Consider the following 115,343-nt stretch of genomic DNA (forward strand, 5'->3'; position numbering starts at 1 on the left):
TACCCGCGCCGGCGACTCGCGCCAGCGAGGCAAAACATCTTACATCAGCGAGGGGTAGATTGAATATCCGCTAAATTGCGCAAGATATTGTGAATGGCTGTAAATTTACGGCTTCTGACCGGGAGGACGATATGAAGAAAACGCTGATGCTCGCACTGATCGCATCGCTGCCGCTCGCGTGGAACGCGGACGTCATGGCGCAGGACTGGAGCAAGGAGTACGAGACCACGAAGATTTCCGATCGCCTCTATACCTTCTGGCGCAGGGGAATCCGCAATATCTTCGTGGTCACGGACGAAGGGGTCATCGCTACCGATCCGATCAGCCCGGAGGCCGCCGAGGTCTATCGGGCGGAGATCGCGAAAGTCACGGACCTGCCGGTGCGCTACGTGATCTACAGCCATGAACACTGGGACCACGTGCTGGGCGGGCAGATCTTCAAGGACGAGGGCGCCGAGTTCATCAGCCACGAGAATTGCCTGAAGTTCTTCTTCCGCAATCCCAATCCGGACCTCGTGATCCCGGACCGGACCATCTCCGGAAACACGCTTTTCAGCCTGGGCGACGAGAGTTTCCATCTGCGCTATCTGGGCGAGAACCACGGCGATTGCCTGCTGGTTTTCGACTTTCCCGAGGAGCGGGCGATCTACCTGGCGGACCTGGCGACAGACGGCTTCATAGGCCTGGGCACAATGCCGGATTACGACCTCATCGAATACCTGCGTTCGCTGCGCGAGATCGAGGCCATGGACTTTGACCTGATGATCGGCGCGCACGGACCGGCCCGGGCGGGCAAGGACGCGGTCGTGATCCGGCGGCGCTGGATGGAAGCGATCATCGAGGCGGTGGGCCGGGAACTGGAAGCCGGCACGCCGGTTGCCGCGATCGCCGGCAAGCTGCATTTCCCGGAATTCGAGCACCTGCGCGGCTATGAATCGCAATTGCCCGCCTTCGTGCTGCGGATGGCCCAGTTCCACGAGATGGGCTGGTAGCGCGCGGACCCGCGCGGAGGCAGCGTGCCCGAGCTGCCCGAGGTCGAGACGACCCGCCGCGGCATCGAGCCGCTGGTGGCGGGCGCGCGGGTTGATCGGGTCGTCGTGCGCGAGCGGCGGCTGAGATGGCCGATTCCCGGGGAGGTGGAGCGCAAGCTCACCGGTGCCACGATGCTCGGCGTTGGGCGCAGGGCCAAGTACCTCCTGCTGGAAAGCGAGCGTGGAACGGCGATCGCCCACCTGGGAATGTCGGGCAGCTTCTCCGTCGTGGCGGCCGGGACCGAGCCGGACATCCACGATCACTATGACGTGGTTTTCGATGGCGGCAAGGCCCTCAGGTTTACCGACCCGCGAAAGTTCGGCAGCCTGCTGTGGGGCGGGCGCCAACCCTTGCGCCACAAGCTGCTGGCGGATCTCGGTCCCGAGCCCTTCAGCGCCGAATTCAGCGGCGAGTGGTTGAAGGAGCGCTCGCTTGGCCGGCGGGTTGCCGTGAAGTCGTATCTGATGATGCCGGCGGTGGTCGCGGGGATGGGCAACATCTACGCCAGCGAGTCGCTCTACCGGGCGGGAATTCACCCGCGCCGGGCCGCCGGCCGGATCGCCTTGCGCCGCTACGAGGTGCTGGCCCGGGTCGTTCGCGACGTGTTGGGCGAAGCCATCGAGTCGGGCGGAACCACGTTGCGCGACTTCGCCGACGCAAGCGGCCGACCCGGTTACTTTGCCCAGCGGCTGGACGTGTATGGCCGGGAGGGTCAGAGCTGCCGGCAGTGCGGTTCGAAGGTCAGGCGCAGAGTTATCGGGCAGCGCGCCAGCTACTACTGCGTGCGCTGCCAGAGATAGTAGGCGATGGAGGGCGGGACGCCCCTTAGCCTTTTCTTCGCTCCCTTCGTCCGGGAGTTTGTGAGCCATGGATGGCGGAACCAAGCCCCACGGATGGGTTCATGTGTCTCCCGGACGAAGGGAGCGAAGAAAAGGCGGAATCGAAGCGCCGCCAGTCGTTAGCGAACGTCGGAGCCGCCGTTTCGGCGGGGGTCGCTGGCGGCGGTAAGCGTGCCGTCGGCGTATTCGTGGGTGATTGCCTGCATGTTGCCCCAGGGACGTGAAGATTCCCGCAATTCGTGGCCCAGCTCCGCGAGCGCTGCCTGTAGATCCTTGTCCATCGCGCCGGCCTCGAACGACACCGAGTCCGGAATGTACTGGTGGTGAACGCGGGGCAGGCTGACGATGCCTTCCGCGTCCGCGCCCTCCATCCAGGCCAGCGCACCCAGCAGCACCATAGTCACGATGCGGCTGCCGCCGGGCGTGCCGAGGATCGCCAGGCCGCGCTCGGACTCCAGGAAGGTGGGCGTCATGCTGGAGAGCATCCGCTTGCCCGGTTCGATCCCGTTGGCATGCGAATGCACGAGCCCGAATGCGTTGGGCGTTCCCCGCTTGACCGAGAAGTCGTCCATCTCGTTGTTCAGGATCACGCCGGTGCCCGGCGGGACGAAACCGGAACCGAACAGCGTGTTGATCGTCTGCGTTACCGCGGCGCGGTTGCCGTCCTTGTCCAGCACCGAGAAGTGGCTGGTGTCGGTTCCCAGGGGCCGCTGACTGATCGGACCGGGCAGAGTGTCGCTGGGCGTGGCGCGATCCATGCGCACGCTGGCCAGCAACCCGTCGGCGTACCAGGGATGGATCAGCCGCTCGACCGGAACCGGAACGAAGTCCGGGTCGCCGAGATACTCGGCACGGTCCCGGTACGCGCGCCGGATCGCCTCGACCAGCAGGTGCGTCCGGGCCGGATCCTCAAGTTGCGCAAAACCCCGGTGTGCGAGCATGTTGAGGACCTGCGCCAGCGCCACGCCGCCGGCCGACGGCGGCGGCGCGGTAGTGACCTCGACCTCTCCGTAGCGGAAGCGGAGCGGTTGCCGCTCGACAATCCGGTAGGCCGCCAGGTCCTCCATGCTCCAGATGCCGCCTGCGTCACGCACGCCCGTGACCATCAGTTCGGCCCTGGGACCGGTGTAGAAGCCCGCCGCGCCTCGAGAGCCCAGGGTTTCGAGAGTATCGGCAAGGTCAGGTCGGCGGATCAGGTCGCCGACGGGCGGCGTTTCTCCGCCCGGCATGAATATTTCGACGAACGCGGGCGAGGGCGAGCCCATGCGGGGAAGGGCCCGAAGCAGCCTCCGGGTCCCCTCGGTCACCGGCAGGCCCTCGCGCGCCAGCCGGATTGCCGGCGCCAGGCTTTGCTCGAGCGGCAGGCGACCGTACTTGTTCGCGATGTGCTCAAGCGCCGCCGGCAGCCCCGGGATGCCCGCGGCCAGCGGACCGGAAAGCGATGCGCGCCGGACCGGCTCGCCGTTCTCGTCCAGGTACATGTCCCGGGTCGCCGCGCCGGGCGCGGTTTCCCTGGCGTCGACAAACACGCTGGACTTATCGGCGGCCTGGTGGAGAAGGAAAAAACCACCGCCGCCGATGCCCGAGCTATGCGGCTCGGCAACCGAAAGCGCGGCGCTGACCGCAACGGCCGCGTCGAAAGCGTTGCCGCCCCGGGAGAGAATTTCGAAGCCCGCAGCGGTGGCGGCGGGATGGGCACTTGCTATGGCTGCGTGCCCGGGGCCGGTTGCCCTTGCAACCTTGCCCATCCCGTCTTCGGCGTGAGCGCCGCCGGCTGCGGCAATCCATAGCAGAAGGGCCGGCAGCAGGAATTGGCCGGCCCGGGGCGGAATCAATTTCATTACAGGTGCTCCTTGAGCGCGGTCACTACTACCGGGTGTACGAAATTCGATACGTCTCCGCCCATTCCCGCGATCTCCCGGACCAGGGACGACGAGACATGGGCGTAGCCCTCCGAGGGTGTCAGATATACCGTCTCTATCGACGGGTCCAGGCGCCGGTTCATGCTGGCGAGCTGGAATTCGTGCTCGAAGTCGCTGACCGCGCGCAGTCCGCGAAGGATTGCGTGCAGCCCGTTGGCGCGCGCATATTCCACCGTCAGACCTTCGTATCCTTCAACGCGCGCCTCAGGCACGTCGGCCAGCACTTCGGCGGCCAGGCGGATTCGGGTCTCCAGGTCGAACATCGGCGATTTCGAGGGACTTGCCGCCACGGCCACGACGACTTCGTCGAACAGCGCCGCGGCCCGGCTGACCAGGTCGGAATGGCCGTTGGTAATGGGGTCGAAGGTGCCGGGATACATGATTCCCCGCCGGGTACCTGCGCTGCTCCGCCTTGCGTTCATGTTTCTGGCTTGGTGTCGCGACGCTAAGGCCGTTTCCGGCCGGCCAGCGTCATGCGCACGTCCCCGACAACTTTTTCGCGCAGCATTTCCAGTTCCAGCGGTAGTTCAATCAACGGGTCGCGCTTGCCGGCTTCCAGGTACAGGCGGCAATTGTCCGCGAGCCATCCGTTTCGGGCAAGCAGTTTACAGCAGCGCGCCGCAAGGCCGCTTCCGAAGGGCGGATCCATGAACACGATGTCCATGCGCTTGCGCGCGCCGGATTTCTCAAGCCAGCCGGCTGCATCGGCCAGTTCGACGCTGCCTGCCACTTCCCATTCGTCCACGACCCGGCGCAGCATCCCGGCTGCCGAGCGCTCCGACTCCACGAATACGCAATGAGCCGCGCCGCGCGACAGCGCTTCCAGCCCCAGTGCACCCGCGCCGGCAAACAGGTCCAGGCAGTGCGCCCCGCGCACCTCCGGCGCGAGCCAGTCGAACAGGGTTTCGCGGGCGCGAACGGGCGTGGGCCGCGCGGTGGGCGGCACTTCGATCAGGCGCCCGCGAAGACTACCGCCGGCGATCCGAACCTGGCCCCGATGTTTACTGGACGGCATGGCGCGAGAGTATCATTTCGCGCTCACGCCCGCTGTTGAAGCAAAGGCACCGGCAGGACAGACAGCAGGTCCATGATTCGCCTTCAGGAAGTAACCATGCGCTACCGCGGCGGCGCGGAAGCATTGTCGGAGGTCAGCCTCTCCGTCGAGCCGGGCGAATTCACCTATCTGACAGGGCCTTCGGGCGCCGGCAAGACCACGCTGATCAAGCTGCTGGCGGCGATAGAGCGGCCCACCAGAGGCCAGGTGTTCGTGCTGGGCCGCAATGTCGGACGGCTGAAACGGCGGGCCGTCTGCAGTCACCGGCGTCGAATCGGCACCGTTTACCAGAACAACCTTCTGCTGGAGGATCGAAGCGCCTTCGACAATGTCGCACTGCCGCTGCATATTTCCGGCCTGGGTCAACGCGAGGTGCGTCGCCGGACCGAAGCGGCGCTCGATTCGGTGGGGCTTCTGAAAAGCGCCCGCCGGTTCCCCAGGCTGCTGTCGCAGGGAGAGCAGCAACGACTCGGCATCGCCCGGGCCGTAGTGAACCGGCCGGAGCTCCTTGTGGCCGACGAGCCGACCGGCAACCTGGATCCTGAACTTTCGCGCGAGGTGATGAAGCTGTTTCGGCGCCTGGTGGGTTACGGTGTGACCGCGCTGGTGGCCACCCACGATGTGGGGCTGATCGAATCATTGCCCGCCCGCCGAATCAGCCTGCTGAAGGGCAGGGTGGACTCCGACACTACGCCGTCATGAATCTGATGCGCTATCTCGAGCGGCACCTCGCCTGCTGCCGGTCGGAAGCCGTTCGGCTGGTTCGCCAGCCCATGGGCAGCCTGCTGACGGTGGCCGCGATCGGGCTGCCGCTGGCCCTGCCCGCGGGCCTGAGCGCGGTGTTGCAGAACATGGAGGGCCTGGCTGCGGCCTGGGGCGAAGCGCGCTCGTTTTCGATTTACCTCAAGCCGAACGTAAGCGTTGCGGTGGCCGAACAACTGGCCGCCGACCTTCAGCGCAATCCCGCCGTCGGGGAGGTTCGGCGGATCAGCCCCGGGGAAGCCCTTGCGATCATGGAGGGCCGCAGCGAGTTTGCCGCGGCGATCGAGACCCTGGAGGAAAACCCCCTGCCGTGGACGCTCGTCATAGCGCCCGCGCCGGGCGCCTCGGAGAACGAATTCCTGGCGCTGCAGGACACCGCGGCCACGCTGGAGGAAGTGGACCAGGTACGGGCCGACACGCAGTGGCTGCAGAGAATGAGCGCCATACTGGCATTGGCCGGGCAGGCAATGCTGCTGATCCTGGTCATGGTACTGGTGGCGCTTGTCGTCATCATCGGGAATACGGTAAGGCTTGAAATACAGAGGCAGCGGGACGCAGTCGAAGTGATGTCGCTGCTGGGCGCCAGCCGCGGCTACCTGCGCCGGCCGTTCCTTTACCAGGGGTTCTGGTACGGCCTGGGAGGAGGCCTGCTGGCGGTTCTGCTGGTGCGGCTGGGCCTGTGGACGCTGGGCGGTACTTTCGCCGACCTGATGGCCCTGTACGAGAGCGATCGCGCGTTGAGCGGCGCCTCGTGGCGACAGGAACTGGCGATCCTGGGGATAGGCGTACTTACCGGCTGGCTCGGCGCCTGGCGGGCGGTCGCCGGACAGCTCCGAACGATGGAGTAGGCGGTTTCGCTCCCCTAGGCCTTCGCCGCGTCGGGCTGTTCGAGGGCGGACCCGGGTTCGCGGTCGGGCAGCTTGGGGAGGTCGGGCATGGTCAGGCGGACAAACAGTTCTTCCAGCCGGTTGGTCTTGTGGCGGATGCTCAGCACCTGTATGCCGGCGGCGTTCAGCAACTCGAAGAACTCGTTGAGACTGCGCGTTGCCGGAACTTCCACTTCCATTTCATAGCGGCTGCGCCAATGAACCTGGAATCCCGCGAATTTCTGACCCGGGCTGGCCGCCTGCTGCAATGAAATAACGAAGTGCTGTTCCGGCAACTGCCGCAACACATGCTCCATGCGGTCCTCGACCACGATTTCGCCCCGGTCGAGGATGGCGATACGTCGGCAAAGGTGTTCGGCCTCCTCGAGGTAATGGGTGGTGAGGATGATGGTCACGCCCCGTTCGTTGATTTCCTGCAGAAGGTCCCACATGGAACGGCGGATCTCGATATCCACGCCCGCCGTGGGCTCGTCCAGGATCAGCAGTTTCGGTTCGTGCACCATCGCCCGGGCGATCATCAGGCGCCGCTTCATTCCGCCGGAAAGCGTTCGGGTCAGCATGTTGCGCTCGTCCCATAGACGCACCGCCCTGAGGCACTTTTCGGCGTTGCGCCGGGCCTGCCGCGGGGTCAGGCCGAAGTACCCGGCCTGGTGCATCATCGTGGGCATCGGCCGCTCGAACATGTTGAGGTTCACTTCCTGCGGCGTTACGCCTATGCATCGTTTTACCGCGGCCGGATTCGTATCGAGATCATGGCCATACACGCGGACCTTGCCGGCGGTCTTGTTGACCAGCGTGGTGATGATGCCGATGGCGGTGGTCTTGCCGGCGCCGTTGGGGCCGAGCAGCGCGTAGAATTCGCCCTCGCGCACGGTGAGATCGATGCCCTTGAGCGCCTCTACGCCGTTGGGATAGACCTTGGCGAGTCCTTTCAGGGAGAGTGCGTCCACGGCGGTCCATTGTGCAGCGCGCGCACGGCAAAGGAAAGTGTCTTTGTCGCTTCGATCCCGCCCTTCCTTTGCTCACCTCCTCGTTGGAGACGCCATCCTGGCTCGATTCTCGCTGTCCCTGCTCCAACGCTCCCACGAGGAGGGGAGCAAAGGAAGGGCTCAAGCCGGCACCGCTTGCAAGAGGAACCGAGGGGCTTGCATTACGTTGCGGCCGGGGTTGTGCTGGCCGGGATTGTGTGCATAATATGCGCCTTCTTTTATTATTATGAGCATCTTATGCCAACGGGGACGGACAGTATGGCCCGCCGCCACGAGGTCATCGCGGACATCATCGCGGGTCAGACCGTGGGCAGCCAGGCGCAACTCGGCCGGCTGCTGGCGGAGCGCGGCATTCGCGTTACGCAGTCGTGCATCAGCCGTGACTTGTCTGTTATAGGCGCGGTCAAGCGGGGGCGCGCGTACTCCGTTGCGTCCTCCGATATTTCCGAGGGGGACCGGCAAACGCTTGCCACTTATGTGCGTGGCCTGGCCAACGCCGGACCCAACCTCGCGATCGTGCGCACAGCGACCGGGGCGGCCCAGCGGATAGCGCTGTTCCTCGATCGCTGCGGCTGGCCCGAGATCGTGGCAACCGTGGCCGGGGACGACACGATCTTCGTCGCCACCCGCAACCGGGACGAACAGCAGGTATTGCTGGCGCGCCTGCGCCGCGAAATGGCCCCGGTTTCTTCCTGAACTCAAGGCAAACCGGCAACAACCCATGAGCACATCTCCCATAGTGCTGGCCTATTCCGGCGGACTGGATACCTCGTTCTGCGTGCCCTGGCTGAGCGAGAAGTATCGGTGCCCGGTGGTCACGCTGACGGTCAATACCGGCGGCATCGATTCCGGCCAGGCCGAATCGCTGGAGCGCCGAGCCCTGGCGTTGGGCGCCCGGCGGCATCTGCTGGTGGAGGCGCGCCCGCAGTTCTTCGATGAAGTGATCCGCCATCTCATTGCCGGCAACGTGCGGCGCGGGCACACGTATCCGCTGTGCGTGGGCGCCGAGCGGGGCGTGCAGGCGAAAATCCTGGCCCGCACCGCGCAGGAGCTGGGCAGCGACACCGTGGCGCACGGCTGCACAGCCGCCGGCAACGACCAGTTCCGTTTTGAAATGGCCATGCGCGCGCTGGCGCCCGAAATTACCGTGCTGGCGCCGGTGCGCGACGAGTCCTTCCAGCGCCGTGAGCAGGTCGCGTACCTGGCCGAGTGCGGCGCGCCGCAACTTCCGCAGGGCGGCGATTACTCGATCAATCGGGGCCTGTGGGGCGTGACGATAGGCGGCCGCGAGACCCTGACTTCCGCGGGCTCCATCCCGGAAGAGGCCTGGGTGCTGTCAGCGGGTGCGCTGGAGGATCCGCGTCTCCCGGAGTCGCATGAACTGGAATTCGAGGTGGGGCTGCCGGTTGCCTGGGACGGCGAAGCCATGCAGCCCGTGGAGCTGATCGAGACGCTCGAAGCCGCCGGGAGCCGGTTCGGAATCGGCCGGGGCATCCACCTGGGCGACACGATTCTCGGCTCCAAGGGCCGGGTGGCCTACGAAGCTCCGGCCGCGGAGATACTCCTGTGCGCGCATCGCGAACTGGAAAAACTCACGCTGGGCGCGGGACAGATGCGGGTCAAGGACACGCTGGCGGCCGTCTACGGCGACCTGGTTCACGAGGGCAAGCAACTCGATCCGGTCTGCCGGGATATCGAGGCCTATTTCGACAGTTCGCAGGCGCGGGTATCGGGCCGCGTGCACCTGGCGCTGCAGCCGGGAGCCGTCTGGGTCCGCGGCGTCGAATCGCCCCATTCGCTGCTGGCCGCAAGCCGGGGCGTGTACGGGGAGAAGGCCGGGGAATGGTCTCCACGCGATGCGCTGGGCGCGGCCCGGGTCATGGCGCTGCCCGGCATGCTGCACAGTCGCGTGGGCGAATCGGCCGAAGGAGGTGGCAGCGATGCGTAGCGTAGTGATCGACAAGATGGCCTCGGTCGCCTCGGGCCTCGAACTGGGGCGCGAATTGCGCGTGGGCGAGAGCATTCCCAGCGAGGAAGGCGTGATCGTGGCCGTGGAAGTCCTGAACGACAAATCCTCGTATAACCGGCTGGAACTGGCCAGCGGCCGAATGGCGCGCGTGCGCAGCGGCGATATCGTGGTGGGCGCCCTGGGCCACCGCAAGGCCCTGTTCGGGTATTCCGGCCACCTGCCGGAGACCGTAAAGCGCGGCGACGTCCTGCAGTTGCTCAACATAGGCGGCGTCATAGGCGTGTGCGACTCCGTCAACGCCACGATGGGTTCGCCCTTCGACGTGCGCGTTCTGGGAGTGGTGCTGGAGTTCCCGTACCTGGGCCAACGGGTCGGCGTGCCCGCGCGGGTCGGTGGGCAGGCGCTGGATGGCGAGGGGCCGGGCGAACTCAACCTCGGGGGCGTTCCGGTCGTGGCCCTGGCCGGAACCTGCATGAACTCGGGCAAGACCGCGGCAGCCTGTGCGATTATCGGCCGGCTGCGGCACGAGGGCTACGTGGTGGACGCCTTCAAGGCCACCGGCGTATCGCTGCGCCGCGACATCCTCGCGATGGAGGACGCCGGCGCGCGAAATACCGCGATCTTCACCGATTTCGGGATCGTCAGCACGGCTCCGGAGAACGCACCGACCCTGGTGCGTTCGATGCTGCGGCAGATGGCGGCGGCAGCGCCCGACGTGATCCTGTTCGAGTTGGGCGACGGCATACTGGGCGCCTATGGCGTGGAGGCCATCCTCGCCGACGACGGGATACGCTCGTCCATTTCCTGCCTGCTGCTGTGCGCCAGCGATCCCGTCGCCGCCTGGGGCGGGGCGCGGCTGCTCAAGGAGCTTTACGGGATCGAGGTGGCCGCCGTTACAGGTCCGGCCACGGACAACCAGGTGGGACTGGACATCCTGGGGCAGCGGGTCGGCGTGCCGGGCTATAACGCGCTGACGCAAAGCGCGGAGCTCGGCGAGTTCGTGGCCCGCAACGTCTCGCTGGGGCGGTTATGAGCATTCCGGCCGTAATTCTGGGCGCTTCCGGGTACGTGGCGGGCGAACTGCTGCGCATCCTCGCCGGTCATCCGGATTTCCGTATCGCCGGGGCGATTTCCGAAAGCAACGCGGGCAAGGCGGTGGAATCCGTGTTTCCCAACCTCACGGGCATCTGGCCGGAGTTTCGGTTCCGGCCCTTCTCCGAGCTGGACGAGGTGCTTGGGGAGCGTTGCGCTGTTTTTTCCTGTGCTCCGCATGGCGCAAGCGCGGGTCTGATCGCGGCAGCGCTGAAGGTGGCCGACGACCGGGGAGCCCGGGTCCGCATCGTCGATGCTTCGGCGGACTTTCGCTTCGCCGACGCGGATGCGTACGAGCAGGTTTACGGCGCAGCACATGGCGCACCGGAACTGCTGCCTTCGTTCTCTTGCGCGTTACCGGAACACCGCCCGGAGGCCGCCACGCGGCATATCGGCCATCCCGGCTGTTTCGCCAGCGCATTGCTGCTGGCGTCGGTGCCCCTGATGCGCCACGGGCTCACCGCTACGCCCCTGTTCGCCAGCGGCGTTACCGGCAGCACGGGCGCCGGCAAACAACCTCTTCCGACCACTCATCATCCGGTCCGGCATTCCAATATGTTCGCCTACCGTCCGCTCAATCACCGGCACGCGCCGGAGGTTGAGGCCGTGTGCGAGGCGGTGAGCGGCGTGCGGCCGGATCTGCGCTTCGTGCCGCACTCGGGGCCGTTCGCGCGCGGGATCTACGTGACGATGCAGGCGGGGCTCAAGCAGTCCGTCAGCGCGGAGCGCATCAGGGAGGCGTTTGCGGATACCTATGCCGAGGCTCCTTTCGTGCACGTGATCGACGGGCCGCCGAAGCTCAAGGACGTGGTTGGAGGCAACCATGCCCATATCGGGCTCACTGCGGACCAGGGTTCGGTGGCCGTCTTCGTGGTGCTGGACAATCTCGTCAAGGGTGCGGCCGGCGGCGCCGTGCAATGGATGAATCGCCTGTACGGTCTTGAGGAGACCGCGGGCCTTGCGGCCGCGGGTCCGGCGTGGACGTGAGCGTCGCGTCAGGGACGGCGGCCGCCGCCGATGTGCGCGGGGCCGAGGCTGCGCACCTGGCCCAGGTGTACGCGCAATTTCCGTTCGAGGTCGTGTCGGGCGACGGCGCTTACCTCAACTGCGCCGATGGCCGCCGCTTGCTGGACCTCTACGGCGGGCACGCGGTATGCGCCCTCGGCTACGGGCATCCGCGGCTGACGCAGGCCATCCGGCGGCAGGCCGGCGAACTGCTGTTCGCCAGCAACGCGGTGGCGTTGCGCGTGCGTGCGCGCGCGGCCGACAAGCTTGCGGAGTTCGCGCCGCCGGGGCTCGCTCGGGTTTTCTTCGTCAATTCGGGGGCGGAAGCCAACGAGAACGCTCTGCGCCTGGCCTGCAAGCTCACGGGACGCTCGCGCGTGGTCGCCCTGGAGCATGGTTTTCACGGCCGCACCGCGGCCGCCGGCGCGGTAACCTGGGGCGCGCGCGAGCGCTGGTACGGGTTTCCGGGAATGCCTTTCGACGTGGCCTTCGCACCCCGCGATAACGCCGCCGCCGCGACATCTCTCATCGATGAAGAAACCGCCGCCGTCATTCTCGAGCCCATACAGGGCCTCGCGGGCGCATTCGCCCTGAGCGACGAATTCCTGCGCGACGTGCGCGCCGCCTGCGACAGGCAAGGCGCGTTCCTGATCGCCGACGAGGTGCAGTGCGGTATGGGTCGAAGCGGCCTGCCGTTCGCTATCTCGCACTCGGGCGTGGCGCCGGACATGATCACGGCCGCCAAGTCCCTGGGCGCGGGCTTTCCCTGCGCGGCGCTGCTGATGCGCGAGGATATCGCCGTCCAGCTCGGCGGCGGCGACCTGGGCACGACCTTCGGCGGCGGTCCGCTCGCCTGCGCGGCCATCGAGGCGGTGCTGGACGCGATGGAAGAGGAACAGCTTCCGGCGCAGGCCGCGGAGCGGGAGCGACAGATCCGCTCGACCTGCATTGCGGGCCCGGTCACGGCGATCGACGGGCGCGGGCTGCTGCTGGGCCTGAAATGCTCCGGCGGCGCGCGGCAGGTTCGTGACGACCTGCTTGCGGTGGACATTCTTACCGGGACCAGTGCGCTGCCCGAATGGCTGCGCCTGATGCCCCCGCTTAACCTGCGCGAACAAGAGGCGGCGCAACTGGCCGCCGCCGTGCATCAACTCGGCCCTCATCAGGAGCAGGCAAATGAGTGACATCCAACGATTCGACGACCTTGCGGACTTTTCGCCCGAGCAGATAGCGGCGCTTCTGGCCCTGGCCGGCCGGTTGGAAGAGCATCCGGAACCGGAGGCCCTGAAAGGCAAGGTGCTGTCGCTGCTGTTTCTGAATCCATCGCTTCGAACGCTGGCTTCGTTTCAGGCTTCCATGACCCGCCTGGGCGGAGGCGCGTTCGTGATCTCGCCGGAAATGTCCATCCACGGGCTGGAGACGCGGCCCGGAATCGTGATGGACGGCGCCGCGGCCGAACACGTCAAGGAAGCGGTGCCGGTGATCGCCTCGTACGGCGACGCGCTGGGCCTGAGGGCGTTCGCCGAGCGCCGCGACCTGGTGGAGGACCTGGAAGACCGCGAGTACCGGAGCATGGCGGAGTTGGTTTCAACGCCCCTGATCAACATGGAATCGGCGATCAACCATCCCTGCCAGAGCCTGGCCGACTGGAAGACCATGGACGACCTGGGCGCCCCGGTTTCGGGGGGCAAGTTCGTCCTTAGCTGGGCCTACCATCCGCTGGCGCTTCCGCTTGCCGTGCCGGCGGCGACGATCCAGATGGCGGCCATGCGCGGAATGGACGTGACCGTGCTCCGCCCGGACGGGTTCGAGCTGCCGCCCCAGGTCATGGACAAGGCCCGTACGCTGGCCGGGCGTTCCGGGGGGTCGATCCGTGAAACGGACGACCGCTCCGAGGCGCTTGACGGCGCGCACGTCCTGTACGCCAAATCCTGGAGTTCGACGGTTCATTACGGCGACAAGCACGAGGACTACCAGTTGCGCAACCGGCACGAGGACTGGTGCGTCGACGAAGACTGGTTCGCGCCAGCCGATGAGGATTGCCGGTTCATGCACTGCCTGCCGGTGCGCCGCAACGTGGTGGTGAGCGAGGCAGTGCTCGACGGGCCGCGCAGCGTAGTTGTGCCGGAAGCGCGCAATCGGATGTGGGTGCAGATGGCCGTGCTCTACGCGATGCTGGGGCCGGGACTGTGAACCGCTCGCGTCCGAGCGGCACCGGCTTCGGGGCGCTGCGGGCCGCGGCGCCGTATCTGCGCTTGTACCGTGGCCGCGTTTTCGTCGTGAAGCTGGGTGGCGAGGTCTTGAGCCGCAGCAGCCGCATAGAAGCTCTGGTCGAGCAGGCCGGGGTCCTGCAGGCGCTGGGCGTGCGGGTGGTGATCGTGCACGGCGGAGGACCGCAGTCGACCGAACTGACCGAGCGCCTGAAACACAAGGCGCGGATGGTGGCCGGCCGCCGCGTAACCGGGCCGGAAGACCTGAAGGTGGCCTCGTACGTGCTGAACGGCGAGGTCAACACGCAATTGCTCGCCGCCTGCCGGGCCTGCGGTATCCCCGCGGTCGGCCTGTCCGGGGTCGACGCCGGCCTGGTGACGGCCCATCGCCGCCCGCCGGTGAAGATGGAAGACGCGGGCGACGAACCGGTGGATTTCGGCTTTGTGGGGGACATCGACGAAGTCGAGCCGGCGGTTCTGGATCTTGCCCTCGGGGAAGGCCTGATTCCGGTCGTAAGCCCGCTGTCGGCCGACGGCGAGGGCAATCTGCTGAATATCAATGCCGACACCGTGGCCGCTTCGCTGGCGGTCGCCATCAAGGCGGAGAAACTGGTTCTCACGATGGCCGCGCCAGGCATACTCGAGGATCGCTCCGATCCGTCCACGCTGTTGTCGTATATCGATCTCGCCGGATTGCGCAAGCTACGCGAACAGGGATCGCTGGGCGACGGCATGCTGCCCAAGGCCACGGCCATCGAATCCGCCATCACGGGCGGTGTTCCGCGGGTTCACCTGGTGTCCGGGAGCACGCAGGACGCGTTGCTGCGCGAAGTATTCACCAACGAAGGATGCGGAACGCTGGTCGTGCGCAGCATCGATGCGCTCTCCGCGGCGGAGCAGGAGGCGGCGAAATAATGACGCGCCTGTGGGACAAGGGCGGCAAGCTGGACGAAACGGTCCTGCGCTACACGGCCGGCGAGGACCACATCCTGGACGCGCGCCTGGTCGAGTACGACGTGAAGGCCTCGATCGCGCACGCCGGCATGTTGCACGCGGCAGGCTACCTGACGGAGGGGGATCACGCCGCGATCGTCGAAGGTCTGGGCGAACTTGCCGCCGGTCACGCGGCCGGGGCCTGGGCCATTTCGCTCGAAGAAGAAGACGTGCATACGGCCCTTGAGCGGCGCCTTGTAGCGCGGATCGGCGACGCCGGCGCCCGCGTGCACCTAGGACGTTCGCGCAACGACCAGGTGCTGGCGGCGTTGCGCCTGTATCTCAAGGACGCCGCTTCATCCCTGCGGAATGCCGCCGAAGAGGTTGCCACAGCGCTGGACGATCTCGGTGAGAGTCAGGGCGGTTTGCCGTTGCCCGGTTACACGCACATGCAGCAGGCCATGCCGAGCAGCGTGGCTCTGTGGGCGGGCGCCTATGCCTCGGAACTGCGCGACGACGCGGCCGGCCTTCGGTCCGCCGTGCGCCGACTGGACCGCAACCCGCTGGGCAGCGCCGCGGGCTTCGGCGCGCCCGGGCTGAAGCTCGATCGTGAACGCACCCGCAAGGCCCTTGGTTTTGCCGAAGTGCATGAGCCGGTCACGGCCGTGCAGCTGTCGCGCGGCAAGGCCGAAGCCGGGCTGGCGTTCGAATGCGCGCTTCTGGTCCAGGACCTGGGCCGGCTGTCGGGCGACCTCCTGTTGTTTTACACGCAGGAGTTTGCGCTCGTTGACCTGGCGCCGGAAGTGACCACCGGTTCGTCCATCATGCCCCAGAAGCGCAACGCCGACGCCCTGGAGCTGGTGCGCGCCGCCGGCGCCACCGCGCGCGCTTCACTGCTGGAAATCCTTGGCATACCTGCATCACTGCCCTCCGGTTATCAGCGCGACCTGCAGCGCATCAAGGCGCCACTTTTCCGCGTGGTCGATCTTGCCGGCGAAAGCTGCGAAGTCGTTTGCCGTATAGTGCGCGCTTTGCGCTTCAACCCGGAGCGTTGCGGGGAGCTGACGTCCGCCCGGGGTCTGCACGCCGCCGAGCGCGCCAACCGGCTGGCGGTCGAGCGGGGATTGAGTTTTCGCGAAGCGTACCGGCAGGTGGCGGAGCAGGAGAAAGAGTGAGCGGCAGAATATGGCATCCCAGGGCGTTCGATCGTCCCGAGCAGCTCAACGCCCTGGAGAAGGACCGGATGCTGGGACATCTGGGCGTGGAGATTGTCGAGATCGGCGACGACTACCTGCGCGCCCGCATGCCCGTGGACTACCGCACCCAGCAGCCGTTCGGGTTGCTGCACGGCGGCGCCTCGGCGGTCCTGGCGGAATCGGTCGGAAGCTGGTCGTCCTACCTCACCATGCCTCCCGGCGAATACCAGGTCCTCGGCCTGGAAATAAACGTCAGCCACCTGCGCCCGGCGAGATCGGGTTACGTGTACGGCACCGCCCGCCCGGTGCGGCTCGGCAGCGTGGTCCACGTCTGGGACATACGGATCACCGACGAAGCGGAAGTTTTGCTGAGCATTTCCAGACTGGCGACCTCCGTTCGCCGGCTGAAGCGGCCGAACGCGTGATAATCTTGCGCGCGCCGAAGAGGGAGAAACTCGTGAAGAAATTACTCGTTGTCGCCTGCGCGCTGGCGCTTGGAGCCTGTGCGGCCCAGCAGTCCGCGGTGCAATCCGCGGATGCCGCTCCGGAAGCGCAACAGGCGCAGGCATCCGAAGACTCGGCCGCCGCACGCCGGGAGCAGCGGCGCAAGAGCGATCAGACGTACGTTACCTCGCTGGAACGCAGGGACAAGACGGGCTCCCGCATCAATCGCGTCCGCCGCAGGGGCGAGCCGGAAGAGGACAACACCGCCGGCAAGCGCGTGGAAACCATTACCGGGGAACAGCTCGAGGAGATCGAGGAAAGGGGCGGGACCGTAGTTATCGGCGGCGAGGGATAGCCGGCACATTTCACCGGTTTCTGCCCTATCATCGCCCCCTTCTTCCGGGAGTATTGGAGGCAGGGATGCCGGAGCAAGCTACAGGGATGTATTCATGCGTCTCCCGGAAGAAGGGGGCGATGATAGGGCTACGGTCGGCGCGCAATCAATCGGCTTCAGGTTCGCTTTTCTTGAGCATCAGCCGCGCCATCAGAATGCCGATCTCGTAGAGCAGGTACATCGGTATGGCCAGCAGCGTCTGCGAGATCATGTCGGGCGGAGTCACCAGCATTCCCAGCGTGAACGCCCCCAGCAGAATGTAGGGCCGTTTGCTGCCGAGTGATTGCGGGCTGACGATGCCCGCGCCCACCAGCATGAGGATAGCGATCGGCACCTCGAAGGCTAGCCCGAAAACAAAGAACAGCACGACCACGAAGTCCAGGTATTCGCCGATATCGGTCATCATGGCCACGCCTTCGGGCGTTGCGGCGGCAAAGAAACTGAACATGAGCGGGAAAACGACGAAGTAGGCGAAAGCCGCTCCGGCGTAGAACAGGAATATGCTGGAGAGCACCAGCGGCAGCGCCACCTTCTTTTCGCGCTTGTACAGACCCGGCGCCACGAAGGCCCAGGCCTGGTATATGACCACCGGCATGGCGGTGAACAGCGCCACGAAAAAGGCCGTCTTGAAGGGAGTCAGAAACGGCGAGGCCGGCCGGATGGCGACCATCGTGAATCCTTCGGGAAGCTGGCTCATCAGCGGCGACGCTACCAGCGTGAAAACTTCCTGGGCAAAGGGCACCAGGCCAACGAAAACGACCAGTATCGCGCCGGCCGCCTTCATCAGGCGGGAGCGCAGTTCGATCAGGTGCGAAAGAAGGCTGGACTCCTCCAGTTCCTCCTTTTCTTCCTTGTCTTTCCGCTCGGACTCGCTATTCACCGGACTGACTTTGTTCGGTGTCTTCCTTGCCGGACTCTTGCGCGGTTTCGGCTTCCTTTTCCTTGCCGGATTCCTGCGCGGTTTCGGCTTCCTTTTCCTTCTGCTCGCCGCCCTTTTCCTTTTGCGCTGTTTTCGGCTTCGCGCCGGCCGACGCCCCGGCGGTCCCACGAGCCGAGAACGGCCTCGGATCGTCCAGATCCACTTCCTGGCGCAACTGGTACATCAGCGTCCGCGACATGCGCCTCGCCTGCCCCACCCAGCGCCCGAGCTGTGCGGCGACTTTCGGCAGGCGCTGCGGCCCCAGGACGATCAGGCCCAGGCCCGCCAGCAGCACGAGTTCCGTAAAGCCGATATCAAACATGGTTCACGTCGTTCGACCGGCGCGGCCGGTCGAGGCGGAGCAACGGGTGCGATAACCGGGCTGAATCAGGCCTTGGGCGCGTCCTTCTCCTTGCTCTTCGCGCCGGTGTCGGTCTCGCTGAACTCCGCGTCGTTGCGGGCCAGCTTGTCCGGATCGGCCTTGTCCGGGTCGGCAACGGCCTTGCGGAATCCCTTGATGGCGGAGCCCAGGTCACTGCCGAGGTTCCGGATCCGCGAGGTGCCAAATATCACCAAGGCGAGCAGCAGCACTACCAGTAGCTGCCAGCCGCTGATTCCGCCAAATCCCATTATTTCGTCCTCTTAGCGCTCTTGGAGTCTCCGCCGGGTCTATTTTGCCCATGCGCTACTCGCCTGAGCAGCGCTACGGTAGCTCGTAATCATAACCTCAAGCTCATACTGTCTCACCAGCAACAGCCTTCGCTTTAATTCCGCCTTCTCATTGCCCCCTTCTTCCGGGAGACGCATAAATCCATCCATGTAGCTTGGTTCCGCCATCCATGGCTCACACACTCCCGGAAGAAGGGGGCAATGAGAAGGCTACGGTGGGTGAGCGCCCGGATGGGCTTGCAGGAGAATGGTTACCGGCCCCGAGTTGACCAGTTCGACGTCCATGTCGGCGCCATAGACGCCCGTTGCCACGCGCACGCCCAGCGCTTTCGATTCGGCCACCAGCCGGTCGAACAGCCGCCGTCCCACGTCGGGCGGCGCCGCCTTCGAAAACCCCGGCCGGGTGCCCTTGCGCGTGTCGGCCGCGAGCGTGAACTGCGATACCAGCAACAGTTCGCCGCCCACGTCCTTCAGGCTCAGGTTCATCCGGCCGCCGGCGTCCGGAAATACGCGATAGCCCACGATGCGCTCCGCCAACCGCCTGGCCTGCGCATCGCCGTCGCCCCGTTCCACGGCGGCCAGCACCAGCAGGCCGCGGCCGATTTCACCGGATGTCTCGCCATTCACGCTAACTCGCGCGCGGCTGACGCGTTGCAGCAGCCCGATCATCTGTTCCCTTTTCCCGCCGGTATAGTATTCGCGCCATTCATACGGGGAATCTCATGCCGCAATTGACGGTCAAGGCGATAGTAACCGGTGTGCTGCTGTCGATCATTCTTTCCTGGGCCAACGCTTATATCGGACTTTTCGCGGGACTTACGGTCTCGGCATCGATTCCCGCCGCGGTGCTGTCCATGGCCGTTCTGAGCCTGTTCAAGCGCAGCAACATACTTGAGCACAACATCGTGCAGACCGCCGCCTCCGCGGGCGAGTCGCTGGCGGCCGGAGTGATCTTCACGCTGCCGGCGTTGCTGATACTCAACTACTGGGACGTGTTCGACTATTGGTGGGTAAGCGTGATCGCCGGTGTCGGGGGCCTCCTGGGGGTGATGTACACCATTCCGCTGCGTCATTCGCTGATCGTTTCCGAGAACCTGGCCTTCCCGGAAGGCCAGGCAACGGCGCAGGTGCTCAAGGCGGGGCAGGAGCGCGGCGGAGAGGTGCGCTTCCTGGCACTGGGCGCCGGCCTGGGCGCGCTGCTCAAGCTGTCCGAGACCGGATTGAAGCTCTGGGACGGAATCGCTCAGGCGGCTGCGCGCGTCGGCGATAGCATCGCCTACGCGGGATCGAACCTGTCGCCGGCCCTGGTCGGCGTCGGCTACATCGTGGGAATCAATATCGCCAGCCTGGTCCTGCTAGGTGGCCTGTTCTCGTGGAACGTCGCCCTGCCCGTGTTCGGCGCCTTCTATCTGGAAAACAACCCCGAATTCGCTGCAGCCGTTGCCGGCATGTCCGCCGCGGATGCGGCCTTCGCGATCTGGAGCACGCAGATTCGCTACCTTGGCGTGGGCGCAATGATCACGGGCGGCCTCTGGGCGATTGTCTCGCTGCGCGGTTCGCTGGTGGAAGCCTTCCGGCGGGGCTTCGGGAAGTCCGCCGCGACGACCGCCATGGCGGAGACCGATCGCGACACGCCGATGCGCATCGTGCTGAGCGGCGTGGCGGTCATGGCTGTGTTCATGTGGTTCATCTACTACAACGTGGTGGACAGCGCCGGCATTTCGCTGGCCATGACCCTGCTGATGGTCACGACCGGCTTCCTGTTCTCGGCGGTAGCCGCGTACATGGCCGGACTGGTCGGGTCCTCGAACAACCCCGTATCGGGAGTCACCATCGCCACCATCCTGTTTTCCTCGCTGCTGATGCTGTGGCTGGTCGGAAGGGAAGACGCCAACGCGCCCGCGGCCGTGATCATGATCGGGGCCGTGGTGTGCTGCGCGGCGGCCATCGGCGGAGACAACATGCAGGACCTGAAGGCGGGCCGGATCGTCGGCTCCACGCCGTACAAGCAGCAGGTCATGCAGGTCGTGGGCGTCGTATCGGCCACCTTCCTGCTGGCGCCGATACTGAACGTGCTGCTCACCGCCTACGGCATCGGCCCGGCAACCAGCGAGCAGCCCGACTCTCTGCAGGCGCCCCAGGCCACGCTGATGGCATCCGTGGCTGCCGGGGTGCTCGGCGACGCCGAACTTCCCTGGAACATGATCGCCACTGGCGCCGCCGTGGGCGTGCTGATCATCGTCTGCGACGAAGTGCTGAAGGCGCGCAAGGCGGGCTTCCGCATGCCGGTGCTTGCGGTCGCGGTGGGAATCTATCTGCCGGTCGAACTGGCGGTTCCCATCTTCCTGGGCGGTTTGCTGTCCTACCTTGCCAAACGCGCGCGAGGCGGGGAAGCCGCCCGTTCCGGTTCGCTGCTCGCCGCGGGCCTGATCACCGGCGAGGCGCTGCTTGGCATTTTCATCGCCGTCGTGATCGTCGCGACCGGCGACAAGGCGCCGCTGGCGCTGCCGTTCTCGGCCGGATCCTGGCTCGGCATGCTGGCGCTTGCGGCCGTGGCGGTGCTGCTGTATCGTGCCGGCGCCCGCGGGAACGCGGCCGGCTCAAGCTGAAGATTTACCTATTTCCGATCTGGAGGAAACCCATGTCCCACTACCTCGTTGCCGTGTGCCACATCACCAACTTCAACGACAACATGAAGAAATACGCCCAGCTCTCCGCCGAGCTCGTGGCGAAGAACGGCGGTGAATACGTTATCCGTGGCCCGTCGGAAGAAGACGTCGAGGGCGACAAGCTGGCCGGCTGCTACCTGATCGTCAGCCGCTTCCCCACCCGAGAACAGCTCGATGCCTTCTGGAAGGGCGACGAGTACCGCAACAACGTGCGCCCGCTTCGCGCCGGCACCGGAAAGTACGACATCGCGATCTACCCCGCCGCCGCCTGAAGCGACAGGCGCAGAGGGCGCTCCCGCCGGCTTGAGCGCCGCGCGAGCGCCTGGCTCGCCTAGTCGATCGTCATGTAGCGTTCCAGTCGGGCGACTTCGGCGTCGTCGACGTACTTGCCTATTTCCCGGCGAAACTGCTCCATGTTGCGGTACGGGCGATACTCCAGGAACTCATGCACCATGCGGCTGCCCACGCCGGGAATGGCGGCAAACTCGGCCTCGCTCGCGGAGTTCAGATCCAGCGGCACGAAGACGTATTGCTCCAGGCGGGCAACCTCCGCGTCGTCCACGTATTTGCCGATTTCGCGCCGGAACTGCTCAAGGGAACGATACGGCCGGTACTCATCGAATTCGTGCGCCATGCGCCTGCCCACGCCGGGTATCAGCAGAATCTCCTCTTCCGACGCGGAGTTCAGATTGATCGGCACAAACAGTTGTCCGTAAACCTCCGCTCGCTGATTCCCGTTCAGCGATCCGCTCAAAAGATTGTCCAGTTCCGTCGCACCGGAAAAGGGCCGGCCTGCGAAGATGTTTCCGACCAGCTCCGCGTCAAGATGGGCGACGCCCGCAAGCTGATCTTCGTCGGCGATATTCGGATTCAGGACGCCGTCGTTATTGCCCACTTGTGCCAGCGTCAGGCTTGAGAAAATGCCGGTCAACAGAAAAATCGCTGCTTTTGATCGCATCATTCATGTTCTCCGCGAGAGTCCGGCAATGCTAGGTTCGCCGCCTGGCAGGGTCAAGATGCCATTGGGCCCTCGAATCGACTTTCCGGGCTAAGCTTCGCCGATGCTGCGCCGCCTGATCGATTCGCCGCACTTCCTGTGGCTCCTGCTTTCGCTGCCCGGAGCGGTCATCGTGTCGCGCTACGCAACGGGCGCCACTTTCTACGGCGAGGTCGTGCTGTCGACCGGACAGATCTCGGCGCAATTGCTTATTGCGACGATGGCCGTTACGCCGCTGAGACTGATGTTTCCCTCCCAATCCTGGGTCATCTGGCTATTGCGGCGGCGGCGCTATTTCGGGGTGGCTGCGTTCGGGTACGCCGCATTGCACACGGCCGTTTACCTGGTTCGAAAAGGGGTGTTCGGAGACATCGTTTCCGAGGCTGCCGAGCCCGGTCTTCTTACCGGCTGGATCGCCCTGGCCATCTTCGTTCCGCTGGCGCTGACCAGCAACGACACGGCCGTTCGGCGCTTGCGGCGGCTCTGGAAACGCCTGCACCGCTGGGTCTATGCGGCGGCCCTGCTGGTCTTTGCGCACTGGGTCATCACGGCTTTCGATCCCACCTTCGGTCTCGTCCATCTGGCCGTGCTGACCGCTCTGGAAGGATTCAGGCTGTGGAAGACGAGTCGTGGCGGGGGGCGCCGGCCGACATGAAGCGCGCCCGGGCGGTCGCCGCGAGTGCGCCGTTGTCGTCGCGGAAGGCCTTGCCCTCCATTTCCATCATGCGGCCGCGGCGGCGCAGCAGCCGGCCTTCGAGCTTCAGGCCGACTCCCATCGGCACCGCGTCGCGGTAACGGATCTCGCAGCGCGCCGTGTGGGCGCGCAGGCCCTGCAGGAAACTCCAGTTGGCCATGACGTCGTCCAGCAGCGAATAGAGGATGCCTCCATGGAGCATTTCGCTGTAGCCCACATGCGTCGGCCCCGGCTTGAATTCCGCGCGACAGATCTGCTCGCCGCCTTCCTCCTCCAGGCGGAAACGCACCCTTAAACCCCCGGGGTTGGAAGGCCCGCAGACAAAGCAATGGTTGGCCGGGTCCCAGAGTTCGCTGATGTTTTTTCTCCTGCGCTAGGGCATGATTAGGCGGAGATCCGAATGATATGCGGGCTCAGGCAATGACTTACGATTCCGGCAACATCTTCGCGCGCATTCTGGCCGGTGAGGCCAAATCCCACCGCGTTTACGACGACGAGCATGTCCTGGCGATCATGGACGTCATGCCGCGCGCCGACGGCCATACGCTGGTGCTGCCCAAGGCGCCGTGCGCGGATTTTCACACGCTTCCCGCGGATGCCGTGCCCGGCGTGTTTGCGGCCACTCAGAAGCTCGCGGACGCCGTCAAGCAGGCGTTCGGGGCGGACGGCGTTCTGGTCATCGTGCGCAACGGCTCCGCTGCCGGCCAGGTCGTCTTCCACATGCACGTGCACGTCATTCCCTGCCGTCAGGGTCAGCCCGTGAAGCGGCCGGGACACGCGCTGGCCGATGACGAAGTTCTCGCGGATCACGCCCGGCTGATTCGCGAGGCGCTGTCCCGGCAGGCGGCGGAATAGCCGCAGCACTCATGCCTGCAAGTCACCTCAATTGGCCGTTTTTCGAGCAGCGGCATGGCCACCGGCAGAGCAGGCTGGACGCCTGGTGCGGCGAGCAATCCTGGGAGCAGGAGCCCTCCGATGCCGACCTGGACGCGAGCTGTCGGGACATCGCCACGCGTCTGGGCGAAGCCGGGTTCCTCAAGATCGCGGTACCGCAGCCGTTCGGCGATGACCCCAGCCTCGACGCCCGCAGTCTGTGCCTGATGCGCGAGACGCTGGCGCGGCACGAGCCCCTGGCCGATTTTGTCTACGCGATGCAGGTTCTCGGCAGCGCGCCGATCAGCCTGTACGGGAACTCCGGGCAGAAGGAGGCATGGCTGGGCGATGTGGCCGCCGGGCGGAAGATCGCGGCCTTCGCGCTCTCGGAGAAGAAAGCGGGTTCGGATGTCGCCGCCATGGCCATGCGCGCGGAGCGGCGCAAGGGCGACTACGTGCTGAACGGGGCCAAGGCCTGGATTTCTAATGCCGGAATCGCCGATTTCTACGTGGTGTTCGCCCGCACCGCCGAAGGCAAGCGCGGAATCAGCGCGTTCGTGGTGCCTGCCGATACGCCCGGCCTTCAGGTCGGGGAGCGCACCCGGGCCATTGCGGCGCACCCGCTGGGCAACCTTGAATTCAACGACTGCCGCCTGCCGGCGGAATCCATGCTGGGGGCGCCCGGAGACGGGATGCGCGTTGCGCTCGGCACTCTGGACCTGTGCCGTTCGACCGTGGGCGCGGCCGCGCTGGGCATGGCGCGCCGAGCCTACGGTGAAGCATTGCAGAGAGCACGCCGACGGGAGCTGTTCGGCGGGACCCTCGGTGACCTGCAGCTCACGCAGGCGGCCCTGGCCGATATGGCGACGTCCATCGATGCGGCGGCCCTTCTGATTTACCGGGCCGCCTGGACGCGTGATTCGGGGCAGGAGCGCATAACCCGCGAGGCCTCGATGGCCAAGCTGTTCGCGACCGAGCACGCGCAAACGGTGATCGACCGCGCGGTGCAGTTGTTCGGCGGCGAGGGAGTCCGGGCGGGCTCCGTGGTCGAGCGGCTGTACCGCGAGATACGCGCACTCAGGATTTACGAGGGCGCAAGCGAGATTCAGCAACTGCTGATCGCGCGCCACGAGCTGAAGGGCTAGTGCGGTGACACGCCAGTATCGGCAGTACGCTCTGCCATGGCTGCTTGCGCTTGCCCAATGCCTGCTGCTGCCGGCCGTCCATGCCCAGGCAAGCGAAGGCGCAAGCGCCGATCTTGAAGAAATCGTGGTGACCGCGCGGCGGCGCCCCAGCGATGCGCAACGCGTGGGCCGCAGCCTCAGCGTTCTGGACCTTGAGAGCCTCGGAGGACTGCCCGGACAGACGCACGTGCAGGAGGCGCTGGTGCGGGTGCCGGGCGTGAACCTGCAGCGGGGCAACGGACAGGAGTACCTGCCGGCGCTGCGGTCGCCGGTGCTCACGGGGGCCGGCGCCTGCGGCGCGCTGCTCACGGCAGAGGACGGCATTCCGCTGACCTCGCCGGGCTTTTGCAACATCAACGAACTTTTCTTCGCCCACCACGAGGCGGCTTCGCGCATAGAGGTGCTGCGCGGGCCGGGAACGGCCGTGCACGGAGGCAATGCGCTGCACGGTGTCGTGAACGTCATCACCGCGCGCAGCGCAGGGTCTTCGCTTGCCGGCCTGGAGTTGGGGTCGTACGGTCTGGCGCGATTCCGGCTGAACCGGTTCGGCGAGTCGGACAGCGGCCTCAGGTTGACCGCGGTGCGCGACGGCGGTTTTCGCGACGATGCCGGTTACCGGCAGTTCAAGCTCAACGCCTTTCGCTCAGGGAACCGGCGAGCCTGGGACTGGACCGGCGGCCTGGCCGTGAGCGGGCTGGACCAGGACACCGCGGGGTACATCACCGGACTCGACAGCTATCGCGACCGGCAAACCGCCCGCTCGAATCCGGACCCCGAAGCGTTCCGCAAGGCGCTCAATCTGCGCGCCTGGGCACGCCTTCAATATCGGAGAAGTGAAGCCTGGTCGCTGGTGCTGACGCCGTACCTGCGCTACTCGCGCATGCGCTTTCGGATGCATTTCCTGCCCGGCGACCCGTTCGAGCGCAACGGCCATTCGGGCGCCGGCCTGCAGACGGCCGCCTATATCGACCGACCAGCCTGGCGCCTCATTGCCGGTCTGGATTTCGAGTACGCGCGGGGCGATCTGCGCCAGTGGCAGGAGGGCGACGCCGCCGGCAGCGCATTCGTGCGGGCGGTCTTCCCCTCCGGGGACCACTACGACTACGAGGTGGACGCCGGCTGGCTGGCCCCGTTTGCGCAGCTTGATCTGCGTCTCGGAAGCGATTGGACCGCGAGTTTCGGAGCGCGTTACGAACGTGCGCGTTACGACTACCGCACCATGCTGCCCGCGGGACGCACGCGGGACGATCTGACTCCCTGCGGATTCGGAGGTTGCCGCTACAGTCGCCCGGCCGACCGCTCCGACAGCTTCGGGACGTTCTCGCCCAAGGCGAGCATCATCTGGAGCCCTTCAGGCAGCGCACGCGTCTGGCTCAGTTTCTCGCACGGCTTTCGCATGCCCCAGGCCACCGAGCTGTACCGCCTGCAGGGTGCGCAGGCCACGGCCGATTTGCGCCCGGAACAGCTTCGGGCGGCGGAACTGGGCGCGTCCTTCCGGCTCGAAGCCTTTGCCGCGCAGGTGGCGCTGTACCACATGCGCAAGCGGGACGTCCTTTTCCGGGACGCCGAGCTGTTCAATCGCGCGGGCGGCGGCACTCGACACGAGGGGTTCGAGATCGACGTGTCCTGGCGGGTGATATCCCGACTGACGGTGGAATTAACCGGCAGCGTTGCCCGGCACCGTTACGACAGGGATTACCTGCTCGGGGGCGTCAATCTGGACGGCCTCGAAGTGGACACCGCGCCCCGTCGGGTCGGCGGGACGCGCCTTCGCTGGAGGGGCGAGGCCGACTGGCAGATGGAACTGGAGTGGCTTTGGACTTCAGGCTACTTCATGGAGCCCCAAAACCGGCATCGCTATCCGGGTCATGAAATCCTGAACCTGCGCGCGCGCGCGGCGCTCGGGCCGCGGGTCATCGTTTATCTGCGACTGCTCAACCTGACCGGCCGGGCATACGCGGACCGCGCCGACTATACGGTCTTCAGCGGCGAGCGCTATTTCCCGGGACGGCCCCGGTCCCTGTTTGCCGGGCTGGAATGGCGCTGGGGCGCGTCCTCCTCCAACTAGCTGGCGCTTACAAGGACGGGACGCCGCGAGGGACATGCCCTCGCTCCCGGGGTTATTCGGCGGCGATCCATTCGCCGCCCTGGAAACCGCAGCCGATTTCCAGCGCGAATGCGTCACCGGTGTAGTAATGCTGCCTGGAGTCTCCCAGGTCGCAGACCCCCACCGTCTCGCGCTCGGCGTCGCACTCGGCGCCTTCCGCGAAGCTTGCGTCATGGTTGTCGTCTGTCTGACCCAGCTCCGTGCAGGCGGCTTCCGTCACCGGCGCCTGGCAAACGTCGAACGGGCCCGCGAACATGTTCTCCTGAACATAGGTGCAGGCGCCTACAGGCTCATCGTCGCCGATCGCGGCGCTCATCAATACCAGAAAAAGGCCGGGCAGCCAGCGTTTTGTCGTCATGTGTGTGTTCTCCCCTCTTCAGAACAGCGGCGAATGATAAACCAGCGCTCTGCTATGCTGCGGAGCACGACACTCGTTGGGAGGAATGCTCGGCCAATGTGGATAAAGAAGAACAGCATCGACCGGCCGCAGGATGGCCGCCTGCCCATTCCGACGCAAATCATCTCCAACGAGGAATATCTGCCGACGCCGCAGACACCCGAACAGCGCAAGGTGGAATTCCTGCTCAAGGAATGGTCCGCTCAGCGCAGCAAGACCCTGGGACTGTCGCGCCGCGAGTTTCTGGCCGGGAGCTGCGGAATGGCGATGGCCTTCATGGCGATGAACGAAGTGTTCGGTCCCTGGTTCCGCGTGCACGCGTCGGAAACCTACGATCCGGAGGCCTACCCCGAGTTATGGCCCAAGACTTCGTTCGTTTTCGACGTGCAGACGCATCACGTGCGCACCGATGGGGTGGAACCCCTGTTCTTCCGAAAGCTCTCGGCGCCGTTCAACAAGGAGCTGGCCGGGGTGGAACCGCAGAAGGGCGACCTGCAGTTCCGCAATTTCATAAAGGAAGTCTTTTTCGACAGCGATACGCAGGTGGCGGTCATCAGCGGCGTGGCCTCGAACCTGTTCAACGTGCTCAACTCGGACGAGATGGTGGAGGGCCGCGAGCGGATCAACGCGATGGCCGGATCGCAGCGGCTGCTGGCGCACGGGCTGACGGCGCCGTTCTTCCCGAATTTCCTGGAGGAGACCGAGCGCATGGCGCTGGACCTGAAGGTGGATTCGTGGAAGTTCTATCCGGGAGTGGTAGAGCGCAAGGGTGAGTTCCCGTTCTGGATGGACGACGAGGAGCTGATGTATCCCTTCTACGAGAAGATTCTCGGCTACGGGATGGATCTGGTGTGTGTGCACAAGGGCCTGCCGCTCCCCGGCAGCAGCCTGGAGCACAACCATCCGCGCGACATCGAAAAGGCCGCCCGCGACCACCCCGGGATCAACTTCATCATCTATCACTCCGGCTTCAAGGCGGCGAACTACGAGCTTCCGCCCGGCGACGGCTACATACAGGAGGGCGGCTACCTGCCCTGGACCACCGACCTGGTGCGGATGCGCGAGGCCAATCCCGACATGACCAACGTCTACATGGAACTCGGCACCACGTTCGGTCACACGGTCATCACCCATCCCAACGTTTGCGCGCATTTCCTGGGGCAGATCCTCAAGGCCTACGGGGCCGATCACGTGATCTGGGGCACGGACGCCATCTGGTGGGGGTCCCCGCAATGGCAGATCGAGGCCTTCCGCCGCTTCAGGATGCCCGAGGAGCTGCAGGAGGAGTTCGGCTATCCCGACCTCACGGACGCGGACAAGGACAAGATCCTGGGGCTGAACGCCGCGCGCCTGTACGGGATCGACCCGGACGAGGCCCGCAAGGCGCTACCGGCCGACGGGCTTTCGCAACTGAAGAACTGGTACGGCCACGAAGGCGGTCAACCGAGCAACACCCAATACGGCTGGATCAAGGCCTGACCGCAACCGATACGAGCTTGATGATTTGTCCGCCGCTGTCGTGTTCCAGCAGGAGATAGATTTCACCGGCCGGTCCCACCTCGATATCGCGAAACCGGACCACGTCCTCCAGCAGAGTTTCCTGACGGACCAGTTGATGGTCTTTCACTCTCATGCGCAACAGGTCGGAAGCCCGCAACGTTCCCACAATGAGGTCGCCGTTCCATTCAGGGAACATGTTGCCCTTGTAGAACACGAAGCTTGACAGGGCAGGCGCGGGCGTGAAGTCAACCAGAGGCTGCCGGATGTCCGCCAGGTCGAATTCGATGCCGAGCACTCTGCCCCAGGCTACAGGCGTACCGGTGTAATTGACGCCGAGCGAGTACAAAGGCCACCCGTAGTTGAGCCCGGGCTCGATGAGGTTGATTTCATCGCCCCCGCGCGGACCCATCTCGGTGCTCCAGACTTCGTTGCTGCGGTGATTGAACTCCAGACCCTGGGGATTGCGGTGGCCATAGGTCCAGATCGCCGGCTCCGCGCCGGGCGTTCCGACAAAGGGATTGTCGGCGGGCACACGGCCATCGTCATGCAGGCGCATGATCTTGCCGTAGGGGGTGCTGAGATCCTGTATGCCGATGTGTTCCATCGGGCCCTTGATCCCAACGCCGAAGAACACATAGCCGCTGTTATCGAAGGCTATGCGGCCGCCCGCGGCGATTTCCGGCATCAGGGTGTAGTGCTCGTGATCCGCCTGCCAGAGGACCTCTTCGTCCACCCAGGCGCCGTCCCTGATGCGCCCGCGCACGAGTTTGTTCATGGACACGTCCTGATCCGATTGCCGGCTGATCTCGTTGCAGCCGGAGCACCGGTCGCCGTAGTGGAGATAAATCCAGCCGTTGTTCCGGTAGTCGGGGTGAAGAGCCGCTTCCATCATCCAGCCCAGGCCCATCGGCTGACCGACGAAGTTGAAGGAGTCGGCATAGGCTTTGGGAGCGCCCCGGATCAGGTCCGATTGCTCCCCTTCGGCGCTGATGATGCTCAGGCCCCGGCGCTTTTCCGTCAGCAGCAGGCCGCCGTCGGGCAATGGTTCAATGGAGAACGGCAACGGATCAAGCGCGTCGATCACCGTTTCGACAACGAAGTCGTGGTGTTCGCTTTCAATGGCGCCGGACGGTATTTCCAGCGGAGCGTTGTAGCGGAAATCCTCCAGGTTGGTGCCCTGGCGCTGTTCCGAAATGTACAGGGCCAATGCCCAGATCTGCTGATCGCGGAGCGACTCAGAAAAGCCGGGCATCCCCCGATCCGGAAATCCTTCCGCCGTGCTCCTTGCTATGTCATCGATGGAATCGCCATGGAGCAATTCGGCTCCCGCGAGCGCCGTTCCCTGGGGCGCTCCCTGCAAGGCTTCTCCGTGGCAGACGGCGCATTCCCGCTGGTACAGCCTGGCGACTAGATCGGGCGGCGCGTCACCCATATTCAGCTCGCGCAGGTTGACGACCCGGGGCGCCCCTTCAGGCTGCGCCACTGCGGCGTTGAAGACGCCGTAAGCCGCGGCAATCAGCACGGTACATATTGCGGTCCTAAGCACTCCCGGAACCCTGTTCTTCTACAATGGCGTGGCATCCACAGGACGTAAGCTTATGACAGTTGTCCCCGATCAGGAGAAGAATTCCCTGCGCACCGGTCCCTACGACTCCCTGCGCGATTTTGTAAACGCCATCGAGGCTCGCGGCAAGCTCATGCGCCTCAAGGAAATCGATCAGGACAAGTATGAGGCCACCGGCGTCATGTATCGCCTGATCGACAAGTTCGGATATGAGGATGCGCCCGCCCTGCTGATCGAGCGCATGAAAATCGACGGAGAGTGGCGTGACGGCCCGATTGTCGCCAATCTGTACGGCAACTGGGACATCGAGGCCTTGCCGTTCGGTGTTGAAGAGATCAGCGACAACGACGAGCAAATGTACCGGGCGACACGCGACAAGTTGATGACGCGCATCGATGCGGCCGGCAACTGGATGAAGATAAAACCCGTTCACGTCGAATCGTCCGATGCTCCGTGCAAGGAGATTCGGTTAGCGGGAGCCGATATCGATCTTCTCAGGTTTCCCTGGCTCAAGAACAACCCGGCCGACGCCGCCCGATACATCAATACGGGCGCCGTTTTCATGCATGACAGCCGGTTGGGGGCGAACGTCGGCACCTATCGCTGCCAGATCAAGGGTAAGAACAGGATCGGACTGAACCCCGAACCCGGTCAGGACGGCTGGCGGCTGCTCATGGGCATGAAGCGGCGCGGCGATCCATCGTGCAGGGTGTCCATTGCGGTTGCCGTCGATCCCGCCGTGTGGTCCGTGAGCAGCACCAAGATGGCCGGTTTCGGCGAAAGCGAGATTGAAATCGCAGGTGGGTTGATAGGCAGGCCCATCGAACTCGTCAGGAGCGAGACCAACGACATCATGGTGCCGGCGCATGCCGAGATGATCATCGAAGGCGAGGTGCCACTGGACCAGGCCGAAGATGAAGGCCCTTACGGGGAAATGTACGGCTATCTGGGCCCGATGAAGCGGAACAATTTCTTCGTCAATGTTACGGCCATTACGCACCGCCGTAATCCGATGTTCTTCAATTCGTTCACCGGCGTTGCGGCGGACATGCCCAAGGGCCCTTCATGTGCGGCCGAGTACCACCGCTACAGGAAACTGATCCCGAACCTGAAAGCGATCTACACTCCGCGCGGCGCGAACGGCGTCAGCCTGGTCAGTATCGACAAGAGGTTTGCCGGCGAGGGTATGTCGGCCGGGCAGACGGTGGCCGCAAATCCCGGTCTCAACAAGGTGGTCATTGTCGTCGATGGCGACGTGAACATCCTCAAGCCCCTCAACGTCCTCCACGTGCTTGGCGCGCGCTGGCAGCCCAGGGCCAGCGTCGTGATCCCGCAAACGCAGATGCGCATGCCCGATCCCAGCATGCAAACCATGGGGATCACCAGCAAGATGATCATTGACGCGACCCGACAGCTGCCCGGCGAGGGCGGTCCGGACATCTGGCCACCCGTGTCGCGCGTGCTCCTGGAAGAGAAGTGCCCGGACCTGCTGGATGAAATCGACCGGAAGTGGCCTGACTATCTCAAGGGCTGGGTGAAATAAAGGGCCGTAGTCCGGAAACTCAAGCCGCTTCGGTCGATTGAGGCGGCAGGGGCTTGTTGCCCCATATGCGCACGCCTACGGCCGCCAGCAGGATAATCAGGTTGCAGACACCCATCATCGTGAAGGGCGCATTCGGGACCTGCAAACGGTCGACCAGTAGTCCGCCGACAATTGTGGCCAGCATGATGCCGATGGCGCCCGACTTGTTATAGACGCCGACCACGGCGCCGCGATATTGCGGCGGCGCTTCCTGGCCGAGCAGGGCGGCCGAAGACACCACCGTCGAGGTTTCGCCTATGCCGGTGGCGATGCAGGCAAATAGAATCAGGCTTCCAGGCGAGAACGGATCATCGATGGCACCCAGCCAGAGATAGCCGACGGCGGCGAGGCCGAAACCTATGGCGACCGCGGAGGTGCGGTTTATCCGGTCGCAGATCATTCCCATGAAATACGCCCAGCAGATGGCCGAAAGCTGGATCACGGCGCCGAACAGAAATGCGGCACGGCCCATGGCCTGCCCCGCGGTCATACCCTGGTCCACGCCGACCTGGACGAACCACAGGGAAAAGAACGTGCCGACCACCACCAGGTCGCCGCGCGAGATGAAGCCGCTGGCATACGCCAGGGCAATGCGCGGGTTGCGCCTGGCTTCGGTGATTCCCCGGGCGAAATTCTTCAGCACGCTGGGCTTGTCCTTCACCTCGGGCGGCGGTCCGCCCTTGAATCCCAGGCGCAACAGGATGGCGGAGAGAATCCCCACCGCGGCGGCAATCCAGAAGGTGTACCTCCCCGCCAGTGCGCCGCTGAAACCCATCCACTCAAACCGCTCCGGCAGCTGCCCGAACACGATGCTCATCAGTATCACGCCCAGTCCGTTGAATATGGATGTGGTGCCCAGCCACTTGCCCCTGGAGCATTCCTGAATGAAGTCGATCAGGGAGGCGCCGAGCATCACCGGAAGGATGGCCGCGCCAACGGCAACCACGACGCGGAAGAGAATCAGTTGTTCCTGGGAATTGGCCAAGGGGTAAAGGAAATAACCCAGGGACAGGATCACAAAACCGATCGAAAACAGGATCCGTCGCCCGGTACGGTCCGACAGCGCTCCAACCAGGCCCATGAGCGAAATGACGACGACCTCCTGCAAGGCGGCCAGGAAGCCGGTCAGCGCGCCCTGCTCGCCGCGGGGAATCTGCAGGACTTCTTCCAGCAGATAGGGCTGGACGAAATTCACCATCGTCAGCAAAGTCAGATTGAAGACGGAGGCGTAGAGCAGGGTCAGGATATTCAGATAGGAATATCCCGGCATGAACCAGTAAACGAGAACGTGCTTCCCCCGCGGATCGGGCGGGTAACGCTCCATCAACGACGGGCCCCGACTACTGGCCATGTTGTCCCTCCCCGGCAATTGCCGTGATTACACAGGCGGGTCCGAAATTCCCGCGTGCCGCATCAATTTACCTGACCCGGCTGCAGTCGTGTTGTGTACAAGTGATCGACTTCGGGTAATCTTGGTGCGGCAGATTCAACTTGCCCGGGGTCGGGGGAGCCCCGTACAACCTTGTAAGGGGGGGTTGTCATGAAAGCAACGCGTAGCCGAATTCTTGCACTGTCCGTCGCAATTGGAGTGGGGGTGCTGACTGCGCTACCCGCGACGCCACAGGACGATACAGCCTTTGAGGAAATCGTCGTCACCACGCGGAAGAAGGAGGAAAACCTTCAGGACATTCCGATCGCGGTGAGCGCCTTGAGCCGCGCGGACATGGAGCGGGCCGGCGTGAAGGAGCTGAACGAGATCGCCCATCACGTTTCCAGCCTGCAGTTCGACAGGGGCTATTCGCCGGCCGACACGCGCCTGGTGATCCGGGGTCTGGCGCCCACGCGAGGGCGTCCCAACGCTGCGACACTCGTCGATGGCATCGATATTTCGAGCGAGGCCATCGGTGTTGCCGGCGGCACGATGCTGGTTAACCCACGCATGCTTGATATCGAGCGCGTCGAAGTCGTGAAGGGCCCGCAAAGCGCCCTTTTCGGACGAAGCGCTTTCGCCGGCGCGGTGCAGTACGTCACGCGCGATCCGTCGGATGAAACCGAAGGCGAGTTTGCTCTCGACGGGGCCGAGGAAGGCTATTACACGTTCAAGGGCAGCCTTTCCGGACCGCTGGGAGAAAGGGCCGGCTACCGTCTGAACGCCATGTACTGGGAAGAGGGCGGCTTCTACCAGAACTCCATTACCGGCAACGACATCGGCGGCGGCGAAGGATTGGGTCTTGCCGTCACGTTGAAGTTCGAACCCAACGACTCGTCCAGCTACAAGATGCGGGTGGAGTACTCCGACGACGAGTTCGAGCCGATGCCGCAGGCCAATATTCCTTTTAACGGCATCAATCGCGTGCCGGCCGCCGCTTCTCTGTGCAACGGCGGCTACGTCAATGATGACGATTGCGACGGCCCCGCCAAGATCATTCAGGATCACCTGTTGCGCACCCGCGCGGGAGACCCCAACGATCCCGCGGTGTTCGACGACATGGACCATCCCGGCGTGATCGGCGAAATTCCGGATGGCGATGAACTCGTGGTCACATTGACGCCGGACTACCGCCAGGGCATCGGCAACGACGATTTCCCCGGAGCGACGCGCGAAGTGCTTCGGTTCTCGCTGATTGCGGATTGGACAGTAGGACAGGGCACCCTGAGTTCGCTCACCGGCGTGGCGGATGCCGACTCCGGCGCCCAAATGGACCTGGACAAGATAGCCGAGGCCGGACCGAACGGAATGGACACCAGCATCGCCAGTCAGATCGGCCATCGTTGGTCCAATACTTCGCTCCTGAGCCAGGAGTTGCGCTACGTATCGGAGTTTGAAGGGCGCTTCAATTTCACGCTTGGCGCCCAGTTGTGGCAGGAGGACGTGGAACAGAACGACCGTAACAACACCATCATTACCGGCGGCACCTACTGCAGCCTGCTGCGCATCAAGCCCGGCCCGTTTGCTCCCGCATTCACGATCGATACGTTCGGCGGGAATCCGCGATTCGGAATCCCCCCCAATCCCGCCCGTAATACCTGCAAATACAGCAGTTTTCCCAGTGCGCTGATCACCCAACAGGTCTATAACCAAACGCTGGTGAACACTGTGCACCGCGATACGGACCATCGTTCCGTTTATCTGGCAATTGATTTTGACCTGACGGAGAGGCTTTCCGCACACGCCGAAGCGCGCTGGACCGATGAAACGACGGACGTGACCGCGCCCAATACCTTCAATCCCGCGGCGCGGCGCGCAGAGGGTCCGGGGTCGCTGCAGGCCTGTGGGAGTTCCGGCAACTGCATTCCGGGCGTGTCCTGGGGCCCTTATCCGCCCAATGGTTTCGGCACTCCCGGCAATTTCGCCACTCCCATATCCTTCACACGCAGCGATAGCTATGTCACGCCCAAGTTGAGTCTGCAATGGGACCAGTCGGACGACACGATGTGGTACTTCTCCTGGGCCGTGGCCAAGAAGCCGGGTGGTTTCAGCACGCTGGGGTTCGGCGGATTCGGTGGAGACGCCAACGGTAACGGCGAACCCGACGAGATCGAGTTCGAACCCGAGGAAATGCAGGTCTGGGAAGTGGGCATGAAGCGCACGATGCTGGACGGGCGTTTACGCTTTAACGGCGCCTACTTCTTCCAGGACTTTACCGACAAGCAGATCAGCATCCAGAGAGTGATTCGCGGTCAGTTGGGCACGGTGATCAGCAATGCCAGCGGCGCCGAAGTGCACGGCGTGGAACTGGATGCGACCTGGCTGATCACCGACAACTGGAGGCTTTCCGGCGGCTATACCTGGCTGAACGGGGAGTTCACCGATTACAAGGTAATTACCACGAGTTCGGCGGACCCCGCCCGCATCGGCAACTGCAACCCGGTTATGGCCGGCGGTCGCGCTGTGTGCGAGGTCGACCGATCCGGCTTCGACCTGGAGCGCACGCCGGATCACGCCTGGCAGTTCACGCTGTCGTATCAGGCGCCTTCCAGGATCCGGCAGGGATGGGACACCTTCGCGTCATTCAGCGCGCTCTACCAGAGCGAGCGGTACATCGAGGATTACAACAGGAAGATCCTCAAGTCGTACTGGCGCGCCAACCTGAATTTCGGTCTGGCTACCGACGAGTGGGAATTTGCCGTTTACGTGAAGAACGTTTTCGACGACGACACGATCACGTGGGCCGGCGGTGGCCCGGGCATGCCGGTCAGCGACTGGCGGTTTGCGCTTCTGGTGGACACGACAGGACTCGGAGCTCCGTTCACGATTCTGCCTGCGCCGCGGATTGCTTCAACCGTGTATGGCCACCTGCCGGATCCGCGCCAGATCGGCATACGCCTGAACTGGCGCTTCTAGGGTACGCCGGCAAAATTTCTCAGGGGAGGGACGACTGCCCGCTGCTACTTGAGAGCTGGCTCTCTCTGGTGACGGCGCGCTCCAGTTCGGGTAGTCTTGGCGCGCGGATTCAATTTCCCTGCACCAGGGGAACAACATACGACCTTTGAAGGGGGGTTGGTTATGAGAGCAATATGCCGTCGATTTGTAGCGCTGCCGATCGCGACAGCCGTTGGAATACTCATGGCGCTGCCCGCGGCGGCACAGGTCGATACGGCCTTCGAGGAAATCGTCGTCACAACGCGGAAGAAGGAGGAGAACCTCCAGGACATTCCGATCGCGGTGAACGCCCTGAGCCGCGAAGACATGGAGCGGGCCGGCGTCAGGGAGTTGAACGAGATCGCGCATCACGATTCCAGCCTGCAGTTCGACAGGGGTTTTTCCGCCGCCGATACGCGGCTGGTCATTCGCGGCCTGGCGCCTACGCGGGGACGGCCGAACGCCGCCACGCTGATCGACGGCATCGATATTTCCAGTGAAACGATCGGCGTGGCCGGGGGCACCAACCTGATCAATCCGCGCTTGCTGGACATCGAGCGCGTCGAAGTCGTAAAGGGCCCGCAGAGCGCCCTCTACGGCCGAAGCGCTTTCGCCGGCGCGGTGCAGTACGTCACGCGCGACCCGTCGGATGAAACCGAAGGCGAGTTCGGCCTTGACGGGGCGGAGGATGGCTACTACACGTTCAAGGGCAGCCTTTCCGGGCCGCTGGGCGAAAGGGCCGGGTACCGTCTGAACGCGCTCTACTGGGAAGAGGGCGGCTTCCACAAGAACTCGATTACCGGCAACGACATCGGTGGCGGCGAAGGACTGGGCATCGCCGCCACCCTGAAGTTCGAACCCAACGACTCGTCCAGCTACAAGATGCGCGTGGAATACGCCGACGACGAGTTCGAGGTGGGGCCCCAGGCCAATATTCCTTTCAATGGCATCAACCGCGTGCCGGCCGCGGCATCACGGTGCAACGGCGGCTACGTGAACGACGACGATTGCGACGGCCCTGCGAAGATCATCCAGGACCACCTGTTGCGCACCCGGGCGGCGGATCCCAGCGATCCCGCGGTGTTCGATGACATGGACCATCCCGGCGTCATAGGCGAGATCCCCGACGGCGATGATCTGGAGGTCAGATTGACTCCGGACTATCGCAGGGGCATCGGCAATGACGATTTTCCCGGATCTACGCGCGAAGTGCTTCGGTTCTCGCTGGTTGCCGACTGGTCCGTGGGGCCGGGCACGCTGAGTTCGCTCACCGGAGTGGCGGATGCGGATTCGTCCGACCAGATGGATCTTGACAAGATAGCCGAAGCCGGACCGAGCGGGATGGACATCAGCATCGCCAGCCAACACTCGAATATCAATACAAACACGTCGCTCCTGAGCCAGGAGTTGCGCTACGTATCGGAGTTTGAAGGGCGATTCAATTTTGCCCTTGGCGCACAGTTGTGGCAGGAGGACGTGGAGCAGAACGAACGCAATAACACGCTTATCACCGGTGGCACCTACTGCAGCCTGCTTCGCATCAAGCCCGGCCCGTTTGCTCCCGCATTCACGATCGACACGTTCGGCGGGAATCCGCGATTCGGAATCCCCCCCAATCCTGCCCGGAATACCTGCAAATACTCGAGTTATCCCGCTGCGCTGATCACCCAACAGGTGTATGACCAAACGGGGGTGACCTCTGTACTGCGCGATACGGACCATCGATCCGCATATCTGGCCCTCGATTTTGACTTGACGGAGAGGCTTTCCGTACACGCCGAAGCGCGCTGGACCGACGAAACGACGGACGTGACCGCACCCAATACCTACAACCCGGCGGCCCGCCGCGCAGAAGGCACGGGGTCGCTGCAGGCCTGCGGAAGTTCCGGCAACTGCATTCCGGGCGTGTCCTGGGGCCCCTATCCGCCCAATGGTTTCGGCACTCCCGGCAATTTTTCCACGCCCCTGTCGTTCAGCCGCAGCGACAGCTATGTCACGCCCAAGGTGGGTGTGCAATGGGACCAGTCGGACGACACGATGTGGTACTTTTCCTGGGCCGTGGCCAAGAAGCCGGGCGGGTTCAGCACGCTGGGATTCGGCGGTTTCGGCGCGGACGCCAACGGTAACGGCGAGCCCGACGAGATCGAGTTCGAGCCCGAGGAAATGCAGGTCTGGGAAGTGGGGATGAAGCGCACGATGCTGGACGGACGTTTACGCTTCAACGGCGCCTATTTCTTCCAGGACTTTACCGACAAGCAGATCAGCATCCAGAGAGTCGTTCGCGGCCAATTGGGCACGGTGATCAGCAATGCCAGCGGCGCCGAAATTCACGGCGTGGAGCTGGATGTGAACTGGCTGATTACCGACAATTGGAGGTTCTCGGGCGGTTATACCTGGCTTAACGGGGAGTTCACCGACTACAAGGTTCTTACGACGAGTTCGGCGGACCCTGCCCGCATCGGCAACTGCAACCTGGTCATGGCCGGCGGTCGCGCTGTCTGCGAGGTGGACCGCTCCGGCTTCGACCTGGAGCGCACGCCGGATCACGCCTGGCAGTTCACACTGGCCTACCAGGGGCCGTCCAGGATCCGTCAGGGATGGGACACCTTCGCGTCCTTCAGCGCCCTCTATCAGAGCGAACGGTTCATGGAGGATTTCAACAAGAAGATCCTCAAGGCCTACTGGCGCGCCAACCTGAATTTCGGCCTGGCGACGGATGAATGGGAATTCGCGGTTTACGTGAAGAACGTATTCGACGACGACACGATCACGTGGGCCGGCGGCGGCCCGGGCATGCCGGTCAGCGACTGGCGGTTCGCCATTCTGGTGGACACCACGGGACTGGGAGCTCCGTTCACGATTCTGCCCGCGCCGCGAATCGCTTCCACCGTCTATGGTTACCTGCCGGATCCGCGCCAGATCGGCATACGCCTGAACTGGCGCTTCTAACGCTAGAGGAAACTGGAGCGGGGGCGTTGCCGCCCTCGCTCCCTGCGGGCTTGAAAAATCAGGGGTCCGCCCCCAGAAAATGGTAAAATCCATTGCGCAATGGCCAAGGATTCGATGAACACCGCAATTGCCGCGACCAACCGCGACCTGATCCTGGCGGGCCCGCTGGGCAGCCTGGATGCGTACATTCAGGCGGTTGGATCGGTCCCCTCGCTCAGCGAGGAGGAAGAGCGGGAGCTGGCGACCCGGCTGCGCGAGGACGGCGATCTGGACGCCGCCCGGCAGTTGATCCTGGCGCACCTGAGGTTCGTCGTGCACATCGCCAGTCGTTACCAGGGTTACGGCCTGCCGATGGCCGACCTGATCCAGGAAGGCAACGTGGGCCTGATGAAGGCGGTCAAGCGTTTCGATCCCGAAGTGGGCGTTCGCCTGGTGACTTTCGCCGTTCACTGGATTCGGGCCGAAATTCACGAGTTCATCCTGCGCAACTGGCGCCTGGTCAAGGTGGCCACCACCAAGGCCCAGCGCAAATTGTTCTTCAACCTGCGCAAGCTCAAGAAGAGGCTGGGCTGGATGTCGCCCGACGAGCAGGAGGCCGTGGCCGAGTATCTCGGGGTCAAGCCCGAGGAAGTGGCGGAGATGGAAATGCGCCTGGCCGGTCAGGACATCACTTTCGATCCGCCTACGTCCGACAGCGACGAGCAGACGTATTCGCCCTCGCAGTACCTGCCGAGTTCCGACCCGGACCCGGCGGTCGAGCTGGAAGAGGCCGACGCGATGGAGCGCGCAAGCGAACAACTGACGCAGGCGCTCGCGGGTCTTGACGAGCGCTCGAGGGACATCATCACTTCCCGCCGGCTGGTCGAGAAGAAGGCCACGCTGCACGAACTGGCCGGCCGCTACGGCGTGTCCGCCGAACGTATCCGGCAGATCGAAAACCAGGCACTGAAGCAGCTGAGCTCGGCGATTACCGCGCCCTAAGGGCCCCGTTAATCATGTTTCCCCCGTGGGTATCTCCTGGACAGGAGATGGCCCGCGTGCCCGCTCCCATTGGCCGCCGGAGCGGATATTCGAATTTTTCTTTACACTAGGCGCTCGGCGCTACAACCCGGGGAGGCGCAGCCATGCATCGCCAACAAATCCGTTCCAACTCCCGATCCGCTTTCGGGACCCTTCCGATTGCGGTAATTCTTGCCTTTGCCGCGTATGGGCTTTCACCGGCCCTCATCGCCCAACCGGCCGGCGGTCCGCCCGCCCAGGCAGCCACTCCGGATACCATCGAGTGGCAGACCGACGAGATGCTGCCGTATTACGAGATACCGAACATCCCGGTATCGGCCGAGGCCTACTTCGCGCCGGACAGTTACCACCTGATCGCCCAGACCCGCGATCCCGATGCGGTACAGGGCGCCAGCGGCAGACACGGCAACCTGACCTACACCTACACGATCGAGGGCACGGAGCTTACCCGCATCAACGACAAGGGTCAGGACGCCTGCTCCTACTTCTTTCCCGATCAGCAGCGGGTGATTTTCACCTCCACCCGGGACAACCTCCATCTGCCGGTCGGAAACTGGTCGGATGAGGACGAGTACCCCACCGGCGGCGAACTCTACATTGCCAATGTCGACGGCAGCGACCGCCGCCGGCTGACCCACAACGAGTGGTACGAGGCGGAAGTCGTCGTTTCGCCCACCGGCGAGTGGATTGCTTTCGGGCGCAATATCGACGGCCGGCAGGATCTCTGGCGCATACGCCCCGACGGCACCGACGAACAGCGCATCACGGACACCGACGACTGGCAGGAAGGATCTCCGTATTTCATGCCCGACGGCGAGCACCTGATGTTCCGCTCCTGGCGCGACTCGGATTACAAGAGGATCAGGCCCACGCCAATGATCGTCATGACGATCAACATCGACGGTTCCGACTGGCGCGGCTACACCTTTGACGGTGACATGAACTGGGCGCCCAACCCGGCGCCGGACGGACGCCATTACGTGTTTGTGCGCGTTACGGATATGGACGCCGGCCCGCTGGGCAACTGGGACATATTCCTCGGCGATCTGGCCGGCGGCGAACCCGTGCGCCTGACCACCTTTCCGGGATTCGACGGTTTGCCCGGCATGGCCCCGAACGGAAAATTGCTGGCGTGGGCGCGGGCCAGGGGAGGAGGCTTCATGGCGGGGATCAAGACCCACATCATGGACGTGTCTTCGCTGAATATCGGTCCCGAGAACTACGAACCGCTGAACCCCGAATGGGGCCGGCCGATGTCCGACGATCCGCCTGCGGCGGAGTAGTCCTCATTCCCCTCCTTAAGGGACGGGCAGAAAAGGAGCTTAAGCGCAGCGAAGGACGCCCCGTCCGAGAGCGATCTATATGGAACTGATGAATTTCTTCAACGCCCTGAACGCCGTGATCTGGCACAACTGGATGCTGTACGCGGTACTGGGAACGGGTGTCCTGTTTACTATCTGGAGCGGCTTTTGCCAGTACCGCGCGCTGACCCATGGAGTCGCAATAACGCGCGGGAAATACGACGACAAGGACGATCCGGGCGCCATTTCCCATTTCCAGGCGCTTTCCGCCGCGCTGTCGGCCACGGTCGGTCTCGGCAACATCGGCGGAGTGGCCCTTGCCATCAGCCTGGGCGGACCGGGCGCGGTGTTCTGGATGTGGGTGGTGGGGCTGTTCGGAATGGCGGTCAAGCTGACCGAAGTGACGCTCACCATGCTCTACCGCAATACGGACGATCCCGCGAACCCGCACGGCGGGCCGATGATGGTTGTGGACCAGGGGTTGCCGGCCCGGTGGCCGAAGCTGCGGCCGGCCGGCAAGGTCTTCGCGGTGATCTTCAGTATTTCCGTGGTGATATCGGCAATTACCGGGGGCAACCTGTTCCAGGCCTGGAACGTGGGCGACGTGACCGAAAGCTATTTCGGGATCCCCGCCTGGATGTGCGGTCTTGCGCTGGCGGTCGCGGCGGGTCTGGTGATCATCGGGGGAATTCAGCGCATCGGGCAGGTCGCCTCGCGCCTTGTTCCGTTCATGGTGGTGCTCTACTTCTTCGGCTGCATCGCCGTGCTGGGACTGAGTTACGAGCAGATCCCCGAATCGTTCGCTCTGATTTTCCGCGGCGCCTTCTCGTCGCTGGAAGGCACCGGCGCCTTCATAGGCGGCACGGCCGGCGCCGCGTTCATCTTCGGGATGAAGCGCGCGCTGTTCTCGAGCGAGGCCGGCCAGGGCTCCTCGCCGATCGCGCACTCCGCGGCGCGCACCGACGAGCCGGTGCGCGAAGGCATCGTTGCCGCTCTCGAGCCGTTCATCGACACGCTGGTGGTATGCACGCTGACCGCGCTGGTGATCCTTAGCACCGGGCAATGGCGGCGCGGTCCGGAAGCCGAGTTCCCCGCAGGCCCCGATGTCGTGGCCGCGGAAACCGCCGGCTCGTGGACCATTGCGGAAAGCGTTGCCCCAGATCGCGCGGGCGGCGACTGGGCGGGCGGCGAGTCCGTGTTCACGGTGGCCTTGGCGGACTACAACCCGGATACGGACAACAACCTGCACAAGATTTCCGGCGAGATCGAACTGGGCGCGGACGGGCTGGCCACGATTCGCTGGCATTCCATCGAAAGCTCCGTTGCCCCGGTCCTGCGCGACAGCGGTCTGTACGTGTCCTACGAGGGCGCGACCATGACGGCCCAGGCGCTGGATTCGGCCATTCCCGGCCTCGGCAAGTGGCTGGTCAGCCTGGCCGTGTGGCTGTTCGCCTTCTCCACCATCATTTCCTGGAGCTATTACGCCGAGCAGGCGGTGTGGTTCCTGGGCGCGCGCAAGGTCGGGCTGATGGTCTACAAGATCTGCTACTGCCTGCTGGCGCTGGTCGCCACGCTCGGATGGCTGCGCACGGACGCCGAACTGGACACCGTCACCACGCTGGGGACCGGGCTGATGCTGGTCGTGAACATGCCGATCATGTGGTTGTTCGGCTGGCAGGCGATGCGCGCCTACAAGGAGTACATCCGCAGGTTCACCAGCGGGAGGATGGACCGCGGCCAGGGCGCCCCGACGCTGGAAGACCTGATCAAGGGCTAGCAGGCTAGGCGCCGGCCCGGCGCGCGGCGCGCCTGAGGCTGCCGGCGCGTATGGCCACGCAGCCCAACGTCAGCACGGAGAAGGCCAGCACGCAATAGACCATGGGATAGGCCGAGTCGGTAAGGACCGATCCCACGAGCTGCATCCCCAGGGCGCCGAATGCGTGCTGCAGGGCCGCGGTGATCGCGGATGCGGTGCCGGCGTGCCGGCCGGCGCTGGTCAGCGAGCCGGCCTGCGAGTTGGGCATGAAGACGCCGGAGCCGAACGCCCAGGGCGCCATGCCGATGAACAGGACCGTCAGGCTGGCGCCGAAGACATAGAGCAGTGCGAGCAGCAGGAAGGTCGTGACGGTGGTGATCGTCATGCCCAGCATCATGGAGCCGTTCACGCCCAGCCGCGGGCCGAGCCAGATGGAACTCATACTGCCCAGGAAGTAGAAGGAGCTTAGCGCCATGGTCCACACGCCGTAGGTGGAGGCGCTGTGCCCGAGCATCGTTTCTATGACGTGCGGCGCCCCGGCGCCGAAGCAGTAGTACGCGCCCACGATCAGCCCGGTGGCGAACGAGTAGCGCAGAAAGCGCGGGTTCGCAAGCAGGGAGCGAAAGGCGCGCTTACCGCCGCCGGGGCGTGCGGCGTGAGTTTCTTCTATTCGCCAGAACAGGCCGATCAGCAGGATGAAGAAGACGGCCAGGAAAACGAAAATGCTGCGCCAGCCGAAGGAATCGGTCATGTAGCCGCTCAGTGCCGGCGCCACCATGGGCCCGATCATCATCGCCATGGTAAGAATGGCCAGCATTCGGGGCAGCCGCTTCTGGCCGAAGGCGTCTTTCAGCATGACCCGCGCCAGCGTGATACAGCCGGCCGCGCCCAGACCCTGCATGCAGCGGCCCGCGATCAGGGTTTCGATGTTCTGGGCGAAGACGCAGACCAGGCTCCCTGCCCCCATCATCAGCAGGGCGGCGAGCAACGGCCGACGTCGGCCGAAGCGGTCCGCTAGCGGTCCGTAGATCAGGACCCCCGGGGCGATGATTAGAGTGGCCAGTGAAGTGGTGACCTGGACCATGGCGCGAGAAACCCCGAACTCGACTTCGAGCACGGGAAGGGCTGGGAAAAGAATGGTCAGCGACATCGGCCCGCTCATCGTGATGAGCGCCAGCACGAAGACCAGCATGCGTTCGGATCGCGTCAGCAGCATGCGGGTCAGCCGGCTTTCGACCAGCGGCCGTGCACCGGCCGTGTGGTCCTAGTCCAGGTACAGGGAACTGACCGATTCATCCAGGCTGATTCTGCGCATGGTTTCGGCCAGTAATTCCGCGACGCTGAGCTGGCGAATCTTTCCGCACGCGGCGGCTTCCCCGGAAAGCGGGATGGTGTCGGTGACCACCAGTTCGGTCAGGTCCGATCCGGTGATCCGCTCCAGCGCCTTTCCGCTGAGGACAGGGTGGGTGATATAGGCGACCACTTCCTTTGCCCCTTCATCCAGCAGGCTGCTTGCCGCCTGGCAGAGGGTGCCGGCGGTATCGATCATGTCGTCGATCAGCACGCACACCTTGTCCCGCACCTCGCCGATGATGTTCATGGCTTCGGCCACATTGGGCTTGGGCCTGCGCTTGTCGATGATGGCCAGGTCGGTGTTGTCCAGCCGGCGCGCCAGCGCCCGCGCACGCACGACGCCGCCCACGTCCGGAGACACCACGACTACATCCTCGTCCAGCCGCTTCCAGGCGTCGGCCAGCAGCACCGGGGAGGCATAGACGTTGTCCACCGCAATGGAAAAGAAGCCCTGGATCTGGTCCGCGTGCAGGTCCACCGTCACCAGGTGGTCGATGCCGGACGCGCAAACCATTTCGGCGACCGCCTTAGCCGATATCGGCGCCCGCGTGGCCCTGGAGCGGCGGTCCTGCCTGGAGTAGCCGAAGTACGGCACGACGGCCGTGATCCTGTACGCGGACGCGCGCCGGCAGGCGTCCGCGAGCAGGATAAGTTCCATCAGGTTGTCGTTGACCGGCGGACAGGTGGACTGCACGATAAACACGTCCCGCCCACGGATATTGTCCAGCACCTCCACGCTGATCTCGCCGTCGCTGAAACGCTGCACCTGCGCCCGGCCAAGGCGCACGCCCAGCGCCTTGGCTATCGCTTCGGCAAGTGATGGCGTGGCGTTGCCGGAAAGAATCGTGATTCGTGGAAGCTCTACGCTACGTTGTTCCGCCATGAAGAATCTCGCGGTGACTGTTCCCGGGTTGGCTGGGGCGGCAGGATTCGAACCTGCGAATCACGGGATCAAAACCCGTTGCCTTACCACTTGGCTACGCCCCAATGCGCCAAGACAGTTATTGTCTTGCCGCCCGCCCGCGGCTGTCAATGTCATGCATTGACTGTCATGCATTGACTGTCATGCAGTCGATGCATGCATCGACGTCGCGCATCGATTGCGCCGCCTGTGATACATTCTCGGCGCGACGGAGGCAAGCAGTCTGGTGATTGGAAAGAGCGCTGGAAACAAGTGGCGCACCTGCGCCGGGCTGGCCCTGCTTGCAAGCCTGATCCTGGCCGTTCCCGCGCGGTCCCAGGTCACGGTGGATGCATACCGCGACTATTTCCTCTACGGCCGGTTCGGCGAAGTGTGCACGATGTGCGAAGTCGCCGTCCTGTGTCAGGCGGGCGAGAGTCCGCCGCGGGACGACCTCGTGCCGCCCGGGGGAGATTTCACGCTGTATCACATACAGAAGCGCACTTTCTGGTCGCAGATGTCAACCATCTGGGAGTGGTTTATTTCCAATGTCTCGCAGGATGCCCTCGCGGCCCGCGGGCATACCCGGCCGGTGCATGTGTATCGCGTAACGGGAGGATCGTGGTCCCCCAGGGAGATTGTCGAAGCCCGGCTGGTGCTCAATCCCGGCGTGCTTGAGTTCGGCGATCGCAACATCGACCGCGTTACCCGCGCCTGGATCGGCGCGGATACGGATGCCGGTCCCGGCTTTTGCTCGCGCCTCCCCCTGTGGGATGCGCTGGAGAGTATCGAGGCCAGCGCGCCGGAGGCCGGGCGGTGAAACTGGCCGCCCGCGAGTTCCGCCGGGTCTGGGAGTGGACGTGGATCAAGGCCCACCCGGTGCGCTTCGGCGGCATCCTGGTCCATTTGCTGTTTCGAACCCTGTTTGCCCTCTTCTGGCTGTTTGCGGGCTTCAACAAGGTCGAGAACGACTGGATGACCAGCGATTACCTGAGAGAGGTCTTTCTGGAGCGTCTGACGGAGATGCCGCCCGATGCGTTCGCGTCCCTTTTCCTGCAGAATTTCGCGATCCCGCTGTACGTCCTGGTGGCGTGGGTGATCACCCTCGGCGAACTCTATTCGGCCATCGGGCTGCTGCTGGGAGTGACAACGCGCATCGCCGCGGGCGTGAGCCTCTTCATCCTTTGCGGCTTTGCGGTGGGCGGATACTACGACGCGTCGCTGATTCCGTTCTTCATTCTGGTCGCCGTCTTCCTCTGGTGGCCGTCCGGCCTGTGGCTCGGAATCGACCGCCCGCTGGCGAAGCGGTATCCCGGCAGCCGCTGGTTCCGCTAGGGAGGCGGGCCTCTGGTGGCCTCTCAAGTGGAGACAATGACCGTTTCCTTCATAGGCGCCTCCATCGTGGAAGTAACCGCTGATCCGACTTTGGCTTTGAGACAAGAATGTCGTTGCGCGCTACCATTTCCATATCCTGTCTCCCAGCAAACGCCCAAAAGTGATTGCCGACATTAGTCCCATACCACCACAAAACGACTTTCCTGACGTGGCGCCCAGACCGAGGCACTCCCCGGCTGCATAGACCCCTGGAATAACAGAGCCATCTTCTCGGATCAACTCGAGGTTTTCATTGACAGCCAAGCCGGCGAAACTGGTCAGTGACATACCATGGTGCTTGATGCCATAGAACGGTGGACAGGCAATAGGCGCCGGCAAGTACTTGCGTCCAAAATCTTCATCCACACCTTTCCCCACGGAACGGTTATAGCGTTCGACAGTCTCCACAAGCCCAGCGGGATCCACGCCCATTGCTTCAGCCAGTTCTTCCGGCGAATCAGCTTTCCGAAACGACTCATGATCGTTGTAAAGTGCATCCGCCTCTTCATGGGTCATGTTGGCATAGATGCACTTGGACTCTTCGCGGGCGCGCTGATCGAAAACCACCCAGAACGTCAGATCCGGAATCTCGAGAAGGGCGTGTTCCTTCACATCGGCGCTGTCAGAATCCTCAGCCACAAAGCGCTCACCGTCCCGGTTGACGAAGATTTCCCACAAGGGCCGCGTACCCAATAGTGATGCCGCATGAATCAGTGTCACATTCGACACGTACGACGTATCCTTCGGGTCCTTGACACGGCCGAAAGTCGGCATGAAGAAATCCTTGTATCGAACATACCCACCAATTTTTTCGCCAACCGCATGGCCCTTGCCATTTGCGTTCGGGTGGGAACCTAGAACCGGACCGCCTTTGAACAACGGGTACCCGTTGGAGTACTTGGGAAAGACATCTGCGTTGGAGTTGTATCCACCCATGGACAATAGAACATTGGGTGCGGAGACTGTTTTCTCCTGTTCGTCTTTCGACTTGAGTTCGACCCCGGTAACCCGGCCTTCGTCCTGCCGCACCAGATCCATGACATCTGTTTCGAGCAAGAGGGTGATGCCACCGGCATGCACTTCTTTCATGAATTCAGTTCCAAGGACCTTCTGCAGCGGTCTGCCACCACGATCAGGTCCCCAGTATGTTCGCGCAATCCTGTAGGGCTCATGCCCCTTGAAGATCACCGGCATCTCCGGCAACAACTCCAGACCGTTGTCAAGCAACCAGTGCAATGTATCGGCGGCATTGTCCACCGCCATACGAGTCAGAGTCGGGTCGGCCGTGTTGTGAGATATGCGCATAATGTCTTCATAGTGAAGATCCGGTGTATCGTGTATGCCGCGCACGGCCTGAAGGCGCGTGCCGGCGGCACTCATCTGTCCTGTTGAACGCTGAGTGTTGCCACCGATTTCGGCGGCCGAATCAACCGCGAGCACACGGGCGCCGCGCTTCGAGGCGAAGGTCGCCGCGGTTTGCCCGGCTGTACCGACACCACAGATGATCACATCGTAGTCAAATGGTCCCATTAGCTCTCAATCGATCTGGCGCTGGACTATGGCAGCGATGACCAGGCCGCCCGCTATCCGCGGATTCCTGGTTCTCTCTTCTAGTTGTCGGGAAACGTGCGCTGTGTCCACTCTATGATGTCCGCCAACACCTGTGGCTTCGACTCCCTCAATCCGTGGCTGCCCTGCATATACCACCGGGACTCGGCATTGCCTTTGTGTGCTGACGTGAATTCTTCGATAAACGACTTACTCATTAGTCCATCGCGCTGGCCGGCGATAGTCAAGCTGGGCCGGTCAAATTCGGCCACGCGGTCAGTATGGACAGCTCGGGAATCGGGAGCCCAGTACTCAAGATACATCCCTGCCAGTTGGTCCATCACACTTCTTAATGGTCCGAATCGCTCTTCCGAAGCCGCATAGAACTTGTGATTGATCAGATAACTGTCGCCTTCGCCCCGTGCTACTGCCGCACGGGCTTCCTCGAGAACCTGTAGATATCGCTCTTCCCCCATCCCGTCTCGGCCCCATGTGGGCATGTCCCGTGTCGGCGCCAGATAGACCATTCCGATGACACGCGAATCCTGGCTGACGCTCATGTAATTGCTGATCCAGATACCGCCCGCCGAGTGACCTTCCATGATGACTCGGTCATGGCCACGAGACTCCAGAAAATCCACCCACAATCCGAGATCTTCAGCTACCTCCGCCAGCCCGGTCTTTTGAATGCCTTGTGCGCCGGAAATGCGGCTCTCCGGTGCCAAGACCACATAACCCGACACCGCAAGCCGCCACCCAAGCCAGTGATTCGAGCTGTGCACAATGTCACCCGTCCAACCGTGCTGCAGCAGGAAAACGGGTTTGTCAGGATCGGCACCTGCAGCGGGCGTGTACAGAATTCCCGGGTGATATCGGCCATTACCCATGGCCACATCCACGACTTCGGTGACTATTCGCGACTTTGGCGCAAGCTCAAGGTCACTCAGCCACAATGTCACGTCATCAGAAACCTGATCCCACACTCCTTCAAAGAAGCGATTGGTGTCTTTGTACCAGCGATAGTCGACCCTGGAACTGGCTGTGGCCGATTGGGCTAACGCCTCCAGTCGCCCGGCCGGCACCGTAGGATCATTGATCCCGGACAACAGTAGTATCGGCATCTTGATTTTCGGAAGCCAATCCGACGTTCTGGTCTTGGCCTCGGGACCCCAAAAACTCAGAAAAGCCTCGGCCGTCTGAATCACTCCGTCAGCAACGTAGATCCACTCGTCAGGTGCCAGGCCCTTTTGCATGTCCGGATCTGCACTTCTGTCTGCACCGCCGCGGCCCGCGGCAACCGCCCTTTGCGCACGCACCAACTTTTGATCGTAGTCCTGGACCAACCCCGTCGCTTCAACAACAGAGCCTTCGCCGTGCAAGTCGGACGGCGAGAAGTTCACTACCGCTTTGACGCGAGGATCTTGAGTTGAAGCTTGATACCAGGTCACCCTGGACGCCCCCAGACCGTGGCCCGCCAGAATCAGCTCTTGAATTCCTCGAGAATTGAGGAAATCGAGGCCGGTCTGAATATCCAATGCTGTTTCTTCAAACTTCACCGTTCGATAGTGCCTGGCGTGGCGCGAGTAGATGCTGAGAACCGTGTAGCCCTCCGCGGCCAGACGTTCTGCGGCAAAGCGGGCCGGACCGGTCGATCGGGCGGGATGCCCACCCAGTCCATCGTGGTGAATCAAGATGCCCGGACTGTACTGATTGATACCGTCGTCGGGATAGAACAGCATGGCCATCAGCGGCTCCGCCGATTGACCCAAGTCTCGCAGGAGCTTCGCATATTGACCGGACACAACCGTCGGTATGGATAGGATTTCCACTTTCACGCCCGAGGTACGAGGTACCAAACCGGTCGCCTCCGGCGTCCCGACTTCTTGTGCATGCCCCATTGGGCCCAAAACAAACCACGCAATCCCAACAACTATCAACGAAGCCCTTCTCATGGCACCTCCGATTGATTCAATAACTCGAACCACTCCAATCTCTTCAATGCGGCGTCAACTACGCCACCACGTTAATTTCGTGAAATCCTTTGTGCGCGGCGAAACAACCACCTCCCGCTCGATGCGACTCGCCATTGGCATCGGCCAAATCATAGACCAAAACGTTTGCGCCAGCCTGAAACTCGACACGTAGAGCGATAACCCGTACGCTCGACGGCTTGTGCGAGAGACACGTACCGAGTTACGCGACCTGTTCGCAGATTTTGGTGCTGTCGCCAGTCAATAGGGACGCTACTACCCCTTCCGCGATACATTGAGAGCCAGGCATGAGACTTTTCTATTCGCCGTTCCACAGTTTCGTGCACAAGACTCTGGTCGTTGCGCACGAGGCGGGCCTTTGGGAGACACTCACCCGAGTGCCCACTTTTCCATTCCGCGACCTCAATGGACGATTCGTCACCGGTCAGTACGACATGAGCGAACTCGCTCCGCTGGGGAAGGTGCCTTGTTTGGCGCTGGAGGACGGTAGCGTCCTGTACGGCAGTCAAACCATTGTCGAATTTCTCGACGCGCAACGCGTCACGAACAGGCTTTATCCCCCGGACGGAGCGAAGCGTTGGGATGCGCTGCGTCGCCTTGCGCTCGGCGACACGCTGTTCGAATGCGCCGTGCAACTGAGCATGGAAGCGTGGTTACCGGAAGAAGCACGTCGCCGAACACTGTACGAATGGGTGTGGCCCAAGATCGTAGCGACATTGGACGATGCCGATCGTTGGGCGGCAACAAACCCGGACTTCGATATCGGTTCGGCCGGCTTGCTGCAAGGTGTCAGTTACCTTGGCGAAGAAGGAAGCGCCGAAGACCTCTTGCACCCGAGGTACCGGTGGCGCGACGGACGACCTGCGCTGAGCGATTGGTACGACGTGGTCATCCAACGCCCATCGGTGCAAACACACTTGAATGTCGATTATGACGGCGACATGTCACCGGAGAACCACCAACGCCATGTCCAGGCCGTACTCGACATAAGGAAAAAACGGTAGATGATTGACTTCTATTTCTGGCCAACGCCAAATGGGCAAAAGGTGGCGATCATGCTTGAGGAAGTTGGACTCGAGTACACCACAATCCCCGTCAATATCCTTGAGGGTGAGCAGTTCGCGAAGGATTTTCTCACGATTAGCCCCAACAACAAGATTCCAGCGATCGTCGACCATGCCGACGGAACCGGTGGCCCCCATTTCCCGCTTTTCGAATCCGGGGCGATACTGATCTACCTTGCCGACAAGACCGGGCAGCTCTTGCCGTCATCCCCTCGATTGCGCTTCGAAGTCCTGCAGTGGTTAATGTTTCAGATGGCGAGCGTTGGGCCCATGTTTGGTCAGTGTGGGCACTTTCTTGGCTATGCGCCTGAGAAGATTCCCTATGCGATAGAACGCTATCAAAACGAAACACTTCGATTGTACAAAGTCATGGATAAACGGCTTGCGGATGTTCCATATATTGCTGGCGACTACTCTATCGCCGATGTCGCGATCTATCCGTGGGTCCAAGTGCGCTGGCTGCACGAAATTGACATCACTCAGTTTCCGAATGTAGAGCGCTGGTACAACACCTTGTCTGATCGACCAGCAGTTCAACGCGGATGTGCCCTGCTAAAAGAACATGAAGTGATCGGCGACCCGTCCGATGAGACTCGCGAAGCGTTCTTCGGCAAGACACAACTGGAACAGGGACAGTAGAAATGGCCGATATCACACAGGTGATTCTGGAACGCCGCCCCAACGGCGTACCGCAAGCAAGCGACTTCCGTCTGGAGTCCACACCTTTGCCAACGCCTGGAGAGGGTCAGATTCTCATCAAGGTTCACTATCTGTCCCTGGACCCGTATTTGCGAGGAAAGATCTCCGGGCGGCATATGTCGGGAGGCGTTGAACCAGGGTCGGTCATGGCCGGTGAAACGGTTGGCGAGGTGGTCGAGTCCCATTCACCAGAATTCGCCGTAGGTGATACCGTCCACTCGTTTTCCGGCTGGTGCAGTCACGCTGCCGTCGACGCATCAACAGCGCGAAAGGTTCAGTCGCACGGGTTGCCGCTGTCGTTGGCGCTAGGTGCGCTGGGCATGCCAGGACTTACGGCCTATGCCGGCATCAAACGCCTGGCCGATATTCGTGCAAACGACACGTTCCTCGTATCGGCGGCATCCGGTCCGGTCGGCTCAGTCGCCGCCCAAATCGCACGACTGGCTGGCGCACGCACGGTGGGCATTGTCGGCTCTCCTCAGAAGTCGGATTGGATTCTCGATGAGGCCAGGTTCGACGACGCCATCAATTACCGCGAAGAAGATCTGCGAGACGGGATCAGGCGTACCTGTCCTGATGGCGTTGATGTTTATTTCGACGCAATTGGTGGCGACGTGCTGGAAGCCGTTTGTGAGCAGTTGGCGCTTCAGGCGCGAGTTATATTGTGCGGTTTGTTGGCTCAATACAATTCGAAAGAACGACTGATGGGACCGCCACCTGGCCTGATTATTCGCGCTCGGGCGCACATGCACGGATTGGTTGTGTACGACCATGAAGACTTACGCGCGGAGATGGAGGCAAAGAACAGCGCCTGGATTCACAGTGGCGATATGGCCTACAACGAAGATGTCGCCGATGGTTTGGAAAACGCCGGGGAGGCGTTTGCACGGCAGATGTCCGGCAAGAACTTCGGCAAGTCGATTGTTCGCATCAGCTAGCCCTCTGTAACTTCTGCAACCGGCGCTGATTGCCAAAGACCTTAGGGGTAAAAACCATGCCAGGCTCCCGCACCGCACGAACGTTTCTCACCACGCTCGCCCTCCTGATCGGCACATTCAATGCCAATGCCCAGGATGCATCGATCGACATCGAACTGCTGACACTGACGGCGGAGGACAATCGAGAGATCGCCGCATTCATCATGCATCCCAAGACCGGTATCAACCCGGCCTCCCCAGGACTGATCTTCCATCATGGCGGTCCCGGCGGTCATGGCGCTCGCTTGATCGGCGCACCTCGCTACGCGGCCGATGCGATGGCGAGACTCGGATACACCACGATTACCATCGTCTCACGGCACTCCAACACCTACGTGGACGAGCCGCTTGAAAACGCGGCGCTGGATGTCGACGCAGCGTTGAAGGTGCTCCTTAGCAAGGGAATCGAAGACATCGTTTTGGTGGGCAACAGTTTCGGTAGCGTGCGGGTGTCCATGTTCATGCGCGATCGCCCGAGCCCGAACGTTCGTGCCATGGTCCATGTCGCCCCGACCTATGACTTGAACAAGCACATGAGGGAGCTGTCCGATATGGCTCCCGACTACGCCATGCACCTGGAAAAATTGCGCCGCGCCGTCAAGGATCGGCAAGGCCGGTTGCCATCGCCGGACGCTGACAATCCTGATCGACTTGCGACGCCTCCATTATTCCAAACGGGGTTTGGACGCCCGCAGACCGCAGCCACACTGCTTAACTGGTGGGGCCCCGATGCGGACAATCAATTGTCGGACATAATTGCGCACTTTGAAATTCCCCAGTTGCTCCTGGGCGGTACGAACGATCGTGTGACACAGCCGGAACGGCTGGAATTCCTAAGAACCAGCGCAAGATCGAGTTCCCGCGTTGATGTAATTGCCTACCAGGACGGTGATCATTACTTTACGGGGTATCAAGAGAAAGTTGCCAGCGATATCGCCGACTGGCTCACCGAACTCGGCCTGGCCCCGGCACCGTATGCCACCGTCCGCTTTTTCGACAACAACCAGGTCGTCGAATTCAACGGTGTTGATTTCGCTATCCGAAGCCCCGGGCTCATCTACGAACCACAACAGGCAGGAGACGTTCGTGAGCGCCCCGCAATTTTGTTGCTGCCCGATTGGAAAGGCTATCTGCTAAGCGATTCCATGGACAATATGGCAAGAGCCATAGCGTCCACCGGGCACACTGTGGTAGTGCCGCAACTGCAATCGGACGGTTTCCGAGGCAGCCAGAACACCACGTTCGACCGGACGCGGCAAGATATTGCGGCCTGGCTTGACGCAGTGAAGCAAGCCGGCTATGAACGGGTCATCGGCATTGGCCTGGGTACCAGCGGATTGTGGCTCGCGGACAATGATCGGCACGCGCCGGATAGTGCGTTCACGGGCTTTGTGCTGGTCGATCCTCCGATCTCGTTGCGCGACGACGCCAGTGTTGGCATCGGCAAGGATCGATTAGACCAACTCGTTGAGCAAGCGAACGAATGGATCGCGGCCGGAACCGATCGCAATCATGTGATTCACGCCGCTTACCAATCCCCGCATATGCCCGGCGAACCCGGACTCAATCGTATTATTCAATACGCGCCAACGTTTCTCGAGTACTACGGCCCGGATTCCAAAATGGAGCTCGGCCGGTACGTCAATCGGTTGTCGAGACCGACCTTGGTCCTGGCCGCACCGAACCGGTTTTATGACAGCGATGATGGTTTGGCCCGGGCGCTTCGGCGCGCACCGAAGACTACTACGCTGGCTTGGCAAGCTGAGTTAACCACACCGAAAAGCGCTGCGAATGCTATTGGTGAGTGGTTGGCTTCACTTCCCAACTAGATTCGCAACGGACGCGACTGCGCTAGTTCGCCAGTGCAGCGCTAATCGATTGTCCCCATTTCGCACTGTCATCGGGCAACGGGCAAATTTCCTTCCGCAACCACTCCGGCAGCTGATCGCTGACAGGCCCATTTCCGGATTGCCAATTTGGCACAAGACAAAGGCTGGTCTCGGCTTCCCCGTTTATTGAATACGTCGCTCGATGAAACTCCGAATAGGCGTTGCCCGATTTGAGCAAATCAATCGCCCGCCCGTGAATGCGAACGGGATCCAGCGGTTCTGCACGGGCCAATGTTGTGGCTTTGGTGCGCCTCCACCAAGTCCAGAAAAGATCTTGCTGCCTGGCGACAGAAAACGCTCGAATCAGGTGTGCACCACTGATGTCCGGATCAAAGGACAAGGCGGCTTCACTGAGTGCTTCAAACTCCGATAGCTCGGTAATCACCGGTGCGGTTGCCAGGCAAACAACTCGATTGACAAGCGCGGGGAAGGACTCCTTCAGACGGTTGCCGAGCAACAAACCAGCGCCAATACCAATGACGTCAACGCCTTCGAATCCGAGTTGTGAGATTGCCTCGCCAACCGCAGTTACCGTTCGCGGAACCAGCTCATCGACAGAACCGGCTTGCATGGGTGAATCGCCGTGGCCGGGCAAGTCCATGGCCAATACCGGATGACGTGTTGCAAGGGCCGTCGCAATCGATTGAAAGACTTGAGCGGAACCACCCCAGTCGTGAAGAAACACGATAGGCCGGCATCCCATCCCGTTTGCCGCTTTGGCAAACAGTGTGCCCTGGGAGGTTTCGATGTACAACGGCTCGTAGTCTTCGCCGGCCGAAACTGCTGTCGTGTGTGCCGGCACAGGTGGTGCGTTACAAAAGCTCTGCTCAACCAGATATTTCAGCTGATTGGCGTAACGTCCGCCCGCCGCATCAGAATAGATCGGCACATAGTTTTCGGGCAGCCCCCGGTCGATCAGCATCTGCACGCGGGCCAGGCCACTTGCCGATTCCCAGACATTGAGCGTTGCGGGCGCAGACAAACGATCGACGTTTGCGGCGTCCTCCCACGCAATGGCTCCCGCGTACAGCTGCTTGTAGTCAGTGCCCGCGCACAAAAGCTGCAACACCATATCGTGGAGCATCGCGGGCTCCGGAAAATCTCGCACTTGCCGACGCGACGGCTCTGCCTTTTGCCAGGGTGAAAACAAATACAGCCCACTGATTTTTTCCCATGATGCGAGCAAGTGCCCCCCGTCACGGCGTGGGATAACGTCCGGGAAATAACCCTCGAGGGTATCGTCGGTATCGTAGTGACTAAAGGTATCGAGCATGCACAACGCCGACGCGGTTGGGTACTTGCATCCAAATGCATGGGCGATTGCGGCCCCGGTGGATGCGCCGTAGACAACAGGATGCTCAAGCTCAAGCGCATCGATTGTGTCTTTGAGTGCGTCAGCGTGGGCAGCCATGTCACCTTGACCAATCGGGAGCGGTTCCGACAATCCAAACCCGGGATTATCCAAAGCGAAGCACGTAAAGTGCTGCCCGAAGACCTGCATCGCCCCACGCATCGACTTTGAGGACAACGGCGACGCGTGCATCATGATCATGGGCGGGCCTGCACCGTATCGGCGATAGTGAACGCGCCTGCCAGCGGCGACCACAAAGTCACATTTCTCACTCACGATGTGCACGCTCGATGCCCTCGTATTCGATAATCCCGAAACCTGCGCGATACTCCGTGATTTCACTGGCGTGCGCGTCGAATCTGGCTGCTTCATAAAGAATGAGCGCAGGAGGACTGGCCACCAGCTCAGCCATCATGGTTTGGGTCAGTTGCTCGCGCTTTGCCAGATCCGGCTCCGCGTAAGCTCGCTCTGCCAAAGGCATGACATCTTCATCGCAATGCCAAGGTATCCTGCGCAAGCAGCTGTGTATGGTCATGACACTCAGCGCATCGAGTGCCGGCAGCAGGTTGTAATCGAGCATGAACATGCGGCCACGCCAATGGCCCGAGCCGATGCCGCTCACGAGTTGCGCCGAACTGATGATCTGCGGATTGACGGTAACGCCGACCCTCTTGAGATCAGCAAAAACCTGTTGAAACACGGCCGCATCGTTTGTAGTAACACCCGTTATGACTTCCGCCACAATCTCAAAACCATCCGGGTAACCAGCCTCCGCCAACAACTTTTTTGCTCTATCCGGGTCATAGTCCAACGGAACAAGCTCCGGGTTGTACCCGAACGCCGATCGTATTGCCGGCTGCGAAGGGACAGGTACGGCGCCATCAAGAAACACATCGATGATCGGGGTTCGGTTGATCGCGATGTTCAGTGCCTGTCGGACCCTTGGGTCCTGAAGCGGCCCCTCCTCCACGGTGACGAACGTCAACACCAATATATTGGGCGCACGATTCGCCTTGAAGACATACCCCGATGACTCCAATAGATCGCGATCTTCGGGCGACAACGCCATTGCAATGTCCACGTCACCCGATGTCAGTGTTTGTAAGCGAACGGACGAATCACTGACCTGCAAAATATCAAGTTGCTCCAGCTTCGCGGGCCGCCATGAGGCGTTATTGCGCACCAGGCGAATGCTGGCTTCGTTCCAGGACTCAACCGCGAAAGGCCCCGTTCCTACTGGCGCGGTCGCGAATTTTTCCGGACCTGCTTCGTCCCAATAGTCGGGGGCTACGATTCGGAATGCCGACAGTACACGTGGCAAAAGTGGCACCGGCCGCCGTGTCGTAATCTGAACGCGGTGCGTGTCCAGGGCTATTACATGCTCCAGTACGGCGAGTTCACGCTGAATGGCAAAGAGCTGCGCCGCTTCCGACTGCAGATACTCGGCGGCCCTGACAACCGCATGTGCGTTGAAGGGCTCGCCATTGGAAAACTCAACACCCTCTCGGAGATCGAAGACCCATGTCAGCTCGTCAAGTTGCTCCCAACTTATTGCAAGTGCGGGCTTGAAACTGCCATCGGACTGCAAGTTCGTGAAGCCATCGAAAATTGCCGAAAAGAACGTAATCGATGGCGTCGCGTAGCCTGAGTAGGGATTCCCTTTGCCGGCAGGAAAGTTCGGCATGGCCAACACTGCACTGTTGACAGGTGCGTCATCCTGTGAAGATGAGCAAGCGCATAAGCCAAGGAATGTCGCGAGGCTGATGAAGGCGATCGCTGCGACTCGCCATTCCCGAATCCGGACTCTCACCGGGATCTCTCGCGCCAGCGTCGATTCGCCTCCATGTCTTCGGCAAAGGCCACCGCGTTGTCCCTGCAACCACTCTGCTCGTAGCGTTCTTCATAGCCGATGAGATGTCCTTCAGGATCACAGATATAGCCGAGCACGCCGCGGCCAAACTGAATTCGGTCGTTCACGATTCGAACTTTGTTCGCCAGAAGCGTCTCTCGAAAACCGTCAAAATCATCGACGCGCAGGATAAACGCATCAGGTACTTCGAAACGATCTTGCGGCGGAGACTCTGCTTGTCCGCCCGCCCTGAGCTCAAGTGCGGTCGAATCGCCACAATCGAGTACAACGTGCGTTGGTGCTGCCTCGACAATGGGCAGTCCGACAGTGTCGGAATAGAACGCCGCCATAGCGCCGAGATCGGCGACGTGACGGATGATCGAGTCTATGCCCTGAATATCCCGCGGCAAGGGCGCAACACCCGGATTGTAGGCGCGATGGTTTTCCCGCATCGTCAATCGCTCGCGAGCGACAATATCAATCGGCCTCGTCGAATCCATCGGGGCCTGTCGGAGCATGACGAAGTGCTCATCGATGTCTTGAAAAACCGCATAGTCGCCAAACTCGTCGTTTCCGGACGCCACTACATCCACGTTGAAACGCCTCAAACGGGACAGGACACTGCCTAGCTCCACGCATCGAATTACCGGTAACGTCGGACTGCTTTTCCAATCGGGATAACGCCATTCGGGTCCCGCGTCGGACTTGGGCTCAAACACGACTGTCTCTCCAGCCCAAAACAACCAGGCATCTGCGTAGCCCCGCAACAATGGCAGTTGCAGGACTTCACCATAAAAGGCCGCCACGCGTTCCGCATTCTGCGACCGCGGCAACACCCAACCCAGACTGATAACTCGAGCCGATCGCGACATTACGGCCTCCAGTTCCGTTACGCCGCAGCTTCCGAGCCCGGCCGCGCCCACACCAATGGAAACAGGTCACCGCCCGGTCGTTTCCCTTCGGGCAGCGAATCCATACCTGGCACACCCACTGCCCCTTCACGTGACTTCCAGCGGATATCATCGCCAATCCATCGCGACGACAATCCTACGCGCGGGTACTCGGCATTGGTTGCGTCGCCTGAACCATGCGGCGTACGCGGATGGAACAACACCGAATCGCCGGGCTCGAGATCGTAGCCAACAATTTCGTAATCGAAATCGGGATCCTCCCGAAGTTCATTGAAATCCGGACATACCGGTGCTGTCTCCGGCCCGAAATCACCCTTCAGATAGCTGCCTCGGAATATCATGTCCTCATCGACGAGCTTCTTGTGATAGCCGGCGACAAACTCCAGACGACCGTTGGATTTCGACACAGGTTCAAGTGCCAGCCAAAGCGTCGGTACCTGGTGTCCACTCATTGGCCACGTCGTCATGTCATGGTGCCACCGCATTACATGTGGCGATCCGATCGGCTTTATAAACAGGTGGTCTTGAAATGCTCTTATTTCCCGGCAACCCAATACACGACCCACAATCTCTGCGGCAGGCGAACTCAGAATATAGTCACGAAACAACCCACCGTGGCGCCACAGGTAGATTATCGAGACAAAGTTCTCGCTATGGGATGGTCCTGTATGCTCATATCGGTCGACATTTCTTGTGGCTTCGTCGACAGCTTCGCGCAATCGGTTGCACCATTCCTGATCGAACATGCCACGCACACAGACCACACCATCGCGCTCGTAGGTGGTGCGATGCTCGTCGCTGATTGGCTTTAACGGTTCTCTGTTCATTTCATTTCTCCTGTCTCGGCTGAGCGCAGCTCGCCCGGAAAATGGCAGGCGACATGACGCCCGTGGCTTTCCTTCAGGGCGGGTTTTTCGACACTGCATAAAGGCCTGGCGATCGGACAACGGGAATGGAAGGCACACCCGGAAGGGAGATTCAACGGTGACGGCTGCTCGCCCCGTAGCGAGATTCTCTCCGACCGCCGTTCCGGTTGTGGATCCGGCGCTGCTGACAGCAACGCTGCCGTATACGGATGCAGGGGGTCGCGGGTGAGTGTCCGCCCCTCGGCTTCCTCGACGATTTCGCCAAGGTACATAACAACGAGTCGATCCGCGATGTGATGCATCAATGCCAGATCGTGGGCGACGATGAGATACCCAATGCCAAATTCGGATTGCAGCGATTTGAGCAACGCCACGATTTGCGCCTGCATGGAAACGTCCAACCCGGCCACTGGTTCATCGGCGATCAGGATCTCCGGTTGTAATGCCAGCGCCCGAGCAATGGCGATGCGTTGGCGTTGTCCGCCGGAAAACTGATTCGGACGCCGATTGAGTGAATCGTCCGGCAGGCCTACCAATGACAATACCTCGCGAACTCTTCCCTCGCGCTCTTTTGGGGTTCCCAATCGTTGCGCGCGCAGCGGTTCCGCGACGATTTTGCGCACCGTCCATCGCGGATTGAGGCTGGCGTACGGATCCTGAAAGACCAACTGCAGGCGTCGCCGAAGCGGCTTTAGCTCCTGCTCACGTGCGTCGGTGATGTCTTGTCCATCAAAAAATACCGAACCCTGCGTTGGCCGGTGTATACCCATCAATGCCGAAATCAGTGTTGACTTGCCTGATCCGGATTCGCCCACCAGCCCCACGGTTTCGCCACGACTCAAGGATATATCGACGCCGTTTACCGCGTGCAGATCCTGGCCTTTCGTCCTGAACGTCACGCGGAGCGTTTTGCCCTCAAGCAGCGGTCGATCCTCCACCGCGGTAAAGGAACTGCGTGGAACCACGTACGGGCGCCGAAAGCTCGGCACGGCACGAACAAGCGATTTCGTGTACTCATGCTGCGGGCGAGCAAGCAATTCCGCACACTCGCCTGATTCGATGAACTCACCACGTTTCATGACCACGATTCGATCGCAAATCTCTGCGGCAACGCCCAAGTCATGCGTCACCAGAATCATGCCACGCTCGCCAATTCGACTCTTAAGCAAATCCAGGATCTGCGCTTGAATGGTTGAATCCAATGCTGTGGTTGGTTCGTCGGCGATCAGTAACGATGGATTGTTCAGTGTCGACAACGCAATCATTACACGTTGTCGGAGTCCGCCGGAAAGTTCGTGGGGATAAGCGCCGAATCGCTGTTCAGGCACCGGTATGCCGACGTCCGACATGGCCTCGACACAACGCGTACGTGCTTCCTTTATGGAAATCTCCTGGTATCGAAGTACGGTCTCCAGCATCATTGCACCGACCGTACGCACAGGATTGAAACTACTCATTGGATCCTGAAACACCATGGCGATTTCTCGCCCACGCAGTGCTCGCGTTTGCTCCGGACGATAGTCGGTAATTTCATGACCATTGAGCCGGACTGAGTCGACAGTACGAATTCCTGTTTGCGGTACCAGATCAAGGAGGCTCAGTCCGACCATGGTTTTGCCGGAACCCGATTCGCCGACAAGACCAACGATCTCTCCTCGATTGATATTTAAATCGACAGCGCGAACGACCTTGTCCCAGGTACCATCAATCTTGGGAAATTTGACGGTCAGCCCGCGAAGCTCAAGGACACTGTTTTCTTGTCGAGGGTTCATAAAAGCGGCGCAGGGCCCTTTTGCCGGAACCGCTGCGTCAATCCGTCTCCCAATAGATTGGCGGCGACAACCACAATCACAATCGCAATTCCCGGGGCAAACACCAACCAGGGTTCGCGCAGCAGGTATTGGCGCGCCTCCGCCAGCATGTTGCCCCAGGTTGGCGCACCGAGAGGTGCACCGATTCCAAGAAACGAAAGTGCGCTTTCGGCGATCAACATGTCCGCACAATTGAACGCGGTCATCGCCAATAGCGTGGGCAGGATACCTGGCAGAAGATGCCCACCAAGAATCGACCAGCGACCGACCCCCTGCAACCGCGCGTTAGTCACGTAGCTGCGCTGCATGAGGCTTAGTGCCTCCGCATAGGTCACCCGAGCAAAGACCGGCCAGCCCAGGAAACCGAGCGTCAGCACCATTGGCAGCCAGCCTTGACCAATTATCGCAATGACACAAACCGCAACGATGAGTCCCGGAAACGCAATAACCGTATCTGTAAACCACCGAATCGTTGTGCGCGGCCACCCGTCGATTCCCGCGGCCGATAAACCAAGAATTGCCCCAATCGTGAGCGAAATAAGTGTTGCGCTGACCGCCGCACTGCTCGACCAGACGAGGCCGGCGAGCAACCGCGACCAGATATCACGCCCGATGTGATCGGTTCCAAGCCAATGTCCGGCAGTACCAAGGGGCTGCAGGCGATTCTCAAGCACATTGACGTCCGGTTCGTGCGCGGACAACAAAGGCGCGAACACAACCATCAACGCCAACGCGAGACACATGCCAATGCCGAATATGAGTTCCACGTTGCGGCTACCCAGGGCCCGCCGCCGTGTTGGTTCAAGCCGACGACGCGCGAAAATCACGTGCTGGTCCCCGTGTCACGTAACCTCGGATCGAAGAACCGAAAGCTCATGTCCGTAAGCGTATTGACGGCGAAGACCAGTACGGCAATGAAGATTGCGAGAGTCTGGACCAATGGAAAATCCAGCGTTCTTGTTGACTGCATGAGCTGCCAGCCCAGACCAGGCCATGCGAACATCGTCTCAACGATCACCGAGCCCGAAACCAGGTACGCGAACTGCGCACCGATGAGCGCAACCGCACCCAGCAGCGCATTGGGCAACGCGTGCCTCCAAAGCACTGCGCGCGGCGATGAGCCATATGCGAGTGCTGTGCGAATGTAGTCTTTGCTTAGCGTCTCGGATACCTTGGTGCTGATGACACGCGTGAGCTTGGGCACCAGAAAGGAAGCCAGTGTCAGTGTCGGCAACACCCAGGTTTCGAGTCCGCCTCGACCGATCGACGGCAACCAACCCAGTTTTACCGACAACAACTGGATGAGAAAGAGACCGGCAACGAATCCCGGCACACCCTGTGCGAGAAAGATAATCAGATTCGCAACGCGACGAGACCCGTGCATCTGGTAAATACCAAGCCAGGCTCCTAATGGGAGACAAATGGCAATGGTGAGAAGCATTGCCATCACGGTTAACTGAAGTGTTACCGGGAGCGCTTCCACCACCACTGTCAATGCGGGTCGACCGCTTTCCAGCGAGATGCCGAAATCAAGGCGCGCCAAGGACCATAGATAGTTGATGTACTGCACAACGAGCGGTTGATCGAGGCCGTAGTGCGCTTTGATCGCTGCCAGCTGGGCTTCAGTAGCATCCGGACCCGCCAGAACAAGCGCTGGGTCACCGGCGACGCGGAGCAGAAAAAACAACAGCGTCACCAGCGAAAACAACAGAAAGAAGAGCTCCTTCAGTTTCCGCAGGCTGGATTGTGCTAGCGGAGACCGAGTAAAAACACGAATTGGCGCCATAATCGCGGCTCTCCACTTGGCCGAGCATTTGGGCGCACCGTCACGGCATGCCCCCGTTGTAATTTACTCCCAATAAACATCCAAGTCGGGTGTTGTTGGATAGACTTGACTGATCAGGTCAGGAAATGTCTAAACCAGAAATACCAGCCATTCAAAACGTAACTGCAGGCCGAGCGGTCCGCTGCGCTGCCGAACGAGCGCCTGAAAAGGTGGCAATCTCGTTCGAAGACCGCTCCCTGACCTACCGCGAATTGGCGGATCGCATAAGCCGGGTCGCGGCCCTGTCAAGTGAAAAGTGGGCGCTTGGTGCCGGCGATCGAGTGGTCCTCCTTGCACCCAATTGCATTGAATACGCTGAACTCTTATTCGGTTTGACGGAAATGGGCGTGGTAGTCGCCACTTTGAATCCGTCTCTCACCTCAAGCGAACTTAAGAAGATAGTGGCTGATTGTGATCCCACTCTGGTCATCGCTCACAATGAATTACGAGACGTCGTGGACTCGGCGCTTCCTACGGAGACCTTTGGTGGAAACCAAACCGACCTCATTAAAGACATCCAACCAATAGACAATTATCCGGCGATCACCGAGGAACACCCGTTCGTGATCGGCTATACGTCCGGGACAACCGGCGACCCCAAAGGAGTCGTACTGTCCCACAGGAGTCGGACATGGACTTTGATGGCAATGGGGGTTGAGTGGGGTTGCTTTGGACCCAATGATGACTTTTTGCTGATGACACCACTTTTCCATGCCGCTGGTTTTGTCTTTTTGGCGGCACCTTTGATGTTTGGTGGAACAGTCACAATCACGAGATCCTTCGACGTCGACAGGGCCATCACACTATTGTCAACCGACCGGCATACAGGGGTGTTCCTGGTGCCGACGATGATTCATCGAATGCTGGATTCGTTAGCGGAATCCAATATCCCGTTCCCTGGAGAGACGCTGAAGACTGTGATCAGCAATGCCGCAGCACTCCCGCAAGCCACCAAGGAAAAAGTGGTAAATCAATGGGGCGAAGGCCTGTTGCACGAGACGTACGGAGCAACGGAGTATGGAATAGTCACCAACATTCGGCCCGAAGATCAACTGCTGAAGGAAGACAGCGTTGGCACGCCCTTTGCCAACATGGAAGCACAGATCCGGGACCAGGACGGCCATGTCATCAACGGCGAAGGTACGGGACTGCTCTATGCGCGCGGCCCATCAACCTTTAGCGGGTATTGGCGTAATCCTGCCGAAACCCGGAAAGCCGTCCAGGACGGTTGGGTCACGGTGGGCGATGTGGCCAGGCGCGACAAAGATGGATGCTACTATATCGTCGACCGCGCGAAAGACATGGTCGTTAGCGGCGGCGTAAACATCTACCCGCGGGAAATCGAGAAAGTCTTGATGGCCTTACCCGATGTGGTGGAGTGTGCTGTTATCGGCGTACCTGACAGTGAGTGGGGTGAGAGATTGCGGGCCTTTGTTGTTGCCGCTGACTCAGCCAGGCTGACTTCGTCCCAAATAATCGAACACTGTCGCAATCAACTCGCCAGCGCAAAGATTCCTCGTGACATATTGTTCACCGACGATCTTCCCAAGAACGCTTCCGGCAAGGTCCTGAAGAACAGGCTCAGAGAGAGGAAAAAACGTGAGCAATGAGACGTTCCGCACAACCAGACAAAAAGCAGTGGCACTGGATTTTCTGGAAGCGTTCTGGCGGGCTGATCTGGATGAAGCCTACGCACATCTGACTTCGGACGCCAAGTTTTACGTCGCGCCCTCTGGCGCTGACGTTCGCGAGCAAGATGCGCGATCCATGCTGGAATTCCTTGTAGACAAACTCTTCAGTCGGTTTCATGAGAATCACCCGCTGAAGTGCGAAATCACTTCGATGATACAGGAGCATGATGTGGTTGCAACGGAGTATGTTGCGCGAGCAAAAACGTTCCGCTTAGAACCCTACGAGAATTATTACTCGGCTCATTTGGTAATTGAGGACCATCTGGTCAGGTCGATCAGCACCTACGGGGACACGTTGTATATGAAGGGTTTGTTGTCCATGCAACGCGGCTAACGGGTTTCGTAAGCTATTGATTTAATGGTGGCCAGGGGCAGAATCGAACTGCCGACACGCGGATTTTCAGTCCGCTGCTCTACCAACTGAGCTACCTGGCCTTGGGGAAAGTGCGCGGATTATAGCGTCGCGCCGGCATTTTCGAATGTCGCGCGCGAGGCGCCGCAGGGTTAGTCCGATGGTGGCCGATACCCTTCCGGTTTGCTGGAACCGCCGCCGAAGAAGAAGGCTTCCATCTGCTCCTCAAGGAACTTGCGCGCGGCGGGCTCGATCGGGGTGAGGCGATACTCGTTGATCAGCATAGTCTGGTGCGAGAGCCACTGCCGCCAGGCCTGTTGCGAGACGTTTTCGAAGATGCGCTGGCCCAGCGCTCCCGGGTAGGGCGGACGCGGCAATCCTTCGGCCTCCGTGCCAAGCAGCACGCACTGTACGGTTCGGGTCATCGCAGGGAATTGTGCAAAAGGCGCACCGGCGCGTCAACGCGAACGGGCCGCGCCAACTCCCAGCGACTCCACCAGGCGGCGAATGGGCGCCGGCATGCCAAGCTCCTGCACGCCGTCGTGCCACCGCCATTGAACGCCGTCCTGAATTTCGCTGGAGGACGTGTTCACGGGCAGATGGATCGGCCGGATCTCCAGCTCGAAGTGGCTGAAGCCGTGCCGGATCGGCGCAAGTTCGGCATGGCTTTTCGGGGAACAGCCGAGGACTCTGCCGCACCAGTCCCCGGCGCTTTCCCCGTCGTCAAGAGTGGGCAGGCTCCACAAACCTGCCCAGATGCCTGTGGGAGGGCGCCGGCGCAGCAGCACGGCGCCGTCCGGGCGTTGCGCCACGAGCATGGACCTGCGTTTGAGCGGGCGGTTCGCCCTGGGTTTCGAGGCCGGGATTTCGCCGGTCAGTCCGTGCCGCCTTGCGCGGCAGGATTCGGCAAGAGGACACGCGTCGCAGCGGGGGCTGTGCCGCAGGCATACCGTGGCGCCCAGGTCCATGATCGCCTGCGTGTAGTCGCGCACCCTTTCCGACGGCGTATTGGCCTCGGCCAGGCCCCATAACTTCCTGCTTATCGAGGCTTTGCCTGGCCAGCCCTCGACGGCATGCACACGCGCCAGAACGCGCCGCGCGTTGCCGTCCAGGATGGCCCTGCGCTGCCCGTGCGCCAGCGCAAGAATGGCGCCGGCCGTGGAGCGACCTATGCCGGGCAGCGCCACGAGCGAGTCGAAATCATGGGGCAGTTCGCCACCGTGTTGCCCAACCACGATCCTGGCAGCCTTCAGCATGTTGTGCGCGCGTGTGTAGTAGCCCAATCCCGCCCAGATCGCCAATACATCGTCATCCTGTGCCGCGGCCAGAGATTGCACGTCCGGGAAGGAAGCCATGAACCGCTCGAAGTACGGCATCACGGTTTCGACGCGGGTCTGCTGAAGCATGATTTCCGACACCCAGATGCGGTAAGGCGTACGGTTCTTCTGCCAGGGAAGGTGTTTTCTTCCGTGCTTATCCCACCATGCGAGCAGTTGCGGCGCGATCATCGGGCGCATTGTAGGGCCGGCCCTCGGGAGCGGTTGCGGACAGGTCGATCACCTGGTCGGCGTATTGCAGGATGGCCGGGCGGTGGGCGGCGCATATCACCGTGATTCCGAGATCCCGGAGCGTACGTACGACCCGCTCCTCGGTCGCGGGATCGAGATGGCTGGTCGCTTCGTCCAGGATCATCGCGCGCGGGCGCCGGTAGAGGGCCCGGGCCAGCAGGATCCTCTGCACCTGACCGCCCGACAGGTTCGAACCCATGTCGCCGATCCGGCTGGCCATGCCCATCGGGAACTGCCGAATTTCCTCGTCCACGGCCGCCAGACGGGCCACTTCGTCGATCAGTTCCGTGTTTGGCGCCGGGTCGAAGAAACTGATGTTCTCGGCGATGCTGCCGCGAAACAGAACGTCGCCCTGCAGCACCAGGCCCAGTTGCCGGCGATAGTCGCGTCGGTGCAGGCGTTTGACGTCCGTTCCGTCCGCCAGAAACCTTCCTTCCGTGGCCGTTTCCAGGCCCGCGAACAGCTTGAGCAGGGTGCTCTTGCCGCTGCCCGATGGTCCCGTCAGCACGACCAGTTGACCCGGTTCAATACGGCAGGAAAATCCCCGCAGGACGAACTGCTCGTTGCTGCTGTAAGCGAATCCCAGGCCCCGCGCTTCGAACGCGCCGCCAAGCCGGCGAACCGGCAGTCCGTCCTCCGGTTCGGCCTCATGCTCCACGATGTCCCCCAACCGCTCGGCGTGCAGTCGAAGCATGTAAGCCTGCTGGAACAGTGAGATGAGCGAGCCGAGCGCCCCGCTGAACCGGCCACGCAAGGTCATGAAGGCAAACAGCGCGCCAAGCGTGATCTGACCGTTGAACAGCGCCAGCACTCCTACGCCCAGAAACGCGATCTGTTCGGCTTCGCCAAGCGCGCTCAGTCCGGCTCCGGAGTACATGCCTATGCGCGCGCTGCGCACATCCAGGTTCAGCTTGTCCACCAGGTGCGTTTGCCAGACGGTAAGACGTTCGCTCTCACCGGCCAGCGCCTTTACCGTTTCGCTTCCGCGGAGCGATTCCAGCATCGCCGAACTCTGCCTGGCTCCCGCCACCAGCCCGTCCCGCGACAAACGCCTTTGAGTGGGAAGCACGCTCCACACCAGCCCTGTGCGAAGCGCCAGACCGATAAGACTGATCATCATCAGGACGGGACTGTAGATCAGCATCACCACGCCGGTAAGACCGACCTTGAGCAGATCGATAATGCCCGTGACCACCGAGCCCGTCGCGAACTGGATGATCGGCGACAGCGATTGCATGCGTGAAACCACATCGCCGACATGCCGTTCCCGGAAGAAGCGCACCGGCAGGCTGAACAGCCGGCGCGTGAGATTGCGGGAAGTCTGCAGAGAGATCGACGTGGACAGCCAGATTCCGATCCAGCCCTGAAGCAACTGCAGCGGAATTCCTATTGCCGCCAGCAGGGCCATTGCGATAAGCATGGAGCGCAGCAACTCGGAGTCCTGGGACGTGGTTACCTCGTCGATCAGGATTTGCGAAAGTATGGGAGGCGCCAGACTGAGTATCTGCATCGCCAGCGCGATCATCGTCAGGCCCGCCAATGTGCGCGCGAGACGGTCGAACGACCGGGCTATGGACTTGAGCGGCAGTGCGCCCCGCAGGTCCGCGGCCCTGAAATCGGCATGCGGCGTCAGTTCGAGCGCCACGCCCGTGAAGTGCGTGTCCAATTGTGCAAGACGCCACCAGCGGCGATCGGCCGCCGGATCCAGGATCAGGGCGCGCTGCTTGCGAACTCTCTCCAGGACGACATAGTGATCCAGGTCCCAGTGCAGGACGCAGGGAACCTTGAGTTGCCGAAGCTCTTCCAGCTCCAGCCTGAGAGGTCGTCCGCTCAAGCCCAATATCTCGGCCGTTTCCATCAGCGCCTGCAGCGTGTGCCCGCGTCCTGCGCCTCCGGTTCGGGCACGGGCCGCGGCCAGGTCGATACGCAGTCCATGAAAATCGGCAATCATCGCCAGACAGGCCAGCCCGCACTCGGATTGCTGGTGCTGAGGAATGTGCCGCAGCCGCCTGAGCTGGCCGATGGCGACGTCAAATGCCGGTTTGAAGGTCCGCAAGCGAGGGCTCTTCGACATTCATCGAGGTGTCGCCGGCGCCGCGAACAAGCGGATCCAGGAGCCAGCGGATGAGTGTGCGACGGGTTTCAATGATGGTGGCCTCCACGCTGAGCCCGGGGCGCAGCGGCCAGCGGCGGTCCCTTGCCTGCATGTGCTGTCGCTCAAGCATCACGCGTGCCTCATAGGCGGGAGCGAGCAGATTTGGTACCAGGCGAATGGCGTTCGCCTGAAGAGGGCCGGACGTCATATCGGTCACGGTGCCCCGCAATACGCCGAACTGCCGCGACGGAAAGGCCGGGAGTTTCAGCACGGTTTCCTGTCCGAGTTCGGCTCGGCCGCCCGCCGCTGACGACAGGTAAAGCCGGGCTTCCATCTCCGCGCCTGGCGGATGCATCGTGACCAGCGCATCGCCCACGCTGACCGGCTTGCCGGCGCTGCCCAGAACGTCGGCCAGTTTCCCCCGCATGGGCGCGGTGACTGCCCGGCGCGACAGCCCTTCCAGTTCCACGGCGCGTTCCGCCAGACGTTCCGATTCGATTTCCAGGTTCAAATCCAGCGCCTGGAAGGACTGGCGTTCAGCAACCATTTCCTGGGAGATGCGGCCTGCGGAGGCCTTGGTTTCAATCTGCCGGGAACGGAGTTGGTCCAGCAGCGCCGCCGCCTGCAGCCACCGCAGTTCCGCGGGTTCCACGTCGCGCCTTGCAGCGTGTCCCTTAGACGCCAGCGCCTTGAGCCGCCCGTAGTCGGCGTCCGCCAGCTCAACCTGACGGGCCGCGTTTTGCACCCGTGCCTCGAGCAGTTCCGCTGCGGATTCAAGCGCAGCCTGCTCAAGGCGCATGGAACTCATTCTTGCGTCGAAGGCGTTTCGTTCCCTGTCCCTGCGCTGCAGCAGCAATTGTCTTTGGTGCGCCGCCGACAAGGACCGGGTTCGATAGCTGCCGATTCCGTCGGCAAGCGTGCGGTCCACGACCAGCGTCATCAGCGTGCTGCCGGACGCCACCATGTCACCCGGCTCGACCAGCACATCCTCGATCACGCCGCTTTGCTCGGCGGATATTGTGGTGAGACCACCCACGGGCAGGATTACGCCGGGCGCATGCAGCCGGCTCGGTACCTGTATCACGAAGGCCAGCGCGATCAGGGCCGCAAGGCAAGCGCAAGCGACCAGAACCGCAACAGGTGTAGAGGCCGGCCCGGCCAGCAGCACCTTCCCGAGGAAGCGATGCCGCCGATTGGACAGGGCGTTGTCGCGGAACAGACCGGGGTCTTCCCGCGAGCGCCCGGAAGGAAGATTGCCCACCGGACCGGCCTCTACGGTTGCTGCCTGGTCGGAGTCAGAACATTTCCGGCCATTCGTCGCCGCACGGCAGCCAGTGCAGCGGAACCGTTTCGGGCAATTGCCGAGGCCGGGTGTCCCGCGGAGTCTCCGGCTCTGTTTCCCCCGGACTCACGAGCGACAGCGCCCGGTGAGTGGGGAATTCGTTCCAGCGCGGAATATCGTGTCTTACAAGGGTGCGAAATTCCTCAGGGCGCCCGCCCGCCGGCAGACGAACTTCCCGTCGCGTCAACTCTCTCATATCAACCTCCGTATTCTGTGTGTGGGCGGCGACTTCCATATCACGTCTGCTGGAGCGACGCGGTCAGGCGCTGTCAGTAGTTGTTGCCGGCAGAATCGACGACGTATTGAAGCGGCGCCCCTGAATTCCAGCCGCTATTGCTGCCAGACCCTGGATTCGGGGGGGTGTACGGGCGGAACGGATTGCCGGAAGGGCCCGACGGCTCTTCGTCGGACTCTTCGTCGCTCGAACAGATGTAATGAGCAGTTGCGTCAGCAACGTGCGAGCCGACCGCGGCGCCCACTAGCGCACCGCCGCCGCCGGATACGGCTGCTCCGGCAAGCGCGCCCCCAACTATGAACGCTAGCGTCACGGCCTGCTCGCATTCGGATTCGTGTCCGCCGGCGACGGCGGCGCATTCCTGGTCGAGTAATAGTCTCATGGATTACCTCCTTGTATGGACTGAAATATGCGGCGCAACCCTTGCGCCGCTGCGGTCAGAAGAATGGAATTCCCATGAAGGAAAGAAAAGCGCCAAATCGGCCGCGTATCGCGAGTATTTCCTTTCTTCGGGGTTTATGGCCGAGTGCGGCCAAAACGAGAACCGCCGGGGGCCTGTTGAATGCGCCTGGGGATCTGGAGCGGACGATGGGAATCGAACCCACATCATCAGCTTGGGAAGCTGAGGTTCTGCCTTTGAACTACGCCCGCGCCGCGGCAAAGTCTATGCTAGATTCCAACGGCCGCCAAGTGGCGGGCGCGCAGCCATCGCGAGGGTATGGATCACTTGAATTCGCAGACCGGGCAACGGGCGCCGCCGCGCAGTTTCGTGCGCCGTTCGGGGCGGATTACCCGGGCGCAGAAGCGGGCGCTTGAGGAACTGTGGCCGGCCTACGGGCTGGATGAATCAGCGGACCCGATCTTGTTGGAGCAGGTGTTCGGCCGCCGGGCGCCGACGGTCCTGGAGATCGGTTTCGGCAACGGCGAGACGCTGGTTCGCTCGGCGCGGGAATCGCCGGATGCCAATTTCCTCGGCATCGAGGTCCATCTCCCGGGCCTCGGCCGCTGCATGCTGCTGGCGGAGAAGGCCGGGATACGGAACCTGCGCCTGATCCAGGGTGACGCCGTGGAAGTGCTCGGGCAACGGATGCCGCCCGCCTCGCTCGCGATGGTGTGCCTGTACTTTCCGGACCCCTGGCCGCGCAAGCGGCACCACAAGCGCCGGCTGGTGCAGCCCGGATTCGTCTGGTTGATCGAGCGCGTTCTCGAGCCGCGGGGCGTTTTCCACGTGGCGACCGACTGGGCGCCGTACGCCGAGCATATCGAGCACGTGATGAGCGGCAACGCCGCCTTCGAGCGCTTGAGTCGCCCGCCGTCGCGCTACACCACGCGCTTCGAGACGCGCGGCAGCGCCCTTGGCCATGAAATCTGGGAAGCCGCCTACCGCGTGCGGCGCGAGACTTAGTTCGGTCCGATCGACTCGGAGGACTGGAAGAACTTCAGGCGCGTCACGTAGATCGCCAGCAGGATGGCGGGGACGCCGGCCAGGCACACGAGCACGTAGAAGTTCACCCAGCCGACCTCCAGCGAGAGGAAGCCGGACCAGCCGGCCATGAACTTGCCCGGCAGCGCCATGAGGGAGCTGAGCAGTGCGTATTGGGTCGCCGTGTATTTGCGCGAGGTCAGGGCGGACAGAAAGGCGATGAATGCGGTCCCGGACAGGCCCACGCTGAAGTTGTCCCCGGTTATGACGCCGGCCAGCAGCCAGAGGTTCGTCTCGCCCGCGGTGGCCAGCGCCGCGAACGCCAGGTTGGTGATCGCCAGCAGGATCGCCGAGCCGATCAGCGGTCCCTTCAGCCCGAACCTTCCCACCGCCAGGCCGCCGACCAGGATGCCGGCCAGCGTCGCCACGGTCCCGTACAACTTGGCGACCGCGGCGATTTCGCTCTTCGTGTAGCCCATGTCCAGGTAGAACGGCATCGCCATGCTGCCCATCAGGTAGTCGCTGACCCGGAACAGCGCCACGAAAGCGAGTATCGACAGCGCAAACAGCTTGTAGCGCTGGAAGATGTCCCGGAACGGTTCGACGATGTGGGAACGGACCCATTCCGCGACGCTTTCCCTTCGCCGAACCCGGTTTTCATGCTCGGGCTCCGCGATCAGCAGCACCGCCACGACCCCCACGCCCATGCACGCGGCCATCGCCCGGTAGGTCAGCGACCAGTCGTAGGCGTCGGCCAGGAACAGCGCCCCGGCGCCGGACACCAGCATCCCAATGCGGTAGCCGTACTGGTAGCTGGCGGCCATCGCCGCCTGGCGATCCACTTCCACCGCCTCGATCCGCCACGCGTCTATGGCGATGTCCTGGGTGGCCGAGGAAAACGAGGCCAGCAGGGCAAACAGGGCCACGAGAAGCACGTTCTCGAGCGGGTCGGTCGTGGCGAGCAGCAGCAGCCCCGCGATGATCCCCAGTTGCGCCAGCAGCATCCACGAGCGCCGCCGCCCGAGCATTCGGTGAAGCAGCGGAAGCTGGATGCCGTCCACCGCCGGGGCCCAGAGGAACTTGAGCGAATAGGTAAGGCTGACCCAGGCCAGCATGCCCACGGTCCCGCGATACACGCCGACGTCGGCCAGCCAGGCCGTCAGGGTGCTGAACACCAGCAGCAGGGGCAGGCCGGCGGCGAAGCCGAGGAACAGCATGGCCAGGACCCGGGCGTGAAGGAACGCCCCCAGGCCGCCGTAGCTGTCAACGCGTACGTTCATTCGACCGCACAACCATAGCGCTTCTTCGCCCCCCGTCTTCCGGGAGCGTGTGAGCCATGGACGGCGGAACCGAGCTCCATGGATGGATTTATGCGTCTCCCGGAAGACGGGGGGCGAAGAAGCGCGGGATCGAAGCGAATCTGCAATTCAGTCGGCATAGTCGAGGATCAGCGGCGCGTGGTCGGAGAAACGCTTGCGCTTGTAGATCGAGGCGGAGGTGGCCCGTCCGGCCAGCTCCGGAGTGGCCACGTGGTAGTCGATGCGCCAGCCCACGTTCTTCGCCCAGGCCTGCCCCCGGTTGGACCACCAGGTGTACTGGTCCGGCTCGGGATTGATCCGCCGAAAGCAGTCCACGAATCCGAGTTCGCCGAACAGCAGGTCCATCCAGGCGCGCTCCTCGGGCAGGAAACCCGAGTTCTTGCGGTTGCCGCGCCAGTTCTTGAGGTCGATTTCACGATGCGCGATGTTGAAATCGCCGCAAAGCAGGTATTGCCGGCCGCTGTCGCGCGCCGCCGCGAGCAGCGGCGTGAACTCGTCGAGAAACCGCCACTTGGCTTCCTGGCGTGCTTCCGACGATGACCCCGAAGGCAGGTATAGGGAAACTACGCTGAGCGGGCCGAAGCGAGCCTCGAGGTAACGGCCCTCGGCGTCGAACTCCGCCGAACCGTATCCCCGCAGCACTTCATCCGGTTCCTGTCGCGAATACAGCCCCACGCCCGAATAACCCTTTTTCTCCGCGCACTCGTAGAAGCAGTGCCAGTTGCGCGGCCAGAACTCGCGGCCCTGAAGCTGGTCCTCCTGTGCCTTGAGCTCCTGAAGGCAAACAATGTCCGCCTTCTGCCGCCGCAGCCAGTGATAGAAGCCCTTGCGCGCCGCCGCGCGGATGCCGTTGGCGTTAAGGGTGATTACGCGCATCGCGATCCGTGCTTACCAGCGCAGCCCCCCGTCCAGGTCGATCACGCGGCCCGAAATGTAGTCGTTCTCCAGGATGAACTGCGCGGTCTGGGCCACTTCGTCCGGGTCGCCGAGGCGCTTCGCCGGCACCATCGCCGCGAGGCGGTCGCGGGCCTCGGGCTTCATCGCCGCGACCATCTCGGTGTTGATCAGGCCGGGGGCTATGGCTGCGGTGCGGATGCCGTGACGCGCCAGTTCGCGCGCCCAGAGGACGGTCAGCGCGGCGACGCCGGCCTTGGTGGCGGAGTAGTTCGACTGGCCGAAGTTGCCGACCCGCGAAAGGCTGGAGATGTTGATGATCACCCCGCCCGCGCCGAAGCGCGCCATGTGCACGGCGGCTTCGCGCGCGCACAGGAAGGTGCCGGTCAGGTTCACGTCCAGGACAGCCCGCCAGTCTTCAACCGACATCTTGCCCAGCAGTTCGCCGTCCTTGTACTTCATCAGCAGGCCGTCGCGGGTAATGCCGGCGTTGTTGATCAGCACGTCGAGCGCGCCGCAGTCCGAGGCCACGGCGTCCATGAACGCCTCCACGTCGCTTTCGACGGACACATTGGCGGCGTAACGGCGCACCTCGGCGCCGGCCGCGCGGCAATCGGCCGCCGTGCCGTCCAGGCTGTCCCGGTTCAGATCGCACAGCGCCAGGTTCGCGCCCTGCGCCGCCAGGCGGCGCGCCATGGCCGCGCCCAGGCCGCGCGCGGCTCCGGTAATGACTATCGTTTTGCCCTTTATTTCCACGCAAATGACTCCTTGAGGAAAGCCGCGCAATCCTACTCCATTGCGGCCGCGTCTTCCGCACGCGGCCTGTGGCCGGCTACTGCCCAGCCCATCAGCGCCTCTTCCCGGTACACCAGCGGGAACCAGCCGTCGACAACGAGCCCCGCCGAACGCAAGTGGTCCAGAAGCCGGTCGAACTCGCCTGCGTCGGGCGTCGCGGCCAGAAGGTCCTCCATGCGCAGGCAATAGGCGTCGCTCGCCTCGCGCAGCCGCCGGATCGTCGCCCGCCTCTCGGCCGGTCGAAGTCCGGGAGCAAAAACGGCTTGCAGCCCGTTCAGGACAAATCCGATGCCGTTGCCCGGATCGCTGAATTGCCCGGCCTGCTGCTGGACGCGCACGACTGCGGCGTTCAGCTTGCGGCGCAGATTTTCCGTTCTGGCGTCATGCTTGAGCATTCGCTTCTCGAAGTCCGATTCCGCCGATGCCATCGCGTCGACGACCCGGCGCGCCCGGGTCAGCAACTGTTCCCGCCTGATGCACAGGCGATGCTGTTCCAGTCCCTCGCGGGCCTCCCTGACCACCACAGAATTGGCATGATGGGTGATGAGTGCAATGCGCCCGCCCGGCTTTAGAATTCGCATCGCTTCCCGCGCACTGGCTGAGGGGTCCCCGTACTCGAAGCCGTACTGCGAAGTCAGCAGGTCAGCGCACCCGCTCTCCAGCCCGGTGCTCTCGTTGGGCGCTCCGCTGCGAAACCGGACGCTTTTCAGCCACTCCCGGGCCGCGTCGGCCTCCTTGAGGTCCTTCTCGGGCCGAATCCCGGCCCTGTCCAGCGCATCGACACGGAATTGCCTGTCGTTCGCGGCGGAATATTCCGCCGCCAGGAGAGCCACGGCGCCGTTTCCGGTGGCGAGATCGACAATCCGGGCGCCTTCGCGCAGCGTCGCGAACTGGCGTTCCCAGAACTCGCGAATCTCACCGTCGTAGTTGGGATTGCCGCTGCGTTCGAAGGTGGTTACGCTGCCGTGACGCCAGAATTGCTCCCACTCGTCGTCGGTGAGAAGCCTGCGCGGCACTTTATTCGCCGGTGAAGCGGGGCGGTCGTTTTTCCAGGAAGGCGGCTATGCCTTCCGCGGCGTCGGCGGTGTTGCCGCATGTCTCCTGCGCTTCGGCCTCCGCCAGGAAAAGGTCGTCGAAGGACTGCGTGCCCGCCGTGCGCATCAGCCGCTTGGTCGCTGTCAGCGCCAGCGGAGCCTTCTGCGCGAGTTCCGCGGCCCAGCTCTCGGCGGTCGCGAGGGCCTCGCCGGGCGGCGTCAGACGGTTTGCCAGGTTCAGTTCCCTGGCGCGCGCCGCCGGCATGCGATCGCCGCCGACCGCGAACTCGAAGGCCGCCCGATGGCCGATGGCCTGGGTAAGCGTCCAGGTGGAGCCGCCGTCGGGGACCAGGCCGATATTGGTGAAAGGGGAGAGCAGGAATGCGTTCTCTTCCATCACAACAAGGTCGCAGGCAACCGCCAGCGACATTGCGATGCCTGCGGCGCCTCCCTGCACGGCGGCGATCACGGGCTGCGGCGCCTGCACGATCGCGTCGAACATCGGCTTGTATTCGCGAATGAGAATGTCGTGAATCGACCCGGCGCCGATCGTGCCCCGCTTCAGGTTCGCGCCGGCGCTGAAGAACCTGCCGCTGCCGCCCAGGACGATCGCCCGCACGGATCGATCCCGCGCCGCTTCCTCCAGCGCCGCGGCCAACCCGGTCCGCAATTCGGGCGTAAAGCTGTTGAGATTGTCCGGCTGGTGCATCAGCACCGTGGCCACGGCGCCTTCGCGCCGCGTCAGGACAACGGAGTCCGGTTTGTCCTTGTCGTCGCCGGTCGAATGCACCGCGGCTTCCGCCACGGACCGCTAGGGCGCGCCCCGGGAGCGTTGATAGGCCGGCCGGTCCCTGCACGCCGAAACCCACTTGTTCACCTTCGGCCACCCCTCGAGACTGAATTGCAGCATCACCAGCATGTCCAGCACGGAAACGCAGATCAGGTCCGCCGCCGTGAACTGCTCGCCCAGCAGATGGGATCGTTTGGCCAGTTGCTTCTCGAGCACGTCCAGCGGTTCCGCCAATGCCTGTTCCGCTCCCTTGACGGCCGCCTCGCTGTGGTCGTCTCCGGTGTGCACGAATTTCTGCATGAAGAGCGTAACGATGTGCGGTTCCAGTTCGGTCATCGCAAAGAAAGACCATTGAAGCACATGGGCCCTTTGCGCCTGGGTGGCGGGCCACAATTCGCGGTCGTCGTACTTGGCGGCCAGGTACAGGTTGATGGCGGTGGATTCGAACAGCTTGAGCGAGCCGTCCTCCAGCGCGGGCGCCTTGCCCGTGAGGGTGATCTTGCCGAGCGACTTCCTGCGTTCCTCGCGCGACTGGCCGTCGAGCGGCACATGCTCGTACGGTATTGCCAGTTCCTCAAGCATCCACAAGCAGCGCGCAGCGCGCGATTGCTGCGGACCGTGTAGGCGAATCATCTGATCTCTCCTTGGAGTATTAGTCGTATGTAAAGCACTGATTACGGGCCGAACACCGTGCCCGAGAACGCGGCCACGATCGTCATCGCGTAAATAAACAGTACCCATCCGTAAACGGGTTGCAACTGCCTATGGTATTGCTGCTCCAGTTCCGGCGTCGAGCCCGACTGGGCTATGGTCGCGAAAGTGACCGTCGCCGGGGCAAAACCGCGGTCCAGGGGCACCACGGCGAATCCGATTAGGCCCACCGCGACCAGTTTGACGGTCAGCCAGGCGGGGGCGGCGACTGCCTCGACGGTAATCGTGGCGATCGCGAATACAAGCGCGCCGGCGCACAACAACAGGCTGAACGGCATGTTGGTTTTCTCGAAGAGTTTCTCGGCGGCGGTCCCCGGGTTCAGAAAGCCGCGCCACATGATCAGCACCCAGGCCAGCCCGATCAGCCAGACAATCGAAAGCACCCATACGGGGACGTTCAGCAAACCGATGCCGTGGATCAACTGCAGGCCGCTGGGGAATATCAGCGCGTTGCAGGTGCGCGGCAGGCGATCGAGCACCAGGCCCAGCTTGAGGACGCTGGAGCGCGTCTCCATGCTCAGCGACGAGTTCTCCGACATCTTCGCCGCCAGGAACACGCCCAGATCGGTGCCCAGCCAGAATACCCACAGCGATATGTGAAAAAAGACCAGTATCTTGTGTTCCAACATCATTGCTTCCGCTCCTCGCCCAACTCCTCAAACGGCGCCAGCACCTTGCGGATCATTTCCGCGTTGGCCACCGCCCAGGCGCCGGCCTGCTCCGCATCCGGCTCGAAGTCCTCGATTTCCTCGCGGGTCAGCAGGCCCTTGCCCAGAATCAGCGACTCCAGGCTCATCAGGCGCTCGCGCACGACCCAGTGCTCGGCCATCAGCTTGAGCAGGCTGGCGAGCAGCGCGTCGGTGGCGGGGTCCTGAAAAAAGTACTTGCGCCCGCCCTTGATTCGGCGGCTCAGCCGTTCACCGGCGGCGTCCACGCCTAGTCCTGCTTGACCGAACCGAAGCCGTACCAGAAGATCACGTCGGAGAGTCGGCCCGTGTCTTCGCCGAACTCGGGATCGGCCAGCGCCATCGCGATGAAATCTTCCTCGTCGGTATACGTGTAGCGCGGCATTACGCCTTCGAAGTATCCGTCGGCGGGGAAGCCGGCGGCGACCGTCAGTTCCTTCGGATTCTGGTCCCGGAAGTCCTTGTAGAACGGCTCATTGTTGTAATAGCTGTCCCAGTCCAGGTAGAACTGGTCGTAGGCCGCCATGCGGTCGTTCGGCGGCAACTCCATGTTCAGCAACACGCCGCCCGGGCGCAGCACACGATGCGCTTCGGCGAGATATTGCCGAATCGCCTTGTTCGGCAGTTCGTGCAGGAACATGGAACTGAAAACCACGTCCATCGAGTTGTCGGGGAAGCGAATGTCCTCGGCGCTCTGCTGGTGGAAATGCGCTTCGACGCCCATCGCCTCCGCGCGCGCGTGGGCATAGCGCAGGCAGGGCGCGGCCACGTCGATCCCATGCACCTCGGCGTCCGGAAAGACCTGCTTCCAGGGCAGGGTGTTGTGGCCGATGGTGCAGCCGACATCGAGGATCCGTCGGGTCTGGCGGCCGGCGAAGCGGTTCTTGTAGAAATTCGCCATCGACCAGCCGATGTCGTTCAGTTCCTTGCCCATGGCGCCGAACGCGAACACGTTCAGTCCCTGGTCGTAAAGGGCGCCTGCCGCGAGATCCTCTCCCCCGTACTCCTTGTAGTAGCAACCCGGCATCAGGTGGACGTCCACCGCTTCCACGTAGCGCGGAATCTCAAGATCCGGATCGAGTTGCAGGGTGCCGCCGGCCTTGGGCTTGTCCGCAAGGCTCTTGCCTGTGCCGTTGAGTTGCTCGCGCTGTTTCTCGATGCTGTCCATTACCACGTCCCAGACCATTTGCTGGGCGGTGCATCGGGCGGAGGAATACGCCTTGAAAATTTCCCGACCACGTATGGCGCGATGCACGTCGGCGCCGTCCAGAACCTTGTCGCCGGCCTCCTTTTCCAGGTCTGTGGCGACGGCGGATTCGAAGTCCGTGCGCATGGTTGCGGCGAGATCGTTCAGTACGAAACCGCGCAGACCGGAAACAAACCTCTCCCGCGCCCGCGTGTCGCGATTCCGGTCCAGGGCCAGGGCATGGGTGATCGGTTGTGTCATGGCTTTTCCCCCAGAGTCGTAACGTCCGATTGTTGCGGATTCGGCAGGAAAATGCAAAGCGCATACAATCTCGCGCCGTGCCTGCGCCTTTACGCCCAATGACGAGACGCAACAGATGACGGCGGGACCGCTGGACGGGATTCGCGTGCTGGAGCTCACCAGCGTCGTTCTGGGTCCCTGGGCCTGCCAGTTGCTGGCCGACATGGGCGCCGACGTCATCAAGGTGGAACCGCCTTACGGAGACTCCAACCGGACCTTGGGTGCTTCCCATAACCCCGGCATGGCCGCGCTCTACCTGACCTGCAACCGCAACAAGCGGGGCCTGGTCCTGGACCTCAAGAAGCCCGCCGGAAGGGAAGCGGTGCTGCGCCTGGCGCGCGACGCGGACGTGCTGGTTCACAACAACCGTCCCGGCGTGATGACGCGCCTGGGGCTGGAATACGACGACCTGCGGGCGGTCAACCCGCGGATCATCTACTGCGGGACGTACGGCTACAGCAAGGACGGGCCCTATGCCCAGCGCGGCGCGCTGGACGATTCGATCCAGTCGGTCAGCGGCTTTGCCATGTTGCACGCGATGGTGCAGGGCGAACCGCGCTACGCGCCCAGCGTGGTGGCCGACAAGACCACGGCGATCACCGTGGTCTACGGCGTGCTGGCGGCGCTGTTTCATCGCGAACGGACCGGCGAGGGGCAGGAGCTGGAAGTGCCTATGTTCGAGACCATGGTGTCGTTCGTCATGGCCGAGCACCTTTGGGGCCAGGTGTTCGATCCGCCGCTGTCCACGGCCGGCTACAAGCGGCTGATGAGCAAGCACCGCAAGCCGTACAGGACGCTGGACGGTTACATTGCCGTGCTGCCGTACCTGGACCGGCACTGGGAGCTTTTCTGCACCCGGGCCGGACGGCCCGAACTGATCGAGGACGAGCGCTTCCGCACGCTTTCGGACCGGGTGCGGAATATCGACGACACCTACGAGGAAACGGGCCGGATTCTGGCCACTCGAACCACGGCCGAATGGATGGAATTGTTCGAAGGCAGCAGCGTGCCAGTCAACGCGGTGAATTCTCTCGACGACCTGCAGAACGACGAACACCTTCGGGCCGTCGGTTTCTGGAGCGAAATGGACCACCCGACCGAAGGGAAGCTTCGCATGCCGGGATTCCCGGTGAATTTCTCGGCCACCCCGGCCGACATTCGCCGCCACCCTCCCCAACTGGGCGAGCACAGCGTGGAGGTACTGAGCGAGGCCGGCTACTCCAGGGCGGAAATAGACGACATGCTCGCCAGCGGAGTGACCCGCACTCCCGAATAAAAAAGACCTGCCACGCGGCCGCGTGGCAGGTCTTGAATGGTTCAGGCGATCAGCCTAGAAGTCCTTGCGGAAATTCACGGTCCAGGTGCGCGGGTCCTGCAGGTACAGGCCCACGAAGAAGGACGTGCCCTGTTCGCGGTCGGCGCAGTTCTGGCATTCGGCGCTGATCGACCAGTCCTGTTCCAGGTTACGCAGCGTGACGGAGGCGGTGATAACCGAGTAGCCGTCGCTGAGCGCGGTCGGCGCGCCGCTGGAGCCGATGCTGTGCTTGCCGATCTTGTAGATGAAGGCGCTCGGCCGCAGCTCCCACCCCGGGGAGATCGCGATGTCGTAGGCCGCCCCGGCCGTCAGCGTGTAGTCCGGCGAGCGAACCGGGTCTGCAATCTGCCCCAGGTGGTTCACCACGCCCGCCGCGCAGAAGGGGCTCGCCGCGGCGGCAACGCCTGCAGACAGATCGGCGTTACACAGCGCCTGCTGTTCGATGATCGAAGGATTGAGCTCGGCATATTCCGCATCCTGCGTCCCGAAGTTCACGAACACGGTCAGACCGTCGATCAGCGCGGCGGTGAGTTCCACCTCCACGCCCTGGTTTTCCAGCGACGCGTAGTTGCGCGTGTTGAAGGTCGGGGCGCCGGTCACGGGATCGTAGACCGCGGACGGCAACTGGAAGTCGGTGACGTCCGTGCTGAAGACGGTGGCGTTGAAACGCAGCCGTCCTCCCATCCAGTCGGAGCGCATGCCTGCTTCGTACGACCAGACCTTTTCGGGACCGAATACCTCGATGGCCCCCGGGTTGGTGCCGCGCGCGTTCCAGCCGCCGGACTTGAACCCTCGCGTGGCCGACGCGTAGAGCATCAGGTCGTCGCTGATTTCGTACTCAAGCGCGATTCGCGGAGTCGTGATCTTGGCGTTCTGTTCCAGCGGATACCCCAGCGCGGCGATATCGGCGGAGTCGAAGCCCCACGGCCAGTTGGGGTTCTTGGTGAAACCCACGTCCTTGGTTTCGTCGGTCCAGCGGGCGCCGCCGGTGAGCGTGATTTGCTCGTTGACGTGATAGTCCACCTGCAGATAGATCGCCAGAGCGTCAGTGTCGTTCTCGAGAAGCCGGTCGGCCAGCAGCAGCGGCTGGAAGCCGTTGAAGGCGCCGCCGATGCCCAGGAGATCGGCAAAGTCCACGGCGTTTTCTTCCTGGATGTAGAACACGCCCGCCACGTAGTCCAGCGCTCCGTTGCCGGTGGAGCCGGTCAGCTTGATTTCCTGCGTGAACTGGTCATGTTCTCCCTCATTGGCGATCGTGAAGCCGCCGTAGGGCCGGCCGAGGTTCAGGAAGTCCAGCGTGAAATCGTGATCAAGGTAGCGCTGGCCGGTAATTATGTTGAGGGTGCCGTATGCGGTGTCCACTTCGATGTTCGAATAGAGCGAAAGCGAGTTGACCCAGTTGCCCAGCGGCTTGCCGGCTTTCGCGCCGTGGATGGGCGTGGGCCAGGGCGGGGCCTGGTCGGAGCGCAGTCCGGTAAGGGTGTAGCGCTCGTCCTCGTCCGGATCGTTGAGGTTCAGCAGGTTGGCATGCTCGTTGTCCACGTAGGCCACGGCCGCGTCCCAGGTGACGGTTTCGCCCAGCCAGCGCAGCGCGGCGCGCACGCCCACGTTCTTCTCGTAGTTGATGCCGTCTTCGCCCGTGGTGCGATTCTCGACGAAGCCGTCGTCATCGATCGCGTAGGCCGAGAGCTTGAGCAGGAGGTTTTCCTGGACCGGCAGGTCCACGCTGCCGCGGAAGCGCACCTGGCTGAACCGGCCGAAGCCCAGTTCGACGTAGCCGCCGAATTCCTCGGCCGGCTTCTTCAGGATCACGTTCACGGCGCCGCCGGTGGTGTTGCGGCCGAACAGCGTGCCCTGCGGTCCGCGCAGCACCTCGATCCGGTCGATGTCGAACAGCGCGAAGTTGTTTGCGTTCTGCCGGCTGATGAAGATGTCGTCCACGTAGCTGCCAACCGGGGGATCGAAGGTGGGGATCGATTCGGTGTTGTTCAGCGCGCGAAGCGAATACACGTTGGCCGAGCCCAGTCCCGTGTTGTTGCTGCCGATCAGGTTGGGCACCAGCCGGGTCATGTCCAGCAGCTCGGTCACCTGAAGTTCGCGAAGCTGCAGGTCGGAATACGCGCTGACTGCGATCGGTACGTCCTGCACGCTTTCCGCCCGGCGCTGGGCGGTCACGATGACCTCTTCGATCATCTGGTCGTCCTGGGCGAATGCCGGCGCTAAAAGCGCACAGCCGATAACGGCGGATGCAAGTTTGTGAATCGATTTCATCGGGAGCTGTCCCCTGCGTTTCTGAAGGAATTGGCGCCAAACGCGCGAAAGCCCGCAAACCCCGTCCCCACAAGGCCATTGGCGGGCCAGCGCGAATTATATACAAGCGGTGATTTATTGTCTTTCAGACCCTGGAGCATGGTCTTCCAGGCGTCTGGAGCGCCCCGAACGGTCGGCAGACAAGCGAGGTTTGCATTGCCGGGGTCTTTGTGCCAGTATTCAGCGCCTGCTGTCTGGGCAGCGGGGTTGAGGGGACTTGCCCCGACTTTGTGCGCAGGCAGCGCGCGCGGCGAAGTGTTCGCCGCAGTCCGGAAAACATGGGAGGCCATCACGTGGCGAAGAATCTGATCGAATACGAGAAATCCGCCGAGGCGAAGCAGTGGATCAGCGACGAGAGCGCGGAACAGGAGAAGCGCTACCAGCAAATCGTCCAGGATATGGATGACCTGTCCGACGAACGCGATGTGTGGGTGGAAAAGTTCTTCGAGCGCATCCAGACGCGCGGCTTCAACGTTCACTACGACAATCGCCGTCAGATCCCCGATGACGAACTTCCCACCCGTCCCGACCGGCCGTTCAAGGTCGTATTTTAGAGATAAGGGAGCAAATCAAAATGGGCCGTCCACATATTGAACCCTACGTAGAAACCGACGTTCCCTTCCGGCGCATGACCTTGCCCGGTTTCGGCAAGGGCATGCACTACAAGGTGCTGAGCCTCGACAGCGACACGGGCGCCTGCTCGCTGGTCGTGAAGTTCGAGTCCGGTTATTCCCTGCCCCCGGGCATGAGCTACACCGAAATGGAGCTCTACGTTGCCGAAGGCAGTCTCCAGGTTGGAGACAAGACCTTCGAGACCGGCCACTACCTGTGGCTGCCGCCCGGCGTTTCATTGCCCGCCCTCAGCTCTCCGAACGGCGCGCGCTGCCTGATGTTCTACAACTACGGCGAGCCGAGTTTCGTGGAGTCCGACGAGGACCATCCGCGCGCCGAGCGCCACAAGATGGTGAGCGTCAACGCGCTGGAAGACATCGTCTGGGGTCCGGCCAACGTGTCGCCGTCGGTGGCGCCCGGCTGCTTCGTCAAGGTCCTCAAGTTCGATCCGCTAACCCACGGGTTCACGTTCATGTACTGCATGACGCCGAACTTCTGGCAGGACAACATCTCGTACCACGACTGCATGGAAGAGGGCTATCACGTCTGGGGCACTTCCTGGATGATGCAGTTCGGCTACCTGCCCACCGGCGGCTATTTCTGGCGCCCGCCCTGGATCAACCACGGCGCGTTTCAGAGCACGTACGGCTGTCTCGCGATCGGGCGGACGGACTCGCAGTTGCACAATTACTTCCACTTCAATCCGTGGACCACGCCCGAGGAGAACCAGGAGCGGGCGGCGGCCCAGCTGTATCGGCAGAAGCGGAACCTGTACGAGTGGGTCCGCGCCCAGGACGGCCACAACCACCCGCACGACTTCGAGCACCCGCACTACCGCGACCACGTTCACCACGACGACCACGACTGATACCGGCCGAGCCCGGCGGGGTGCCGGGCTGAATCGGTCATGAACCCGGTCCTGCGACCGGCAATCCTGCTGTGGTTTGCAGCTTTCCTGACGCTTTCGGCGCAGCCTGTCCGCGCCGATGGGGGTCCCGGCAATCCCGGGGAGCCGACCCATTGCGTCGTGCTGCTACACGGCATAGGGGGATTCGCGCTGCTCCTCAAGCCCATGGAATTGAGCCTGGAGGAGCAGGGCTATTTCGTGGCCAATGTCACTTATCCCTCGCTGGCGGACCCGATCGAATCGCTCGCGGTCGAAGCGGTGGAGGAGGGACTTCAGAGGTGCTCTGCGCAGGGCCTGTCGCGGATCCACTTCGTGACCCATTCCATGGGAGGAATACTGGTCCGCCAATACCTTTCGCAAGGGTCGATAGCGGGACTTGAGAGGGTGGTGATGCTGGCTCCCCCCAACCAGGGCAGCCGGTTTGCCGACTATGTGGGCGACAGCCCGCTGGGGAAGTTATATGAACCGGATGCGCTGGCGCAACTGGGCACCGGCGACGAGTCGGTGCCGCGCCGCCTGGACGCCCCCGATTTCGAACTGGGCGTGATTGCGGGCACCCGTAACCTGAGAAAGCTGATTCCGGGCGCGCCGTCCGAACCCAGCGACGGCGTGGTCACGGTGGACGAGACGAAGGCGCCCGGAATGAAGGATTTTCTGCTGACGCCGGCTACGCACACGACCATCGTCTGGAACGACGAGGTCCAGCGCCAGACGGCGCACTTCCTGCGCAACGGCCGATTCGATCATCCGCGGGAAGGCCGCTGATTCGGTTGCATTAGCAGGGGAAAGCCTGTGAATGGCGCGTGATAGTATCTTCCTTAAGGGAGGGGACATATCATGGCGCGTAATCCGTTTGCGGTCATCACCGCAGTCACTTCGTTGGTTTTCCTGCCGGGTGCGGGGGCAATCGCCCAGGAACTTGCGCTGGAAGAAATCGTGGTTACGGCCCGAAAGGTTGAGGAAAACCTGATGGAAGTGCCGCTGGCGGTCACGGCGTTTTCCGCCGACGAACTGGAAGCCATCGACATGGCGCAGTTGACCGACCTTCAGTTGTTCACGCCGAGTTTCAGTTTCACCGACCAGGCGGGGGAGGCGGGCGCCCGCAATGACCGGTCCTCCAACTCCCTGACGTTCCGCGGCCTTTACCTGAACGGCAACGTGGGCATCAATGCCGGCGGGCTGCTGTTCATCGACGGCGCTCCGGTGGTGGGCGCTTTCCTGCCCAGCATTGTCGATACCGAGCGAGTCGAAGTCCTGAAGGGCCCGCAAAGCGCGTACTTCGGCCGTTCGACTTTCGTCGGCGCCGTTAACTTCGTGATGAAGGAACCCGGCGATGAATTCCGAGGCCGGGTTTCCGCCGAATATGGAGAGTTCGGATCGAACGAACAGCATGTCATGCTGGAGGGTCCCATCGTCGAGGACACGCTTTCGGCCCGCGTCAGCGGCCGTCACTGGAAACAGGGCGGGTATATCGACAACTACGGCCAACCGGGCGAACGCCTCGGCGGACGCACCACCAACTCCATTTCGACGTCGGTGCTGTTCACGCCAACATCCGACCTGAAGGCGAAGCTGTTCGTCAACTACTTCGAAGACGAGGACTTCCACGGCGCGCAGTTCGCCCTCAAGCAGGATTCCTATAACGGCCGCGCCAACCCGGACGGGACCTGCGATCCCTTGAGCGCGCCGCTTCGGGAGGGACTGAATCCCAGATCCCGCGCCGCGGGCGGTATCGTCTGCGGCGAGCTGCCGAGCATGGGCGAGCTGGATCCGGCGATCTTCTCCGCCGATACGGTGATCGATTCGATCCTTGAGAAGACCCTGTTCGATCCGAACCCGAACTGGCCTGCCTTCGATCCCCGCTTCCATCCGGAAGTGGGCCTCAAGCGGGAGGCGTTCCAGGCCAACCTGCGGATCGATTTCGATCATTCGTCGGGTTATACCTTCACGTCCCTGACGGCGATCCACAAGGACAAGAACCAGAACATCATCGACCTGAACTACCGCGACGGTCGAATGCGGCCCAATCCGCTTGCCTTCGTGTTCATCACCCTTCAGGGCCGGACCGATGTGCGGCCGGACGCGAACGGAACCATGCTGCTGCAAGGTCAGCAGAGAGACTGGAGCCAGGAGTTGCGTGTTACCTCTCCACAGGACCGGCGCCTGCGTTGGACGGCGGGCTTCAATTTCACCGACGCTTTTTCCCCGGGGGGAACGGTGTACGGGCAACTGGTCGTGGGGCCGACCTTCGTTGCGGCCAGCATAGAACGCGCGTCCGAAACGCCCGCCGTGTTCGGCGCCGCGTACTATGACATCACGCCGAAACTGACCTTGAGCGTCGAAGCGCGCTACCAGCGGGACGAGATCTGGCAGAACACGCGCCGTGACCGCGTGGGCAATCCGCCCACGGTGCCCTCGGAGTTCAGCACGGAGTTCACCAGCTTCGCACCGCGTGTCTCCCTGGACTACAACTATGCGGAGAACGCCATGGTTTATGCGCTGTTCTCCCGCGGCTATCGCCCCGGCCGCTTCAATGCGGACCTGGCCACCGAGAGCCAGGCCGTGGTTGATGCGCTGCGCGCGGTGGCGCCGAGTGCGGGCATAAACATTGATGAAGAAAAGCTGGACAATTACGAAATCGGCTGGAAGACCATGTGGCTGGGCGGCCGCGCCCGGACCACGCTGGCGGTGTATTACGACAAATGGCTCAATGGCCAGGTCGGGCAAAACGTTCCCATCGTCGTCGATGGCGTGGCCAACCTGATCAACATCGTTCTCAACACCGGCGAGGCGACACTCCGGGGCATCGAGTTCGAGGCGCAGTGGCAGGCAACGGAGAATCTGACGCTGGCCGGCAACTACGGACTCAATGACACCGAGATCAATTCCTACAACTGCGTGGACTGCAATAACGTTTACGGCAGCTTCGAAGGAGTGGAGGGCAATGCCCTGCCCGCGGCGCCGCGAATCGCCTGGGCTCTTTCAGGTCAATACGAGGACAATCTGACCGGCGACTGGAACTGGTACGGCCGGGTGGACTGGGCGCACCAGGGAAGCCGTTACACGGACTTCTCCAATATCACGAAGACGGCGCCCTACGACCAAGTCAACCTGCGCCTCGGCGTTCGAACTGAAGCGATCACTGTCGAGGCCTTTGTGCAGAACGCTCTGGACCACGACGAGTTCCTGGCCGGTGTGGTCGGCATTGATTTGTTCACCTTCATTCCCGGTCCGATAAAGAATGAGCTGCGGGTCTCCGCTCCCATTCCCCGGAACTACGGCATTCGCGCTACGTACAACTTCTAGCCGACCCTGCGGTCTATGCGCTCCTCCCTCGTGTGTGGAGACGCATAAACCCATCCATGGGGCTCGGCGGCGGCTGTCCTGCCGCCGACGCTCCACACAGGAGGGAGGAGCGCATAGATCTTTAGCCGGATGTAAGGGGTTATTCGATCGGGGAGAGCAGCTCCGGGGCGGTGACCAGTTGACGTACGCCGTGCGACTTGGTTTCGTTGAACACGTTGCCCTGCTCGGCCCAGCGGTGCAGGGAGTTGATGTCGAGTCTGGTGCACTGCGGCCGCACGCTCCAGGTGACCCGCACGGGCGAACAGTTGCTCTGGTCGTACGATGGCCCTGTGGTGGAGCCGCGGAACAGGACCGGCTCGCCGGTCGTGGCGGGAATCATCATCGCCTGATGCAGGCCATCGATCATGTTTCCGCCATAGGCCATTGTCATGAAATCCAGCGCCTGCGAATCGTTCACCACAAGGAACACCTGCGCTTCGACGCGCAAAAGGGGATCGGCGCAACCGTCCGGAACACAGGAACCGAGGCCTTCTCCGGGTGTCGCGGCGCAGGAGGTGTGCACCCAATGCACTTCGATGGTGTCGCCCGGCTTCACGCCCTTGTAGGCGCCGTCGGCGGGAGCCAGTTCCGCATCGCTTAGGTCGGCCGATGCATTGCAGGCGTATCCGCCGTCTTCCGCATCGCTCACAAACACGTTGAAACCGGGGCCCTTGTGCTCCGCGTTGGTGTGCGTATGGAGGTTGCACAGGTTCATTTCGCCCGCCGCCGGCGCCAGCGGGAAGGACTCCGTGTTCAGTCCGTACACGCTGCTGATGTCGCGCGGAGTCTGCGGTCCCATATCGAGGCAAAGCGCCGCTTGGCCTTGCACGGCGGTCCCGGCGGCAGGCGCCGGATCGGCTGTTTCGGACACCGGTTCGCCGGCGCAGCCGGCAATCAGCATGGCAATGACCAGGCTCACAGGCAAGGGTGCACGCATGAAGATGTCTCCCAAAGTCACTCTGAAGGGCAGTATAGTCCGCCGCCCCTGGGAGCGAGGGCATGTCCCTCGCGGCGTCTCGCCCTCGTGGAGGACGAGACGTCCTCGCTCCACGGGATCCGGCTATCCGGGTCGCTGGTTGACTTCGAGGATGAAGCCATCGGGATCGAATATCGTCATCGACCGCATTTGCGCCGGCTTGCCATCGGCTCCGGTAATGGTGAAGGCGTGGGGCTGGGAGAAAATCCTCGCGCCCGCGGCCTCGCATTCGCGGTGCACGCGGCCCAGGTCCTCGGTGTGCATGACGATGACGCTGTCGCCGATGCCCACCGCCCGTTCGTCCGGCTCGGGCAGCCTGGGCTCGAGGTGCTCCAGCAGGCCGATCATGCTTCCGGCGGGGTCCTTGCCCTGCATCATTACCAGCCGGACCCGGTCGCCGGCCCCGGCTGCAGGGTAGCCCGCGCCGGCCATCGTGATCTCCTGGTCAAACGCGGCCGTGAATCCGAGGACATCGCGGTAGAAGGCCGTCGACCGCTCCACGCTTCGAACCACCAGCGTGGTCCGCTTGACTACCGTGCTCATGGTTTCCCCCCTGAATTGCAGACCAGCGCCTGCCCCGACGGTGCCCCGGACAGTTTGCCGTCCTTCCAGGCGACCGCGCCGTTAACGAAAGTCGTGTCGACGCGGGCGCCGAAGCGATGGCCTTCCAGCGGCGACCAGCCGCACTTGTAGAGCAGGCTCTTGCTGTCCACTTGCTGTCCGCCCTGCGGATCAACCAGCACGCAGTCCGCGAAATAGCCTTCGCGCAGAAAGCCGCGATCGGCGATACCGTACAGGCGAGCCGGAGCGTGACAGGCTGCCTCGACCGCACGCTCGACCGTGAAATGGCCGGCGCGGGCCAGGTCCAGCAGCATGAGCAGCGAATGCTGGACCAGCGGCAGGCCGGCGGGCGCACTAAGGTAGTCGCCCGACTTTTCCTGAGCGGTGTGCGGCGCATGATCGGTAGCGATCACGCTGATGCGGCCGTCGGCAAGCGCTTGCCGCAGTGCGGCGCGGTCGGTGGCGGACTTGATCGAGGGATTGCACTTGATCCGGTGTCCCAGGCGCTCGTAGTCCCCCTGGTCAAACCACAGGTGATGCACGCAGACTTCCGCCGTTACGCTGCCGGCGCTGCGGAGATCTTCCTCAGGATCGAACTGCTCGAGTTCCTTCGCCGTGGTCAGGTGCAGCACGTGCAGCTTTGCGCCGTGCTTGCGGGCCAGCGACACGGCCAGGCTGGAAGAGCGGTAGCAGCATTCCGCATCGCGGATATCGGCATGCGCGGCCGCCGGAATCTCTCCGCCGTAGGTTTCTTTCGCCCGGGCCAGTTGTTCTTCGATACGCGTGCGGTCCTCGCAATGGGTCGCGATCAGCAGCGGGCAGTTTGCGAAGATGCGCTCGAGCGCCTCGGGTTTCTCCACCAGCAGGTCTCCCGTGGAGGGCCCCATGAAGACTTTCACGCCGCAGGCCTCGCTGCCCTTCAGCGCCTGGATTTCCTCAAGGTTGCTTTCGGTGGCTCCCAGGTAGAAGGCGTAATTCCCCCAGGCGCGTCCTTTGGCGGCGGCGTACTTAGCGGCGAGCCTTTCCCGTGTGACTGTGGCGGGCGAGACATTGGGCATGTCCATGAAGCTGGTGACGCCGCCGGCCACGGCCGCCGACGATTCGCTGGCGATGTTTCCCTTGTGCACGTGTCCGGGTTCGCGGAAATGCACCTGGTCGTCGATCAGGCCGGGCAGCAGCCATTTTCCACCCGCATCGATCTCGGTAACGGCCCCCCGCGCGCGGGGCGAGCCGCCGATCTGTTCGATGCGATCCCCGCGGATCAGAACGTCCTGCTCGGACCGTCGTCCTTCGTTGATCAGGGTCGCGCCCCGAATCAGCGTGTCGCCGCGCCCCTGCGCGACTGTGGAACTCAAAGCAGCCCCGCCTTGGCGAGCCGCTCGATGTCCGCGGCCAGGCCGGCGCGCAGTTCGCCGACTTCGGGCGTTCGCACGCCGCCGTCGGCATCGAGCAGGCTTCTGCCGGTGCGCATGACCCGCTCCGCGTAGGTGGAGGCAAATGCCTGCATCGGCATTCTCACCAGGGTGTTGGTCATGCCGCCCATGCGCCTGCGGGCGCGCAGGGCCGCAAGGTCGATGCAGGCATGCGCGACCATGCTTTCGCCGCCGGGGGCCGCTTCGGCCAGAACATGACCCTCGAAGTCCACCACCTTGGACATGCCCGTGGTCGAATGCGTGGGGATCGCCAGGTTTTCCAGCCAGGCCGAATTGGCGCTCACCACGTAGGCGATGTTCTCGACCGCCCGCGAGCGCCTCGCAATCTCCTTGCCGGTGATGCGGTTGCTGCCCGCCTCGCTGGTCGGATGCACGAAGATTTCCGCGCCGCGTACGGCGTGGGCGCGGGCGATCTCGGGATAGAGGATTTCCTCGGAGGCAATCGCGGCGATACGTCCCAGCGGCGTGTCCGCAACCGGAAATACGCCGTCCTCGCCGTACAGGTCCAGGTAGGCATCCCACACGTCGAAGGGCGTGGGGGCATTCAGCGAAATCATGCGCCTATAGCGCAATATGACCTCGCCGGACGGATCGATGAGAAAGCAGGTCTGGAAGAACAGCTCCGGAAAGGCCGGGTCGGTTTCGTAGCAATTGCCCGCCAGGTAAATGGAATGGCGAACGGCAATCCTTGACAGTTCCTCGTATTCCTCGCCTTTCGGGTCCAGCGCCGCATTGTGCCGCCACTGTTCGATCGGCGCGCCCAGCGGGAAGCCGGTCAACGAATACTCGGGCAGTACGACGAGCCGCGGAGCCTCTCCAATGTATTGGAGCGTGAAGGCGCAGCCTCCGGCAACCGAGCGCGCGGTGCGCTTGAGGTTCGTGCGCATCAACTCGCGCGCCTCCTCCCGGGTCTCGCACTCGCTGACCGTCAGCGAGCCGGTCTGCAAGGCAAGGGCGGTGTATCGATCCAGATCAGCCATGGCTCAATTATCGCCGCTAATCCGTTCTCCGGGCCAGAAATATTTTCCATGCGAAGGCTGCCCAACTTGTATAATTCAAAGTCCAAGCATCCGGTCGTTCCTCCCGCGGGGCTTGCATGCAGCCCACCGATATAAGTAACCCAGACTATTTCCATCGCGTTGTCGATTGCCAGTGGGGCTGCCCGGCGCACACCGACATACCCGAGTACATCCGGCTGATCGCGCAGGGACGCTACGCCGATGCCTACATGCTCAACCGCAAGTCCAACGTGTTCCCTGCGATCCTGGGCCGGGTTTGCGACCGCCCCTGCGAGCCGGTCTGCCGGCGCGGCCGGGTGGAGGAAAAGCCGGTGGCCATCTGCCGGCTCAAGCGCGTGGCGGCGGACCTGCGCGGCGACATCGACCATCGGCTGCCCACCGCGCCAAAGGAGAAGAACGGCAAGCGCGTGGCCCTGATCGGTGCCGGTTGCGCCTCGCTGACGGTGGCCAACGACCTGGCGCCGCTGGGGTACGAGCTGGTCATCTACGAGTCGCTGGACAAGCCGGGCGGCCTGATGCGCACCAACATCCCGGCCTTCAGGCTGCCGGTCGAGGTCCTGGACGAGGAAATGGACCAGATCCTGCGCATGGACATCGACCTGCGTCTGGGTCACGAGATCAAGAGCATGCGCGACCTGCTGGACAACGGCGGCTATGACGCGGTTTTCGTGGGCACCGGGGCGCCCAAGGGCAAGGAGCTGAACCTGCCCGGGCGGCACGATACCAAGTCCATACATATCGGCATCGAGTGGCTGGAAAGCGTGGCTTTCGGCCACCTCGACTCCATCGGAGAGCGGGTGCTCATCATCGGCGTGGGCAACACGGCCATGGACTGCTGCCGCACCTCCCTGCGGTTGGGCGCGAACGATGTGAAGGTCATGGCGCGCAAGCCGAGGGGCTTTTTCAAGGCTTCCGACTGGGAGCTGGAAGACGCCGAAGAAGAAAAAGTGGAAATCGTCGTGAACCACTCGCCGAAGGAATTCGTGGTCGAGGACGGGAAGCTGAAGGGCATGGTCTTCGACCTGATGGAATACGACATCGTCGACGGAAGGATCATGGAAAGCCGCATAACCGGCCAGGAGTTCTTCCCCTGCGACGACGTGATCCTGGCGATCGGCCAGGAAACCGCCTTCCCCTGGGTGGAGCGGGACATCGGCATCGATTTCGACCGCTGGGACGTTCCCATCGTCGATCGCGTCACGTATGAATCCACCCGCGAAGGCGTCTTCTTCGGCGGCGACGCGGCCTTCGGCCCCGAGAACATCATCTGGGCGGTGGAGCACGGCCACCAGGCGGCCATTTCGATCCACAAGTATTGTCACGGCGAGCCGATTACCGAGCGCATGCCTCCCGGCATGAACCTGCTGGCCGCCAAGATGGGCATCCACGAATGGAGTTACTCCAACGATTACGAGACCGCGCCCAGGCGGGCCATGCAGCACATGGACCTGGAGAAGAGGTTCCGCAAACTGGACATCGAGGTGGAGCTGGGCTTTACGCCGGAACAGGCCGCGCGCGAAGCGCAGCGTTGCCTGAACTGCGATATACAGACGGTATTCGAGGCCCCGCTTTGCATCGAATGCGACGCCTGCGTGGACATTTGTCCGGTGCATTGCCTGACGATTGCGCCCAACGGGGAAGAGGAAGATCTGCGGGAACGTCTTACGGTCCCGGCGCACAATCTCGAACAGCCGCTCTACGTTTCGGCCGAACTGCCCCAGACCGGAAGGGTAATGGTCAAGGACGAGGACCTGTGCGTGCATTGCGGTCTGTGCGCGGAACGCTGCCCGACGGCGGCCTGGGACATGCAGAAATCCGAATTGCTGACTCCGTACGTGCACCACGAAGCCGAAGGGCGCCCGCCCCGGGGTTCGCTCGGCCAGAGCAAGGCCGGGGCCGAAACGAAGGAAGCGCCGGTTCGCACGGCGGCCTAGTGCACTGGTAGAACGGCTCATGCCGGCAGACAACGATTTCACGATTCGCATCGCCAACGTAAACGGCACCGGCTCGGCCAGCGCCAATTCGTTGCTGATGAAGACCCTGTTCAGGATGGGCATCCCGGTTGCTGGCAAGAACTACTTCCCATCCAATATCCAGGGCCTGCCCACCTGGTACGAAGTGCGCGCCAGCCACCGCGGCTACCTGGCGCGCTCCGGCAGCGTGGATATAGCCGTGGCCATGAACGCCGAGACGTACCAGCGCGACCTTCGCGAGCTGACCTCCGGCGGCTACCTGCTCTACGACTCCACCTGGCCGCGCCGCGAGGTGCTGCGCCGCGAGGACGTGCACATCCTGGGCGTTCCCCTGGCGCGCATGTGCAACGAGAGCTTCGATAACGCGCGCGCGCGCATCCTGATGAAGAACATCGCCTACGTGGGCGTGCTGGCGGCGCTGCTGGAACTCGATCTCGACATCATCCGGGAGCTGCTGCGCCAAACGTTCGCCCGCAAGAAGCCGCTGCTTGAGGCCAATCAGATCGCCATCGGCCTGGGATACGACTACGCCCGCGAACACCTGCACTGCCCCTTGCCGTTCGTGGCCCGCTCAATGGAGGGGCCGGGCTCGCAAATCATCATCGACGGCAATACGGCGGCGGCACTCGGCAGCGTTTATGCCGGCGCCACGTTCGGCGCCTGGTACCCGATTACGCCGTCCACTTCGCTGATGGACGCGTTTCGCAGCTTTTGCGCGCGCTTCCGCACCGCCGAAGACGGCTCCCGCGATTACTGCGTGATCCAGGCGGAAGACGAACTGGCCGCGATCGGCATGGTGCTGGGCGCCGGATGGAACGGCGCGCGCGCCTTTACGCCCACCTCGGGCCCGGGTATCTCGCTGATGTCCGAGTTCCTCGGTTACGGCTACTACGCGGAGATTCCGGCGGTCCTGTTCGACGTGCAACGGGTGGGTCCGTCCACCGGCATGCCCACCCGCACGCAGCAGGGCGACATCCTGTCCTGCGCCTACGCCTCGCACGGCGACACCCGCCATGTTTTGCTATTTCCCTCCACTCCGAAAGAGTGCTTTGAAATGGCGGCAACGGCCTTTGACCTGGCCGAGAGGCTGCAGACGCCGGTGATCGTGCTTTCGGACCTGGACCTGGGCATGAACGACTGGATGAGCGAGGAGCTGACCTGGGACGACGAGTACCGGCCCGATCGCGGCAAGGTATTGCGCGCCGAGCAGCTTGAGGAAATGGAAGCCTTCTATCGCTACCTGGACGTGGACGGCGACGGCGTGCCGTACCGCACGCTGCCGGGCGAGCATCCCAAGGGGGCGTTCTTCACCCGCGGGTCGGGACACAACATGTACGGCGGCTACACTGAGAATGCCGGCGAGTACCAGGAGGTGCTGGATCGCCTGCGCAGGAAATGGGATCATGCGGCGACCATCGTGCCGCGGCCCGAAATTCGCACGGCCCCCGGCGCGCAGGCCGGAATGATCACCCTGGGCACCGGCCATTCCGCCTGCCGCGAGGCGCTGGACACGCTGGCCGGCCGGGGCGTGACACTGGACTACATGAAGATCAATGCATTCCCCTTCGGTGCGGAAGTCGAGACTTTCCTGAACGATCACAAGCGCATCTACGTTGTGGAGCAGAACCGCGACGCGCAGTTGCGCACGCTGCTGATCAACGAGGCCGGCGGCCGCGCCGAGCAGCTCGTGGAAGTACTGCACTACAACGGCATGCCGATCCCCGCGACCTCGATCGTCAGCGCGGTCGAGGCGGACATGCTGCGGGACCAGGCGGCTTAGGCGTCGCCGGATGAAGAACACGGAATGAGCTATATCGCCCGACCCAAGGTCAGCCACCCGGCCCTGGCCCGCAACGAACTGGGGCTGACCATGCGCGACTACGAGGGCGGCATGTCCACGCTTTGCGCGGGCTGCGGGCACGACTCGATCACCGGTGCGCTGATCCAGGCGGTCTTCGAGCTGTCCATACCGCCGCATCGAATGGGCAAGCTCAGCGGGATCGGATGTTCGTCCAAGACGCCGGCGTACTTCGCGGCTTCCTCCCACGGGTTCAACTCGGTCCACGGGCGAATGCCTTCGGTATCCACCGGCGCCGCCGCGGTCAATGGCCGGCTCCAGTACATCGGCATTTCCGGCGACGGCGATTCGCTGTCCATCGGGGTCGGTCAGTTCGTTCACGCCATGCGCCGCAACCTCAACATGCTGTACCTGATCGAGGACAACGGCGTCTACGGGCTTACCAAGGGACAGTTTTCCGCCTCCGCCGACACCGGCAGCACCGCCAAGCGCGGCGAGGTGAACGAACAGCAGGCCATTGATCCCTGCCTGCTCGCGATTGCCTCGGGTTGCGGTTTCGTGGCCCGCGGGTTTTCCGGAGACCGCACACAGCTGGTGCCGCTGCTCAAGGCCGGACTGTCGCATCGCGGGTTTGCGATGATCGACGTGATTTCGCCCTGCGTCACGTTCAACGACCACGAGGGCTCGACCAAGAGCTATCGCTTTACGCGCGAGAATGCGTATCCGATCGGCCACACGGATTTCATTCCGCCGGAAGTCGAAATCAAGGCCGAACTCGGCGTGGGCGAGGCGCAGCAGGTCCAGTTGCACGGCGGAGGCAGCATCCTGCTGCGCAAACTGGACCAGGAGTACGACGCAAGCGACCGGAGTGCGGCCCTGGCTTATCTCAGCCGCCGCCAGGGCAATGGAGAGGTGGCCACCGGCCTGCTGTTCGTGGAGGAAGGCGGCGCGGACATGCATGAACTCGCGCGATTGGGCGAAACGCCGCTGGCGGACTTGCCTTACGAAAGGCTTTGCCCGGGATCGGGCGCGCTGGCCGACTTGCAGGACCGGCTGCGTTAATCGATTTCCGAGGGCGGGACGCCCTCGTTCCCAGGTGCTGGGGGTTTCTCGGGCAGGGGCGGACAGCGCACCCAGGCGTCCAGTGCAAGGGACGTTTGAGCGCTCGTTTGCTTCCCCGTCGAAGCCCGGCATACCAGGGCGCCCTGTGCGGTGAATTTCGACTTCAGCCGCAGCACCGGTCCCGGCGTGTCGCCGGTCTCGGGACAGAAGATTTCCGGCCTCAGGCCGCGCAGCTGCCGGGCGGGGACCTGAATGGAAAACACCCTGCGCCAGGCGTCTTCCTCCGCCGAGAAAGCGGCGCGCACCGTCGTGTCGGAGATCGAAACCTGCAGATGCCCTCCTGTTGTGTCGGGAGGGCAATCGAACTCGGCGGTCACCGAAAACGAGTGCTCTTCGGCCGCTTCGCCCGACACCCACAAAGGCGCGTTTGCGGGCGGTTCGTTGTCGGCGGCGGGGAGGTAGGGACCTTGCAGGAGTGAGAGCAGTGCGGTGGCCAGTACGGGTGTCATCGCACCGCAGCGGAGCTCAGGCGGAAAAGCTGGAACCGCATCCGCATGTGCTCTGGGCGTTCGGATTGCGGATAACGAAGCGTGCGCCGCTCAAGTCGTCCTTGAAGTCGATCTCGGCGCCTTCCAGGTACTGCAAGCTGGTGGGGTCCACCAGGAGGGTTACGCCCAGCTGCTCCACCGAAGCGTCGCCTTCCTCGCGCTGGTCGTCGAAGGTAAACCCGTACTGAAAGCCCGAGCAGCCTCCACCGGAGATATAGACGCGCAGCATCAGCGCCGAGTTGTCTTCTTCCTGCAGCAACTGGCCCACCTTGCGGGCCGCGGCCTCGGTAAAGACCAGCGGAGCGCTGCCGTGTCGATCGTCGTAAATCTGCGGTTCCATGTCGGTTTCTCAAGTCAGGGACGGTTGCATCCGATTTGCCGAAGACGACTCCGGGCCGTGTCCGGCTGCAGCCACGCTGCCGGCCGGATCCGCGGAACCCACCAGCAACCGGCCCATTACGACGGCGCCTTTTTCTACTTCGATCTGCTCGTACGCTATCGAACCCTCGATACGCGCGGTCGATTTGAGGGTGATCGTTCCGCTGCAGTACAGGTCGCCAACGATCGTGCCCTGGATCAGCATGCGCGCGGCCCTGGCGTTGCCCTCTATGCGCCCGGTTTGCGCGACGGCCAGTTCGCTCTTCTTGTTGTCCGGCGCGGACACGTCGCCCTTGACGGTCCCGGCCACATGACAGCCCCGGTCGAAAATCAGGTTGCCGGTAACGGTGGCGTCACTTCCGACCAGAGTCGTAACCGCATTGTTCAGTCGATTCTTCATGTCCTTGGTGCCAGTGGCGCCCATGGAAATTCACGTTCAAAGCTGTGCTGTTCATCCGGACTGGGCGTTACGCGTACCCGGATCTTGCTGGGCTCGAATCTCGCGGGCAAGGTCACGTTCGCACGCAGCTCGGTGCTGCTTTGAAAATTGAATTCTATCCGACTCGCACTGAGCTGACTGATTTCATGCAGTTCGAGTTCGTGGCCCGAGCCGTCCAGGGTGCCGGCGAAGGCCAGTTCCAGATGTCCGCGGCAGCGCTGGTTGTCCGACAGCAGCGCCTGCGTCAGGCCTACGCTGAGGCTGAAATCCCGGGCGTCCCCGTCCGGCTCCACGTTTACGGAATGAATTCGCAGCCCTGCGCGGGCTTCCTGGGGCGTAATGATTTCCTGCAGCCCATAGATGGTCATGCGCTGATTCATCACCTGGCCCTGCAAGTCGCTGACCTGGGATCGAAGGGCCGTCGCCGCTTCCTCGTCGATCATCTGGTTGAGCTCGTGGTTGCGCAGTTCCAGGTTTTCTATGCGGGCCTGCATGCCGGCAATATGGTCGCTGCTGAGGCTGCGCTGCAGCCACCAGCCGGCGAACCCTCCGGCCGCGAAGACCAGGGCGATGATGAGAGACAGCGCGACGGAATAGCGCCCTCGCCATACCAGGACTTTGTTGCGGCCGAGCAAAACCGTTCCCGGAAATCCAACCTGCCGTTTACTTTACCGCATGTTCACCGTCGCCCGCAGGCCGACGCGCTCCCCGAATTCCTCCAGAACCTGCCGGTAAACGGAGCGCTTGAAGAACACGACTTCCTCGACCGGAAGCCAGTAATCCACCCAGCTCCAATCGTCGAATTCAGGCTCTTCGGCGAGGTCGGGACGAACGCGCTCGTCCGTGCAGTTGAGCCTCAGCAGCCACCAGAGCTGTTTCTGGCCGATGCAGCGCGGCGCACGCGAACGCCGGTACCTCGACGGCAGCTTGTAATTCACCCACCGGCCCATGCGCGCCACTTCCCTTACCTGAGACGGTTCCAGCCCCAGTTCTTCCTTCAGTTCGCGGTACATGGCGTCGCGCGGCGGTTCCCCCTGCCGAACGCCACCCTGGGGAAACTGCCAGCCGCGATGATCGCTGCGGCGCGCCAGCAAAACCCGGTCGCGACCGTCCCATATGACGATGCCGATGCCCCGTCGATAGCCGTTGTGGTCGATGATGTCCTGCTCAGGCACCACGAAATTCTCCCCTTCCCGCGAAAGGATACCCTGCTTGCATTAGGATGCGTAACTCCCGGACAGCAAGCCAGCATGAGTCATTCCGTAAAGCAGCACCTCCGCCTGGAAATCGAGGCCTACGACCGGACCATACGCACCTGGATTCCCGGTTACGAGCAGGCGCTGAAACGGGCCGCCCGGGAGGTTGCCCGCGCGCAACCGCGCCGGGTGCTGGACCTGGGCGCCGGGACCGGCGCCCTTTCCGAAGCCATACTGGAACAGACTGCAACGGCCACGGTCGAATTGCTCGACCTGGACGAGGAAATGCTTGCCCAGGCCCGGGTGCGGCTGAAGCGCTTCGGCGAAAGGGCGCGCTACCGCCGGCAATCGTTTCTTGATCCCCTGCCGGAATGCGATACGGTCGCAGCGTCGCTGGCGTTGCACCATGTGCCCGCCATGACGGAGAAGACGCAACTCTACAGGCGGATCCTCGAAGCGCTTGCGCCGGGCGGCGTGCTGGTCAACGCCGACGTGACCATGCCGTCAGGCGAACCGCGGCGCAGCGAACACTACGCGAAGTGGGCGGCGCATCTGGTCTCATGCGGTATCGGGAAGGACCGCGCCTACGAGCACTTCAGGGAGTGGGCCGGCGAGGATACGTATTTCCCGCTGGAAAAGGAGCTGGAGGCCATGACGGAGGCCGGCTTTGACGTTGCCTGCGCCTGGCGGGACATTCCCAACACGCTGATCATCGGACGAAAGCCCTGATGTTGCGTCAATCCCCCTCCGCGCTCCTTACGTTGTGCATGATGTCGCGGTCGGCCAGGTTTCCTGACGGCGGCCTTCTGACACTCTCGATCCGCGACGGGATCATGCGCCTGGGATAGTAGTTGTTCTCGATGTCCGCATCGGCGGTTTCCCACTTCGGGTCCACCACGATGCTGCTGATCTTCTCCGGCGACACAAGCAGTTTCTTCAGGCCGTGCGGAGTGCGCCGCCAGGTTTCGGCCGGCAGGTTGATCAGCTCCCGGCCGCCGCTCGCGTACGTGACCTCGAGAAGGATGGGCATAACCAGCCCGCCGATATTGGAAAACTCGAGGATGTAGTAGTTGAGGTCCTCGTCCACCGCCCTTTCCAGGGTGGCGCGTTCCCAGTCCTCGAGCCCCGCCAGGAATTCCTCGTAGCGCGTGCGTTCCACCTCGGTTACCGTGAATTCGTCGTTCTCATCGTAGAAGTCGCGCACGTCCGGGTTTCTTTCGATCCAGGTGCGCCTCCCCTCGGCCCGGTTCTTCTCGACGAATACGGACGGTGGTTCGGAATCCTTGACCTCGCGAAGCCGGGCGTAGTCCACGTCCGGATCTTCGGTGTCCAGGCGCATTTCATAAACCCGGTCGAGCGAGATGTCCACGTGGTCGGTGGTGTAAAACCAGCCGCGCCAGAACCAGTCCAGGTCCACGCCCGAGGCTTCTTCCATCGTGCGGAAGAAATCGGCCGGCGTCGGCCGCTTGAATTTCCAGCGGCGGGCGTATTCCTTCAGGGCGAAGTCGAACAGCTCGCGGCCCAGAATCGTCTCCCGCAGGATATTGAGCGCGGCCGTCGGTTTGCCGTAGGCATTGGGCCCCACCTGCAGCAGGCTGTCGGCCTGGGTCATGATCGGCACCTGGTCGGTCGATGTCATGTAATCGGTCATGTCGCGCGGTTCTACCGCCCAGCTGATCTCCGGGTCCCACTCGCGCCCGGCCACGGCGTCGAGGTAGCTGTTCAGGCCTTCGTCCATCCAGGTCCACTGGCGCTCGTCGGAGTTCACGATCATCGGGAAGAAGAAATGGCCGATTTCGTGAATGATCACGCCGATAAGGAAGCTCTTGTCGCCGAGGGTGTAGGTCCGCGATCCGTCGTCTCGCAAGGTGGTTCGCGGGCCGTTGAAGGTAATCATCGGGTATTCCATGCCGCCGAGGAACCCTACGCTCACGGACTGGGCGGTGGGCCAGGGGTAGTCGAACGTGAACCGCGTGTACACCTCAAGCGCGTGGATCACGACCTCGGTGGAATAGTCCGACCAGAGCGTCCCGCCCTCCTTGGGGTAGAAGGACATGGCCATGATCTGTTCCTGCTTGGCGCCGGGCTGTTGCATGCCCTTCGCGTCCCAGATGAACTTGCGCGATGAGGCCCAGGCAAAATCGCGCACGTTCTTCGCCGAGAAACGCCAGGTGGCGGTGTCGGAGGCGCCGTCGCGTTCGTTCTCGCGCGCCTCGTCGGGCGTGACGATGTAAACCGGCCGTTCGGCGGTTTCGGCCTGCCTGAGCCGCGCCTGCTGTTCGGGCGTCAGCACTTCCCCGCCGTTGGTCAGTTCTCCGGTGGCCGAGACGATGTGGTCGGAGGGTACCGTGATGGCCACGTCATAGTCGCCGAACTCCAGCGTGAATTCGCCCGAGCCGAGGAATTCCTTGTTGGTCCAGCCCTCGTAGTCGGTGTAGGCGGCCAGGCGCGGAAACCACTGCGCGATGGCGAAGATGTGGTTCCCGCCGGTACGGGCGTCGTCGGGGAAGTGCTCGTAGCCGCCCCGTGCCCGGAATGCGGAACCGTGCACGATGTTGTAGGCGAAATCGACGTTGAACTCGGTCTGTTCGCCGGTCGCCAGCGGCGCCGCAAGATCCACCCGCATCAGGGTGCCGACGATCACGTGCGGCATCGGTCGGCCGTTACTGTCGGTTACCGCGCCGATTTCGAACCCCAGATCCTCGTCGTCCATGTACTGCAGCCGGCGCAGGCTGCCGAGGCTGATCTGCGCCGCATCGCCCTCGCTCGCGCCTGCCGAGGTAGGTTCCTCGAACGTGCTGCTCATTTCCGCGATCGAATCGTCGCGGAACCGGTTCTGGTCCAGGTGCAGCCACAGATAGGTAAGCGTGTCGGGCGAGTTGTTGTGATAGGTCACGGTCTGGGTGGCGGAGATGCGCTGCTCCTCCTCGTCCAGCGTTACGGCAATCGAGTAGTCCACCTGCTGCTGCCAGTACGCGTGGCCGGGTTGTCCGGCGGCGTTGCGGTAGGCGTTGGGGGTCGGAAGTATTTCCTCGAGTTGCCGGAACTTGTCCTCAAACGGCTGCTCGTTCGCGTTCTCCATGCTCCAGCCCGCCGCGCAGGTCAGCAGGGCTGCGGCTGCGGCCGGCAGGCGCCGGCGTGTCCAATGGTTCGAAAGCACTGAATTTTCTCCCGCTCTATTTTTGTATTTCGTCTCGGCCGATTCCGTCATCGCGGTCCCTCCGGCCCGCCCGTTACCTCGGCCAGCGGCTTCTCCCAGTCTTCCATTGGCGGCAGACCCAGCGCTTGGGCCAGCGTCGGGGCGATGTGGCGCGGGGTGACCGGCCGGTCGACGATCGCCGGTTTCAGGTCCGCGCCGTAGAACAGGACCGGCACGCGCAGGTCCGGCAGATACGGCGATCCATGGCTGGCCGCGTACACGGGCGGATCCGCACTGACGAAACTGGTCTGCGCTTCCACCACGTACATCTCCCCACTGCGCCCGTCGAACCAGACGTTGCGGATCAGTTCGCAAGTCCGGTCGCCGCCGCAGTCGTCCAGCTGCGAAACCGGCACTGTCCGGGCGATCTCGGGGCGGGCCTCAAGCCATTCACCGGCCACGCGGCGGATCGAATCGAGGTCGAGCTCCAGGCGCTCTATTGCCGAAAGGTTGAAGTAAGCCCACGGCATCACGATGCCCGTCACCAGGTCTTCGTCCACGTTGAGCTCGGAACTCAACTGGCGATTCAGGGCCCCGACCACTCTGAAATCCTGCGCGCCGGTCGCGTTGAGGCCGGAACTCAACCGGCGGTTCAGGGCCGTGGTCAGTCGCCGCGAGAAAACTCGCGTCGCCCCGGGATCGGCGCCCGGCACGTACTCGGGAATCGGCCTAATCCCATGATCTGAACTGAGCGCCAGGAGAAAGCGCCCCGGACCGACGCGGTTGTCGAGATAGTCCAGAAATTGCGACAGCAGCCGATCAAGCCGGTGGAGATTGTCCTCGGCCTCGCGGCTGTCGGGTCCGAAAGCGTGCCCGATGCGATCGGTGGCGGAAAGGCTGACGGAGAGCAGGTCGGGAATGTCGTCCTGGCCCAGCGACTCGTTCTCGATGATGACCTGCGCAAGACCCATCGTGATCCGGTCGCCGTCCGGCGCGTAGCGCAACTGGTCGTAGTACTGCGGCGTACCCGGCGGGGCGTATTCGTGGGGGAAGACCCGGGTCCAGCCTTGCGGCGGCCTCTCGTGGCGCCGGTCGTCCTCATGCGCGTAGGCTTCGCCGGGCATCAGCAATTCCCAGGCCTCCGGAACCTGCCGGTAGGCGGTCTCGTTGTATGCGGATAGCCAAGCCGGTCGAGCCCCTTCCGGGTAGTAGAAGCTGTTGGTAACGAAGCCGCCGCTGCGGGTGGAGTACCAGAATGCCTTGCCCTGCCGTCCGGCGGTGAAAACGGCGCCACGGTCCTTGATGGACACCGAAAAGATCTTCGCGCGTTCCTGGTAGCCGGAATGAAGAGTGTCGGCCAGGGTGGTTGCGACCAGGCGCGAAGGGGACACGCCGTATTCCCTGTCCCAGACGCTGGGGAAGGGCCGCCCCACCTCGCGTTCGTACCAGAAATTGGAAATCACGCCGTGCTTCGACGGGTGGACTCCCGTGGCGATCGTCGCATGGCCCGGAGCGGTGGCGCTGGTCGCATGGTCGTAGGCGGCGTTCTCGTAAACCACGCCCCCTCGCCAGAGGCGCCGGAATCCGGACGAAGAGTCCTTGTGCGCCCATTCGCGGGTCCGGTCCGCGGTCAGTTGGTCCACCACCAGGATTACGGTAAGCGCCGGAGGTTCGCCGGCCACGGCGGAGTCCTGCGCCCAGACCGCGCTGAGCGCGAGCAGGACGGCCAATGGCGCGAGCGGGCGTAATGGGTTCATGGCGAGTCTTCTCCGCAGGCGGGCCAATGTACCGCAAAGTGAACCTGCCCACCAAGCCATGCGCCCTGTATCCCCTTCCGGGGAGACGCATGAACCCATCCCTGGGGCTCGGCGGCGGCTGTCCTGCCGCCGACGCTCCCCGGAAGGGGATACAGGGCGCATGGCTCCCAAAGCCGGTGAACAGGCTCCTGTAACCGTAACGTCACAAATCTGTCACGTTGCTGACTTCGATGAACCCCAAACTGCCCGGTGTCCAAGTCCCATTCCCTTAGCGCCAATCGGGGAGATTGCGCCATGTCTCGATGCTCAACCTTTTTCCGCCCTGTAATTTTTGCAGGGTTGCTCTTCCTCTTGCCCGTTTCAAGCCTCTTGGCCGACGGTGCGGTCGAGGGTCGCGTCAGCGATCAGTCCGGCGAGGTGTACTTCGAGGGCGCGATCGTTTCGCTGCCGGAATTGAACGTAGAGCGCGTTACCGACTCCGCGGGCCGCTTCCGTTTTCAGAGCTTGCCGGCAGGCGACTACCGGCTCGAAGTCAGCTACGTGGGCGCGGAGCCGGTGTCGGTCGCGGTGACCGTGCGGGATGACGCCACCGAAGAGGCCAACGTCAGGATCGGCTCCCAGGTTGGCCTGATGGAGAACATCATCGTTGTCGGGCAGGCGGCCGGCGCCTACGGCGCGATCAACCGCATGCGCTCCGCGGACAATCTCATCTCCGTCGTGACCAGCGATTCGATCGGCCAGTTCCCCGACGAAAACGTCAGCGAGGCCCTGCAGAGGATCAACGGCGTGTTCATCGAACGCGACCAGGGCGAGGGCCGCTTCGTGGGGGTGCGGGGCATCGACCCGCAACTCAACGTGGCCAGCATCAACGGCCTGAACGTGCCGGCGCCCGAAAGCGACCGGCGCAACGTGGCGCTGGACGTCATCCCCTCCGACCTGGTGGAGAGCCTCGAGGTAACCAAGACGCTGACTCCGGACCAGGACGGCGACGCGATCGGCGGCACGATCAACATCAAGAGCCTGAGCGCCTTCGACCGCGAGGGCATGAGCTACCAGCTGAAAGGCCAGTCCTTCTACAACGACCTGCAGGGCAGCCGCGGCCACAAGTTCTCCGGGACCTTCACCAACGCATTCGATTTCGCCGGCGGCGAACTGGGCCTGGCGATGAGCATCTCCACCAACGAGCGGGAGTTCGGCACCGACAACCTGGAAGCCGACGGCGGCTGGGAGGAAGACGGCGGCGTGCGCTACCACGAGGAACTGGAGAAGCGCAATTACGAGATCACCCGCGAGCGCAACGGTGTTGCGATGAACCTGGACTTTCGCGCCAGCGAGACTTCGAACTACTACCTGCGCACGCTGTACAGCGACTTCTCCGACCTGGAGTTGCGAAACCGGATCGAGTTCAAGCTCGACAAGGGTGACCAGGTGTACGACAGCGACAGCCTTACCGCCACGGACACGCGTTTGCAGCGCGAGTTGAAGGACCGCTACGAAGAGCAGGAAATTCTCTCGGTGCTTGTCGGCGGCGAGAACCTGATCGGCGACTGGACGGTGGAATACAGCGCCGGCTACTCGGAGGCCAGCGAGGAGGAGCCCGGTCGCGTCGATTCCCAGTTCGAGATGAACGGTGTGGAGTACACGCGGTATGACAACCTCGGGCGTGTGCCTACGCTGTCCTTCAGCGCCGATGGCGCCGTGGCGGAGAACTTCGAGCTGGACGAAATCGCCATCGAGGACAATTTCACGAACGACGAGGAAACCGCCTTGAAGTTCGATATCACCCGCGACATGACTTTCGGCGGTTATCCCGGCTATATCCGCTTCGGCGCCAAGTACCGGGCGCGTGACAAAAACCGGGATGCCGGTTTGCGAATCTTCGAGAAATTCGACGATGCATTCGATTCCGTGCCCACGCTCGATCAATTCGTGTCCGGTTCGGCCGACTACAAGCTGGGGGCTTATGGGCCTTACGTGGCTCCCGGGCTGCAGAGCAGCTTCGTGTGGGGCAACATCGGCGGATCGTCGGCCTGCCTGCTGGAGAGCTACGACGAAGACGCCTGTCCGTTCATCATGGACGTGGACGGGTCGCGGGTCGGTTCGGCGGCCGACTACGACATCGAGGAGAACGTGTCCGCGCTCTACCTGATGCAGAGGATCGACCTAAACAATCTGCGCCTCGTGTACGGTGTCCGCTACGAGGGCACCGACTTCACGGCCAGGGGCGCTTACGTTCGCGAAGTGGACGTGGACGGCCAGGATGACGTGCAGATCTCCGAGTCCCGCTACGAGAGCGATTACAGCAGCATCCTTCCCAGCATCAATATGCGCTACAGGCTTTCGAAGAACCTGGTGCTGCGCGGGGCCTACACCCATTCCATGGCGCGGCCTTCGTTCGGCGACCTCAACCCCACCCCCTCCGCCATCGAAATCGAGCAGGATGACAACGCGATCGAGATGGCCGTGGAGGCCGGCAATCCGGAACTCAAGCCCTACAAGGCGCGCAACATGGACCTTGCACTGGAGTACTACCCGGGCAACATGGGCGTCTTCAGCGCCGGCGCGTTCTACAAGCGCATAGACGACTTCGTGTTCAGTGCCGACGTGAGTTCCGTCGCGGACCCGTCGGAATACGCGGGGAACATCGCCGTGACCGACCTCGAGGTGTTCAAGCCGCTCAACGGCCAGTCGGCCAGCCTGTACGGGCTGGAGTTGGGATGGACCCGCCAGTTCACCGAGTTGCCTGGCGCGCTGAGCGGCCTGATCCTGATGGCCAACGCCACGTTTACCGACAGCGACGCCGACCTTGGCCTGGGCCCCAACGCCGACCGCGCTGACGAGTCGAAACTGCCGTTGCAGGCCGACCTGGTCACCAATTTCGTCGTCGGTTACGAGAAGTACGGCTGGAGCGTCAGGCTGTCCTCGGCGTTCATCGGCAATCGCATTACCGAAATCAACCTGGAGGACCAGAGCAACGACCTGTACGAAGACGGCCATCACCAGATCGACCTTACCGTCAAGTACGACGTGAACGAACAGCTTCAGCTTTACTTCAACGCCATGAACCTGGGCGAGGAGCCCAACTATCGCTACTACGGCCGTTCGCGCTACAACGGCCAGTACGACGAAATCGGACGCTCGTACGTGTTCGGAATCTCCTACCGCAGCTTCTGATGCGGCCGGCAGTGAGCAGGCGCCGCTTCCTGATGGCGGCGGGACTGGTCGCGTTTTTGACCGGCGGCGTGACGGGCGGATGCTCGGACGATCCGGCGGTAGCGGCACGCACCGATCTTCCCGCCGTTTATGCCGTTGTTGAGACGGAACCGGTGCGCGGCGGGGGCGACGCCGCCGACGATCCGGCAATCTGGATACATCCGGCCGACGCTTCGCTGAGCCTGGTTCTGGGGACCGACAAGCGTCGCGGGCTGTCGGTTTACGACCTTTCCGGACGGGAAGTGCAATTCCTGCCGCGCGGGCGCATGAACAACGTGGATTTGCGCCAGGGCGTGGCGATGGCCGGCGGTCCGGCGACTCTGGCGGTCGCAACCAACCGTACCGAACGCGCGATGGACATATTCACCGTTTCCACGGACGGGCAGGTGGAGCTGGCACTGGCGCAGGCGCTTGAGATCGGGGACCCGTACGGTATCTGCATGCACCTGGATGCCGCCGGCGTCGCCTACGCCTACGTGAATGGCAGCGACGGAGAATACGAGATCTGGCGTCTGAACGAAGGGGGCGAACTGAGGCCGGAACGCATCGACCGGTTCTCGCTTCCCACCAAGCCCGAGGGCTGCGTCGTCGACGACAGCACCGGTATCGCCTACATCGGCGAGGAGGAGCATGGCATCTGGAAGATGCCGGCGGGCGCCGGGGGATCCGGCGAGAAAACGCTTCTTGATTCGGTGGATTCGGATCGCCTGGCGGCGGACGTGGAGGGGCTGGACATCTATCGAACCGCCGATGGCGGAGCGATTCTGGTCGCTTCCAGCCAGGGCGACTACACGTTTGCCTTCTACGATCTCAATGACGGCGACCGCTATCTCGGCTCCGTGCGCGTGGCCGACGATCCGGCCTCCGGAATCGATGGCGCCGAGGAAACCGACGGCCTGGCGGTCACCGCCGTCAACCTGGGGCCGGGATTCGAGCAGGGCGTGCTGGTCGTGCAGGACGGGTTCAACCGCCAACCGGAAGAGAAACAGAACTTCAAGCTTGTCCCGTTCGGTTCGGTCGCCGCAGCGCTGAAGCTGGACGCAACGCCCGCAAGCGAATAAACCGGCCCGGAAACTGCGAAAGTCCGGGCGGGCTTGTGCCCGTACAATTCCCCGTTCGCCGCGAACCGCTTGCCCCATGCCGAACCTCGAAGACCTAAGAAAGCAACTGGGCGCCATCGACCGCGAGATCATCGCCCTGCTGGCCCGGCGCCAGGACATTTCCGCACAGGTCGGCAAGGTCAAGCACGATGCCGGCGTACCCTCGCGCGATTTCGCCCAGGAGGTGCGCGTGGTTGGCCGGGCCCGCGATCAGGCGGAAAAGGCCGGCCTGCCGGGTGATCTGGCCGAGAACATCGTGCGTTTGCTGATCAATGCGTCGTTATCGCGCCAGGAAAGGGTCCGGCTGCAGGCGCGCGGTCAGGGCGAGGGCCATCGGGCGCTGGTCGTGGGCGGCGGCGGTCAGATGGGCCGCTGGTTCTGCGAGTTCCTGGGATCCCAGGGCTACGCCGTGACCGTTGCCGATCCGCACAGCCCGCCAAGGAAACTTCCCCACGTGGAGAACTGGATCGACGCCTCGGGCGAATTCGAACTTACCGTGGTCGCCGCGCCGGTAGCGATCAGCGCCGGCATTCTCAGGGACATGCACCGGACGCGGCATGCCGGACTCATCTTCGATATTGCTTCGATCAAGGCCCCGGTGAAGGACGAATTGACCCGCATGGCCGCCGACGGAATGCAGGTAGCGTCGATCCATCCGATGTTCGGACCCGATACCGACCTGCTGTCCGGCTGCCACATATTGCTTATGGACGTCGGCGCGCCGCAGGCGGCCCGGGCCGCCGCGGCGGTGTTCGACGGCACGATGGCCGAAATCCTGCCGGTGCCGCTGGACCAGCACGACCGGCTGATCGCCTGGGTGCTGGGCGTCTCCCATGCGATCAACCTGGCATTCATCCACGCGCTGGAGGAAAGCGGCGAGCAGGCGCCGGTGCTGGCCCGCATGTCCAGCACCACCTTCGATGCCCAGCTCGACGTCGCCCGCGCGGTGGCCGCCGACAATCCGCACCTGTACTTCGAGATTCAGCAGCTGAATCCGCATGGCGCGGAAGTCCTGGGCGAGTTGATGTCCACGGTCGGGAAACTCTCCCGCATCGTCGGTGATGGCGATGAGTCGGCGTTTGTCAAGCTGATGGAAAGCGGTCGCCGCTACCTGGCCGCGCGCGAGTAGACCGGGGTGAAATCCAGGGCCAGGATCGTCCTCAGCCGGCGCTGGCCGAAGCGCATCCAGTCACTCATCGAGGACGACTACGAGGTCTGGTCAAACGACCAGGACCACCCGATGAGCGCGGCGGCCATGCGCCAGGCGCTGCGGCGCGCCGACGGTTTCTGTCCCACGGTGACGGACCGCCTGGATGCCGAAGTGTTGCGAGTGCCGTCGCCACGCACGCGGATTCTGGCCAACTTCGGCGTCGGATTCGAACACATCGACCTTAATGCCGCGCGCCGTTCGGGCATTGTGGTCACGAATACGCCGGACGTCCTCACCGATTGCACGGCGGACCTGGCCATGGCGCTGATACTGGCCGCGGCGCGCGGCGTCGTGAGTGGCGACCGCATGCTGCGGGCCGGCGACTGGGCCGGTTGGCGGCCGACGCATATTCCGGGTGTGCGGGTCAGCGGCAAGTCGCTGGGTCTTGTGGGCTTCGGCCGGATCGGGAGAGCCGTGGCCAGGCGCGCGGGAGCCGGTTTCGGGATGCGCGTTCGCGTCCTTGACCCGCGGCCGCCCGCGGGCGAAGAAGCGCGCGGACTGGGCGTTGAAGTCTGTGCCGATCTGGACGATCTGCTTGAGACCAGCGACTTTGTCTCGCTGCACTGCCCCGTGACGCCGAAGACGGAAGGAATGATCGGCGAACCGCAATTCAGGCGAATGCGCCCGGGGGCGATACTCATCAACACCGCCCGGGGCGCATTGGTTGACGAGCGTGCGCTGGCGGAGGCGCTGCGCTCGGGACGGCTGGCGGCCGCCGGGCTGGACGTGTATGCCCGCGAGCCGGAGGTGCCGGCGGAACTGAAGGAAATCGGCCGGGTCGTGCTGCTTCCGCACCTGGGCAGCGCGACGCGGGAGACCCGCGAGGCGATGGGATTGCGGGTAAAGGAGAACCTGGACCGATTCTTTGCCGGCGAGGAGCCGCCCGACCGCGTGGCCTGACCCCCCTTGAGGCCACACGCTGTCCTGCATGGGACAACTTGCGGCGTTCGCCGTGATTCTTTCCGGAGCCTTCCGGGAGTGTGTGAGCCAGGGATGGCGGAACCAAGCTCCATGGATGGATTCATGCGTCTCCCGGAAGGCTCCGGAAAGAATCACGGCGCGCCAGCCTTGGCTCGCCTTACAATTCTCGCAATTACAAGGTTAAAGGGGATAGGGCAATGAAAGCACGCGCAGCCGTAGCCTGGGCCGCGGGAGAGCCGCTGCAGATCGAAGCCGTGGACGTTGAAGGCCCGCGCGAAGGCGAGGCGCTGGTGCGCATCGTAGCGACCGGCGTCTGCCACACCGACGCCTACACCTTGTCCGGCGACGATCCGGAGGGCGCTTTTCCCGCCATACTCGGCCACGAGGGCGGCGGGGTCGTGGAGGAAGTCGGCCCCGGCGTTACCAGCGTCAAGCCCGGCGATCACGTCATACCGTTGTACACGGCGGAATGCCGGAAATGCGAATTCTGCGAGTCCGGCCTGACCAATCTCTGCCAGGCCATTCGCGTTACCCAGGGCCAGGGGCTGATGCCGGACGGCAGCAGCCGGTTTTCCTCGGGGGGCAAGACCGTGTTGCACTACATGGGCACCTCGACGTTTTCGGAGTACACGGTCCTGCCGGAAATCTCCCTGGCGAAGATCAACCCGGCCGCGCCGCTGGACAAGATCTGCCTGCTGGGTTGCGGCATCACGACAGGCATCGGCGCCGTACTCAATACGGCCAAGGTGCGCGCCGGATCTACGGTGGCGGTTTTCGGCCTGGGCGCCATCGGCCTGAGCGTCATCCAGGGGGCGGTCATGGCCCAGGCCGGGCGCATAATCGGCATCGACATCAATCCGTCCAAGTTCGAGATGGCCGGCCATTTGGGCGCCACCGACTTCGTGAATCCGAAGGACCACGGCGCGCCGATACAGGATGTGATCGTGGACCTGACCGACGGCGGCGTGGACTATTCGTTCGAATGCGTGGGCAACGTGGAACTGATGCGGGCTGCGCTCGAGTGCTGCCACAAGGGCTGGGGCGAGAGCACGATCATCGGCGTGGCCGGCGCCGGCCAGGAAATCGCCACCCGGCCTTTCCAGCTCGTGACCGGACGCGTGTGGCGGGGCACGGCATTCGGCGGAGTGCGCGGCCGCAGCGATCTCCCGGGCATAGTCGACCAGTACATGGCCGGGGAAATCGAAGTGGACCGGATGATCACGCACACGATGCAACTGGACGAGATCAACGACGCCTTCCACCTCATGCACGAGGGCGAAAGTATCCGTTCGGTGGTCTATTTCTGAACGCCCTCCCGTGAGAATCGTGGCGGAAAGCCGGTGCCACGAAGGCCGGCAGCTTACGGTCGAACATCCGTCGGACGCCTGCGGCTGCCCGATGCGTTTCGCCCTGTTTCTGCCGCCGGGTGCGGCCGAAGGCGGCAAGGCGCCGGCGCTTTATTTCCTGTCCGGCCTGACCTGCACCGAGGAGAACTTCACGGTGAAGGCCGGCGCCCAGCGGTTCGCCGCCGAAGCCGGGCTGGCGCTGGTCGTGCCCGACACCAGCCCTCGAAACACGGGTACTCCCGGTGAGGACGACGAGGACTTCCTGGGCTCCGGCGCGGGCTTCTACGTGGATGCGACCCAAGCGCCCTGGTCGGCGCACTACCGGATGTACGACTACGTCAGCCGCGAGCTTCCGCAGTTCGTCGAATCCTCCTTCCCGATCGACGCCGACCGGCGCGGGATCTGCGGACATTCGATGGGCGGCCACGGCGCACTGGTGATCGCCCTGCGCAACCCGGGCCGCTACCGGTCGGTCTCGGCCCTGGCGCCGATCTCCAATCCCTCGTCTTCGCCCTGGGGGCGCGCGGCATTCTCCGCCTACCTGGGAGACGAAGCTTCCGCCTGGCGGGAATACGACGCCAGCGTACTGGTGCGCAAGGCGCCGCTGGACCTGGAGATCCGCATCGATCTCGGCAGCGCCGACCCGTTTCGCGAGGAGGAACTGATGGTCGAACGGTTCCTCGCGGCCTGCCGCGAGTCCGGCCAGCGCGTGAGTTTCCATCTGCGCGGCGGCTACGATCACGGGTATTTCTTCGTCGGCACGTTCATCGGGGACCACATCCGCCATCATGCCGCCGCACTGCGGAACGGTGACGCCAGTGCCGGTGCCTGACCTTGGCGGGGCGCCGCCGGCCGATCCCCTGCCCATCCTCCGGGAGTGGCTGGACGCCGCGGCCGGGTTGACCGACCGTCCCAACCCGCACTCGCTCGTGCTTTCGACCACCGATTCGCGCGGGCGCGCCGATGCGCGCGTCGTGCTGCTCAAGCACTACGATGACGGGAATGGATACCTTGTGTTCTACACCAACTACCTGTCCGCCAAGGGCGGCCAGCTTGCGGCCTGTCCCGAGGCGTCAGCCCTTTTTCACTGGGACCGGCTCGGCTTGCAGGCCCGCGTTCGCGGTCCGGTAGTCATGTCGCCGGCCTCCGAAAGCGACGAGTATTTCGCGACCCGCGGCTGGAAGAGCCAGCTCGCCGCGTGGGCCAGCGATCAGAGCAAGCCGGTCTCCTCGCGGGATGACCTCGTGGCGCGGATGAACGAGGCCGCGTCGCGGTTCGGAGGTGACGGCCGCGACTGGAGCAACAGCGCCCCGACAGGCGCCGTGAGCCGCCCGCCGCACTGGGGCGGCTACCGGCTGTGGGCGCGCAAGGTGGAACTGTGGATGCAAGGCGCCGCGCGCCTGCACGACCGCATCTCCTGGTCGCGCGTTCTTGATCCGGCCGGCGACGGCGCGTTTCGGGCCGGCGCCTGGCGCGCCAAGCGCCTTCAGCCTTGAATGACCTGCAAGCGAGGGCATGACCCTCGCGGCGTCCCGCCTTCGCTGAGGGCGAGACGCCCTCAAACCCGGACTAGTAGACCACGCCGAGGATTACGGCGACGGCCACGATCGGGCCCCAAACCCAGTGCAGGCTGCGCTCGACCAGCACGACGGCGCCGCGCACCCGGTCCGGGCGATCGCCCAGCGCCTGCGCGCCGACCACGCTCAGCACAGCGCCGCTGCCTTCAAACAGGTTGGGCTGTTGATCCGCCGGAATTCCGCGCCAGGCGTTGACCGCGTCGTCGAAATTGCCGGCCAGCGCGAAGCTGGCGGAAGTAATGCGGGCCGGAATCCAGGCCACTACGCCGTGCAGCTTGACCGCTGCCCGATGCAGTTCCTCACCGCCGGGAAGGGTGGCCGTGAAACGGCGCAAGCTGTTCAGTGCGCGGAAGCCGAAAGCGAACGCCGGACCCAGCGGCCCCGCCACCAGGAACCAGAAAATCACGCCGAAAATGCGATTGTTGGCTTCCCGGTAGGTTGCTTCTTCCACCGCCGCGGCCTGGTCCTTCGGCTTGTCCGGCGCGCTTCCGCCGAGGATGACTTCAGCCTGGGCCCTGGCGCCGTCTTCATCGCCGGCGTCGGCCTTGTCGTGAAAGGCCAGTGCCTCCGCCTTCAGGTCGCGCGGCCCGAAGGAGAACAACAGGACGATCACCGCGAACACGAACCAGGCGATCATCCAGTCATCGCGCAGCAGCCAGGCGATGATCCCGACCGGTACGGCGCATGCGAGCGTCAGACCCGCGACGATGTACGGCGCGGCGCGCTTGTCCAGGCGCAACAGGCGCTGGGCCAATTGATTCGCCTGTTCCTCCAGCCCACGAAACTCGCGCAGATGCGACCATCGCGCAAGGTAGCGTTCAGCGTATATGCCAATAAGCAGGGCCAATAGTTTCATTTGTCGCGCTCTCCAGCCCGGGCCAGTCCCGCCGCCAGCCTTGCCCAGTCGAAGGTCTCTCCCGGATCCCATTTGCGCCCGGGGGCAATATCGCTGTGTCCCACGACCGGGGCGCTCCGCAGGGACGGCAGGCCTTCCCTCAGCGCCGTAATGGCGGCACAGGCCTGATTGTATTGCCTATCGGTGAACGGTGTGTCCGCATCGCCCTCCAATTCCATTCCGACGGAATAGTCATTGCAGGCGGCGCGGC

103 protein-coding genes and 3 tRNA genes (1 of these 106 running past the window's edge) are annotated in these 115,343 nt (G+C 63.1%); 52 read left to right on the forward strand and 54 right to left on the reverse strand.

Going from position 1 to position 115,343, the window contains the following annotated elements; genetic code table 11:
* Window positions 1-131: 131 nt before the first annotated feature.
* Window positions 132-992, forward strand: coding sequence for an MBL fold metallo-hydrolase (locus F4036_10060; protein MYK38086.1), 861 nt, complete (start codon window positions 132-134; stop codon window positions 990-992).
* 24 nt (window positions 993-1,016) lie between these two features.
* Window positions 1,017-1,832: a bifunctional DNA-formamidopyrimidine glycosylase/DNA-(apurinic or apyrimidinic site) lyase gene (gene mutM, locus F4036_10065; protein ID MYK38087.1), complete on the forward strand. Its 816-nt coding sequence runs from the start codon at window positions 1,017-1,019 to the stop codon at window positions 1,830-1,832.
* 158 nt (window positions 1,833-1,990) lie between these two features.
* Here the strand turns inward: mutM and ggt are convergent, their stop codons facing one another.
* From ggt to rsmD, 3 genes are read right to left on the reverse strand one after another with little or no spacing between them, the layout of a single operon-like run.
* Window positions 1,991-3,712 (reverse strand): gamma-glutamyltransferase, encoded by a 1,722-nt coding sequence (gene ggt, locus F4036_10070; GenBank protein MYK38088.1) that lies wholly within the window; start codon window positions 3,710-3,712, stop codon window positions 1,991-1,993.
* Window positions 3,712-4,215 carry a pantetheine-phosphate adenylyltransferase gene (gene coaD / locus F4036_10075; GenBank protein MYK38089.1) on the reverse strand — a complete coding sequence of 168 codons (504 nt, stop codon included), beginning with the start codon at window positions 4,213-4,215 and terminating at the stop codon, window positions 3,712-3,714. Before coaD ends, ggt begins: the two co-directional genes overlap by 1 nt.
* 23 nt (window positions 4,216-4,238) lie before the next feature.
* On the reverse strand, window positions 4,239-4,808 hold the full coding sequence (gene rsmD, locus F4036_10080; protein MYK38090.1) for a 16S rRNA (guanine(966)-N(2))-methyltransferase RsmD: 570 nt from the start codon (window positions 4,806-4,808) through the stop codon (window positions 4,239-4,241).
* A 72-nt stretch (window positions 4,809-4,880) separates the two neighbouring features.
* Between rsmD and F4036_10085 the strand changes: the two genes are divergently transcribed.
* Both F4036_10085 and F4036_10090 read left to right on the forward strand, forming a co-directional pair.
* Window positions 4,881-5,549 carry an ATP-binding cassette domain-containing protein gene (locus F4036_10085; GenBank protein ID MYK38091.1) on the forward strand — a complete coding sequence of 223 codons (669 nt, stop codon included), beginning with the start codon at window positions 4,881-4,883 and terminating at the stop codon, window positions 5,547-5,549.
* On the forward strand, window positions 5,546-6,457 hold the full coding sequence (locus tag F4036_10090; protein ID MYK38092.1) for an FtsX-like permease family protein: 912 nt from the start codon (window positions 5,546-5,548) through the stop codon (window positions 6,455-6,457). Before F4036_10085 ends, F4036_10090 begins: the two co-directional genes overlap by 4 nt.
* Window positions 6,458-6,471: 14 nt before the next feature.
* On the opposite strand, the gene F4036_10095 is transcribed toward F4036_10090, so the two are convergent.
* Window positions 6,472-7,446 (reverse strand): ABC transporter ATP-binding protein, encoded by a 975-nt coding sequence (locus F4036_10095; GenBank protein MYK38093.1) that lies wholly within the window; start codon window positions 7,444-7,446, stop codon window positions 6,472-6,474.
* A gap of 276 nt (window positions 7,447-7,722) precedes the next feature.
* Here F4036_10095 and F4036_10100 point away from each other — a divergent pair, with 276 nt between their 5' ends.
* The 10 genes from F4036_10100 to F4036_10145 all read left to right on the forward strand — a co-directional run bounded on the left by F4036_10100 (window position 7,723) and on the right by F4036_10145 (window position 16,689).
* The gene (locus tag F4036_10100; GenBank protein ID MYK38094.1) at window positions 7,723-8,181 is read left to right on the forward strand and encodes an arginine repressor; all 459 of its coding nucleotides are present in this window, start codon (window positions 7,723-7,725) and stop codon (window positions 8,179-8,181) included.
* 25 nt (window positions 8,182-8,206) lie between these two features.
* Window positions 8,207-9,433 (forward strand): argininosuccinate synthase, encoded by a 1,227-nt coding sequence (gene argG / locus F4036_10105; GenBank protein MYK38095.1) that lies wholly within the window; start codon window positions 8,207-8,209, stop codon window positions 9,431-9,433.
* Window positions 9,426-10,487 (forward strand): molybdopterin-guanine dinucleotide biosynthesis protein B, encoded by a 1,062-nt coding sequence (locus F4036_10110; protein ID MYK38096.1) that lies wholly within the window; start codon window positions 9,426-9,428, stop codon window positions 10,485-10,487. Before argG ends, F4036_10110 begins: the two co-directional genes overlap by 8 nt.
* Complete coding sequence (argC, locus tag F4036_10115; protein ID MYK38097.1) at window positions 10,484-11,533, forward strand: N-acetyl-gamma-glutamyl-phosphate reductase; 1,050 nt, start codon at window positions 10,484-10,486, stop codon at window positions 11,531-11,533. Before F4036_10110 ends, argC begins: the two co-directional genes overlap by 4 nt.
* Window positions 11,524-12,735 carry an aspartate aminotransferase family protein gene (locus tag F4036_10120; protein MYK38098.1) on the forward strand — a complete coding sequence of 404 codons (1,212 nt, stop codon included), beginning with the start codon at window positions 11,524-11,526 and terminating at the stop codon, window positions 12,733-12,735. The genes argC and F4036_10120 overlap by 10 nt, the downstream gene beginning before the upstream one ends.
* Entirely contained in the window at window positions 12,728-13,744 is a 1,017-nt protein-coding gene (locus tag F4036_10125; protein ID MYK38099.1) for an N-acetylornithine carbamoyltransferase, read from the forward strand. Before F4036_10120 ends, F4036_10125 begins: the two co-directional genes overlap by 8 nt.
* Entirely contained in the window at window positions 13,741-14,676 is a 936-nt protein-coding gene (gene argB / locus F4036_10130; GenBank protein MYK38100.1) for an acetylglutamate kinase, read from the forward strand. Before F4036_10125 ends, argB begins: the two co-directional genes overlap by 4 nt.
* Entirely contained in the window at window positions 14,610-15,869 is a 1,260-nt protein-coding gene (gene argH / locus F4036_10135) for an argininosuccinate lyase (protein MYK38101.1), read from the forward strand. Before argB ends, argH begins: the two co-directional genes overlap by 67 nt.
* Before the next feature lie 68 nt (window positions 15,870-15,937).
* Window positions 15,938-16,315 carry a hotdog fold thioesterase gene (locus F4036_10140; protein ID MYK38102.1) on the forward strand — a complete coding sequence of 126 codons (378 nt, stop codon included), beginning with the start codon at window positions 15,938-15,940 and terminating at the stop codon, window positions 16,313-16,315.
* Between the two features lie 32 nt (window positions 16,316-16,347).
* Entirely contained in the window at window positions 16,348-16,689 is a 342-nt protein-coding gene (locus F4036_10145; GenBank protein MYK38103.1) for a hypothetical protein, read from the forward strand.
* Window positions 16,690-16,834: 145 nt separating this feature from the next.
* On the opposite strand, the gene tatC is transcribed toward F4036_10145, so the two are convergent.
* From tatC to F4036_10165, 4 genes are all read right to left on the reverse strand, one after another.
* Window positions 16,835-17,512 (reverse strand): twin-arginine translocase subunit TatC, encoded by a 678-nt coding sequence (gene tatC, locus F4036_10150; protein ID MYK38104.1) that lies wholly within the window; start codon window positions 17,510-17,512, stop codon window positions 16,835-16,837.
* 88 nt (window positions 17,513-17,600) lie between these two features.
* A complete protein-coding gene (gene tatB, locus F4036_10155; protein ID MYK38105.1) occupies window positions 17,601-17,969 on the reverse strand; it encodes a twin-arginine translocase subunit TatB in 369 nt (122 codons plus the stop codon).
* 65 nt (window positions 17,970-18,034) lie between these two features.
* Window positions 18,035-18,277: a twin-arginine translocase TatA/TatE family subunit gene (gene tatA, locus F4036_10160; protein ID MYK38106.1), complete on the reverse strand. Its 243-nt coding sequence runs from the start codon at window positions 18,275-18,277 to the stop codon at window positions 18,035-18,037.
* Between the two features lie 249 nt (window positions 18,278-18,526).
* Window positions 18,527-18,985 (reverse strand): D-tyrosyl-tRNA(Tyr) deacylase, encoded by a 459-nt coding sequence (locus F4036_10165; GenBank protein MYK38107.1) that lies wholly within the window; start codon window positions 18,983-18,985, stop codon window positions 18,527-18,529.
* 53 nt (window positions 18,986-19,038) lie between these two features.
* Here F4036_10165 and F4036_10170 point away from each other — a divergent pair, with 53 nt between their 5' ends.
* The gene (locus F4036_10170) at window positions 19,039-20,925 is read left to right on the forward strand and encodes an oligopeptide transporter, OPT family (GenBank protein MYK38108.1); all 1,887 of its coding nucleotides are present in this window, start codon (window positions 19,039-19,041) and stop codon (window positions 20,923-20,925) included.
* Window positions 20,926-20,957: 32 nt separating this feature from the next.
* Complete coding sequence (locus F4036_10175) at window positions 20,958-21,257, forward strand: DUF1330 domain-containing protein (GenBank protein ID MYK38109.1); 300 nt, start codon at window positions 20,958-20,960, stop codon at window positions 21,255-21,257.
* Window positions 21,258-21,316: 59 nt separating this feature from the next.
* Here F4036_10175 and F4036_10180 read toward each other — a convergent pair whose 3' ends face one another.
* Window positions 21,317-21,946, reverse strand: coding sequence for a hypothetical protein (locus F4036_10180; protein MYK38110.1), 630 nt, complete (start codon window positions 21,944-21,946; stop codon window positions 21,317-21,319).
* A 100-nt stretch (window positions 21,947-22,046) separates the two neighbouring features.
* Between F4036_10180 and F4036_10185 the strand changes: the two genes are divergently transcribed.
* Window positions 22,047-22,637, forward strand: coding sequence for a hypothetical protein (locus tag F4036_10185; protein ID MYK38111.1), 591 nt, complete (start codon window positions 22,047-22,049; stop codon window positions 22,635-22,637).
* Here the strand turns inward: F4036_10185 and F4036_10190 are convergent.
* Window positions 22,591-22,965, reverse strand: coding sequence for a PaaI family thioesterase (locus tag F4036_10190; protein MYK38112.1), 375 nt, complete (start codon window positions 22,963-22,965; stop codon window positions 22,591-22,593). The genes F4036_10185 and F4036_10190 overlap by 47 nt on opposite strands.
* A gap of 131 nt (window positions 22,966-23,096) precedes the next feature.
* Here F4036_10190 and F4036_10195 point away from each other — a divergent pair, with 131 nt between their 5' ends.
* The 4 genes from F4036_10195 to F4036_10210 are packed head-to-tail and all read left to right on the forward strand — an operon-like array spanning window position 23,097 to window position 28,716.
* Entirely contained in the window at window positions 23,097-23,531 is a 435-nt protein-coding gene (locus tag F4036_10195; protein MYK38113.1) for an HIT family protein, read from the forward strand.
* 11 nt (window positions 23,532-23,542) lie between these two features.
* The gene (locus tag F4036_10200; protein MYK38114.1) at window positions 23,543-24,694 is read left to right on the forward strand and encodes an acyl-CoA dehydrogenase; all 1,152 of its coding nucleotides are present in this window, start codon (window positions 23,543-23,545) and stop codon (window positions 24,692-24,694) included.
* A gap of 4 nt (window positions 24,695-24,698) precedes the next feature.
* On the forward strand, window positions 24,699-26,801 hold the full coding sequence (locus F4036_10205) for a TonB-dependent receptor (GenBank protein ID MYK38115.1): 2,103 nt from the start codon (window positions 24,699-24,701) through the stop codon (window positions 26,799-26,801).
* Between the two features lie 34 nt (window positions 26,802-26,835).
* On the forward strand, window positions 26,836-28,716 hold the full coding sequence (locus tag F4036_10210) for an amidohydrolase (protein ID MYK38116.1): 1,881 nt from the start codon (window positions 26,836-26,838) through the stop codon (window positions 28,714-28,716).
* Here the strand turns inward: F4036_10210 and F4036_10215 are convergent.
* Entirely contained in the window at window positions 28,706-30,283 is a 1,578-nt protein-coding gene (locus F4036_10215; GenBank protein ID MYK38117.1) for a c-type cytochrome, read from the reverse strand. The two genes, F4036_10210 and F4036_10215, sit on opposite strands and share 11 nt — an antisense overlap.
* Before the next feature lie 52 nt (window positions 30,284-30,335).
* Between F4036_10215 and F4036_10220 the strand changes: the two genes are divergently transcribed.
* On the forward strand, window positions 30,336-31,844 hold the full coding sequence (locus tag F4036_10220) for a UbiD family decarboxylase (protein MYK38118.1): 1,509 nt from the start codon (window positions 30,336-30,338) through the stop codon (window positions 31,842-31,844).
* A gap of 19 nt (window positions 31,845-31,863) precedes the next feature.
* Here the strand turns inward: F4036_10220 and F4036_10225 are convergent, their stop codons facing one another.
* Entirely contained in the window at window positions 31,864-33,234 is a 1,371-nt protein-coding gene (locus F4036_10225) for an MFS transporter (protein ID MYK38119.1), read from the reverse strand.
* A 189-nt stretch (window positions 33,235-33,423) separates the two neighbouring features.
* Between F4036_10225 and F4036_10230 the strand changes: the two genes are divergently transcribed.
* The 5 genes from F4036_10230 to F4036_10250 all read left to right on the forward strand — a co-directional run bounded on the left by F4036_10230 (window position 33,424) and on the right by F4036_10250 (window position 43,293).
* Window positions 33,424-36,228: a TonB-dependent receptor gene (locus tag F4036_10230; GenBank protein MYK38120.1), complete on the forward strand. Its 2,805-nt coding sequence runs from the start codon at window positions 33,424-33,426 to the stop codon at window positions 36,226-36,228.
* Window positions 36,229-36,390: 162 nt separating this feature from the next.
* Complete coding sequence (locus tag F4036_10235; protein ID MYK38121.1) at window positions 36,391-39,195, forward strand: TonB-dependent receptor plug domain-containing protein; 2,805 nt, start codon at window positions 36,391-36,393, stop codon at window positions 39,193-39,195.
* Between the two features lie 114 nt (window positions 39,196-39,309).
* Window positions 39,310-40,176 (forward strand): RNA polymerase sigma factor RpoH, encoded by an 867-nt coding sequence (gene rpoH / locus F4036_10240; protein MYK38122.1) that lies wholly within the window; start codon window positions 39,310-39,312, stop codon window positions 40,174-40,176.
* Between the two features lie 143 nt (window positions 40,177-40,319).
* A complete protein-coding gene (locus tag F4036_10245; GenBank protein ID MYK38123.1) occupies window positions 40,320-41,498 on the forward strand; it encodes a hypothetical protein in 1,179 nt (392 codons plus the stop codon).
* Between the two features lie 79 nt (window positions 41,499-41,577).
* Complete coding sequence (locus F4036_10250; GenBank protein ID MYK38124.1) at window positions 41,578-43,293, forward strand: sodium:alanine symporter family protein; 1,716 nt, start codon at window positions 41,578-41,580, stop codon at window positions 43,291-43,293.
* A gap of 4 nt (window positions 43,294-43,297) precedes the next feature.
* Here F4036_10250 and F4036_10255 read toward each other — a convergent pair whose 3' ends face one another.
* From F4036_10255 to F4036_10265, 3 genes are all read right to left on the reverse strand, one after another.
* Complete coding sequence (locus F4036_10255; GenBank protein MYK38125.1) at window positions 43,298-44,488, reverse strand: multidrug effflux MFS transporter; 1,191 nt, start codon at window positions 44,486-44,488, stop codon at window positions 43,298-43,300.
* Window positions 44,489-44,536: 48 nt separating this feature from the next.
* Window positions 44,537-45,508: a ribose-phosphate pyrophosphokinase gene (locus F4036_10260; protein ID MYK38126.1), complete on the reverse strand. Its 972-nt coding sequence runs from the start codon at window positions 45,506-45,508 to the stop codon at window positions 44,537-44,539.
* A gap of 29 nt (window positions 45,509-45,537) precedes the next feature.
* A tRNA-Gln gene (locus tag F4036_10265) sits at window positions 45,538-45,612 on the reverse strand.
* Between the two features lie 161 nt (window positions 45,613-45,773).
* On the opposite strand from F4036_10265, the gene F4036_10270 reads away from it, so the two are divergent.
* A complete protein-coding gene (locus F4036_10270; protein ID MYK38127.1) occupies window positions 45,774-46,346 on the forward strand; it encodes a hypothetical protein in 573 nt (190 codons plus the stop codon).
* Window positions 46,241-46,861, forward strand: a complete 621-nt coding sequence (locus tag F4036_10275; GenBank protein ID MYK38128.1) for a DoxX family membrane protein — start codon at window positions 46,241-46,243, stop codon at window positions 46,859-46,861. The genes F4036_10270 and F4036_10275 overlap by 106 nt, the downstream gene beginning before the upstream one ends.
* Window positions 46,862-46,981: 120 nt before the next feature.
* On the opposite strand, the gene F4036_10280 is transcribed toward F4036_10275, so the two are convergent.
* Together F4036_10280 and F4036_10285 are read right to left on the reverse strand one after the other, a co-directional pair.
* On the reverse strand, window positions 46,982-48,430 hold the full coding sequence (locus F4036_10280; protein ID MYK38129.1) for an FAD-dependent oxidoreductase: 1,449 nt from the start codon (window positions 48,428-48,430) through the stop codon (window positions 46,982-46,984).
* 80 nt (window positions 48,431-48,510) lie between these two features.
* Window positions 48,511-50,400 (reverse strand): hypothetical protein, encoded by a 1,890-nt coding sequence (locus F4036_10285; GenBank protein ID MYK38130.1) that lies wholly within the window; start codon window positions 50,398-50,400, stop codon window positions 48,511-48,513.
* A gap of 326 nt (window positions 50,401-50,726) precedes the next feature.
* Here F4036_10285 and F4036_10290 point away from each other — a divergent pair, with 326 nt between their 5' ends.
* From F4036_10290 to F4036_10305, 4 genes are read left to right on the forward strand one after another with little or no spacing between them, the layout of a single operon-like run.
* Entirely contained in the window at window positions 50,727-51,443 is a 717-nt protein-coding gene (locus tag F4036_10290) for a glutathione S-transferase family protein (protein MYK38131.1), read from the forward strand.
* The gene (locus F4036_10295) at window positions 51,444-52,142 is read left to right on the forward strand and encodes a glutathione S-transferase family protein (protein ID MYK38132.1); all 699 of its coding nucleotides are present in this window, start codon (window positions 51,444-51,446) and stop codon (window positions 52,140-52,142) included.
* 2 nt (window positions 52,143-52,144) lie between these two features.
* A complete protein-coding gene (locus tag F4036_10300) occupies window positions 52,145-53,140 on the forward strand; it encodes an NADP-dependent oxidoreductase (protein MYK38133.1) in 996 nt (331 codons plus the stop codon).
* Window positions 53,141-53,196: 56 nt separating this feature from the next.
* Window positions 53,197-55,008 carry an alpha/beta hydrolase gene (locus tag F4036_10305; protein MYK38134.1) on the forward strand — a complete coding sequence of 604 codons (1,812 nt, stop codon included), beginning with the start codon at window positions 53,197-53,199 and terminating at the stop codon, window positions 55,006-55,008.
* A 22-nt stretch (window positions 55,009-55,030) separates the two neighbouring features.
* On the opposite strand, the gene F4036_10310 is transcribed toward F4036_10305, so the two are convergent.
* From F4036_10310 to F4036_10340, 7 genes are all read right to left on the reverse strand, one after another.
* A complete protein-coding gene (locus F4036_10310) occupies window positions 55,031-56,791 on the reverse strand; it encodes an alpha/beta hydrolase (GenBank protein ID MYK38135.1) in 1,761 nt (586 codons plus the stop codon).
* Window positions 56,688-58,103 (reverse strand): ABC transporter substrate-binding protein, encoded by a 1,416-nt coding sequence (locus F4036_10315; GenBank protein MYK38136.1) that lies wholly within the window; start codon window positions 58,101-58,103, stop codon window positions 56,688-56,690. The genes F4036_10310 and F4036_10315 overlap by 104 nt, the downstream gene beginning before the upstream one ends.
* Before the next feature lie 122 nt (window positions 58,104-58,225).
* Entirely contained in the window at window positions 58,226-59,074 is an 849-nt protein-coding gene (locus F4036_10320) for a VOC family protein (GenBank protein MYK38137.1), read from the reverse strand.
* A gap of 83 nt (window positions 59,075-59,157) precedes the next feature.
* Complete coding sequence (locus F4036_10325; GenBank protein ID MYK38138.1) at window positions 59,158-60,126, reverse strand: phytanoyl-CoA dioxygenase family protein; 969 nt, start codon at window positions 60,124-60,126, stop codon at window positions 59,158-59,160.
* The gene (locus F4036_10330) at window positions 60,003-61,817 is read right to left on the reverse strand and encodes an ABC transporter ATP-binding protein (protein MYK38139.1); all 1,815 of its coding nucleotides are present in this window, start codon (window positions 61,815-61,817) and stop codon (window positions 60,003-60,005) included. The genes F4036_10325 and F4036_10330 overlap by 124 nt, the downstream gene beginning before the upstream one ends.
* On the reverse strand, window positions 61,814-62,623 hold the full coding sequence (locus F4036_10335) for an ABC transporter permease (protein ID MYK38140.1): 810 nt from the start codon (window positions 62,621-62,623) through the stop codon (window positions 61,814-61,816). The genes F4036_10330 and F4036_10335 overlap by 4 nt, the downstream gene beginning before the upstream one ends.
* Before the next feature lie 56 nt (window positions 62,624-62,679).
* Entirely contained in the window at window positions 62,680-63,642 is a 963-nt protein-coding gene (locus F4036_10340; GenBank protein MYK38141.1) for an ABC transporter permease, read from the reverse strand.
* Between the two features lie 125 nt (window positions 63,643-63,767).
* Between F4036_10340 and F4036_10345 the strand changes: the two genes are divergently transcribed.
* A complete protein-coding gene (locus tag F4036_10345; protein ID MYK38142.1) occupies window positions 63,768-65,291 on the forward strand; it encodes a long-chain fatty acid--CoA ligase in 1,524 nt (507 codons plus the stop codon).
* Window positions 65,281-65,706 carry a nuclear transport factor 2 family protein gene (locus tag F4036_10350; protein MYK38143.1) on the forward strand — a complete coding sequence of 142 codons (426 nt, stop codon included), beginning with the start codon at window positions 65,281-65,283 and terminating at the stop codon, window positions 65,704-65,706. Before F4036_10345 ends, F4036_10350 begins: the two co-directional genes overlap by 11 nt.
* 25 nt (window positions 65,707-65,731) lie before the next feature.
* Here F4036_10350 and F4036_10355 read toward each other — a convergent pair.
* The 7 genes from F4036_10355 to F4036_10385 form a co-directional block, all read right to left on the reverse strand.
* Window positions 65,732-65,807: transfer RNA gene (locus F4036_10355), tRNA-Phe, on the reverse strand.
* Between the two features lie 69 nt (window positions 65,808-65,876).
* Window positions 65,877-66,149 carry an oxidative damage protection protein gene (locus tag F4036_10360; protein MYK38144.1) on the reverse strand — a complete coding sequence of 91 codons (273 nt, stop codon included), beginning with the start codon at window positions 66,147-66,149 and terminating at the stop codon, window positions 65,877-65,879.
* 33 nt (window positions 66,150-66,182) lie between these two features.
* A complete protein-coding gene (mutY, locus tag F4036_10365) occupies window positions 66,183-67,241 on the reverse strand; it encodes an A/G-specific adenine glycosylase (GenBank protein ID MYK38145.1) in 1,059 nt (352 codons plus the stop codon).
* Window positions 67,198-69,366 (reverse strand): peptidase domain-containing ABC transporter, encoded by a 2,169-nt coding sequence (locus tag F4036_10370; protein ID MYK38146.1) that lies wholly within the window; start codon window positions 69,364-69,366, stop codon window positions 67,198-67,200. The genes mutY and F4036_10370 overlap by 44 nt, the downstream gene beginning before the upstream one ends.
* Window positions 69,323-70,648: an HlyD family efflux transporter periplasmic adaptor subunit gene (locus F4036_10375; protein ID MYK38147.1), complete on the reverse strand. Its 1,326-nt coding sequence runs from the start codon at window positions 70,646-70,648 to the stop codon at window positions 69,323-69,325. The genes F4036_10370 and F4036_10375 overlap by 44 nt, the downstream gene beginning before the upstream one ends.
* Before the next feature lie 350 nt (window positions 70,649-70,998).
* A complete protein-coding gene (locus F4036_10380) occupies window positions 70,999-71,346 on the reverse strand; it encodes a hypothetical protein (protein ID MYK38148.1) in 348 nt (115 codons plus the stop codon).
* A gap of 195 nt (window positions 71,347-71,541) precedes the next feature.
* Window positions 71,542-71,615 (reverse strand) — tRNA-Gly (locus F4036_10385).
* A 67-nt stretch (window positions 71,616-71,682) separates the two neighbouring features.
* Between F4036_10385 and trmB the strand changes: the two genes are divergently transcribed.
* The gene (gene trmB, locus F4036_10390) at window positions 71,683-72,369 is read left to right on the forward strand and encodes a tRNA (guanosine(46)-N7)-methyltransferase TrmB (protein MYK38149.1); all 687 of its coding nucleotides are present in this window, start codon (window positions 71,683-71,685) and stop codon (window positions 72,367-72,369) included.
* On the opposite strand, the gene F4036_10395 is transcribed toward trmB, so the two are convergent.
* The 9 genes from F4036_10395 to F4036_10435 all read right to left on the reverse strand — a co-directional run bounded on the left by F4036_10395 (window position 72,366) and on the right by F4036_10435 (window position 80,282).
* On the reverse strand, window positions 72,366-73,604 hold the full coding sequence (locus F4036_10395) for an AmpG family muropeptide MFS transporter (GenBank protein MYK38150.1): 1,239 nt from the start codon (window positions 73,602-73,604) through the stop codon (window positions 72,366-72,368). The two genes, trmB and F4036_10395, sit on opposite strands and share 4 nt — an antisense overlap.
* Before the next feature lie 210 nt (window positions 73,605-73,814).
* Window positions 73,815-74,582 (reverse strand): exodeoxyribonuclease III, encoded by a 768-nt coding sequence (gene xth / locus F4036_10400; protein MYK38151.1) that lies wholly within the window; start codon window positions 74,580-74,582, stop codon window positions 73,815-73,817.
* A 12-nt stretch (window positions 74,583-74,594) separates the two neighbouring features.
* Window positions 74,595-75,356: an SDR family oxidoreductase gene (locus F4036_10405; protein ID MYK38152.1), complete on the reverse strand. Its 762-nt coding sequence runs from the start codon at window positions 75,354-75,356 to the stop codon at window positions 74,595-74,597.
* 32 nt (window positions 75,357-75,388) lie between these two features.
* Window positions 75,389-76,411: a class I SAM-dependent methyltransferase gene (locus tag F4036_10410; GenBank protein MYK38153.1), complete on the reverse strand. Its 1,023-nt coding sequence runs from the start codon at window positions 76,409-76,411 to the stop codon at window positions 75,389-75,391.
* Between the two features lies 1 nt (window position 76,412).
* A complete protein-coding gene (locus tag F4036_10415) occupies window positions 76,413-77,234 on the reverse strand; it encodes a hypothetical protein (GenBank protein ID MYK38154.1) in 822 nt (273 codons plus the stop codon).
* A 6-nt stretch (window positions 77,235-77,240) separates the two neighbouring features.
* Complete coding sequence (locus F4036_10420; GenBank protein ID MYK38155.1) at window positions 77,241-77,960, reverse strand: glutathione S-transferase family protein; 720 nt, start codon at window positions 77,958-77,960, stop codon at window positions 77,241-77,243.
* Entirely contained in the window at window positions 77,894-78,562 is a 669-nt protein-coding gene (locus F4036_10425; GenBank protein MYK38156.1) for a hypothetical protein, read from the reverse strand. Before F4036_10425 ends, F4036_10420 begins: the two co-directional genes overlap by 67 nt.
* A complete protein-coding gene (locus F4036_10430) occupies window positions 78,559-78,864 on the reverse strand; it encodes a hypothetical protein (protein MYK38157.1) in 306 nt (101 codons plus the stop codon). Before F4036_10430 ends, F4036_10425 begins: the two co-directional genes overlap by 4 nt.
* A 2-nt stretch (window positions 78,865-78,866) precedes the next feature.
* A complete protein-coding gene (locus tag F4036_10435) occupies window positions 78,867-80,282 on the reverse strand; it encodes a class I SAM-dependent methyltransferase (GenBank protein ID MYK38158.1) in 1,416 nt (471 codons plus the stop codon).
* Here F4036_10435 and F4036_10440 point away from each other — a divergent pair.
* On the forward strand, window positions 80,179-81,378 hold the full coding sequence (locus tag F4036_10440; GenBank protein ID MYK38159.1) for a CoA transferase: 1,200 nt from the start codon (window positions 80,179-80,181) through the stop codon (window positions 81,376-81,378). The two genes, F4036_10435 and F4036_10440, sit on opposite strands and share 104 nt — an antisense overlap.
* A 54-nt stretch (window positions 81,379-81,432) precedes the next feature.
* Here the strand turns inward: F4036_10440 and F4036_10445 are convergent, their stop codons facing one another.
* On the reverse strand, window positions 81,433-83,688 hold the full coding sequence (locus F4036_10445) for a TonB-dependent receptor (GenBank protein MYK38160.1): 2,256 nt from the start codon (window positions 83,686-83,688) through the stop codon (window positions 81,433-81,435).
* Window positions 83,689-84,020: 332 nt separating this feature from the next.
* On the opposite strand from F4036_10445, the gene F4036_10450 reads away from it, so the two are divergent.
* From F4036_10450 to F4036_10465, 4 genes are all read left to right on the forward strand, one after another.
* Window positions 84,021-84,281, forward strand: coding sequence for a hypothetical protein (locus tag F4036_10450; protein ID MYK38161.1), 261 nt, complete (start codon window positions 84,021-84,023; stop codon window positions 84,279-84,281).
* A 20-nt stretch (window positions 84,282-84,301) separates the two neighbouring features.
* A complete protein-coding gene (locus tag F4036_10455; protein ID MYK38162.1) occupies window positions 84,302-85,207 on the forward strand; it encodes a DUF4437 domain-containing protein in 906 nt (301 codons plus the stop codon).
* 39 nt (window positions 85,208-85,246) lie between these two features.
* Window positions 85,247-86,011, forward strand: a complete 765-nt coding sequence (locus F4036_10460) for an alpha/beta fold hydrolase (GenBank protein ID MYK38163.1) — start codon at window positions 85,247-85,249, stop codon at window positions 86,009-86,011.
* A 72-nt stretch (window positions 86,012-86,083) separates the two neighbouring features.
* Window positions 86,084-88,552 (forward strand): TonB-dependent receptor, encoded by a 2,469-nt coding sequence (locus F4036_10465; GenBank protein ID MYK38164.1) that lies wholly within the window; start codon window positions 86,084-86,086, stop codon window positions 88,550-88,552.
* Between the two features lie 139 nt (window positions 88,553-88,691).
* Here the strand turns inward: F4036_10465 and F4036_10470 are convergent, their stop codons facing one another.
* The 4 genes from F4036_10470 to F4036_10485 form a co-directional block, all read right to left on the reverse strand.
* The gene (locus F4036_10470) at window positions 88,692-89,528 is read right to left on the reverse strand and encodes a cadmium carbonic anhydrase (GenBank protein ID MYK38165.1); all 837 of its coding nucleotides are present in this window, start codon (window positions 89,526-89,528) and stop codon (window positions 88,692-88,694) included.
* A gap of 123 nt (window positions 89,529-89,651) precedes the next feature.
* Window positions 89,652-90,110 carry a VOC family protein gene (locus F4036_10475; GenBank protein MYK38166.1) on the reverse strand — a complete coding sequence of 153 codons (459 nt, stop codon included), beginning with the start codon at window positions 90,108-90,110 and terminating at the stop codon, window positions 89,652-89,654.
* A complete protein-coding gene (locus F4036_10480) occupies window positions 90,107-91,483 on the reverse strand; it encodes a dihydroorotase (GenBank protein ID MYK38167.1) in 1,377 nt (458 codons plus the stop codon). Before F4036_10480 ends, F4036_10475 begins: the two co-directional genes overlap by 4 nt.
* Window positions 91,480-92,541 (reverse strand): nitrilase, encoded by a 1,062-nt coding sequence (locus F4036_10485; GenBank protein ID MYK38168.1) that lies wholly within the window; start codon window positions 92,539-92,541, stop codon window positions 91,480-91,482. The genes F4036_10480 and F4036_10485 overlap by 4 nt, the downstream gene beginning before the upstream one ends.
* A gap of 116 nt (window positions 92,542-92,657) precedes the next feature.
* Here F4036_10485 and F4036_10490 point away from each other — a divergent pair, with 116 nt between their 5' ends.
* The 3 genes from F4036_10490 to F4036_10500 are packed head-to-tail and all read left to right on the forward strand — an operon-like array spanning window position 92,658 to window position 97,413.
* Window positions 92,658-94,514, forward strand: a complete 1,857-nt coding sequence (locus F4036_10490) for a 4Fe-4S dicluster domain-containing protein (GenBank protein ID MYK38169.1) — start codon at window positions 92,658-92,660, stop codon at window positions 94,512-94,514.
* 19 nt (window positions 94,515-94,533) lie between these two features.
* The gene (locus tag F4036_10495) at window positions 94,534-96,333 is read left to right on the forward strand and encodes a 2-oxoacid:acceptor oxidoreductase subunit alpha (protein ID MYK38170.1); all 1,800 of its coding nucleotides are present in this window, start codon (window positions 94,534-94,536) and stop codon (window positions 96,331-96,333) included.
* 24 nt (window positions 96,334-96,357) lie between these two features.
* Window positions 96,358-97,413 (forward strand): 2-oxoacid:ferredoxin oxidoreductase subunit beta, encoded by a 1,056-nt coding sequence (locus F4036_10500; GenBank protein MYK38171.1) that lies wholly within the window; start codon window positions 96,358-96,360, stop codon window positions 97,411-97,413.
* Here F4036_10500 and F4036_10505 read toward each other — a convergent pair.
* Genes F4036_10505 through F4036_10525 form a run of 5 tightly spaced genes read right to left on the reverse strand, consistent with a single transcriptional unit; the run spans window position 97,410 to window position 99,938 of the window.
* On the reverse strand, window positions 97,410-97,922 hold the full coding sequence (locus F4036_10505; protein ID MYK38172.1) for a hypothetical protein: 513 nt from the start codon (window positions 97,920-97,922) through the stop codon (window positions 97,410-97,412). The genes F4036_10500 and F4036_10505 overlap by 4 nt on opposite strands.
* A 16-nt stretch (window positions 97,923-97,938) precedes the next feature.
* Window positions 97,939-98,301 carry an iron-sulfur cluster insertion protein ErpA gene (erpA, locus tag F4036_10510; GenBank protein MYK38173.1) on the reverse strand — a complete coding sequence of 121 codons (363 nt, stop codon included), beginning with the start codon at window positions 98,299-98,301 and terminating at the stop codon, window positions 97,939-97,941.
* A 9-nt stretch (window positions 98,302-98,310) separates the two neighbouring features.
* Complete coding sequence (locus F4036_10515; GenBank protein ID MYK38174.1) at window positions 98,311-98,763, reverse strand: polymer-forming cytoskeletal protein; 453 nt, start codon at window positions 98,761-98,763, stop codon at window positions 98,311-98,313.
* The gene (locus F4036_10520) at window positions 98,736-99,413 is read right to left on the reverse strand and encodes a hypothetical protein (protein ID MYK38175.1); all 678 of its coding nucleotides are present in this window, start codon (window positions 99,411-99,413) and stop codon (window positions 98,736-98,738) included. Before F4036_10520 ends, F4036_10515 begins: the two co-directional genes overlap by 28 nt.
* Before the next feature lie 33 nt (window positions 99,414-99,446).
* A complete protein-coding gene (locus tag F4036_10525) occupies window positions 99,447-99,938 on the reverse strand; it encodes an RNA pyrophosphohydrolase (protein MYK38176.1) in 492 nt (163 codons plus the stop codon).
* Here F4036_10525 and F4036_10530 point away from each other — a divergent pair.
* Entirely contained in the window at window positions 99,849-100,703 is an 855-nt protein-coding gene (locus F4036_10530; protein MYK38177.1) for a class I SAM-dependent methyltransferase, read from the forward strand. The genes F4036_10525 and F4036_10530 overlap by 90 nt on opposite strands.
* Before the next feature lie 7 nt (window positions 100,704-100,710).
* Here F4036_10530 and F4036_10535 read toward each other — a convergent pair whose 3' ends face one another.
* Window positions 100,711-103,056: a M1 family metallopeptidase gene (locus tag F4036_10535; protein MYK38178.1), complete on the reverse strand. Its 2,346-nt coding sequence runs from the start codon at window positions 103,054-103,056 to the stop codon at window positions 100,711-100,713.
* A gap of 125 nt (window positions 103,057-103,181) precedes the next feature.
* Window positions 103,182-105,032 carry a hypothetical protein gene (locus tag F4036_10540; protein ID MYK38179.1) on the reverse strand — a complete coding sequence of 617 codons (1,851 nt, stop codon included), beginning with the start codon at window positions 105,030-105,032 and terminating at the stop codon, window positions 103,182-103,184.
* A 132-nt stretch (window positions 105,033-105,164) separates the two neighbouring features.
* Between F4036_10540 and F4036_10545 the strand changes: the two genes are divergently transcribed.
* The 7 genes from F4036_10545 to pdxH all read left to right on the forward strand — a co-directional run bounded on the left by F4036_10545 (window position 105,165) and on the right by pdxH (window position 114,156).
* A complete protein-coding gene (locus F4036_10545) occupies window positions 105,165-108,044 on the forward strand; it encodes a TonB-dependent receptor (protein MYK38180.1) in 2,880 nt (959 codons plus the stop codon).
* Window positions 108,044-109,144, forward strand: coding sequence for a phytase (locus F4036_10550; protein MYK38181.1), 1,101 nt, complete (start codon window positions 108,044-108,046; stop codon window positions 109,142-109,144). The genes F4036_10545 and F4036_10550 overlap by 1 nt, the downstream gene beginning before the upstream one ends.
* Before the next feature lie 76 nt (window positions 109,145-109,220).
* Window positions 109,221-110,312, forward strand: a complete 1,092-nt coding sequence (locus F4036_10555; GenBank protein MYK38182.1) for a prephenate dehydrogenase/arogenate dehydrogenase family protein — start codon at window positions 109,221-109,223, stop codon at window positions 110,310-110,312.
* 6 nt (window positions 110,313-110,318) lie between these two features.
* Window positions 110,319-111,293, forward strand: a complete 975-nt coding sequence (locus F4036_10560) for a D-glycerate dehydrogenase (GenBank protein ID MYK38183.1) — start codon at window positions 110,319-110,321, stop codon at window positions 111,291-111,293.
* A 218-nt stretch (window positions 111,294-111,511) separates the two neighbouring features.
* Window positions 111,512-112,621 (forward strand): S-(hydroxymethyl)glutathione dehydrogenase/class III alcohol dehydrogenase, encoded by a 1,110-nt coding sequence (locus F4036_10565; GenBank protein ID MYK38184.1) that lies wholly within the window; start codon window positions 111,512-111,514, stop codon window positions 112,619-112,621.
* On the forward strand, window positions 112,614-113,492 hold the full coding sequence (fghA, locus tag F4036_10570; GenBank protein MYK38185.1) for an S-formylglutathione hydrolase: 879 nt from the start codon (window positions 112,614-112,616) through the stop codon (window positions 113,490-113,492). The genes F4036_10565 and fghA overlap by 8 nt, the downstream gene beginning before the upstream one ends.
* On the forward strand, window positions 113,449-114,156 hold the full coding sequence (pdxH, locus tag F4036_10575; protein MYK38186.1) for a pyridoxamine 5'-phosphate oxidase: 708 nt from the start codon (window positions 113,449-113,451) through the stop codon (window positions 114,154-114,156). The genes fghA and pdxH overlap by 44 nt, the downstream gene beginning before the upstream one ends.
* 73 nt (window positions 114,157-114,229) lie before the next feature.
* Here the strand turns inward: pdxH and F4036_10580 are convergent, their stop codons facing one another.
* Window positions 114,230-115,165: a hypothetical protein gene (locus F4036_10580; GenBank protein ID MYK38187.1), complete on the reverse strand. Its 936-nt coding sequence runs from the start codon at window positions 115,163-115,165 to the stop codon at window positions 114,230-114,232.
* Window positions 115,090-115,343, reverse strand: the 3' portion of a protein-coding gene (gene ampD / locus F4036_10585) for a 1,6-anhydro-N-acetylmuramyl-L-alanine amidase AmpD (GenBank protein ID MYK38188.1). It continues 289 nt past the right edge of the window; 254 of the gene's 543 nt are visible here — the last part of the coding sequence; its start codon lies off the right edge, out of view — the gene reads right to left on this strand; its stop codon occupies window positions 115,090-115,092. The genes F4036_10580 and ampD overlap by 76 nt, the downstream gene beginning before the upstream one ends.

This window comes from Gammaproteobacteria bacterium (genome assembly GCA_009845905.1).
In the GTDB taxonomy this organism is placed as follows: Bacteria; Pseudomonadota; Gammaproteobacteria; order Steroidobacterales; family Foliamicaceae; genus Foliamicus.

Coding starts and splice junctions, on each gene's coding strand:
- F4036_10060 (MYK38086.1), top strand. CDS start 132: ATGAAGAAAACGCTGATGCTCGCACTGATCGCATCGCTGCCGCTCGCG.
- ggt (MYK38088.1), bottom strand. CDS start 3,712: ATGAAATTGATTCCGCCCCGGGCCGGCCAATTCCTGCTGCCGGCCCTT.
- coaD (MYK38089.1), bottom strand. CDS start 4,215: ATGAACGCAAGGCGGAGCAGCGCAGGTACCCGGCGGGGAATCATGTAT.
- rsmD (MYK38090.1), bottom strand. CDS start 4,808: ATGCCGTCCAGTAAACATCGGGGCCAGGTTCGGATCGCCGGCGGTAGT.
- F4036_10085 (MYK38091.1), top strand. CDS start 4,881: ATGATTCGCCTTCAGGAAGTAACCATGCGCTACCGCGGCGGCGCGGAA.
- F4036_10090 (MYK38092.1), top strand. CDS start 5,546: ATGAATCTGATGCGCTATCTCGAGCGGCACCTCGCCTGCTGCCGGTCG.
- F4036_10100 (MYK38094.1), top strand. CDS start 7,723: ATGCCAACGGGGACGGACAGTATGGCCCGCCGCCACGAGGTCATCGCG.
- argG (MYK38095.1), top strand. CDS start 8,207: ATGAGCACATCTCCCATAGTGCTGGCCTATTCCGGCGGACTGGATACC.
- F4036_10110 (MYK38096.1), top strand. CDS start 9,426: ATGCGTAGCGTAGTGATCGACAAGATGGCCTCGGTCGCCTCGGGCCTC.
- argC (MYK38097.1), top strand. CDS start 10,484: ATGAGCATTCCGGCCGTAATTCTGGGCGCTTCCGGGTACGTGGCGGGC.
- F4036_10125 (MYK38099.1), top strand. CDS start 12,728: ATGAGTGACATCCAACGATTCGACGACCTTGCGGACTTTTCGCCCGAG.
- argH (MYK38101.1), top strand. CDS start 14,610: ATGCGGAACGCTGGTCGTGCGCAGCATCGATGCGCTCTCCGCGGCGGA.
- F4036_10140 (MYK38102.1), top strand. CDS start 15,938: ATGCTGGGACATCTGGGCGTGGAGATTGTCGAGATCGGCGACGACTAC.
- tatC (MYK38104.1), bottom strand. CDS start 17,512: ATGAAGGCGGCCGGCGCGATACTGGTCGTTTTCGTTGGCCTGGTGCCC.
- tatB (MYK38105.1), bottom strand. CDS start 17,969: ATGTTTGATATCGGCTTTACGGAACTCGTGCTGCTGGCGGGCCTGGGC.
- tatA (MYK38106.1), bottom strand. CDS start 18,277: ATGGGATTTGGCGGAATCAGCGGCTGGCAGCTACTGGTAGTGCTGCTG.
- F4036_10165 (MYK38107.1), bottom strand. CDS start 18,985: ATGATCGGGCTGCTGCAACGCGTCAGCCGCGCGCGAGTTAGCGTGAAT.
- F4036_10170 (MYK38108.1), top strand. CDS start 19,039: ATGCCGCAATTGACGGTCAAGGCGATAGTAACCGGTGTGCTGCTGTCG.
- F4036_10175 (MYK38109.1), top strand. CDS start 20,958: ATGTCCCACTACCTCGTTGCCGTGTGCCACATCACCAACTTCAACGAC.
- F4036_10180 (MYK38110.1), bottom strand. CDS start 21,946: ATGATGCGATCAAAAGCAGCGATTTTTCTGTTGACCGGCATTTTCTCA.
- F4036_10185 (MYK38111.1), top strand. CDS start 22,047: ATGCTGCGCCGCCTGATCGATTCGCCGCACTTCCTGTGGCTCCTGCTT.
- F4036_10195 (MYK38113.1), top strand. CDS start 23,097: ATGACTTACGATTCCGGCAACATCTTCGCGCGCATTCTGGCCGGTGAG.
- F4036_10200 (MYK38114.1), top strand. CDS start 23,543: ATGCCTGCAAGTCACCTCAATTGGCCGTTTTTCGAGCAGCGGCATGGC.
- F4036_10210 (MYK38116.1), top strand. CDS start 26,836: ATGCCCTCGCTCCCGGGGTTATTCGGCGGCGATCCATTCGCCGCCCTG.
- F4036_10220 (MYK38118.1), top strand. CDS start 30,336: ATGACAGTTGTCCCCGATCAGGAGAAGAATTCCCTGCGCACCGGTCCC.
- F4036_10225 (MYK38119.1), bottom strand. CDS start 33,234: ATGGCCAGTAGTCGGGGCCCGTCGTTGATGGAGCGTTACCCGCCCGAT.
- F4036_10230 (MYK38120.1), top strand. CDS start 33,424: ATGAAAGCAACGCGTAGCCGAATTCTTGCACTGTCCGTCGCAATTGGA.
- F4036_10235 (MYK38121.1), top strand. CDS start 36,391: ATGAGAGCAATATGCCGTCGATTTGTAGCGCTGCCGATCGCGACAGCC.
- rpoH (MYK38122.1), top strand. CDS start 39,310: ATGAACACCGCAATTGCCGCGACCAACCGCGACCTGATCCTGGCGGGC.
- F4036_10245 (MYK38123.1), top strand. CDS start 40,320: ATGCATCGCCAACAAATCCGTTCCAACTCCCGATCCGCTTTCGGGACC.
- F4036_10250 (MYK38124.1), top strand. CDS start 41,578: ATGGAACTGATGAATTTCTTCAACGCCCTGAACGCCGTGATCTGGCAC.
- F4036_10255 (MYK38125.1), bottom strand. CDS start 44,488: ATGCTGCTGACGCGATCCGAACGCATGCTGGTCTTCGTGCTGGCGCTC.
- F4036_10260 (MYK38126.1), bottom strand. CDS start 45,508: ATGGCGGAACAACGTAGCGTAGAGCTTCCACGAATCACGATTCTTTCC.
- F4036_10280 (MYK38129.1), bottom strand. CDS start 48,430: ATGGGACCATTTGACTACGATGTGATCATCTGTGGTGTCGGTACAGCC.
- F4036_10285 (MYK38130.1), bottom strand. CDS start 50,400: ATGAGAAGGGCTTCGTTGATAGTTGTTGGGATTGCGTGGTTTGTTTTG.
- F4036_10290 (MYK38131.1), top strand. CDS start 50,727: ATGAGACTTTTCTATTCGCCGTTCCACAGTTTCGTGCACAAGACTCTG.
- F4036_10295 (MYK38132.1), top strand. CDS start 51,444: ATGATTGACTTCTATTTCTGGCCAACGCCAAATGGGCAAAAGGTGGCG.
- F4036_10300 (MYK38133.1), top strand. CDS start 52,145: ATGGCCGATATCACACAGGTGATTCTGGAACGCCGCCCCAACGGCGTA.
- F4036_10305 (MYK38134.1), top strand. CDS start 53,197: ATGCCAGGCTCCCGCACCGCACGAACGTTTCTCACCACGCTCGCCCTC.
- F4036_10310 (MYK38135.1), bottom strand. CDS start 56,791: ATGAAGCAGCCAGATTCGACGCGCACGCCAGTGAAATCACGGAGTATC.
- F4036_10315 (MYK38136.1), bottom strand. CDS start 58,103: ATGCCGAACTTTCCTGCCGGCAAAGGGAATCCCTACTCAGGCTACGCG.
- F4036_10330 (MYK38139.1), bottom strand. CDS start 61,817: ATGAACCCTCGACAAGAAAACAGTGTCCTTGAGCTTCGCGGGCTGACC.
- F4036_10340 (MYK38141.1), bottom strand. CDS start 63,642: ATGGCGCCAATTCGTGTTTTTACTCGGTCTCCGCTAGCACAATCCAGC.
- F4036_10345 (MYK38142.1), top strand. CDS start 63,768: ATGTCTAAACCAGAAATACCAGCCATTCAAAACGTAACTGCAGGCCGA.
- F4036_10360 (MYK38144.1), bottom strand. CDS start 66,149: ATGACCCGAACCGTACAGTGCGTGCTGCTTGGCACGGAGGCCGAAGGA.
- mutY (MYK38145.1), bottom strand. CDS start 67,241: ATGCGCCCGATGATCGCGCCGCAACTGCTCGCATGGTGGGATAAGCAC.
- F4036_10370 (MYK38146.1), bottom strand. CDS start 69,366: ATGTCGAAGAGCCCTCGCTTGCGGACCTTCAAACCGGCATTTGACGTC.
- F4036_10380 (MYK38148.1), bottom strand. CDS start 71,346: ATGAGACTATTACTCGACCAGGAATGCGCCGCCGTCGCCGGCGGACAC.
- trmB (MYK38149.1), top strand. CDS start 71,683: ATGGATCACTTGAATTCGCAGACCGGGCAACGGGCGCCGCCGCGCAGT.
- F4036_10395 (MYK38150.1), bottom strand. CDS start 73,604: ATGCTGTTCCTCGGCTTCGCCGCCGGCCTGCCCCTGCTGCTGGTGTTC.
- xth (MYK38151.1), bottom strand. CDS start 74,582: ATGCGCGTAATCACCCTTAACGCCAACGGCATCCGCGCGGCGGCGCGC.
- F4036_10420 (MYK38155.1), bottom strand. CDS start 77,960: ATGGGTACTGTTTATTTACGCGATGACGATCGTGGCCGCGTTCTCGGG.
- F4036_10425 (MYK38156.1), bottom strand. CDS start 78,562: ATGATGTTGGAACACAAGATACTGGTCTTTTTTCACATATCGCTGTGG.
- F4036_10440 (MYK38159.1), top strand. CDS start 80,179: ATGACGGCGGGACCGCTGGACGGGATTCGCGTGCTGGAGCTCACCAGC.
- F4036_10435 (MYK38158.1), bottom strand. CDS start 80,282: ATGACGTCGGCGCCCATGTCGGCCAGCAACTGGCAGGCCCAGGGACCC.
- F4036_10445 (MYK38160.1), bottom strand. CDS start 83,688: ATGAAATCGATTCACAAACTTGCATCCGCCGTTATCGGCTGTGCGCTT.
- F4036_10455 (MYK38162.1), top strand. CDS start 84,302: ATGGGCCGTCCACATATTGAACCCTACGTAGAAACCGACGTTCCCTTC.
- F4036_10460 (MYK38163.1), top strand. CDS start 85,247: ATGAACCCGGTCCTGCGACCGGCAATCCTGCTGTGGTTTGCAGCTTTC.
- F4036_10465 (MYK38164.1), top strand. CDS start 86,084: ATGGCGCGTAATCCGTTTGCGGTCATCACCGCAGTCACTTCGTTGGTT.
- F4036_10470 (MYK38165.1), bottom strand. CDS start 89,528: ATGCGTGCACCCTTGCCTGTGAGCCTGGTCATTGCCATGCTGATTGCC.
- F4036_10475 (MYK38166.1), bottom strand. CDS start 90,110: ATGAGCACGGTAGTCAAGCGGACCACGCTGGTGGTTCGAAGCGTGGAG.
- F4036_10485 (MYK38168.1), bottom strand. CDS start 92,541: ATGGCTGATCTGGATCGATACACCGCCCTTGCCTTGCAGACCGGCTCG.
- F4036_10490 (MYK38169.1), top strand. CDS start 92,658: ATGCAGCCCACCGATATAAGTAACCCAGACTATTTCCATCGCGTTGTC.
- F4036_10495 (MYK38170.1), top strand. CDS start 94,534: ATGCCGGCAGACAACGATTTCACGATTCGCATCGCCAACGTAAACGGC.
- F4036_10500 (MYK38171.1), top strand. CDS start 96,358: ATGAGCTATATCGCCCGACCCAAGGTCAGCCACCCGGCCCTGGCCCGC.
- F4036_10505 (MYK38172.1), bottom strand. CDS start 97,922: ATGACACCCGTACTGGCCACCGCACTGCTCTCACTCCTGCAAGGTCCC.
- erpA (MYK38173.1), bottom strand. CDS start 98,301: ATGGAACCGCAGATTTACGACGATCGACACGGCAGCGCTCCGCTGGTC.
- F4036_10515 (MYK38174.1), bottom strand. CDS start 98,763: ATGGGCGCCACTGGCACCAAGGACATGAAGAATCGACTGAACAATGCG.
- F4036_10530 (MYK38177.1), top strand. CDS start 99,849: ATGATCGCTGCGGCGCGCCAGCAAAACCCGGTCGCGACCGTCCCATAT.
- F4036_10535 (MYK38178.1), bottom strand. CDS start 103,056: ATGGAGAACGCGAACGAGCAGCCGTTTGAGGACAAGTTCCGGCAACTC.
- F4036_10540 (MYK38179.1), bottom strand. CDS start 105,032: ATGCGCCCTGTATCCCCTTCCGGGGAGCGTCGGCGGCAGGACAGCCGC.
- F4036_10545 (MYK38180.1), top strand. CDS start 105,165: ATGTCTCGATGCTCAACCTTTTTCCGCCCTGTAATTTTTGCAGGGTTG.
- F4036_10550 (MYK38181.1), top strand. CDS start 108,044: ATGCGGCCGGCAGTGAGCAGGCGCCGCTTCCTGATGGCGGCGGGACTG.
- F4036_10555 (MYK38182.1), top strand. CDS start 109,221: ATGCCGAACCTCGAAGACCTAAGAAAGCAACTGGGCGCCATCGACCGC.
- F4036_10565 (MYK38184.1), top strand. CDS start 111,512: ATGAAAGCACGCGCAGCCGTAGCCTGGGCCGCGGGAGAGCCGCTGCAG.
- pdxH (MYK38186.1), top strand. CDS start 113,449: ATGCCGCCGCACTGCGGAACGGTGACGCCAGTGCCGGTGCCTGACCTT.
- F4036_10580 (MYK38187.1), bottom strand. CDS start 115,165: ATGGGATCCGGGAGAGACCTTCGACTGGGCAAGGCTGGCGGCGGGACT.